Below are 115,343 nucleotides of genomic sequence, written 5' to 3'. Positions count from 1 at the left end.
GGGGCACGTCCAGGAGGTACGGAACGCCGAGACCTCCCTCGGGGAGCGGCTCCAGACGGCGTTCGAGGAGGAGCGAGCATGAGCGCGTGGTTGACAAGCCTTGGGCCAGCGGGTACCGCACTGGCGCTGCTCGTGCTGGGCCACGTCCTCGGTGACTTCGTGTTCCAGACCGACGCGCTGGCGATGGCCAAACACCGCCTCCGGCCGTTACTCACACACTGGGGCATCGTCTGTCTCGTCCACGTGGCCGTATTCGCACCGCTGTTGACCGTCCAGTCAGTGGTGGTCGTCGCGATGATCGGGTTGCTTCATCTCCCCATCGACGCCGTCTCGGCGCAGCTCCGCGAGCGCAGAGGTGGGTCAGCACTTCTGTTTCTCGGTGACCAACTGGCCCATCTTCTGGTCATCCTCGCTGGGTGGGCGTTGCTTGCCCCCGGTGTCTGGCGCCTCACACCGCTGCTGACCGGGATTCGTGGCGTGACGCATCTCCCCTGGGCGGCGGTGACCACGGGAGCGGTGTACCTCGCAGCGTTCGTGTTCGCCCACGAGGGAGGGAACGCCATCGTCCGTGGCGTGCTCCCGGCCGAGGATCCGATCCCCGACTCGGATGACGACCTGGAGGCGGGGTCGCTCATCGGGAGCCTCGAACGGTGGATCATCCTCTTCCTCGGCGTGGCTGGGCTGTGGGGCGCGGTCGGGCTCGTCGTGGCCGCGAAGTCGATCGCTCGCTTCGAGGAACTCAAGGAACAGGCGTTCGCGGAGTACTTCCTCGTCGGGACCCTCACCAGTGTGCTCGTCGCCATCGCGCTCGTCGGGCTGGTGTCGGTCATCGTTTGATCTGCAGTTCCGTGGGCGCGAGGACATCATCGTACGCCGTTTCGTCGACGAGCGAGTCGAGTTCGAGCCAGCAGTCACGAATTCGCTGGAGCCGGAAGATAGATTGGGCCGAACTCGCCAGCACGGTCGTCGCAGTTCATACGGCGAGCTGGTGGCTGGCCTCGTCGTAGGCGAGTGCGGCTTGTGCGACGGCGAGATTCTGCCGCGTCGTGCGCCACGCGGTGAGGTCGTCCCACCCCTCCGTTTCGTCGGCGTCGAGTTGCTGGGCAAGTTCCTCCGGTGACACCGCGTCGTAGCGGTCCTCGTAGCGCCGAATCTCGGCCTTCATCTCCTGAATGCTGTCAAGTAACTCCGACCGATCGACTTCCTCACGGAGTTCACGGATCCGGGACATCAACACCCGATCACTGTTGCGCTTGTACAGCGTTGTTTGGCCGTCCTGTTCCGTCTCGGCGAACCCGGTGTTCACGAGCGCCTTGCAGTGGCGACGGGCCGTCGGTTCGCTCACGAGGGCGCGGTCGGCGATCTCGGCTGCCGATTGTCCATCGCGGGTCTGTTCGACGATTTCGTACACCCGCTCGAACGGCGTGGTCTCCGCTTTCCAGTCCGCTTTGACCTGCTCGTTGACGTCGTCCCACGTCTCGGTCATACTGGGTGCTATGCGGCCGAAGAGCAAATAATTTCCTGAGAAAATTATCTGAGGTATTTTTGTAGGCGAGCGTTGTCAGGCGACCTGTTCTTCCAACGTATCCCGGTGTGCCCGGACGGTCGCCTTCGAAGCGTTCGCCACGTTCGCGGCCTCGGATTGCGTCAACCATCGCCCCTCCTCGCGACCGGCCTTGTAGAGGCAGGCCGCGGCGAACCCGGCCGGATGAACGCCCGTCGTGACGCCGCGCTCCTCGGCCTGTTCCACCAGGGTTCGGGCCCGCTGTCGGATCTCGTCCGGACATTCGAGGTCAGAGGCGAGGCGGGGCACGAACATGCTGGGGGAGATAGGCTCAGCGGGGAGGCCCAGCTCTTCGTTCAGCGTTTTGTACGCGTTCGTGACCCGTGACTCCGCCACGCGGGCCATCTCGCTGACGTCGTCCACTAACCGCGAGAGGCCGTTGCACCGGCAGGCCCCGTACACGCTGGCCGCGGCGATCGCCTCGATGGATCTGCCACGAAGCAGATCCTCGTTCTGGGCGCTCCGGAAGAGCTGACACGCTTGGTCGCGAACCGAATCGGAGAGTTCGAGCGCACTCGCCAACCGACGTATCTCGCCCAGTCCGTGTGCGAGGTTCCGTTCCGCTTTCGACCGCCAGCGACCGCGGGTCTGCTCACGGCGCATCCGCGCGAGTCGCCGTCGCTTCTGCCCAGAGATCTCGTTCCCCTTCGCGTCGGTGCCGCGACCGATCTCCGTCGACAGGCCGCGATCGTGGCGGGCCGCAGTAAGTGGGGCGCCCGTTCGTTCGCACTCCTCGTCGTCGAACGCTCGCCACTCTGGCCCGTGGTCGATCCGCTGCTCGTCGATGACGAGGCCACACTCCTCGCAGACCGTTTCGACCGCGTTCGTGGTGACCCGGCCGTCGCACTCGGGACACTGGTTCGCACTCGATTCCGTTCGGACGTCTTCGTCGAATCCGCTCTCGTAGATGTCTCTAGTTGCCATCGTTCTCACCGTGTTTCGGGAACTCGCCAGTACAGCGAGCCCCTCACCCATTGAGGGGGAAATAAACTCTACGCGGGGCTGAAGGGTCTATACCGGGCGCAGAAGAGATCTCTCAACACCAGACACCGTTTACAACAAGCAATCTGCTACTCAAGATTATGCTACTTTATTGTTTCAGGGTATTGAGATAGCTCTATGGAGCGGGTCGACTGGAGAGCATTCGAAGACCGGGTAAAACGCTACTTTGAGCAGTATTTCGAGCGCAACTTCATCCGGGAGAAGGAATGGCGAGTCGGTCAAGAACAAGTCCATAAGTTCGATTCGGTATCAGAAGACGGTGATATCGTCATTGAATGCAAGAGTTATACGTGGGTGAATGGAGAAGATATTCCTCCAGCCAAGGTCTCCACTCTGAACGAGACTCTCCTGTTTCTGAGTCGGGTTGAAGCAGAACAGAAAATGATAGTGATACAGGACGATTTCAGAGACAGCGACGGCAAAAGTCTCGCCGAATACTACGTCGATCACTACGGAGGCCTGATGGACGATGTCGAAGTGTGGAGCTACATTCTACAAGGCTCCATCGAGGACGACGAAGTTGATCGAATAAGAGAACCCGGAGAGGTATACTACGAAGAGCTCTAACTATAGACCAAGCCATACGAGGTTGTGGCTGCGCGCGCAGCGAAGCGAGCACGGAGCGGAGGGTGGGGCGTCGGGGTCAGGGTCGGTCCGGCGTACAGCAAAAAAAGAACGGCGTCGCGCTCGCCTATGCTTCCCACCACCGACCGCGCTCTGGGAAGTGGATTGTCGTCCACCCAGTCACGGCTAGGGAGACACGCCCCTCGTACCAGTTCCGGGCCGCCTTGTGAAGTCGAATCCGCTCCCCCTCCTCGATCCACGGCGCGTCCGATGCCTCCCAGATCGTCACGCGCGTCTTCCCACTGTCGTCCGCGATGAGCCCCACCTGGGCGATACTCGGATGCGAGGGATCCCACAACGTCTCGACTCGCCCTTCGACGCTCACCTCCTTGCGGTCGACATCTTCGAGTTTCTCGATTGGAACGACCCGCCCAGGCGCCGTCTGCAACGCCTCGAACGTCCCGACGACTGCCGCCATCAGGCTCTTTCCACTAGCTACTGCTTCGCCCAGTCGACGCCCGATAGTTGCTCGCGACCACCCGTCCAACTGCGCCGCCAACCGCTTTGCGTGTTTGTTCACCGCCGCCAACTGGTCCTGATCGAGGCCCGCTCGGGGATCCGCCCGCTCCGGGTCCGCCATCATCGGATTCGCACTCGCTGCCTGTTTCTGGAACTGTTCATGCTGATTCGCACTTCGCTTCGCGGCCATCGCTCGCGTCCGCTTCGCGCGTCCCTCCTGCATCCCCAGCTCGGCCTGGGCACTGATGCGCTCCAGTTCGGCTTCTCGCGCCCGAATGCGCTCCTCCTGTTCGAGGGTGACACCGTGAATCCGGTCCTTGCTCGTGTCCGCGATCCCATCCGGGTGGTTCGCATCCACCTTCGCCTGCGTCTCCTGCTCGACCGCTGCCTCGAACTCCGGTGTCTCGTCGACGACCGGGAAGCCGTCCTCATCGACCGCCTGACCGCCCGCTTTCTCGAATGCCTGTTCATCGACCGAAACGACCTTTCCGCTAGCGTTGTTACTAGACATTGGAATCTCACCAGATTCCGAAGGCGCTCACGCGCCGACTCCGCGATGCTCCAACATCGCGGTTTTCAGACGACAACGACCGACAGAACCATCTGCGCGCTCTCGCTCGCGCCTTCGCGAGCGCCCTATGGGCGCGAGCGAGAGCGCGCCTGCATGAGGTGGCCCCAACCAGCACCGCGCGCCGACCCGCCCGGAGCGAGCGACCAGCGGAGAAAGCGTGGGGGGTGAGCAGCTACGCCGCGCAGCCCCCCGCGCTTTCCCGCTGGCGTCGAGGGCACATTCACTTTAGCCCGGCAGTCCGCCCGCTACTGCAGGCAGACCGCCCGGAATGGTCGGTAGCGAGCGACGCGGAGGGCGGCAGCGGCGAGCGGCGCGAGCCGTTCGAGACACACCGGACAGGCGAGATCGTCGATGAGGAACCAGGCCAGGGCGAGGCCGCCTCGGTCGTCCCCCGACCCCGCAAGCACCGCAGGGACGAGGCGCCCAGGGGCGGTCGCGGGGCGTCGAGCGGCCGAGGGCTTTCGACGATGATGCTTTACAATTGCGGGCTGGCTATCGGCACCCGAATGTCTGGCCTGTATGATGCGATTATGTCGTGGGCTGCGGACAGTGAGTACATCGATCCCGAACACGTCTGGCCGCTCGGGATTGGTACCATCGTCGTCCTCGTTGCGCTCGTCGATGTCCGGCCCCTGGACCAACTTCTGGCGTCGCTTGACGGATTCACGCAGCTACGACAGTTGCTGGTGATGGCACTGAAGGGGGTTGCCGCCGGGATGATTACACACTTCGCCTACAGTACGAGCGACATCTCGTTCCGGAGTCGGCAGACACTCCAGAGCAAGGAACGGGCGCTCCTGATTATTTTCGGCGTCGGTGTCGGCGCTGGCCTCTTGATTGACGTCGTCATTCCCCAGCTGGTGGAGCCCTTCCCGTTCGTCGTTGTCCAGACGACCGGCCTCCTGCTCGTAGTCGGTATGTGGTACCTGCATCTGCTGATCGAGAATTGGAAACTGTCGAACGAGTGGCCCCACGTACTGAGTGGGCTGCTCATCGCCTTCGGGCCCTATGCCCCATACCTGCTGTAGAACGAAGACAGGGGATATCGCGGTAGATGGCCGTATTCGGGGCTATAGGAATTATTACAGGCTTCGCTAACAACCAACGCCACTATCAGAAGGATACCCCGGACGCTGCGGCAGGAATCAATCTCAATCGTCCTCTCTCACGTTCAGCTCTGCAAGGAATTGGCCGGCCGCCGTCCCGATTCGGACGCCGTCGACGTTGTCGACGTCGAGGTCCGCCGTCGCAGTTCGAAACGGATACTCCTCAACGAGAATCCGATGGAGAATAGTCCGGACAGCCTCCGAGCCATATCTGTCGACAACAGTCGCCATCACTTCGTCTAGGTGGGCGTCTTGGTGGTCCGCTCGTGGGTGCTCTGCTCGCTCGAGGATGAGGTCGACGACGTCATCAACCGATGGATGCTCGGGGTTCCCGGTGCGCTCACGAACGTCATAGAGGGGCTCAGCGTCGGCCATCACTACTCCTCCGTCACGTTCTCGTTCGTGTCTTCCGCCGCTGGCCCCAGTCGTCGCCGTCGACGAACCTCCGCGAGCGTGTCCTCCAGCGTCCCGAGAGCCTCGATGGCTTCGAGTTCCTCGGTGATCGCCTCTAGAAGACGGGCACGCTCGATTGCGTCTGCATCGCCGGCAGTCGTCTCGATTGCCTCAACGCGGAGCTGGCGCTCCTCTTGCCACCCACAGTCCCAGCACGTCCGGACGACGTCGAGACGCTCGTCTTCAGCAGCATCGAGAACCGCGTCGGACAGTGACGTCGACGGCGGTCGGTCCGGCCCGACCTCGAGCGTGACCGGGCCACCGCACGCAGGACAGTCCATATCCGACAGGATGCGCGCCGCGGTCATCAACATCGGGGCCCCACGAGACAGACTCACAAATGGTGTTGTCGAGGACCCGATCCCGATACCCGAGCAAGTCGTTGGGACGACAATTACCTCGGTGAATCAGTATACGAGACTGTTCTCTCAAACTGATACATCTTGGAAGTCAGGACTCCACAGATGGCCCCTCGGCCGGAGAGAGCCGGCGGCCTTCGCACATTGCATATCGCCCCTTTCTTTGGACGAAACCCGCGATATGCAAGGCGGAATAACGCACTCAAATCGCAGAAGAACCCCGTCGGGCCGATTTGAGCCGATAGAAAATACCTCGACGAGCTGCCGCCTCACCACTATTTCGCTAAAATTGCTCGACCACGGGGTAAACGGGGCAAATTCGGGGAGTACCGATGAGAAACACGACTGGCCCTGTGACATGAACGCCTCGCTGGATGGCCACGTGCCCCCTGGAGATGGCGAAAGAAACCCCCGATTCCGGCGAATTCGGGACTCTGAACCCACTCAAAATTGCCCGACGAGGTTTCGGTACAAGCTCGACAGTACGACAGCTATCCTCTCGATATCCTGAGAGGTCGGCCTGTTCACAGCCTGTACTCGACAGTGGACACGTTCGGAGTATTAACCAACAATCCGAATCAAAACCAGAGCCTGTTGGTTAATAATCCACCCCCTCCACTGTTTCCGGAGCTTTGTCCGGGCGTGATGTGCGGTGAAGTGGCCCTTCGATCTGCCTGATACACTCAGCCCACCAATAATCCTTAGGGGCGGCGCGTGCTATCGAAGCACATGTTCGATCTCTTCGGCGACGACGGCCACGACGACCGTGTGGAGGCCCAAGCAGATCTGTTCAACACACTCGGTTATTCAGATGTGCGGGCGGATCACACATCGGACTATCCTGACCCCGAGCAACGAAACGGACGAGTACCCGATGTAACAGCTGATAGCCCGTTTGGCCGTGATCCTGTCGTGGAGATAGATAGCGGTACGACGACCTCCAAACGCGATCAACGCCAACTAGATGATCTTGAGTCTGGGATTGGTCCAGATGAGCGCTTGGTCCAAATCGACGATGATGATCAACTGTTCGGCGGTTGGTAGGCCGTTCTAAATACGCATAAGAGCGTCAAACGGGCGGACTTTCTTAGAAGCTATCGACCGGGAGAGCAGCTCAGTTTCTCTGGGTGAATGCCGCAAGATGAGTTTCAAGACGACAGCACAATTAGATGAGTGTAACCGAGGGCACAACGAATGGATCACGCACCGCCAGAAGCTCGAAGGCGAGCTGACGACGTCCTCGAGGACTGGTCCCCGCCGGCGCTCGATATTCTCTGGGCGATCGCACAGTGGTACAACGGCGCCGTGCTGGAGCGAGACAACCAGCGCTATCACATCGGGTGGCACCGTCCGCCGGACCTTCAGACGCTCCTCGGCTGTTCCGACGCGGAGTGGGAGCAACGATACGAAGCTGTATTCACCGACCTCCAGGCCCCCGCGATGTCGCCGACGCTCGTCGACGACCGGCACAGCGGCCAGAGCGAGGAGTCACAGCCGTGGCTCACAGAGCAGTACATCCTCCGACGCAAGGTTCGGTGGACACCGACCCAGACTGCCCGAACCGCGATGGACACGCTCTTCACCGGCCTATTCGACGCCGACGACCTCCCACGGCACCAGCTCGAGGCCAACACTGGGCTCGTCGGTGATTGGGACGAATCGCTTCTCCACCGCACCGGCGTCGCCGTCGTCTCCGCAATCTGGCGCCAGCAGGGCCGCTCCGTCGAGCTGTATCCCGGTGAACAGGGGCAGGCTCAGCCGGACATCCGGAGTACAGCACTCGACGGGGCCACCTGGGAAGCCGAGGTGCTGACTGACCACCACGACCGGGCTATGCCTCGCTCGAAGTTCGCGACCTTCGCCGAACAGCCGGAGCGACAGCACCTCTGGATCTTCGAGAATCGACGGACAGCCTTCGAGACGCTAAATCGCCTCCACGAGGCTGCTGACGTCGACTGCCAGATCGCGAACGCACCGTTCGACACGCCGGAGAACTACAGCATCCAGGTCGGCAACCGCTACCTCGATCAGAGCCACACCGACGCCGACTACCACTGTCCCGGCATCGACCGGATCGACACGATCACCGGCTGGTACGGCCGCCACTACGACGACGCCGCTCGCACCCACCTCGCGACATCGACATCCACCACCCACTCCTGATACCTCTCACCTCCCGAACATACCTCACCTAGACATCTCTCTCGCAGAATAACCAACCCTCACTACCCCCTAATAATCGCGGAGATTTACAGAGGTGAGAGCCACCGGTTTGAGAGTGTTTCAGTACCCAGAACCTGCAGAATAGTCCTGAAACACCTGTGTAAATGCCCACTCTCAGATCGGGACTAATTTACGGAGGTTCAAATCCGGAGTGGTAAAAATACTAGAATATACCCTGACGGATCGCACAAATTGCTGCGTTGGATCTATGGCTCAAACGTATATTCAACCGTATCATAGGTATTCAAGTCAAGCCCATACTCACTGAAATCGACTGACGGGTAAGACTCTTCCAGAGAGACGAAATGTCTTCCTTGAACTCTTCTGGGCTGCGATCATACTTCGCTTGGACAGTCTCCTCAGAGGCTTCTATGTTACATCCATGGAGGAATCGCTCTTTGTCGGTTAGATCGATTTTTGCTTGGATCGGACAGTTAGTACCTGTAATCTTGCAATGCCAACTATCGATAGGAACTTCAACTCGTCCGAATTGGCAGGTCACCCAGTCACCACCGCTGGCGAACTCATCCACGTAATGTATCCCCGTGTCTGCTATGTACTGTTCAATCGTGTTCTCGATTTCTTCATCCAATAGTTCGGCATCGTCGATATCAAGAACTAATTGAGGCCCAGCTCGCTCGAGCCAATGTGTTTTGACCTCGCTATGTGTGTGCTCAACGAGGATCTCACCGCTGAATTTCATACTCAGTCACTCAAGGCCGCGACGTACAATCTTACCGGCTTTTTGAATCGGGATCCGGAGAGCTCTCAAAGCCTACCAGGTTCTGACTGGGGATCGTGGTAATCGTCGACAAGCTCGAGTGCCTGTTCGATAGTTCGCTCGTCGTACAGCGTATCCTCTGAAACAAGACGCACCCACCTGGCCCGATGCCGATCCGATTGTCGAACCAGCTGTTCCATCTGTTCGCCATCACCACCAGTCCAATACGCAAGCTGGCTGCAGAACGCGACGTCAGCCTCTGTTTGACTCGCATACCCTACACTACTGCCAGTCCATAACCGCCGGAAGACGTCACCAGCGGGTCCGTACTGTGCCCGTTCGATGACTGTAGTGTCACTCAAATCAACGTCGACACCGGGCTCTGATGGCAGTCCACCGAATTCCTGGATATCAACGGCAGACAGCGTGGCCGCGGCTTCGGATGGGTCAGCAGCTCCTTTCCACGCCTTGTAGACACCCCGGAGTTCCGTCGTTCGCTCGGTGATCGTTGCCGGCGTCGACGACAGCCACTCGCCCGTGATTGGGATATAGAACTCCGCATCACAGATATCGATCGCCCCGAAGGTCCAGCTCGGTGGCCGTCCCGCAACGAGAATCCGAATACTCTGGCCGTCGGACGTAACTTCAGTGTAGGAATCAAGCGTCTCGATCACCGTCTGGGCCCAGTCATCGAGGTCACCAGTCTCAGGGTCACGACAAGCGGTGAGTTCGACAGCAGTGAATGGATCATCGCGTGTGGGATAGAAGGCGAGTCCGTCGACATCCAAGTCGGACGCTGTCGCCGTGGCGTATGCATCCTCGAAACCGCTCCACGTAGTCTCATCATCGAAGGTTGCGCGCTCGCCGGTCGCCGGATCGATCGGTGTGAGTGAAATCCCGTCTACCGAGTCGTCAGTATCAGCTGCCCGCCAACAGACCCACTGCTCGCGCTTGCGAAGCGCTTCGGGAACGGTCTCCCAGCCGGGGATGCGTTCACCGGGCATCGGCGCGACCTCTATGACCAAGATGTCTCGTCTTGTCCGAACTGGGCCACAGTCCTGTAGAGCGTCGATACTTGGAGGGCGACATTAGTGAGTGACAGGACCGTATGGAACTTGTACTCTCTGGGGGGCGGAGAAGTCCCACACTCGATCATAATCGAGATAACACCGTCTAATAGCGGAGCGAATTCCGATTGTGAAATCCGGATTTAGTGTCTTATTTGTACAGTATCGCCGGAACCAGGGGGAAATCGGAACTAGGAAAACTGCTCAAGAACGGAGTGAATCGGTTATATAAGAGAGACTACCGTAATAAACAGTGTCCGGACTCACGCCGAAGAACTGTCACTCGTAGTAATCGAGAATCCACCACACTACACAGTAAGCTAACCCACGGCTAAAGCCGTGAGTTTTCAGCGTAGACTCCCGTTCTGGCCGAATCCTCGGCAGGAGGCTCGTATTCTCCGTTCACGTTCAGCGTCCCGCTGTTCAAGCGCACGCCTACGGGTGCGCCTCCGCCGTCTCCGGTTTGGTTCCGGCGGAGATACCGCAAGCCGATGTTTTTGGCGGCGTTGTAGTCGGCGTGGTTCTCGTAGCTACACTTCAGGCACTCGAAGTCCTCGCTGTCCCGGTTGTCGGGGTGAGTGAACCCACACTCAGAGCAACGCCGCGATGTGTTCTCTGGGTCTACCTGAGTTACGTCGATACCGTATTCTGCGGCATTATATTCGACGTATTCGTAGAGACGGTCGAATGCCCACTTGTGGCCCCACGACGCGCCGGTTCGTTCACGAATGTCGGTCAGCTCCTCGAACCCGATCACCGAACATCCGTGTTTGCGGGCCTCAGAAACTAGATCGTTGCTGATTCGATGGAGCGTCTGTTTGAACCGACCTTCTTCTTTGCGACCGACAGACTGGATGTTTTTGTGAGCCCACCGTGTCCCGTGTTCCTGCAAGTCACCACGCCGTTTCTCGTACTCTCTGCGCCAGTGGTCGAACTCGTCGCCCACCCAGAACATCCCCGTCGAAGTGACAGCAAGATTGTCCACGCCGAGGTCAACACCGAGAACCGTTCCGTTCTCAGCGGTCACCTGTACCGACGTGTCAGACTCCACGTCCGTCTTGCAGTGGATGTGAAGCATCCAGCTGCCGTCTCGGTAGTGCAGTTCCGCACCCGTCGTTTCGTACTCGTCTGAAAAGAGATATTCCGAGTGCGGTGTGTCACGATCCTCGTCGGGAAGCACGTAGTCGGCTTCGATGCGATCGTCCGTGGTAGCGAGGGTCACATACTCCTCGTGGAAAGTGGCAGTGCGGTGGTCGTAGACGAGGTGGGAGCTAGTGAAGTGTGGCATCGACGCCTTCTTGCCCTGCTTCCATTTCTCGACAACGCTTTTGCAGGCTTCAGCAGCCTTGTTGCGAGCGGCCTGGACGTGGTTGCTGTGGAGATTGGTTTCGCCGCGCACGTCCTCGTATGTCTCGTCGTGGAGCGTGGTCTTGCTGGTGGTGACGTATTCGCCTTCGAAAGCGTGGCGTGTCACGTAATTAGCAGCCCACAGGAACTCGTCTATGGTGTCTTGAAGAAGCGCAGCGTCAGCACTGTCCGCGTCGAGCTTCACTGGGACAGTGCGCCGCTTCTCCATACATCATACGTAGGCTCGGTAGGTCAAGATCATTGGGGAATCAGCTCTGTCGTAGTCGGTGATTTGGTTCACAGAGTGTACGCTTTCTTCAACCCCTGAAGGGGTGGGTTTCCGCGCTGTTACTATTACGAAGACAGCAAAAGCGCGCCGGGAGAACGAACCGTTATCGAACTGAATCACCCAGTTCTACGGGGTGGTCGTTAGGACCGAAGAGAAGAGCTCTCACTGTGTGGGAGAAACACTCCGCTGAGCTACTCGTCCGACCATTCACTCACTGGCAACGGAATCGATCAGCGTCCACTCAAGCTTGTGCAGCTGTTCAGCGACAGCGCTGTCCTTGTTGATCTGGTAAAGCGGGCTCCCACTGATTTTCCGCGTCTGTTCTACAACCTCCAGCGCCTGAAGATCCTCAATATGGTCGTACACGGTGCTGCGACTCATCCCAGCCTGCTCGGCGATCTGACTGACGTTGATGTCACGGCCTTCGCTCAGGAGGACAGCAAGGATCTTCACTTTCGGATGATTTCCGAGGAGCTCCGTTAGCGCGGTCTGTTCTGCGAACGATCCGCCCCCGGATTGTACGTCTGGGTTGGTCGCCATGGGTGTGGATATGGATGCGGATAGACACACCATCACCCCCGGACATCGAGTTGATACAGGTGGTGGGTTTAGCGGTGGCCGGTGGGATTACCGGTGTGAATCTATCCGAGCTTGGGTGTTGTTTGATCTGAGCTCACGAATACTGGTGTAACAGTATTCGTGAGTCGGGCTCTGTCTACACAGTACTGTAGTGTACTGGATGGTATAAGTGTTTCGGAAAATAGCCAGATGTTGGAGTATAGAAATACAAAACCGTCTGTTTGAAACATCAGAAGTGGATATCAGATACTCATCTCTGTTTGCCGAAGATAGAAGAGTGTTGTTTCAGCAAAACACATATGTGCGTGCGCGTTCTAGATAAAGTACTGAGTTGATACAGGTATGAGCGACTGGAAAACTGTTCATCTGACCGTGGTAGCGAAGATGGTACGGGTGCCTGTGGTGGGGTCTCACCACAAGCAGAAAGACACCATCAAGGGATGGTGCGGGGGTTTCGACGGCGACGTCGTCGACGGCGCGATCGACGATCTCGTCACCGATCCGACTGCGCCGCTTCAGGAGAAAGGGCGGGGGACGATTCAACTGACGAGCGTCGCTGACGCCAAGCAGTTCCTCGAACAGCACGACGATGACGATGAGTTCACGTGGTTCACCTGATACGGTGATAAGATCGAGCTTACGGAGATGCAACTGACTAGTCAGCGTGGCTACTATGCAGATGCAGATTCTACATCTACCCTGATGACTGAAGAGAGAACCCGAGTCGATTTCAACGCCCCGAAGCCCCTCATCGAACGTGCTGATAGCGTCGGTGAAATCCTCGGGATCTCTCGGACTCGCCTTCTGATTGACGCTCTGGAGGACAAACTCGCCGCCCTCGCCGACGACGAGGAGTTCCGCCAGCGCCTGAACAGGGCCTATTACGACGGTCGTGTCGACGGCGACACCGTCGAAGCAATTCTCGGTCGTGAAGAAGCGATGCGGCTGAAACTCCTTCGAGAGTCGATCGACCAGACTCTAATTATCCCCCAGATCGAGGGCGATCTCCCGAGTGACGATACTTTCTACGATGGAGGGGTTTCCGAATGGAAGGACTCGAGTTCGCCTAATGCATCGGATGGCGAGTCACACTCCTAACGACATCAAAGCCCACCGTTGACCCCAGTAGCATCGAGGAGAGCGTCACCAAAATCTTCACCATACAATAGTGACATCCGTACAAGCAGTTTAGCTACTATTGAAATACTATAGGAATTCCTAAATGTGAGCAAATAGGTATTCATATAGAATAAGCAAGGGCTGTTCTAGGGGAAGACCCTCAGCGAGCCATCAAGAACTCGGAGAATCCCGGTGAGCTACCCTAAATCGTGTGACCACTTTCACCTTGCTATGCGGACATTTAGTTTATCTCGGACCCTTGACCGATTTATGAGCGACAGTGGAGCCGAGACAGGTTCTGTAGAAACAAGCAGCCGGGGGGCAGTTATTTTGGATGAGTCAGATCCACGAACGGTGATAGAACGCTTACCAAATACCGTCTTCCCGGTCATGATTCGATTTGCTCTCCAGAAATCGACGAGTGGTGACCGGGCACACGAGTCGCTAAGGACACCAGATTACCCTGTAGACGTGCGAATTCCACAGGGAGCATACATCCCGCAATCTACAGTCTATTTCGATAATCCTGCAGAGCGGCCGCCACGAAATGCAGCGGCCTGGCGGCCACGCGAATTCGTTGATTCGCTCTCTGAGCTGTTAGATGAAATCGAGGACTCACCACATGTCGATCCAGATCGGTTACAATTCACCGACCTTTGTGTGGCCGAGATAGCACCCCGGTATACTACCAGCGACCCACAAACAGGTGACACCGTCGCCACACCAGAATTGTACGGCGACCAGGGGGACATCACCCTCGGGTATTTCCGTCGTGAGGGGAGTCTCTCTGCAACCGAAGTTCGGGATTCCCTCGATACTGCAATGCCTGGTGAAACGCGATCTCCCCCACAGCTCATCCAGATCACTGAAGCAACGGCTAAACCGGCTCGGTCAAGTCGAGAGACACAGCAACCAGCGGGACGACACAAATACTTCACAGAGGGTGAAGCTGAGCGGGTAGACAAACTTGATGCAACTCCTGCCGCCTGGATGCTGGACCAAGTTGCTGCGGCATCTGAGAGTCACCGGCCGCTTGATCCGGTACTCTCCGAAATTGAACGATTTTTCCCACAGCTCGCAGAGACTGATCTCCTCGAGTTCATTCAGCTACAGGGACGCACTGAGACGAGTGAGCGATTTTACGCAAACGAAGTACTGTCACGATGAGTGAAGCAGTTCAAGAATCTGATGACGAGGGGTCGCAAAATGAATACATCCCACGAGTCGGTGGGGGGATTGATCTCGATATTTCGGTTGACAGCGAATCCCCGTTCGTGGTTATCCCTCGTGGGGGAGCAAAGGAGATCGGCCGGAGTTGCTATCAGGTTGAGACGCGTAATGGAACGTATCTCGTCGACGTCGGACTGAATCAAGGTGACGGGGGATTATTCCCTGATCTAAGGGGACTCGATGAGGGACAGATAGACGCGGTTTTTCTCACCCATGCTCATATCGACCACGTCGGCTCGCTCCCCCTGTTGGAGAGTCACGACTTCCTCTCTGATCAGGCACCAGTGATTACAACGAGGCCAACAGCTGCGCTTGCAGACACATTACTCCGAGATTCACTGAAGCTTCACCGACGAGCGACGCAAAAACCAGGGAGAGAACAACAATACTCGGAAACCGATCTGAGGAAAGTCATCGACCGATTCCGTCCCTGCGGATACCAGGCGGCAGACCTCAGTGATCACGTCGCACATATTGAGGATACCGAAACGCTCCATTTCGAATTTGGAAATGCGGCCCACCTACTGGGTAGTGCCTGGTTAGCACTAACAGTAGACGGCTCACGGGTAGTCTTCTCGGGAGATGTTGGCGGCCGGTCGAATCATCTTCCCGAAATCGATGAGCCTCCGCAGGCAGACGCCCTCTTTCTTGAATCGACATACGGAGACACCCATTCGCACACCAGTGCCACTGACACCCGAACGGACATCTACAACGAGGCTGTCGACGCAGCTACCGATGGGAAGCCAGTCCTCATCCCCTGCTTCGGGGTCGGGCGATCCCAAGAGTTGCTCTATATGTTCAAAAACCGGATTCACACGCTTCCGGAAGAGGACCGAAAGCAGCTCAACGTAGTCTACGATGGGATGGCGCAAAGCGCTACAGACACGTATAACGAGCACTGTAGAGCCGAGTTCGCAGCCGAATCGATCCGGAATTACATAGTGAATTCGGGTGACCAACAACCGTTCCTCTTCGATCAGGCGTCGGCTGCTAGACGAATGCCGATGTCTCGCGAGGAATTGCTCGAAGCTGATGAGACACCGATCATTATTGCTCCATCTGGAATGCTCTCGGGTGGATTTTCACCGACCTACTTACTCGAATTCTGCCAGCGATACGATGATGCACGCGTAATTCTCTGTGGATATCAAGCCGAGGGGACACCTGGTCGTCAATTGGAGGATGCTATAGAGGAAGATCTCGAGAGAGTTGGTGTCACTCTTCCCTCGAACGGACTTAACGGAGGGATACCAGATGAGGGCGATGGAACCCGTGTGAAGGTACCTGTAAGCTGGATAAGTCGATATCATGGGCTCTCAGCCCACGCAGCCCGAAACACGTTGCTTCAATTCGCTCGCCAAGTTTCACCGTCCCAGGTGTACCTTATTCACGGTGAACAGGAGCAGCAGGAGAAGATGGCGCAGCACCTGGTAGATAATCTAGACTCAGTTTCCGAGATCCAGCTGACAGGAATGATGCATCCGGTATCCGTGACACCGGACCTTCCCGAAGAAGAGATCGTTGGTGACAGGCCTGCAAAACGGATACTAGACGAGCGTGGTGCTGACATCGAGGTTGGTGATAATGCCCAATTCGGGTCAGACGCAATCCACGGGACGTTATCTGAATTCAGCGATCAGATCGAAGCTCTTGAATTAGCACTGCGCACGTTGAGTGGTCAGCTCGCCGTTGAACGACATGATAGTGGATTTTCGGAGGAGGACATCCGCCAAATTGTCCGCGATGAGATGGACGAGATCGTCCGTGAAGCAGTTGAAGAGAACCAATCCAACTGACCGAGTCAGAGCGTCTCCATAGGCGGAGACACCAGTCCGGATCATAGGACACACTCTATGGTGTCTACCTCGCTGCTGGAAATTTCAGGTCTATACGATTACTGTGCCTCCGTCGAGGGTGTCCCGCTCGGAAGCTCGGGAATGGACAGGTCCACGCGCCGAAGCAGCTGTGCGTTGACCGCGACGATCACCGTACTCAGCGACATCAGGAGGGCGCCCACGGCGGGAGACAGCAGAATCCCGATCGGTGCTAAGACGCCTGCTGCGAGCGGAATCGCGAACACGTTGTAGCCGGCGGCCCAGACGATGTTCTCCTGCATCTTCCGATAGCTCGCCTTACTGAGCTTCACCAGCCGAACGACGTCCATTGGGTTGTTCTGGACGAGGATGACGTCGGCCGACTGGACCGCGACGTCGGTGCCGCTCCCGATCGCGATGCCGACGTCGGCTCGCGTCAGCGCCGGCGCATCGTTCACGCCGTCGCCGACCATCCCCACCAGCTTCCCCTGGTCTTGGAGCTCCTGGACTTTCTCGTCTTTGTCTTCGGGGAGAACCTCTGCGAACACAGTATCGATGCCGAGTTCGTCTGCGACGGCGTCGGCGACGTCCTGAGAGTCCCCAGTCAGCATCGCCACCTCGATCCCCAGATCGTGGAGGGCGTCGACGACGCGGAAACTCTCCTCGCGGATCACGTCGGCCATCGCGAACGCGGCGATCAACGCTCCGTCACGAACGAGATACACCACCGTCTGTGCGTTCTCTCCTGCATCGTCAGCGAACCGCTGGAGGTGACCCGGAACCTCGCTATCGAGCTGGGAGAGCAGGTTCGGCCCGCCGACGTACACCTCGCTTCCATCGACGTTCGCCCGGACTCCTCGCCCTTTGATTGCCTCGAAGCTGGACGCATCAGGGGCGCTGAGATCGCGCTCGGCAGCTGCCTCGCGGATGGCTCGCGCAATCATGTGTTCGGAGTCGCTCTCGACAGCTGCCGCCAGTGCGAGCGCGTCGTCCTCGTCGACGCCCTCGACGGTCGCCATATCCACGACGCCGTGCTCGCCTTCGGTGAGCGTCCCCGTCTTGTCGAAGATGATGGCGTCCAGCTTCCGTGCGTCCTCCATCGCGATGCGGTCGCGGACGAGCATCCCGTTCCGTGCCGCCAGGGAAGTGTTGATCGCGACGACGAGGGGGATGGCGAGCCCGAGGGCGTGTGGGCAGGCGATGACGAGCACCGTGACGACCCGCTCGATGACCGTCGCGTCGAACGAGACCGCGACCGTCCACGCGATTGCGGTCACGACTGCCGCCCCGAGCGCGACGTAGAACAGCCAGCCGGCCGCGCGGTCGGCCAGCACCTGGGTCTTCGATTTGCTCTGCTGGGCTTCCTCGACGAGCCGCATGATGCCCGCGAGCGTCGTCTCCTCGCCCGTTGCGCCAACACGGACGCGGAGACTGCCGTCGCCGTTGATTGTGCCGCCGATGACCTCGTCGCCAGGCTCCTTCGAGACGGGCTTGGACTCACCCGTGATCATCGACTCGTTGACGTCCGAATCGCCCTCCTCGACGACGCCGTCGGCGGGCACGCTCGCGCCCGGCCGGACGAGCACGAGGTCGCCCTCGGAGAGTTCACTGACAGGGACCTCTTCGGTCTCGCCGTCATCGGTGAGTCGTTCCGCCGTGTCCGGCATCAGTTTCGCCAACTCGTCGACGGCGCTCGAAGCCCGCCGCACCGACCGCATCTCGATCCAGTGGCCGAGCAGCATGATGTCGATCAACGTGACGAGCTCCCAGAAGAACGCCGACTGCGTCGGGAAGACCACGGTCGCGAGACTGTAGACGAACGCGACGCTGATCGCCATCGAGATCAGCGTCATCATCCCCGGCGCCCGGTCTTTCAGCTCCGGCACCGCCATCTGGAGGAACGGAATCCCACCGTATGCGAAGACGATTACCGCGAAGACGGGGTTAATCCACTCGCTGCCGGGAAACGTCGGGACGGTGAAGCCCAGCCATTCCTGGAGAGTCGGGCTGTAGAGCAGGACAGGAATCGAGAGGAGCGTGGAGACGAAGAACCGACGTCGAAACATCTGCTCGTGGCCTTCGTGCATCCCACCGTGGCCCCCCTGGTGATGGTCGTGTTCACCAGAATCGGTGCTGTGGTCGTGGTGCTCGTGCGTGGCAGACGAGTGGTTTGGAGGGGAATCAGAATCCATCGTGAGACCTCACATCAGGTTACTCCCTCTACCTACTCGGCGGAGTGTGAAATATCCCTGCGCCGACCGAGAGCACAGCAAGAAACCTGATTAACAGCAATCACCGTCGTTGGGTGACCACGCACACGCATTCCCCGTTGTCAGATCGTTCTCATCGATATACGTCGAGAGACAGGCATAATTACAGAAGTACTCGGGCGATCCACAGTCGTCGTCACAGTCGCGAACACAGATAGGGTCGTGATCGAAAATACGCGACCCACAGTACGTACACGTCTCGTCCACATCAGGTGTTGCGACGGTCGTAGACATACCTCTACTAGCGGAGAGCTACTGAAAGAGTTTCGTAGAGAACTCGGTTGACGTATCAGCGACGTCGACCGGCCGCTGTTGACCCTCTCCTTCAGTGGGAATCCGTAGAATAGATCCAATATCTCAAAAGTATCAGCACCCCTGAGCCTTGGTTTATAAAGAGAAACGAGCATCAAGTAGGAGACCCTATATTCAACCGAGACCACTCTCAGGGAATAATTATGCCAACTACTTCAACCGATAACCAACTCGTCACGATCGTCCTCGTCGTCCTTGGTGCCCTGCTCATTCTCCCCGTCCTCTTCATGGGATTTGGGATGATGGGATTCGGCCCGATGATGGGTGGAATGTGGGGTGGTCATATGTGGGGTGACGGAACAGTCCCCGGATGGATGGTCCTCGTCGGACTACTGATGCAGTTGCTGTTCATCGCTGCCATCGTCGGCGCAGGGTACCTCATCTATCGCGCAGTGACCACCTCTAATAGCGGGACTGATCAAGCCCTCGAGGAGCTCCGGCTCGCCTACGCCCGTGGTGATCTCACGGACGACGAGTACGAACAACGGAAAGAGGCACTCGAACGAGACTCATAACTCGAAAACCATGGCCACCACGGGAGACACAGCACCATCACTTCCGGTTCGAATAGGGCAGTACACGACTGCTGGCCTCTATGGATTGGTACTTGGGACAGTTCTCTGTCTCGTCGCTCTGTTCACCAATCCCGTCCCGGACCCATCGTTCCCCTGGGCCACGCTTCCTCCATCGCTGAGACTCCCGCTTCAGCAGCCGAGAATCGAACACTGGCCGGTGACCTACACTATCGGCATCTGGCTGTGGGTTTTCTGCTTCCCCGCACTCTTCCTCGCCGGATACCGGCGATACGGCGACGGGAGCCGTGGGGCCGCGGTATGGCTCGTCGGGTTGCCGACCCTGGCGATGCTGGGCTTGACCACGTACTGCCGGTTCTTCTGGCCGAAACTCCATCCTCCGACCTGGAACGCCCCGGCCTACACGTTCGTTTGCTGGCTGTACTGTTCGACCTACGACGCCATTTGGAGTAACGCAGCGTTCCTAATTGCTCTTCTCGGCGCTGTCGCCACGATTCTGATACTACAGCGAACACGCGGAACCAAGTATGCACTAATCGGGTTCGGCATACTGGCCCTTCCGCTCGGCCTCCCAGCCCTCTACGAGGGGTCTCGACGAGCAAAGACTGATGGCTGACTGCGGTCGTTCAGCCCCGTGAGCGTGGTTCGATTTCGTCGAGTGCTTCTGTCGCCACATCTCCAAGTTCTCCGGCCTCAATATGTGAATACCGCTCTCGAACCATCTCTTCGGAGTTATCGAGATACCTAGCCGCCACCGTGTACCCGAACGCCCGGACAAGCACCTCACCCATCCCACGTCGACCGCCGTGCGGAGCAAGATAGTCGTGTTTCGGATGGTCGATGTCGATCTCTGCGGCCTCCGAGAGTCGTTGGAGAATCGACCGTGCGCCGTCCGTCGTGATTGACGGCGGCCGAATGTCCTCATCGAGAGCCAGCAGGAGGTCGCGAGCGTATTCTTCTCGGAGCTCAGTAATTGCTTCTGGGGGTTCCCCTCGGTCGGCGAGCTCATCCTGGACGAGCTCTGCGAGCGTCCGTTGGTCGAACGTCGGAAACACCGGCCAGCGCTCCGTTGGTGGGTCCATCAGCTGGCGATAGCTCCGGAGCGGCGAGATCACCGGGTCGGGAAGACTGGCGGCGTCCCACTGCTGTTTCTTCCGGTAGACATCCATACTCCCGTCGTCGAGGGAGAGGTCCTCCCAGCGAACACCGCGTCGGCGCGGATCATTCGGGTCCCGGACGAGTTCGCCGACGCGGACGGCGGTATACGCGAGGACGAACACCAGTGCCCGGTCACGAGCCGCCTTCAGTGCTGCGTAGCGCGCTCGCTGCTTGTCGAGGGGGGCAGTATCCTCCGGAAGTGTCGTGTACGCCTCGACGGCGTCGCGGGCTCGTTCGTCGACGTGGCGGGTGAGAGCGTGGCGCTGTTCGGACGTCCAGGCCTGCTGATCTCCAGGCTTGCGGCCGTCGTCCTCCGGCAGCGGCGCCATCGCACTCGCCCGCTGCGCGTAATGCGCCTCGAGATATCCCTCGTTGACACACCAGCCACACCACGCAGAGATATAGCGATAATAGGTTTGGACCGTGTTCTGCTTGAGGCCACGGTCACCAGCGAGATGCCGGGCGTACTCGCGGAAGACGCGTTCGTCGAGGTCCTCGAAGGTGGGGTCGCGGTCGACGTCGTCGGGGACGACCCCGGTCCAGTCGTCGGCGCCGCAGTCGCCGGCGGCCCACTCGGCGAACCGCTCGAGTTCCCGTCCAGCGTTTCGTCGGTAGTTCCCGCCGTCGCCGCCACGGCCTTTCCCTTTGTCCTGCAGATAGCGCTCGAAGGAACTCGCGAGCGGTGTCGAACCATCGCGTGTCGATGAGGTGTTCTGATTCATAGGTTTCGTCACGGGAGCAAGTGGTCATCCAGAATATCATTGCAGTCAATCGGAATCCCCTCCCACGCAGCCTTCACGGCGTTGTATCCGGTCCAGCCCTCACGTTCTAACAGCTCGCCGCACGCTTCGCAGAACTCACGCCGCGAAATGAGCTCGTTGTCGTAGAGGATATAGAACAGAAACGGCGGTGTCACAACACGGATATCTTCGGCTTGGTCGTCGACAGCGCGGCGAATCGAACGCCGGCCCGCTGCGTCCATCAAAATGACGTAGTCGATAGCCTCGGGATTCTGTACCACTTCCTGTCGGAGCGATTCCTCGCCGGCGTCCGCTCCGTGGGGCCGGGGGACGCTCGTCACTTGGGTAAGCGGTTTCTCGTCATCTTCGAGCGCATCGAGCGCGGTACGGCTCCCGTAATGAAGCCGGTATGGACGACTTCCCTCTGGTGCGGTCTCGCGCGTGTTCTCAACGTGCCGCTGTAGTTCCTGTTTGCAGACGTTCGTCGTCGTGAGACCGACGTGTTTCGTTATTTGCGTCCACAAGGAGCTATTCGCAACGGCGATCAGCGTGTCCGTATCGACGAGGATCGGATACCGTGTGTCGGCGCTAGCCATTTAGACGAGATAGTCACTGGTGTCGTCGTCGGTAGCCTCACGGAAGGCATCGATGTCTTCCTGGAGCAGATCAAACTCATCACCGAGTAGCACGCGGGCAGCGTCTTCGGAGAGCTCACCAGCCGAATAGCGTTCATAAATCGCGATCTTATCGTCGTCCGTCATCGCTCGGCGAAGCATCTGGGTGAGTCCCTCGCGTGCGAGTTCACTAACGTTGATTCCCCCCAGATGGACCGAGTCCAGCTCAGTAGCCGCCTCTTTGAGCGGGCCAGCACGGAATTTGATCGTATCATCGAGCGATTCTTGGCTCATACGCGGGTCTACGTGGGCCGGGATGTTAGTTGTTCCCCAATGTGTGAACACGTTGGTACAGAAATCACCGAGTCAGAAATCTGTGTAACTTGCCTCCAAGTTAGAGACGCGTTCGTGACACGGCATAGTCACCGTAAGACGGACCACTGATTTATATTGATTATACGTAGTGCGGCTTCGACATAAGTACCCTATATGGATCGAACCTCACCGGTCTGTTGTGGGGGCGAGGAAGTCCCACTCACGAACGGCGAATCCGACGATCTCGATACGGCGCTGAAGGTGTTCCCATTCACGGGCGATTTCACGCCGTCGGTCTTCCTCATCGGCTTCAAGCGTTTCGTCGACAAGCGTCCCGCGAAGCTGATTCGGTGATTCGACATCGAATTCGTCTTCCCAGTCACTGATTTGTGCTTTCAGATCGGTGAGCCGTTCGGTGAGGCCTTCGGCGGTGTGGTCGCTATCCCGAAGGCGTATGGCCTCCGTAATCGCTTGACGACGATAATCGGGGAAGTATGTCGTGTGGGCCCCGGTATCGTTACGGTAGAGGATACCGCCGTCGACGAGCCGTTCGAGGACGCGCTTGGTCGGCCCGTGTGACCAGTCCGCCTCGGAGGCGATCCAGTTCGCTGTCCGCGGCTCTGATACCTGCCGGGCAACCATCCGTATCCGGTCTTCACCAGTGGGTTGGCGTTTTATCGGGTCCTCGGAGCTCGATTCACCTCCAGGCATAGAACACCGTTCGTACTTTGTCGCAATATAGGTCACAGGCATCTGGTCTATCACGAAAACAGCCCTCGCCATCTCCACGGACTCGGCTGAGGCGACCCAGAGAAATATCGAACCCCGTTATTGGCGGCTCTACCCCCGGGGAGTCTTTCTGAGCCGATTGTAGCATTCGTGCTTCACCGACGGCGGCGGGGTACTTCAAAGTGGTCGTGATTATTCGTGTAATCATAACCAAATTGAATTATGGCATAGATCCAAGATTCTGGGGGTAGAGGCCCTTGAGAAAAGGAATTCGAGCATTACGGGAGTTTATAAACTCTATGTCGCTATACAAATTGCGCACAATCGGGAAGTTGAGACTATACCGGGTTCAGCGGGGCTGTGATGCGTGAATTTGGCCGGGTCAGTCAACGCAGACCACCTCAAATCACTCCCCAAGCGGTCATTCCTGTCATACTTCCAATCGTATGGACGAATTTTCGCGACTTCCAACAGTGTAGCCACTCAGACGGCGCGCTAACCTAAACAGAGTGTCTCTCTACCCAATTCCAGTCTCCTTCTTCAGCAGCGTCAGCGTGTTGTCGGCTGTTACGATCGGCGAATGTTCGTACTCACCAGTCAACTCAACCTGCACGAGCAGATCGACAGCTCGCCAGATCGAGTATAACAGACAGGCGAATGCGAAGTAGAAGAACCGTAGCCCGAAATCTTTCGATGTCGTCGCCGCCATGAACCGCTTTATCGATCTGTAGCCGCTCTCAATCTCCCACCGGTAACCGTACTCCGTGAGATGCCCGCTCCCGCAATTCGTCATAAACACCGAGTACTGCCGATGGTCGTCCTGCTCGGAGTCTTCTTTCCGGCGGTAGATCAGCGTCGTTTCGTGCCATTCGTTCTTCCCGAGGTGGAGCTTTCGGTCAGTCTCGTATCGGTCTTGGTCGCGCTGAAGCAACCGCTTCGCCTGAGCCTTCTCGCTGGACTGCATCCGCTTGGGAACGACATACGACAGGCCACGCTGGCTGAGCATCTCCAGGACGTGCTGACTGTCGAACTCCCGATCCATCAACACGTTATCAACGTGTACCATCTCTTCAGCAGAATCCAAGAGGTCCTTGACGATTTCCAAGCGGGACTCTCCCTTTCGAACTGGCCGTGCGTCCAGTACAATCGGAACGGCATTCCCGACTAACTGGACGGTAGCCCACTGGTAGGCGTACTCGTCAGTTTTCTCCTTGGTGCCGATGATTTCGTCTTCGTGGCCCGTTCTATCGCCGGTGAACGGGTCAGCCTCGGTGATATCGATTGCGACGATCCCGGCTCGGAAGAACTCCTCTGTCTCCGCGACTTCGCTCAGGAGCCTGTTGACGGCCTGCCGGTACATCTCGCGAACCTGTTCAATCGAGAGGTCTCGAATCTGCTCGCGATGGGCGTGGCCCAGCGGTGTCCGTTCCCGAGTCGACTCGTAGGTGAAGCTACGAGCGCCCTCGTTCGCAGCCAGTCTCTCACGGAGTCCGAGATAGGTCTGCAAGCCCAAGTAGGCGTTCTCGTGGATCTCACAGCCGTCCCCACGGTCCAACGAAAACGCCGGGAACACGATGCGGCTGACGTGGTCGGTAATCTTCTCTGCCTGCTCCAACGTAGTTTGATCATCCGGGTCTGACTCACCGGACTCGTTCCCGTGGTATCGGGGCTTTTGTGTCGGTTCACGCGGAACCTCAACACCCGCATCCTGGGCTTTGATGAGGATCGTTCGAGCCGCCGTCTCGACAGTCTCCCTGAGGTCAATGGTAAACCGCTCGTGCCAGCTTCGCCACAGTGTCGACTGGTCTGGAATCGTCTCGAAACCGAGTTGCTCGCAGAGTTCAGGACGGGTCCCGAGGTAGTTGACGAGTGCTGTTTCGTGCTCCCACCCGTGGAGTTCTTTCAGTACAAACACCCGAAAGAGGGTGTCCATCCGGTAGCGTGGCGACCCCTCATATCGGTCGTGGGCGCTGAACCGGAAGTAGGCCAGGGGGAGTGCACAGACGAACCCCTCGACCGAGTCGTGGCTTTCGTGATCGAACCACGTCGCCGAGACTGTCCGGATATCTGATTCCAGCCCAGCGAGCGACGTTCGATCGTACAGCGGTGTCGTATCATAGACTGGCCACGCAACGTGCGGCTGGCGTGCGATCCGTCGAAAGACAACACATCGAGACTCCCGAGAAGTTGTCACTAGAAGCCTTTGACCATGACATGCTCAAAACACCATCGTGCCACTAACCTCACGGACTCATAGGTTGAATCTCCTGATGCCGGATTCGTTGACGCTGGCCCGATCGGGGAAGAAGAACGTAGACTCGAATAGGCCCTAGAAAGCACAGGGTGTAATTGGATGCCAAACGTCGAGATCCCCTGAGAACGTGTTCCAGATGCCCCCACAACGCACAATCGGGTATTCTTCTCCATGGATTTTCGCATACTAGCCAGGGAGATGATAATTATCACTGCAATCGGTCGAATAGTCTCTCAAAAAGTGTTTGCTGCGCGTTTCGTAAATGATAGGAGAAGGTCGATTGGGTCAGTGAGAGCGCGTCGGCGATCTCGGTTGCCGTACTTCGTCGCGGTGATTGGAAGTACCCACCGTACATCGCAGCTCGCAGGACCTGTTGTTGCCGGTCTGTGAGTTCGGTTTCGAAGATGTCTCCCAGGACCCGACCGACTGCGTGTGCATCCGACTTCGCAGCGGGAGTGTATTCACGTTTTGAGACCAACGTCGTTTCCGGGAACGACTCCTGAACACGTGTCACGAGCGAACAAATATCGGTACCGAGTGGCACTTCGCAGACGACCTCGGCCCGGCCGTCAGTTACCGTATCCGTCGTGACGACTGCACCCTCTGTGACGAGAGTCTGTGCCAGGGATTGTCGGTGCAGTCTGATTTCGACCTCTCCACCTGGCGGGTCCTCAGTGTGACGGATCTGTCGCACCTGGGCGGCCCAATCTCCGTTCTCCGCGATATCACCCAGAGCATCCAACGAAGCGTCCTGAACGGACGCATAGTGGACGAGCATGCCATCCGAAGCCGGAATCGTGTCCCTAATCTCGATCGTACAATCCAGCTGTTCGGAAGCGGAGATGAAAAACGACGCCGAGTCAGTGCTCTCGAACGTGAGTGTAGCCATTGTGTCGGCGTGGAGAATGCGCTCTGTCCTAAGTGAGTGAAGAACTTGCCCAATCCGCTCACCGAGCGTCGTCAGGAGTGTCTGCTCGCGGCTCCCGAACGCCTCTCCACGGTCTGTATACAGGACGAGTAGATCGTAGACGCGTCCCCTATGCTGAAGGGGAACGATAGCTCCGCCCTGGAACCCCTGGTCGAGTGTGTCTGCTCGCCACCGGTCAAACCGTGAGTCGGTTCGGTTCCTCGTAACGACCTGTATATCGCCTGTTTCAACAGCGACCTCTGCCGGAGCGACCTCTGTTTGCGATTGTATCGGGAGGGGAACAGACTCGTTGGCAGCGACAGCCCCCCTCCCCTCCAAGAGATCCGACTCGGTTGGTGCTGTGCCTGGGGTGTGTTCACTGACCCGTGCGTACTGGTATTCCCGCGTGTCCGTCAGCAACTCACAAATGGCCTGTTTGGTCTCCTCGTCTGCGGTTGCACTGTTGAGAATCTCGTTGACTGGCTGGAAAGTCTCGACGAGCTGTTCGAGGCGTTTGGTAACGGTGATGTCTTCCAGCGCAACGATGATCTGTTCAATGGATCCGTCTTCAGTTTTGATCGGGGCGACGTTGCTTGACAGCCACCGTTCGGAGCCGTCCGGGAGCGTGATTCCGTGGGTGAACCCCGTAATAGTCTCGCCGGTTTCGAAGACACGCGTGATCGGATGGTCCTCGCGTGGGATCGGATTGCCCACCTCGTCCCAGATATCCCAGTCGGGGTGGTCGTACGCCGTTTCACCTATCTTGCGTCTGGATAAGCCGAGTAACTCCTCGGCACGGGAGTTTGCGCGGGTAATATTTCTATCGGCGTTCAGGAGGACGATTCCAACGGGAGTCGTTTCCAGAACGTGTTCCAGTTCTCGTTCGGCTACCTTCTTGTTGGTGATCTCTGAGAAGACGATAATGACGCCGTCGTCGCTCGGGTAGACTGTGGCTTCAATCCACTGCTCTTTGTCGGCGTTATATCGCTCGAAGGACGTCGGCGACTGCGTGTCGAGAGTCGTCTGGATTTTCTCTTCGGCGATGGTGTCTGCCGCTTCAGGAAAAATGTCCCAGACGTATTCGCCACGCAGTTCCTCGCTGTCTTGACCGAGAAGCCGTGCAGCCTGCTGGTTCACGTATACGTAGTTGAGGTTGCTGTCGAGTACAGCAATACCATCGGACACGCGCTTCAGACTGTCTATTTCCCATCGATCGATTCCTTCTTTAACGAGTGAAACGAGCGTCTCAACGAGTTCTCGTTCTGTTGGGAGCCATTCCCGCTCTCCGGTGTCGGGTCGCTGATCCGCGCACACGACCGTCATCGAGACAGCCGTGCCAGTGCGTGTTCGGGCCTCCGCCGTCTGAGGATCACCAGTCCGCTGGAAGCCGTCGGTTTCGAACAGGTCATTGCCGACTCGCATTCTGACCTCAATCGTTTCAGGATGCTGGAACCACTGTGGAAGTTCGGTGACGAGCGTGCGGACACTCTCGTCAACAGGGGCGGACAGACCGACGAAGAGGTCACTCGCCCGTGTGAGTGCTTCCAGTGCTTTCGTCCGCGCTCGCAGTTCTCGCGTGGTTTTTGACTCTCCGAGCCCGTGGGAAGCGTCTGCTGTGCCGGCTCTCTCCTGTGTGGCCTCTTCGGATACGAAGGTATCGCGCCACGAAACAGAACCAGTCTCGACGGATTCGGCCTGGTTCGACTTCTTCCCTTCCTCACCTCCTCTTTGTCGGTTCTGTTCTACCATTATAGACCAAGTCTATCAACCAGAGATAAATAACATTCTACTGATTTCATGTTCTGAGAACGTTCCGCTAATACCACCAACGGAGTGTTTGTCGGTTTCTGTATCCAGGCGCCCGATTTCGGTATGAACTCTCGATTTACTGGCGTCAGGGGCCGGAGAGTACGCCGTCGGAGGGGGATCCGTAACTCCGATTCAAATATTCGAGGATGTGGTCGACGAATCCCGGGTCGTACGTCAAAACGCCGTGGAACGCGTCCTTGTCGCGTTCGTGGGCGAGTAAGGCAGTCTTCTGGGTATTATTGCCACCCCCGTCGAAGACGACGAACCACGTCTCGGCTACCTCGTCTGTCGAGACCGCATGAACGTGACCGGAACCGAGATCCGGCGGCGTGGCGTCGGGGACGCCGTAGGCGCGCACGGAGACGCCTCGGCGAGCGAGGTCAGCGTAAATCGACCGCTGTTCTACGATGACTGAACATCGCTGGAACCCCGTGTGAATCGAACCCTGGCCGACCCGACGAGCACGGTCCTCGATCTCCCGGGACGCGTAGAGCAACTGTTCCGTATCGCATGACGTGAACGTGGTTTCTTTGAGATGACGGAGAACACTCTCGTATTCTCTGTCGGCAATGCCAAGGTCGCCGGTCCCTGTTGAAACGTCTTCGAGTAACTCCCTGAGAGTCGACACATCGACGACAGCGAGGACTTCGGTCGCGTTGCTGAGAACTGCGAGCTCTTCCGGTTTTCCCGATGCCGTTCGATTGACGGTAATTCGCACGTTTTGTGTGTTGAAGAACGCGCCGAGTTCCTCGTGTATCGTGTCGGCGGGATCGACGTTGAACAGACGGAGTTCCTTCTCGTGGTCTCTTATATACTCGATACTATCCCGTAGACCCATCGACGCATCCGAATATGAAACCATCCAGTACTCCTCTCTTGTTTCTATCTCCGGCGTCTGGTGCCGCCTTTGTCACTGTCGATACGTTCCTGTTTCCGCCGGAAGCGCCCGTCACAGCAGGTCTGTCGGATCACGGTTCCCGATAGCCACCTCCCGCAGCTGCTCCTCCGAGAGCGTTTCGATCACGAAGTCCGGCATGTCGTCGGGAAGGTCTTGTGGAATCGACACCTGTTCGGAGTTAGTCGTGGTGACGATTTCCCGCCCGCCGTCAGTCGCGGAGCGGTCACCAGACAGACGCGTTACTGACGCCTCCACTTCGGAGACCATTGCCGCCTGTTCCTCGTTCGCCGCAGCCAAACTCTCGATTTCCTCTGCGACGCGGTCGGTCCGATCGACTACCTCGTCGACCATCGACGCAATCTCTTCGGCGGCAGCCGCCTGGTCGTCGGTCGCGTCTGCGACTTCGCTGATCCCGTTCGCCGTTTCGGTGACGGCCTCGACGATTTCAGTCAAGCTATCCATTGCATCCTGAACCCGCTCGATGCCTCGATCGACCTGTTCGGTAGTGTCGGCGAGATTCGCCGCCGTCTCCTCAGTATCGGTCTGGATGCCATCGACCATCGTCTCGATGTCGCTGGCGTGGGTCTGTGATTCCTCGGCGAGTGACTTGATCTCGTCGGCGACGACGCCGAACCCCTCACCGGCTTCGCCGGCACGCGCGGCCTCGATCGAGGCGTTCAGCGCGAGCATGTTCGTCTGCTCTGCGATCTCGTCGATCGCATCGACGAACTCATCTATCTGCTGGACACGGTCCTGTAAGGAGGTGACATCGTCCGCGACGTCGTTGACTGCCTCACCGATACCGTCCATCACCCCGGCAGCAGTATCGGCGGCTTCCTTGCCGTCTTCCGCGAGGGCTTCCGCCCGGTCGCTCGCACTCTCGACCTGGTCGGCCGTCGAGGCGACCTCTTCGATCGTCGCCGAGAGGTTCGCTACCTCGGACGAAATCTCGTCCACCCGTTCGGACTGTTGGGACGCTGCGTCGCTGATTGCGGTGGAACTCTCGGCGACGTCCTCGGCGCTCGTCTGGAGGTCACTCACCGGTTGTTTCACGTCTTCCTCGACCTCGGCCATCAGTTGTCTGTTGCGCTCGATCTCCTCTTCGAGTTGCTGGCTGTAGGAGTGAATGTAGGTGTCTGTGACGACTTGCATGTCGAGATTGATGATTCGGAGAAGCGCAAGAATATCCCCCACGGCGTCGTCGACCTCTTCTTCGACCGCTGTTTCGATCGCGCGACGCGAGAGGTCGGCGGGGTTCAGTGCATCCTCTTCCTCGGTAGAGGCGGCCTCCATCCCTCCGTCTGCGACAGTATCTGTCAGGCGGTCAGTGAGTGATGCGACGAGGCGGTCGCCCACCAGCGGAAGGATGAGGTCGTAGTAGACTCCGTACTGGCCGAGGTAGTGTTTCATCGGCATATCCAGTATATCATGGAGTTTGCCGATACGGGCCCGGTCACGGAAGTAGTCCCTGCCGTACTCCCCCTCCACGAGCGTCGTGAGATACGCCGATTGCGTTCGCTTGAGTTGTTCGACGTTCTTGGGCGACCGCCCGATGACCTCGACTGTCTCCTCGTGGTCGGTCAGATTGTCGTAGAAGTCCTCGGCCACCTGGTCGGCGTTGTCCGCGAAGTCATCTCGATACGTCCGAAGACGACGGACATCGTCGTCGGTGAAACCGATGAAATCCTTCCGCCACCGGATTTCGGATCTATCCAGGCCGATTTCCTCGACTAAGGAGTCCGCGTCCAGCTGGTCGTTGAGACCGCCCCGTCCAAAATCGTCCCGGCTATACTCTGGTGAACCGGACATGGGGTGAGTGTAGACTAAATGTGGTCATAAGTCCCTCATCTAGATAACCGGATACTCTCAGGAGCGCGGTCCGGAAGGCGTTCTCGGATGCGACCCCCGGGAACGGCTCGAACGGAGAGGTTGGCGAACGAGACCGTCGTCGGTTCTCAGGTGTGATACTCATCCCGTCATCTAGAGACATTAATTATAGCGATAGTCAAGAGACGATGACACATGCTAGAGAAGGTGACAATCGATCGGTTCGACCTGCGGCCGAAGCTCATCCTGGCGTTCGTGCTCGTGGCGGTACTCGTGGCCGTGACAGGGTTCGTCGGATATACGAGTGTCACGACTGTGGACAACCAGCTCGAATCCGTCGTCCACGACGACGTCGCCGAGGCAGACGCAGCGATGGAAATGAAGTACGACCTCGAATCGGAGCGGCTGGCACTGCACGAAGTGTTAACGGGCGAGATGGAGGCAGCCGAAGAATTCCGTGCCTCCCAGGCAGACTTCGAAGAGTGGTACACGACGCTGGCAGAACGTGACGACCTCACCGAGGAGCAACAGCAGTTGCTTTCGGAGATGAAAACCGAACACGAAGAGGCGAAAACCAAGGGCGAAGAAATCATCGCCGCGATGGAGGCGGGAGACGAGGAGCGCGCAAACCAGCAGATGGACGAGCTAGACAGCGTCTACACTGAACTCGACGAAGACACCACGGCCTTCGAGGAAGACGCCGACGCGAAAATGGAAGCGTCAGTCGCGTCGGCGGCGACGACGACGAACAATAGCCACATGACGATTATCGGACTGACTGTCGGAGCGTTCGTCGCGGCTACCCTCATCGGCCTCTTCGTCGCCAGCCGCATCACCACCCCGATCAAACAACTCTCCGAGGCCTCACAAGCCATGAGTGAAGGCGACCTCACCGCCGAAGTCGACGACCACCTCGAAGACGACGAACTCGGCCGTATGAGCGATGCATTCCAGCAAATGCAGGCCAATCTCCGCAGTGCCTTCGACGAAATCGACACCTTCAGCACCAACCTCGCAACCGGTGACGACGCCCTCGAGACCCGGGACCGCCGGACCGACTTCCCCGGCACCTACGGCGACATCATGACCAACCTCGACGACGGTGCTACCGAAATGGTCAGCAGTTTCGAAGAGATCCGCACCGCCAGCCAGAACCTGAAAACCGGTAATCTCGAGCAGGACATCGACACCGACCGCGCCGGCAACTACGGGGAGATCCTCACCGCCTTCGACGACGGCATGGGGGCGGTCTCGGGAAGTTTCGACGAGATCGCCACCGCGAGTCAGGGACTGCGAGACGGACGGCTCGCCCAGGACATCGACACGGACTACCCGGGAGCGTTTGGAACTGCGTTGAGCGACCTTGCGGACGGGATCGAACAACTGAATGCGAGCGTCGAACGCGTTCAGGCGATCGCAGACGACGTCGCGACGTCAAGCGAGGAAGTAGCGGGCAGTTCGGAGGAGATCGAACAGGCCAGCGAACAGGTCGCGGAGTCCGTTGAAGAGATCTCACGCGGTGCGGACACGCAAAGCGAGAACCTCCAAGAGGTGGCCGGCGAAATGAACGATATGTCGGCGACCGTTGAGGAAATCGCTTCCTCGGCCGAAGAGGTGACTTCGACTGCCAGTACGGCCGTCGAGCGTGGCGAGACGGGGCGGCAGTATGCCTCGGAGGCGACCGAGGAGATCCAGTCCATCGAAACCCGGGCCGACGAGGCAGCCACGCAGGTCGAAACGCTCGACGAGAAGATGGACCAGATCGGTGAGGTGGTCGAGATGATCACTGAGATAGCCGAACAGACGAACATGCTCGCGTTGAACGCGTCGATCGAGGCCGCCCGTGCCGGCGAAGCAGGTGAAGGATTCGGGGTCGTGGCAAACGAGATCAAATCCCTGGCAGAGGAGGCTGCCGAGGCGACTGCCGACATCGAACAGCGCATCGAAGAAGTCCAGGGGACGACGGAGGATACCGTCGAGGGGATGCAGCAGATGAGCGATCAGGTGCAACGCGGGTCTGACACGATCGAGGACGCCATCGAGATGTTCGACGAGATCGCCAACGCCGTGCAAGAGGCCGAAAGCGGAATTCGGGAAATCAGCGACGCCACCGACGACCAGGCGGCCTCGTCGGAGGAAGTGGTTTCCATGGTCGACGAGGTCTCCAGCGTCAGTCAGCAGACTGCAGCCGAGGCGAGCAACGTCTCTGCCGCGACAGAAGAACAGACCGCTTCCCTGTCCGAAGCCTCCGAGAATATCCAGCAACTGTCCGGTCTCGCCGAAGACCTGCACGACCAGGTGTCGGATTTCGAAACCGGATCGGGCACCGGTCGAGCAACTGAGGCGAGAGCGGGATCGCCGGCCGCGGCTGACGGCGGGCACCACGCGTCGGACACTGCGGGCCGGACGCCGGATCACGACGCGGAGATGTGAACCCATGGGATCACACCAGGTCCTTGAGTTCACGCTCGGGGAGGAACAGTACTGCATCGATATCGAGTACGTCACCGAGGTCGTGAGTCGCTCGAAAAAAGACGTGACTTCGATCCCGGATTCGCCCCCGCACGTCGAAGGGGCGATCGATCTCCGAGGTGAGACGACGAGAGTCATCGATCCGAGTGCCAGGCTCTTGTCAGATAGCCACGAAGAGAATGGGATCAGCCAGGACAGGATGATCGTCTTCGATACCGAAATGACGACGGGCGAGCGTTCCGGCTGGGCGGTAACGGACGTGCGCCGGATCCTGACGATCGATCCTGACTCTGTCGAAGCAGTCGATGAGGAGATGGTCAACGGCCTCATCGCCCGGGAGGATGGACACATCGTCTGGATCGATCCGGAAACTATCTCGGCTGAAACATGAGTGAGGCAAGGGCCCTGACTGAGACGGAGGAAATGATGGAGGTTCTTCACGTCGATGACGAACCCGATTTCGCCGACCTCACCGCGATGTTTCTCGAGCGAGAGGACCACCAGTTCACTGTCGAGACAGCGACGACCGCCGACAGTGGGTTAGAGAGGATAGATGATCGTCGGCCCGATTGTGTTGTCTCGGATTACAACATGCCCGGCATGAACGGGTTCGAGTTCTTGCAGGCTGTCCGAGAGCGGTATCCCGACCTGCCATTCATCCTGTTTACCGGCAAGGGAAGCGAGTCCATCGCCAGCGACGCCATCTCTGCCGGCGTTACCGACTATCTCCAGAAGGGCTCCGGCACCGAGCGGTACGAACTCTTGGCCAACCGGATCCGCAATGCCGTCCAGGCACGACGCGAGGCACAGCGGGTCGACAGACAGCGACAACTGACCCGGCTGACGGAGTTTGCCGGCGACACCGGTGGATGGGAACTGGACAGAGAGAGCGGGACTGTCCTGCTGACGGCTGGCACCCGGCGAATTATCGGTCACCCTGACCAGGCCGAAATCTCTCTGGAGGAGGCGATAGCACTGTTCCATCCGGACGACCGCGAAGACATTCAGCAAACACTCACCAGGGCCTTCGAGACGGGCGAGGAACTGCACAACACGTGGCGACTTCAGCCAGGGGACGGCGACGAGCGTCTGATCGAGATGACGATAACTCCGGTCGTAGAATCCGGTGGGAAGGTAACGAAACTCCGTGGAGCTGGTCACGATATCACCGACCGCAAGGAGCGTCGGCAGGAACTCGAAAAGCACGAGACGATCATCGAGGCGTTGACCGACGCCGTGTACGTGCTCGACGAGGAGGGGCGATTCACATATGTCAGCGACGAACTCGTCGAGTTGGTCGGCTACGACCGGAAAACCATTCTCGGAAGCACGCCGTCACTCATCAAGGACGAGGATGCCGTCGAACGGGCAGAACACCACTTGGGTCGGTTGCTGTCGAGTGACGGCCCGGAGACGGTACAATTCGAAGTGACGATCCAGCCATGTGACGGCGACCCGATCGTCTGTGAGGATCACATGGGTGTCCTTCCCTACGAAGGTGACGAGTTCGACGGGTCAGTCGGGACACTCCGAGATATCACAGAGCGCAAAGAGCGTGCACGGAAACTTGAACGGCAAAACGCCCGTCTCAAAGATTTCGTAGGCATCGTCAGCCACGATCTCCGAAATCCGCTCATGACTGCCCAGGGCCGCCTCGAACTGGCACAGGCCGATTGTGACTCCCCTCACCTCGATGAAGTGGGTGACGCGGTCGATCGCTGTCAGGCGCTCATCGATGATCTATTGGCACTTGCCCAGAGTGGGAACGCAGTCGGAACGACGGAACCGGTCACCCTGTCGGAACTGGCCGAGGAGTGTTGGCAGACGACGCCGAGTGCGGACGCAACGCTCGCTGTCGAAACAGACCAGACGATATCGGCTGACCGGAGCCGACTTCAGCAGTTGTTCGAGAATCTCTTTAGAAACGCCGTCAACCACGGAGGCGGTGAGATAACGGTGACCGTCGGGGAGATAGCTGACGGGTTCTACGTCGCGGACGATGGAGCGGGAATCCCCGACGAAGAACGCGACGATATTTTCGAGGCCGGCTATTCGACCGCTGACGATGGCACTGGATTCGGTCTCGCAATCGTCAAGGAGATCGTGGAGGCACACGGCTGGGAAATCCGCGTGACTGACAGCCAGACAGGCGGCGTCCGCTTCGAGATTATCAGCGTCGAAACCGCACATTGAGCGAACCCATTTTTTAGACACCTTCTCCGCCGAATCCCGTTATCTAGACTGTCGTCTTATCTCCCTCGGGGCCGGTTGGCAAAACATGATACACGATGTCGGATCACTCTCGCGATGCGGCGACCGAAGAAATCAAGCTGGTGGCGTCGGGTATCCCCGAGCTGGACGAACTGCTCAACGGAGGGTATATCCGGGGCCGTACGTACCTCGTCCAGGGCGCCTCAGGAACGGGGAAGTCCCTGCTCGGCCAGCACTTCCTACGAGCGGGACTCGATGCCGACGAGACAGTCGTCTACATCCACGGCGAAGAGTCCAGACACGACATTCTCGTCAACGCAGCACGGCTCGATGTCGACATTCGGGACGCCGAGTTTTTAGACATCGGGCCCGGAACGGACTTTTTCGCCGAGGACAAGTCATACAACCTAGTCGAGGCGACCGAAGTCGAATCCGAGCAATTCACGCAGGATATCAAACACGTAATCGAGGAGGTCGACCCGGCCCGGATTCTCATCGACCCGATCACACAACTCCAGTACGTCGAACGGGACGAATACCAGTACCGGAAGCGCTTGCAATCGCTCATCCGCTTTCTCCGGGACCGGCAGGTGACGACAGTCGCAACGCGAACACTCGACAGGGAACGGACTCGCGAGAGCACGCACGACGATTTCGAATCGCTCAGCGACGGCGTCATCAACCTGTACCTCGATGAGCATGAACGCCGGATCGCGGTCCCGAAACACCGTGGCCTCGGACAGGTCGACGGCACCCACGGACTCGAAATCCGCGAGCACGGGATCGAAGTCTACCCACAGACCATCCCGGAACACGACAACCGAACGTTCGATCCGGAACTCGTTTCTACCGGACACGCATCCCTCGACGGTCTCCTCGGTGGCGGAATCGAACGCGGGACCGTTTCGTTTATCAGCGGTCCGACCGGCATCGGCAAATCGACCACCGGCGCACAGATACTTTCGGGCATCGTCGAAGACGGTGGGACAGCGCTCGGATACCTCTTCGAGGAGTCGATCGACCAGTTCGTCCATCGCTCGGAAACCCTCGGACTCCCGATCTCGGAGATGCGGACGCAGGGATCACTGGGGCTGACAGAGACCGAACCGCTCGTGCGTTCCGCCGAGGAGTTCGATCAGCACGTCCTCGACCAGGTCGACGAGCACGCACCGGACGCGGTGTTCATCGACGGGCTCTCGGGCTACAAGATCTCACTCCAGGGCAGCGATCAGCGACTCGTTCGCCGGCTGCACGGTCTCACCCGGATACTCAAAAATCGCGGTATCGCGGTCATCGTCACGGACGAGGCGGACCGTCTCACCGGCATCCCGGAAGCCACGAGTACGAACACCAGCTACATCGCGGACAACATCGTGTTTCTCACTTATGTGGAGGTCGACGGCGAACTGGACCGAGCGATCGGCGTTGTAAAAAAACGGCTCGGGGATTTCGACAGCCGGTTCCAGCGGTTTGCTATCGAGTCCGGCGAGGGGCTGGTTATCGAAGGACCGTTCGATACCGTTCGGGGGATCATGCAGGGTAGTTCAACGCATCGCATTCCAGACGAGTACCACCAGACAACCGACCAATCATGACCGACCGGTCGAGTCGCGAAGTGAGTGAGCGACACACGGTACAACTCTTTATTCACGGGGACAACGACCGGGAAGCGCTCGAAGAATTCCTCGACGACCGATACGACGTCATCGTCGATGACACCCTCCAGCCCGTCGATTGTTATCTCGTTGGTGAACAGATGGTACCGACGTACCGCGAGGCGTTACGCGAGCACAAAAAAGAGGCCCATCCGACCTTCACGCCCGTACTGTTGATCCAACAGGAAGGGTCAAGGGGAACGGTCCCGCTGCCGTCAGAGCAGAACGGCGACGGCCCACCGCTCATTGACGAAGTGGTGGCTGCACCCGTCGACCGGACGACCCTGTTTCGTCGTGTGGGGAATTTGTTGGCGAGGCGTGAGCAGTCGGTGGAGTTGTCCACGCGCTACGAGGACGTGCAGATTCGATTTCAGCGGCTGTTCGATTCGACGAACGACGCGATCTTCGTTGTTGCTCCATCTGGCGACGAGATCACCGAGTGTAATCCGGCAGCGTGTGACCTCGTGGGATATTCGCGCGACGAATTGCTCTCTGTATCCCCGACTGAGACGATCCACGCCGACGATCGAGAGCGGTTTCGGTCCTTTCTCCAGCAGGTACAGGAGGCGGGGCAGGGATCGACCGACGACCTCACGTGTCAGACGAAGGAAGGAGAAACGCGACAGTTGGAGGTGTCGGCCGCGACGCTCGAGGATTCCGACCAGTCACCGGTAATCCTCTCTGCACGCGACGTGACAGACCGGAAAGCGTACGCACGAGAGCTCGAACTGAAGTCCCAGGCGATGGACAAAGCGCCCGTCGGGATCACCATTACTGATCCCGATCAAGAAGATAACCCGATGATCTACGTAAACGAGGGATTCGAAGCGCTGACGGGGTATTCTGAATCGGAATCGCTCGGGCGCAACTGTCGGTTTCTCCAGGGTGAGGCGACTCGAGAGGAACCCGTCGCCGAAATGCGCACGGCAGTTGAGAAGGACGAACCGGTGTCCGTGGAACTCCGGAACTACCGGAAGGACGGCAGTCAGTTCTGGAACCGCGTCAGTATCGCGCCGGTGAGAGACGACGCCGGAACCGTCGAGAACTACGTCGGGTTCCAGGAGGACGTCTCCGAGCGCAAAGAGCGCGAAATGGACTTACAGCTGTTCAAAAAAGCCGTCGAGAACGCAGGACATGCGGTCTTCATCACTGACAGGGAAGGAACTATCGAGTACGTGAATCCGAAATTCGAAGCCCGAACCGGCTATACTCGTGAGGAAGCCGTCGGTCGAACCCCCCGCATCATCAAATCAGGCAAACAGGACGAGGAGTTCTACGATCGGATGTGGCAGACGATCCTTTCGGGCGAGCAGTGGAATGCAAGTCTCATCAATCAGCGCAAAAACGGGGAGCTGTATCACGTCGACCAGACGATCTCGCCCATAGCGAACGACGACGGAGAGATCACGCACTTCGTCACGATCGAGTCCGACGTGACGAATCGTCGGTTGCGCAAACAGCAACTCGACGTGCTCAATCGCGTCTTGCGCCACAACCTCAAGAACGGGATGAACGTGATTCAGGGCCGGGCCGAACTACTCCGCGAATCGCTGGGCGATGACGAATCGCAGGCGCACGTGCGGGCGATCGAAAGACGATCGGATGCCATGGAGTCGCTGGGTGACAAAGCCGAAACTGTGCGCTCATTGTTCGAAAAAGAAGTATCAGCTGAGACTGCTACCAATGTGACGGAGTTAGTTAGCGATATCGCCACCACCGTTTCTGAAGAGTATTCGACCGCTTCATTCGATCTTGATGGTTCTGACCCACTCTACGTTCGAGCAGATAGCCGGTTGAAGCTGGCAGTGAAGGAACTGCTGGATAATGCTGTCGTCCACAACGACCAACCCGAACCCGAGGTGACGGTCACCACCAGACCGTCCAGGGAAAAGCAGTCTGAACGGTGGATCGACATCGAAATTGTGGATGACGGACCGGGCATTCCGGATCAAGAACTGGAGACGATCAAACAGGGCGAGGAAACGCCGCTCCAGCACGGCATCGGACTCGGGCTCTGGATCGTCTACTGGACTGTCTCGCTGTACGGTGGCGAAGTCACATTCGTGGATAACTCACCGCGTGGAACAGGCGTCGTATTGAGCCTTCCCCGGGTGTCTGCCGACTCATCCGTTCGGGGAACACCCGTCGAACACCACTGACCAATGGAAGACACTGAGACTTCGGACACACGGATCGAGAATCAGGCGGATCGGTATCGGATGCTCGTCGAAGAGTCGAGCGACGTCGCCACGATCATCGACACTGACGGAACGATGACATACGTGAGCCCCGCGGTCACCCGAGTGCTCGGCTACGATCCCGAGGAATTAGCCGGGAACTCTGGCTACGAATACGTCCATCCCGACGACCGGGAGAAAAACGCCGAGGCGGTCGAAGCTGTTCTTGAGACCCCGGACGAACCCCGGACCGTCGAAGTCCGATTCAAACACGCCGACGGGTCGTGGTGCTGGATCGAGGCTACGATGCGGAATCGACTCGAAGACGATGTCATCGACGGTATTCTACTCAACAGCCGGGAGATTACTGAGCGGAAAGAACAGGAACGCGAACTCCGCAAACTGGCTGAAGAGTACGAGGCCCTCCTCAACAATGCAGAGGATGCGATTTTCTTCGTTGATGTCAACGTTTCAGACGACGACATTACGTTCGAGTTCGACCGTCTCAGTCCGGCATACGAGCAACAAACCGGTCTCACGACCGAAGAGGTGCGGGGAGAAACACCTCCCGATGTATTTGGTGAGCAAGCGGGAGCCGAACTCGAAGCGAACTATCACCGGTGTGTCAAGGCTCGTGAGCCGATCTCGTATCAGGAAGAGTTAGAAATCGATGAGGAGGCACGCATCTGGCAGACGAATCTCGCGCCGGTACTCACTGACGGCGACGTAACCCGTCTCGTGGGAATCACCCGGAACGTCACCGACCGCGTCGAACGGGAACGACAGCTTCGCCGTCAAAAAGAGCGTCTCGACGAGTTTGCGAGTGTTATCTCCCACGACCTGCGCAATCCGCTCAACGTCGCACAGGGCCGCGCAACAATCCTCGACGAACAAACGGAGAGCGAACACCTCGATCCACTCCTGCGGGCGCTCGACCGGATGGAGGCGATCATCGCGGACACGTTGACGCTCGCTCGGCAGGGCGAGACGATAGACGAAACGGAGTCGGTCAGTCTGACCGATCTCGTCGGGAAGTGCTGGGGAACGGTAGACACAGACGCGGCGACCCTCGAAATAACTGATAAGATGACCTTCCAGGGCGATCGCGACCGATTACGGCACGTGTTCGAGAATCTGTTCCGAAACGCTATCGAACACGGTGGCACGGACGTGACCGTTCGTGTCGGACGTGTCGATGAGGACACTATCTACGTCGAAGACGATGGGTCTGGGATCCCCGCAGATCGGCGCGAGGAGATTTTCGAACCGGGCCATTCCTCGACGAGTGGCGGCACCGGATTCGGACTAACCATCGTGAAGCGGATCGTAGAAGCTCACGGGTGGACGGTGTCTATGACAGACGGGTCTGAGGGCGGGGCGCGGTTCGAACTCGTGATGTCACAATAGGAGGGATGGCCAGTACTCAGGCACGCCCTGTCGTCCATGCATTAAGACGGCATCCGCTATGGAGGGAGCGGTATGCGTATCTCACCGATATTCCGAAATCGACTGGTATGGCACGTAGTACCCCATTTCATCGATCCATGTCGACAGCCACTCATCGGCAGTTGGCTCATCAATCTTTCCAGCATCGATCGCAGCCAACAGCACCCCGACCGACCCGACAACGGTCACGCCTCGATCTTTCGCAAACGATCGGGCATCCCCGTCGTCGGTCAGTAGACGACCGTCCGCAGCATCTACCAAAGCAAATGCCTGTGCTTCACCAGGATCGAGATGGTCACTGACAACCGCCTCTCTGTTTGCGACGGTGTCCGAAATCGTCGCGACGGGAATCTCGTCGTCGAGTGTATCGAGTGCCGACTGAAGATATGGATGGTCATCAACGCCGTGTTCAAGCTCCTCACGGACGACCGGTACCGTACAGATTCCAGAGAGGTCAGCAACAACCCACAGCTGGTCGATATAGGCGAAATTCGAGAGGACAGTCGTGTTCAGGACGCTCCGGTTCGCTGGAATCGTCATCTGTCATTTAGCACGTGGCTCCTCATCAGACGAGTCCTCATCACCGAAGTCGAGTTCGCTCGCTGCCTCTACTTCGTAGGCTGCGTCGTCTTCGTCAACGAGTCCGAGGCGGAGCTCAACACCGTGCTCACGGAGGAGATCCCGCATCGTCCACCGATCGACATCAGCGAGTCTCGCAGCATCACCGAGTGTGATCCGCTCGCGTTCGTAGAGGGCGACCGCAGCTGCAACGCGCTCGCTTTCGTGGTCCTCGAAGTATTCACGCACGAACTCTCGCAACGCATCGCTTTTGCCACTAAACACACCAGCCTCGACAGCGCCCTCAATGAGGAGGTCGAGATCATCTGGGTAGGAGCCGGTGATTCGAGCCATCGTTCTATCCCAGACTACATCTTCATACTATTTATGAACTACGTCAGACTGCCATATTCACTGAGAAAGTCAGTCTCATCTTCTGTTTCTGGTGGGGTCGGGGAGCCTCAGGATCGACGTCTTCAGTCATCTATGCGGAGCCGTCACGGAACCGCTCTAATGGGACTTCGGAGACTTCGTCATAGTCGTCGTCACCGCCGACCAGGAGCGTCGCCTCGACCTCTTCAGCGGTCGCCAGTGCAAAGGAGTCACCGAGCGCCGGGTTGTACCGAAGGATGTACTCTGAGGCCTCCTGCCAGGAGTCACCGACCGCCATGGTCTCGATTCCGAGATCGGTGAGCCAGTCGAGATACTCGTCAGCGGTGGTCCGGTCGTACTTCCGGGCGATAGTATAGCGGATTTCGGCGAGGTTCACGCAGCTGGCGTAGCCGGCGGTGTCCTCGACGGCGACTGCGTCGAGATACTCCTCAACCACGTCGCTCCCGGGTTCATCATCAGCGTGTGCGATCAGCGGCTCAGCGTCAAAGACGACGCTGTCAGGGACCACCGTCACTCCTCCGAGGGGAACTGCGCGTCACGTTCCTCTCGATCCTGTTCGCGCTTCTCTTGGAGGATCTCGGTCGCGGGCCTGTCGGTGGACGCTTCGCTGCGGGCGGCAAAGCCGCGCATCTCACTCGGCGAGCGGACGTGTTCGACGATCACCTCGCCGCCCTCGGTCTCCCGGAACAGCACCTTTCCGGGAGCCTCGATCCCGAGCTTCTCGCGGAACCGCTTCGGAATGGTCGCCTGACCGTGCTTGGTGACAGCAACGACTTCCTTCTCAGAGTTATCCAAGCGTTCTGACTTACTCATTATTCATAGTATTGGTTTTATTCATAGGTAAGTCTTTCCCCGCCTCACTAATCCGTGGACGTACCGAAAGACGAGCCATATGCATTGAGAAAACCAGTCTCAACTTCTGTTCCGAGGAGTTTCTCAAGGGGATTCATTTTGTAACCTCAGATTCATTTTCAGTCGTCCTGGGGTCCGTGGTGTCAGCGCCAGTATCAGCATCGGGGCCCTCTATATCGACGCCGTCGGTGTCGACCTCGACAACACCGATGTCAGTGTCACGACACTCATCGAGGTCAACGCCAGCGTCTTCATCGTCAGTGTCATCGACGGGGATGGAAGGAATGCCTGCGCCCCCACCGTCGGTCGCCACATCAGACGCGTCGGGGTCAGAAGCGACTACTAGGTTCGAGAGGTCCACCTTTTGTCGCGAACGTACCGCGAGGACGACAGCGATGAGCAGCGCGAAGATGCCCATCGCGTACACCTCAAGCGTGAACGTGGTCACGGCGGGATTTGAGTCCCAGTCTTGGGGATACGCTCCAAGGAACAGAGTGAGTGCATAGCCTGCCGCTGCGAGGCCGGCCACTCCGAGTCCCTTCGTTCTTCGCTCCGAAGGGAACAATACGACAAGACTCAGCACGAATCCAGGCAGACTCGCCGCAGCCGTCGCGAACGACACGGTCCGAGCCAGCCAATAGATGTCCGTACCGCGTTCGGCGATATTCATCGACCAGATGAACGTGCCGAGCGCCCCCACACTGAGTATGAGGCTTAGGAGGCCCAGAAACACACCCGCGTAGACCGCTCGCGGGACGACTGGGAGTGATCCATGTCCAATAGGCCCGATATTACGAGCGTACCAGCTCAGGATACGCGATTCTGCGACGCGCTCAACGGAGTCTGGGTGTGCGTACCCACCATCACCAACCGCTGCCAGCGGGTCGGAATCAAATTCGGAATCTGGTTCGGGTTCGATTTCGGGATGTTCGTCGGAAGCGCGGTCGAACTCGTAGTCACCATCCTCATTCGCCTCGGCCTGTGCCGCTTCTTCGGGAGTATAGGCTGCGTTGGCGACCTCCTGTGCCTTATTGGCCGGGAGTGAGAAGCTACCTTGTTCGAACGAGATAGGTGGCTTCTCTCCGTGATAGACTTCGTAGAGGACCTCAAGGACAGCCGGGCGAGTGTCCAGAATCTCGGCTTCCACCTGCGTCTGGGGGAGCTTCGACGCCACACGCTGGGCGCGGGCTTTCACTTCCTCGATATACTTAGCTTCGTCATCAACCTCAACGTCGTTCCCGCTAGGCATCAACGACTGGATCTGGGCCTTGAGGCCATCGTCAGCCTCCTCATCTTTAGCGACTGCAACCGCGAAGTAGAAGTCGCGGTCACGAATTTCCGCGACATCGACGACGCCCCGGAGCCACTCAGTGTGGTACTTTCGGCCGTAGTCGAGCAGCGGCGACTCATCCAACGGGTCAACATCTTCCTCGTCGTCGCCCGAGTTGATGAGCATATTTTCGGCTCCCTCAAACTGCTTGAGGTAGGGTTCGGGATCGTATGCCGTCGTCATCGAGAGGATCTGTGTTGGGAACTGAACCCCGCGCAGGAACGTCAAGAACGATAGATAGAGGCTTTCTTTGCGTTCTTCAGAGAGGATTAGCCAGTCTCGAGGCTGTATCTGCATCACCATCGCATAGGTGGTAGGCGTTTCCACGACGCCGCCGTCACGGACATTCTTGAAATCCATGAGGTCCAGCGTCGAACCGGCGTCTTCGTATTCAGTCATTTGTTTGTCCTCCATACGTCGCGATCGGCCAATCCGTGTCAAGGCCGTCGTCCGAGTCCGTTGGTTCGTCCGTCTCCGTCTCCGCACCTATCTCGTCAGCATCATCACGAACTCCGTCAGCATCGGCGACAACTGGCTTTGGGCGTCGCGTGATCCACGCCTCAAAGGGTTCATGATACGCGAGATCGTCCTTGTTAGGCTCCGGAGGCTTCCAGACGTAATCCGTTCGCCCACGCAGGTGCCGTGCCATCGCTGCTGCATATTGCAGAGGGCGCTGTCCCGGCGGAGTGCGGCTATAGATGAACAGTCCCACGAGGAATCCGACGAACACCAACGGGAGCGTCACCAGCAGCGGGAGACCGATAGTGTAGAGTATAAGCGGGAGAATAAGGGGCGGCCCCATCGATTCGGCCAATTTGCGGGCCGAGACACCGAACATCTTCGAGGCGAGAAGATTAGATGCCACCGGTACGTCCTGGCTCATTTCGCCACCTCGTCAATCTCGGAGTCACTGTCACTCTCTGCTTCGGCTTCGGTATCGGCCTCAACGTCGCGTTCCGCTTCGATATCGGCGTCCGATTGATCAGGGGCCGAAACCACATGCTGGGTTCGGAGTGCCGGCGGCCACGTTCGTTCAGCAGCGAGAAGTCGCTGTTCGGCTTTCAGCATCATCCCACGCCAGGTCAGCCCGAGACCTTTCCGAACCGAGTCTAACCATTCATACTCCTCTTGAGATGGGATATTGATTCGCGTATTGTAGTCCGAGGGACTCGACGGCCGACTCATCGAAAATCACCGCCGTATTCGTCAGCGTAGCCCTCGTAATCATAGCGCGGGTCGACGATATCCCACTCGTCGCGGTCGCCGGGGTGTCGAAGCACATCTTCGACATCCTCGTGTGCGTCCGCGGGGTGAAGTGTTTCGCCGCCTTCGGCGGCCTGTGCCGCTTGGGCATCCCAACGTTTGTATTCTCTTTCCCGGGTACGTTCGGCCGCAACCGACCGCTGCACATGGTTGGAAGAGGGGGTACGATTCTCCTGCACCTGAGCGACGGCAGCACTCACGTCAAAGTGCCCGGCATCCTCATCGTCACGGTTGCCCTCACTATCGACGTCACTACTGCCGTTCGCGTTAGCGTCCATATCCGTATCTGTGAAACCAGACAGTGGAATTTCGGTCGTTGAGCGAGCACGTTGTCGTTCGCGAATCTGCTCGTGCAGTTGCTCGGTGACATTTGTTCTCTCGGCAGAAACGCCAGCGTGGTCACCCGGTCGAGAGTATGCGAGTTCTGGGTGTAACTCAACGAGGGCTTTGAGGAGGTCTATACTTTCTGCGTGTTTGGCTCCCTCAAGGAGGACGCCGCGCCATATCATCCCGTGCCGATCACGGAGATCGCGTAGGCGGTCAGCTTCTTCCCGAGAGTACCAGTCGACTTGAATTTCAGGCATGGGAGGGTGCTCGCATTTCCAGGCTAGAGGAAGGGCCCTGTTTGGAGCTCACCGGACAGACGCAGTCACCCTCGCACGTATCGTCACGTGCAGGCGACTCGCGCTCGTCCTGGAGGGGCGAGCCATCACTCAACGTACCGGTGAGCGACTGGATTTTTGCAGGACTTGCCATCAGCCGTCATAAGCAGCAGGCAGTTAAGGACTTTTCAAATCTACAACAACTGTGGTGAATGTAGCGCATGTGGAGGGTGTGAGTAAAGAGAATATTTAGTCGCAGATAGCCTCAGATTAGCCACTCCAAGCGTCGTCGGCACCGCTGGCGATGACAGAACACCATCTCATGAACCCCCTCCAACTAGAGGCGCTTGAACTGTTTATCAACTGGCTCATTCCCGTCGGTGGAGTACTGTCGGCAAGTACCGATGTTGCCTATCTTACGGGATCATACATTCGAGAAATCACCGGCCCACTCGTACCACTCGGAGGGTATCAGGCCATCTCCACGTTCACGCGTATACTAGCAGAACTCGTCGGGTACAGCCACGGTCCCCTCCTATATCCTGTCGTTGATACTGCGGCGAGCGTACTCCTGTATACCGACACCCACACACAGCAGGCATCGGTTATCCCACTCCAGAGTGGCCCCGACCTCAGCACACTTATTTCCGATCTAAAGGCCGCTGTTACACTCCCTGGTTGGGTCGGGAGCGCACTCAAGTGGACGGGTCTTATCACGCTTGTCATCGGCATAATTGCGTACTTCATCAGCCCGTCCATCAACAACCGCCGTCGAGGGTTCGCGATGGCAACAACCGGGTTCGTCCTCACAATCATTGGGTTCGCCTTCCCGATCTTCATCAGCCTGATTCACTATGTCCTCTCAGGCTGATTCACGTCGGGACGGAGAGACTGGATCGGTACACGAGGACAGTTGGGCCGATAGGCTTAGAGGACGTATATACGCCTTCTACGCCGCGTGTGCAGCGAAACTCACTACCACAACTAGTGTGGGGATGAAGGCCACCGCGAACGCTTTCCGGGGCTGGTCACACGGATTCCGCATCCTCGTGACGGTACTTTTAGCGACCAGCCTCGTGATCGCACCCGTCACCGTTGTCTACGCTGCAGGTATCGGCCCAATCTATGACATTCCGAGTCCCGAGCCTGGCGTCGATAATACCTACGACGAAACCTATCGTGTCCTCGCGAACAACGACGTGGATGTCGATCCCGCGGATGTCAGTTACACCGGCTACTTCGAGAACGACTACCCGGCCTACCCAGTCGACCTCGGGCGGGCTACACTGTCACCCTCGCAATCGCTTCGGTATTCCACAACAAGCGATGTCTACATCACGGACCTCTCCGATTACAACGCGATTCCCATCCAGGATGAGTGGAAACCCTACTCCAGCATGCCGTTCTATACAGAAACGCAATTCATCAACGTGCATGAGAAGAACACCTACGACGGGCCAAAAAGTAACGACGGTGAGTGGTTCGTGCGTGCTACTAACCAGTACGGTGAGTGGCGGCCCGTCTATAACGCCGACGTGAAATGGGATCCAGACGCGGAAGAACTCTACGTCTCAAACCCTGACGACGCCCTCGTTCACCAGGCCAAGCACGAGAGCATCATCTCACGGAACCTCCACGCGGCCGAACAATACACGAAGTACGCACAGGACTCAGATCGGATCGCCATCCCGAAAATGAACGGCAGGGAGCTTTACCCCACCTCGAGCGGCGCGAGTATGTCCCGAAAATGGGGGCAGAGTGACTTCAATACAGTCCGCGAGTCATGGGTCGGCATCAACGACCTCTTTGGCGGTGCCTGGTATCGTGACAGATACGTTTCCGGGTCGACCCCAACCCGAGGTGCGTACGTTCCCTATGATCACCGAGCCGTTGCCCCAGCGGATTTCAGTCGAAGTGCAACGTGTACGAGATCGCACACGCACGGAAACAGTACTCACTCACACACCTACCCGAAGACCGAGTGGGCCGAATACGATCTCCTCAATTCGACGGCGAACGTCACGTCCGTCCGACTCGATCGTCCCGGATTCACGGGCGAGTCCGAATGGAACCGATTCGGTAAGGTAACCTGGATCGCGATTGAATCTATATCGAGTAAGAATCTCGAATATCCTCGAGGGGAATACACCCTGACGGCGACCCTCGAAGTCACCAGCGAAGTCGAAACTCGGTGGGGTGTCACCAGCTCGAAGTGCAGTGAATGGTCGCGAACGAGTGTGAGCACGAACACTCACACGACGAAATACAGCGTCCCCGTCACCATCACGGACTGGGATTCCCCGAATCTCGAGATCGATGTCGCTCACATCGACGGCGCTGGTCACGACCGCCTCGCCGTGAGGTGGAAGGGCAATCAAGACTTCCCGAGCGACCCCTGGAGAAGGATCAGTGTCAATATCGACAACAAAACCATCCACCTCACCTCTCCGTGGCGGTTCTACGGTATCTCCCGCAACGACGAGGTAGAAGTCCTCACCGGAGGCGGGTCAACCTCTCATAACGCGACGCACACCCACAACGACCGCTGGCCTGCCATCTACCGCTACGAGACAGGCGTCGCCAACGTCACCGCCGCTTTCCCACAGAAGGGTGAAGACAACCAAGTATGGGGATACACGAAAACCGTCGATAGCCAAGTTTCGACGACGCTCCCGGGAGCACCACTTCCTGCCAACGTCAACGATCCCGATAACGATCAGCCGACCGACCTCTACACACATCACGTCATCGACGTCAGATCGAGTGACCTCGACACAGGTGAAGCTGTCACCGTCGACGCCTCGAATCCGTTCGGTGCTCCACTCGACGGGAAGACAGTCTCCGGCGAAGACCAGCTCGAAGTCTATAGCCAACCATACGAGTCAACCGTCCTCCAGATGACAGATGTTAATGTCTCATCTACCGGCGCGGATCACGATGGCGTCCTCGTTCTCACGGACACTGACGGCAACTCCATCAAAAATAAGGAAATCACTGTCACCCAAGATGACGGAACGACATCGACGGTTACGACTGACAATAATGGCCGTGCCAAGATCGCGTGGGACGGATCGGTTCTCCGCGCTCGCTACGACGGCGACGTGTTTTGGTCACCCGGCGACCCCTACTACAAGGGTGACCGACTCCTCTATATCCTGCCGCCCTCACCCCTCGATTTCGAGGCCGTTGGCGCAGTCGGGGAATACATCTCGGCATCAATCAGTAATGTTCTCATCTTCGTCGAGTGGCTCGCCCTCGGGATCTTCGCCGTGTGGTGGGTGCGGATGCGTCGTCGCACCAGCAAGGGGAAATCAGGATGAGCAAGGTTAGTGAATTTACTGAGCCCACAATCGAACTCCTCGAAATCGCGACCATTATCGGGCGCTACGGAACCCTCATTGCGCTCGTCATCGGTATCATCGGCTGGTGGGGTTACGCGAAAAGTCCTCGAGCGATGGCCCGCTTCCGGGGGATGGCCGTCGGTGGCGGAGCCGGCTACATAGCGATCGTCGCTATCGACGTCATCTACGAGGTTCTCGTGTTCATCCTCGGAAGCAAGTTCCTCCCGGATGGGTGGCCCTACGGCGCCGTGACCGGCGTTCACGAAAGCAACCTCTCCCAGCTCGCCACCGCTCTCAGCATCGTCCTCCACAGCCTTGGCCTCGTCTTATTCATCATCGGTGTGACGTGGTGGGCGTTCGGCAGCCGCGATTCGCGTGCCGAGTCTCGCGGCCGTCGTGGGATCGTAATGGGGCTTACTCTCATCGGTGGAAGCATCGGAGGCAACGTGTTCAGCGTTTTCGCGTGGATTTTGCTATGACCGGCAACGGCCAACGCCCGGACGCCGGAAGAGATTGTGATGGAAATCTCGACCGCAGGCAAGAACAGGGATTTGATCAGGAGCAAGAAGAGTACGGCCCCACGAACCAACCGTTGCTCCCTGAAGACACAATCGCTCGGCGAATTGTTGACCGTCTCAAGAACCCCTGGGTCATCGCTATCCTCATCGTCGTTTTCGTACCGATGGTCGTATGGGTCGGCTATACTGTTCACGCAGACCTGACTTCTCCCGATTACGGGACTGCGACCATCTACGATGAGAGCGGCGACTACCTCGCGTCCGTCGAGGGAAATGTCGCCGCCACATGGCGAGAACAATACACCGGCCTCTCGAATACTGACTCCCTCGAAGATGGTCACGGGATGATTTTTCTCCACGACACAGAACGAGAACGCACCTACGTGATGCGGGACATGGCCTTCCCCATCGATATCATCTTTATCGACAAGGAGGGGCGGATCACCGTGATCCACCACGCTGAACTCAAAAACAGGGATCCCCTCACAGAGTACCGGGGCCAGTCGAAATACGTCCTCGAAGTCCCCTACTACTGGACCACCGAGAACGGCATCGACGTCGGTGATACCGTCGAGTTCCGGTGGGGCCCCCCGCGCACCGAAACAGGTGGGATATCGATAGCCTCCAGTAGCGGCCCTCACAACGATGTCCCGATCAATTCGAAACGCCGCCCGACGGCCAGCTCTCCGTAATACCGTGCTACGTCAGTGGGGAAAGGAAACCAGCGTGAAAAAGAACATGTTGTAGGTGGGTCGTTCGTCTCAGTCTGAGTCGCTAGGATGTGCGTCGGACATTGACGGAAGGTACTTGTTCTCGATCATTTCAGCCTGTGGGAAGTCGATTTTTTCAAGGATTTCGTTGATCGCTTCGTCGTACGACTTCTCTATCAGGGGGTTGTCGTTCTTGTAGGCGGTCAACCGCGTATGCGTATCCCGGTGGAGGCAGATGTTGATCGTCGTCTCGGGGTCGCGGTCGGTGTTATCACTCGAGGTGGGCTTGGAGCTGTTTGTTGGCACTGCAATCACCTATGGACAAGGAGGCACTGGAGGGTGTTCCAAGTCCAACAATTAGGTGTGCTATTGGTAACCACATAACTGTTCCGGTGAAAACCCCCGTAATCCCGCCCGTTGACACCCTGAAACCGCCGTTCTACATCTGCCACATTAGATGTAGTCTACTCTTCTTTATAATAGATTCTCACCTCTTCCCGGTGGGTAACATGAGCACCCTCCGAACAAAGAAACTCCTGAGAAAGCACAGCACATCCCTCGTCTTGGGAATCCTCGTCCTAGTCGTTTTCGTGGATCCAGTCGCCGCGCAGAGTGGGCCCCCAGCCGATTTCGAGGGTATCATGACCAATCTATACGACACCGTCCTGCTCGTTCTGAAGTACGCTGGCCTCGTGGCTCTCGCCTTTGGCGCGATCGTGTGGTTCACTGCCCGGAAAAACTCCGACCGCGCTGAGAACGGGATGTGGCTCATGATTGGTGGAATGAGCATGACGATTTTCTACTTCGGCGTCACGATCTTCGTGGCTGTCTTGGAGTGGATCGCCACCCCGTAAACCGTCTAGACGGGCTAGACGGTACGGACGCCTTCCCCGCTCGCCGCTCGTGTCCGAATTTCCAATTGTGGGGAGAATTAGGTCACAATCCAGTAGCGGCTGAATCAAACGACACAACACAATCCAAAATGACAACAAACAGTCCAATAGTGTGCCTATCTAACCGAATCGCCCGATGGGTTGGGACGCACTCGACCGTTGTACAGTGTCGGCGGAGGGGTGTGTCTACTCGCAAGAAGATGGTGGGCCAATGACTCCCCCATCCACGGACCCCAATCGGGACGATCATGAACAGGACACCCTCCACGATCGCATCAACTCTTTGTCGTCAACGCGCGGAGAAGACTCGACCGAATCGGGACGGGACCACCCCACTCAGAATCAGGAAGAACCGACCAACTTTGACCGCGTCCCTCCGACCGAGAACGAGGTCGATCAGGAGAACGAAGAGCGTGAGGAGCAACTCACTCCCTACGAGGTCAAGGGCACGACTGGGCCGGGAAAGAAACTCAGTGATCCGATCGAAGCCCGGCCATATATCCACATCTCACCCGCCCGTGAGCAGGTCACACCCGGGAACGTCATCGCGGGGCTTTTTGGCTTGTACCGGGCGGGCGTGACGAGCACTTCGCGGTTCAATCTCAAAGCCAGCCTCGGCATCAAGGACTACAAGAAGACCTTTGAGTTTATCATCCACAAGCCGCGGAACACGAAGCGATTCGACTTCTATATCTCCGTGACGCCCTACGAGGCGACTGCGTTCAAGACGCTCGCCGCAAACGTCGCCGCGATGTATCCCGAGTCCTTCGAGTTCGAGATCGTCCCGTTCAACCCCGTCGCGGCGTTTGACTCAGAAGACGGGAACGCCCGCGTTGGCGGGCGACGTATCGCCTCGCTCGACGACATTATCGACCTCGAGAACCTCGCTGGCTTCGAGGACCCCGAGGTTTTTGTGGATCATAGTATTGGAAGCGGGCATGATCTTTCTTCCGAGCAGGCTGAAGAACAGCTCGTCAGGGAAGGCGTTCCGCTCCGTCCCGAGGAAGTCCGTGAAGAGAAGCGTCCCTCGCTCGTCCGGTGGAAAGGCATTGCCTCAAAAAAAGACGACTGGATGACGCTGCTTCGGCCGTTCAGCGATTTGGCTATCGACAGCGACGACCAGTATCGCTCGCCGCTCAGTGTGCTCCTTGAGCAGGCCGTCCACACCGACGATCCGTTCATCTTCCAGGCCACCTTCAGGCCACGCTCTAACTGGACTAGTGAGGCTGAAACCCACAAGCGGAACCTCAAAATGGGCAACCACGGGACGCTCTCCGCGTTTAAAAACGAGTTTGCCCGGCAGATGTTTGGAACATCCGACCAGGAACGCCGAAACATCCACCGTGGAGACATCTCCGAGCAGGTCGGAGGGTCCGTCAGCGCCGGCGATGATGACAAGATCACGGGGTCGCGGATGGAACAGATCGACCGCAAACAACCCACCACAACGTTCGACCTCACACTCCGAGCTGCTTGCGACGAACAGACTGTCCAGAGTATCTCAAACGCGTTCACGTCGCTCTCGGGGCCATATTATGGCATCGAGGGGGAACTCCTCGGGTTCAACAATAAAGAGTTCGCCCGCCTGTGCCACGCCCGTCAGGCCAGCATCAGCGGTTTTACCGGGCGCTTCAGTAAAGGTGACCCACTCATCTGTGCCTCTCCCGACGAACTCGCGAACTTCGTCGTCGTCCCGCACACGGACGCCCTCCCGCGAGCCTCGCGTGGGTCATCGGGCGGGTCACCCGACGCTCGATCGCCACTCACGGCAACAGATGAAGACCTGCTCTCGCAGTACGATTACGGAATGCACATTGGATACGCCGAGACCGCCGTCGACAACCGGCGAGACATTCCCATCCGTCTCAGTGCAGAGCAGCTGACGCACCACATTCTCCGCGCAGCGACGACGGGCGGCGGGAAGACAACCGCAATGGTCAACGATGCGCTGTCGGCCTATCAATCGTTCGACGGCCCCATCTTCGTCTTCGACCGGAAAGGTGGGACGATGGCCGACGAGTACAAGAAAGCACACTTCAAGCAATTCGGCAACCTCGATGACGTCCTCCACGTCCCCGTCCCGGGGCCGAACGACGAGGTGCTTGCTTTCCCGTACTTCGACATTCGACCGCAACTCGCTGCCGGCGTCTCACGCACGGTCGCCGTCCAAGAGAAAGTTGACCGCTACAACGAACTCCTCGTGTACGTGCTGGGCCGAGAAATGACCCAGCAGGCGTTCGTCGCCCAAGAGATCCTCAACAACCTCATCAAGGCGATGTTCGACCCCGTGTACGGCCGGGACGCATGGCCCATCCAAGACCTGTTCCAGGTTGCCTACGAGATGCAGCAGGGGCAACTCCCCGAAGTGAGCGACCGGACGCTTCGCCTCGCTCTCACGCGGCATCTCCACGCCGACGAGCAGCGGTTCCAAACGTCGATCGATGCTGTGATGAACCGCATCACGAAGCTCGCTGAGCGGAGCTTTGTCTGGCGTGTCCTCAATTTCGTTCCCGAGTGGAACGGCGAGAAGGGCTGCTACGCCAACCAATCGCCGATGTTCGACATCCAGGACGTCCTCGCCTCGAAGAAGGTCGTCCTCGTCGATACGGGTGACCTCCGGCCCGCCTCGAGCAATCTGTTTACCTTCATGCTGCTCGACTACATCTGGTCGGGCGCTCGTCTCCGTCATCGACTCAGGAACACCCCGCCGGTCGAGGATGGATACGTTATCAACCTCATCATCGACGAAGCTGCGGCGATGCTCCAGTCCGAACTGGTACGCGACGACATGATTCCTGACGGGCGTGAATTCGGTCTCTCCCTCGAAGTCATCGTCCACTTCGCAGAGCAGGTCAAGGCCGATGCCCTCGACGTCTCCTCGTACAAGGAAATTCTGCGGAACATTAATACGAAACTCATCGGGAAACTCGCCGTCGACGACGAGCTCGTGATGACGCTGTTCCACGAAGGCATCGAGGACGAGGAACTCGTCGACCGGATCACGTCGCTCCCGCGTGGAGAATGGGTCGCTCAACTCCCTGACACCGGGTTCATGACCGATATCCCCGAAATCGTGACGATGCTCCCCGTCGATATCCCCGACGGTCACAGCGATTCTGACAACCCCGTGATCAACAAGACCGTGTCGACGCAGGGTCATGTCTTCAGCGACATCAACGCAGAAATTACCCGTACAACGCGGCGTGACCACTGCCTGCTACCCGGAAGCAACACCGACGCTTCCGACGAGCAGCTCTCAGCCGAACACAGACGCGGCATCAACGGTAGTGAAAATAGCCAGAATCGTGACTTCGAGATTGGCGTGTCCGGCGAGAACCGAGACGCAAACGGCGAAGGCAAGAAGACTGGGTCCAACCCTCAGACGCAACTCGGCACGGGGAGTCCAAACACCCCCAGCACAGAGGGACAACCCCGATCGAACGAGCACGGCGAACAGGCCGAATCAGGAGCTAGTCGAGTTCCCGCAGACGACCTCACAGACGATCTCGGTTCACGCCGCCCGCCGCGAGAGACGAACGATGACAACGAGACCGATGGCGGGGTTCCACGATCAGCTGATGAAGGAGACAGTAATCTGGGAGATCGAGTTGACGGCTTTCTCTACGGTGGAGTTGACCCTAGCTCCGAGGATCCGTCCAAAACCGACGATGCAGACACCGACGAGGAGAGGGGAACAAGTGCCGACAATACAGACGATCAGAGTGCGTCTGATGCCCCCAACGAGAACGCCACTGAGAGTGCCGACAAAAAGGATAGAGAGACTCGAGAAGGTATAGATAAGAGTCTGACAGTTGAAGAACGCCATTTCCTGACCGCGATTGTCACCACAGTCAACGGCAACCACCCTGCCTACGACGTTGTGAACTCGATGGAGAGGATAAAGAATCAGTTTGATGAGGTAGACGAAGAGAAGCTCATCGAACTCGGCTACCTCGAGAAGCGGACCGAAAATCTGCGGGTCTACTACACTGTGACTCGCGACGGCCAGCGAGCGTGTGGAGCGAAGGTCGCTACCGGCGAAGATCAGGGCGATGTGAACGAGAAGACCTACCACAAGGTGATGGTAGAGGCGTTCGCTCGCACACTCGCCCGTGACCCGAACAATCACTATTTTGTTAAAAAATATACGCCACTTCACGGGACTGATGTGAAGCCAGACGTGGTCGGCTACGATGGCAAAGATCCCGTCATTATTGGAGAGGTCATCTCAAACGTCCATCCCTCGCTGATGGTCAAGCACTATGACGACTTCAACAGGTTCGACGTCGAGATGAAAATCTGGATTGTGCCCAATCTATCAGTCGCATGGGATATCACTCGAGCCCTCGCAAATGCTGGCCGGATCGACGAACTGCCCCCCAAGAGAAGTAAGCGGACCTACGAGAAGCTCACCGAAGCCATCTGGGGTGAAGATGGTAAGTGGACGTTCGTCGGCGCTCCAAATCTCCTCGATGATCTCGACTAGTCACATCCACGCATTCGCACAAAGTCCGCGCACGACGCGCACGAGCAGTACGGACGCTGTACCCCGCAAATCCGCCTTTTCTAACGCCCCTTCAGCGTCAGCACTTAGTGCGCGCGTTCAAGGCGTTTTAGAGGCTCTAAAACGGCATTTTGAGGTTCAAAGCGAAATCACCGGGTTTGCGGGGGTTTCGAGTGCTCGCAACTTCGCGCAAAATTCGCGTGTGACGCGCATCAGCAGTATGGGAGCTCTATCGTCAGAATCCGCCTTTTCTAACACTCCTTCAGCGTCAGCACTTAGCGCACGTGCGCAAAGCGTTTTAGACAGGCTATCAACCAACCAGATCGCTCCATTCGACACCTCCGGAGTGATTTTACATAGTATTGGATACGGGAGGGAGATCATTCGCTCACAATTCGTGTGCTGTCTGTTGGTTTTCGCCCTGAGTCGGGGAAAATCGACGAAATCGGTTTGTCTCGCCCGACGAAACGAGGCGACGAGGCGGACTGACAATAGGTAATATCCATGCCAAAAGTAGACGTAGCTAAAGACGGGATCCCGGACAAAATCCGCACTATCAGGAATTGGATTTGCTGGCGTGAAGGTATGCGTGACGGAAAATCTACCAAGATTCCGACTAAACCATATCGGACGAGTGGTGACATTAATGCCGACGTTACCAACCCCGAACATCGCCGAGACTTCGACACCGCCTGGGATTCACTCAACGACTCTCGCGTGAACGCCGATGGTCTGGGGTTCGTCTTCAGTGACGACGTCACCATCGTCGGTATCGACCTCGATAACTGTCGTGATTCTGATACTGGTGAAATCAAGGAATGGACGCAAACAATCATCGACAAGGTCGACTCATATACGGAGGTTTCCGCTTCCGGGACTGGTGTGCATATCCTCGCAAGTGGGAAACTTCCGCCCGGCGGAAACCGGAAGGGCCCTATTGAGATGTATGACTCCGGACGGTACTTCGCTACGACTGGTGCTCACGTCGAGGGAACCCCCACAGAAATCCGGAAGCGTCAGGATGAGATAGAGACCGTTCACCGCGAGTTCATCGAGGAGGGCGTGAGACCAGGTGGACAGACGACTCTCACCAGAGGGACAGAAGTTGAAGATTCAGAAAGCAGAGGTGACGCGGATGGTCGCCGCGGCATCGAGGCCCGGGCGCAGCAGAGTGCGAGTTCGCTCATTGAGCGTTATGGAGACGCCTTCAAGAGCATCCACGACCCCGCAATCAAGGAGGCCCTCGAGCGGGTCGCGACGAAGTACCTTCCCTCCAAGTGTCCGAGTACGTTCGCCGACCTCGCGGGACCCGGTGTGGACCTATCAGATCAAGAGATACTCACGCGGATGTTCGACTCTCAGGGAGGTGACCGCAGGCAGCGTCTCTACGAAGGCGACGCCTCGATGTGGGGGTCCCATGACGCCGATTATCCAAGCCAGTCCGAGGCAGATATGGCGCTCGCTCACAACCTCGCGTTCTGGACGGCGAAAGACCCCAAACGGATGAACGCACTGTTCGAGGAATCCGGCCTGCACCGCGATAAGTGGGAGCGACGTCACTACGCGAGTGGCGCAACCTACGGCGATGTCACGCTCGCCCGTGCACTCCTCCGGGTGGACGATTACTACGAAGTCCCGAGCAAAGATGGTGTGAAGTTCTCGAAGGCCGATTCCAACGGCTCGGATTCATCGTCATCCTCGGGGGCGGACGACCACGATCTCCCGCCGATGGATTTCAAGATTGGCTCCGATTCCGAGCCGTCCGAGACTGTCAACGCCGCTACGGACGAGACAAACCCACTGCACAGCGAAGGGGCGAACGGGGGATCCCCCGCCGTCAATACCGATGTCCATCCTAACCTCGAGGACGACGAAGAGTTCATTCCCGTCAACCCCGACGAAGATGGCGACCCGGCAGCAGTCGCTGACGCCTACGCAACTAGGCAGGAACCGGAACAGGGGAACAGCCACGCCCGGGCCCATAGTCATGACGCCGCTTCGTCGACGACCACACCCAAAGGTTCCACGACAGCTGGGACAAGTGCTGATGATAGTCCTGTCTCAGGGCAGAGAACGGCCGGGCCAGGGGCCGCGCCGCCGACGACGGATGGTCGCGAACCCGCTGACCCGCGTGGGGTGGACACCGATTCCGACCTCGACGAGAGCACCCAGCGAATGATGGAAGCGTCCGCTCGCGACGCCGGGCCGGGATGGGAACGCACCGACCCGACGCTCAATGATGACGAGAAGTACCCAGCGGATTGGACCATCGGTGAGATCCGGGGCTACTCCGCGACCGACCAGGCAATGCGTCTCGCTCGTGAAGACCAGCGAATTCTCGCTCGGAAACTCGACCGGCAATCAAGGGAACTCGCCGAACTCAGCGAGCAGGGCGAGGAGAACGAACGCCTCCGGTTTGTCCTCAGGGTCTACCTCGAAACGATGGATGAGCTGATGGAGGAACGCGCTCAGTATCGTACGCAACTCAAGCACCTCGGGGAGCTCTCGAGAGACGCTGCCGAGCTCCCAGACGACCCCGTGAAGCGAGTCAAGCAGATTATGCGTCCGAAGATTCGGCGCGAAGACGCAAAGACGGCAAAAGAGACACTCACAGGAATCGACGCCGTCCTCCAGGAGTACGAAGAGGCGAACGAACGTATCAAGGCCGAAGAACGCGAACGACGCAAGAAACAGGGCTTCCTCTCGCGTCTCTTCAGGTAACGGCGCTGTTCCGAACTGTTCGGCCGGCGGGCTGATCGCGCCGTTCGTTCCGTGTGTACCCCCGCTCCTCGCAGCGTGAGTATTGGACCCCAAATGGGGGTGAGGGAAGTGAGATGTACGACAACATCAACCCCGATGAGCGGCGTATCGACAGCGATTTCAGCAGATCAGCGACCGAAGCCAAAATTGAGCCGCGAGAACCCGTGAGCGTTCAGTTCAAGACCGGCGATGGCCCCGAGTTCAGGAAGCCCGACCATGACCCACATGGCGAGACGTTCGCCGCGGTCAGCCATTCCTGGGCGTCGTGTGACGGTGGGTGTGGGATGTCGGGCCTGGTCCCGACCACGCTCCTCGAAGATGCCGACGGACTGACCGGGTGGCCGCCATTCGACATCCTCTGCGAGGCGTGTGCCGAAGCTCGCGATCGCGACGACTACACCTTCTAGTCGTCGAGGATGTGAACGCGATTCTGTACGTACTGCTTTCCGACTAGACGGCTCGGACGGGCAAAGTGCCTCTGTTCTCTCGGTTTCCCCAGCTCCTCGCAGCGTGAGTTTTGGTCCCCAAAGAGGGGTGAGGGAAGTCAGAGAGGGGCGCAGCGGTGACTGCGTTCATTCTCGCCGAGATCCGGGGTTCAACCTCGGAGTGAATCAGTCCATACGGCGGCGGTCGGGATGTCCCAATCGTCGCTTTCCGGTTATCCTGCTTGCGTCTCCCGTGAGTATTAGCCCCCAAAGGGGGTGAGGGAGAGCGGGTGGGGTGGGGCGCGACGGTCGAGTGCCCAGTCCCGAAGCCGTTTCTCAGAAATCCCCTCAGAGAGTGACAAACATGTGTGCAAACATTACCACAGACGTAGCACAGCGCGCGGAAGACATCAGCGGCGAGTTCGGCGAGATGGGCGTGGAGATCCCCGTGTCGAGCATTGAAGAGCGAATTGCGGCCATGCAGGAGTTCTCCGTTCCGATCGAGACGGCGGTCGAGACGACAGTTCGTAACGTCATCAACGACTACGACCTCGAATCCAACGACCTCTCGGACGGGGTCAAGGCGGTTGCCGGCTTCGTCGGCACCGGTAACAGCAGTTCCCGGGGCTTCGACCGGATAGCTCTCGAGGATATCTCGAACCTCGGTGACGAGGAATGGGTGGACGTCCGGGCGCAGATCGTCGACCTCTGGGAGCCGCACTCCGATTCCATGCGGCAGGTCGGCCTCATCGCCGACGAAACGGCCCAAATGAAGTTCGTTGTCTGGGCGAAGAACACTGACTCGCTCCCGACACTCGAGGAAGGCGTCACCTACGACATCACCTCGGCGGTCACGAACGAGTACGAGGGCAAGTACTCCATCTCGCTCAACAAGGCGAGCAGCGTCACGGAGTCCGAGGAGGCCGTCGAACCCACGGACGGGTCGATTCGCGCCACTGGGACGCTCGTCGGCCTCGATGAGGGTTCGGGCCTCATCAAGCGCTGCCCCAGCGAGGACTGCACGCGCGTCCTCCAGAACGGTCGCTGCTCCGAACACGGTGACGTCGATGGCGTGTTCGATCTTCGCCTGAAGGCCATCCTCGACGATGGCAACCGTGCTGTCCGCACGCTGTTCAACGCTGAGATGACTGAGGCAGTCTCCGAAGTGAGTCTCGATGACGCCATGGAGATGGCTTCTGAGGCCCTCGATCCCAGCGTCGTCGAAACGGAGCTCCGTGAGTTGCTCATCGGCAGGACGTATGATATCCGGGGCCCGGTCATCGGCGAGTACTTCCTCGTCGACGAGGTCGAGGAGATCTCCTACTCGGGAGAGAATGCCGGCCTCAGTAACGCAGCCCTCGCAGACGCCGCCACGCAGCGCCAACCTGCCAAGCGCGTGTTCGCTGAAGAGCTGAACATGGCGACCCACTCGTTCACCCGTCCAGAGGACGAGGGCGACGATCGTGCGCCAAAGTTCACGCTACTCCCCTCGGGTGAGGCGGTCAACCGCGTGCTCGTGGTCGGTGCTCTCATCGAAACCTCGGATGTCGGCGATGACTCCGAGTTCTGGAAGGGGCGCGTCATGGCAGGTGGTGAAGTTGTGAACATCTACGCGGGGCAGTACCAGCAGGAGCCGATGGCTGTGCTCCGCTCGGCCGAGACCCCGTCGTTCGTCGCAGTGGTCGGCAAGGTCCACCAGTACGAGACGGACGCCGGCGTGAACGTCTCCATCCAGCCCGAGCACATCTCGACGGTGGGCGGGGAGATTCGCGACTCGTGGATGGCTGAAACCATTAACGCGACCCGGGCGCGACTAGGCGCGCTCGAGAGCGGAGAATCGGATGCAGCGGACGCCGTTCTCAGCGTCTACAACAGTGATATCTCGGCCATCGAAGCGGCAGTCCAGGCGGCAGCCGAGGACCTCGCTCCTGCCGGCAGCGACATCGAGTCGGAGCCAGCTCCCGCCCAGTAAGGGCGGCGCGGGATATTCCCGTCCGGCTAGGGTGAACGTCGCCCTCCGGCACGCCGTCACTGTGCATCGAAAATCTGCCGAGTGCCCCCGGTACGACGGCGGTTCGCTGGTCTCAAGCGGTATGCGGTTGCATCGGCTCTTGACCCTTGACTAGCTTCTACCCATTTCTGGTTCCCTCTGGCGCTTCTTTTCTCCAGTTTTTGCCCCCTGAAGGAGGTGAGGGGCGATTCGACCATCTATTAGTGCTCGCCCCATCGATGAGGTCGGCTTATCACTGCCTTCGTCGAAGATCGCGGGCCTCACGACGATCAATCGCTAGCCCTCACCGACCGTTCGACTCTGTTTCCATCGGTTCCGTTCCCGGAGTCTTGGCACGAGTCCTGCCCGTGTCCACTCATAGCAACACTAGAAAGCAATCTGGCAACGCCACCGAACTCATCGCAGAGTCCCCGTCGAGAGTCACAGCCGACCCGACCATACGCTTGAGAGCGTGGTCCTTGGAGGTCGGCCAGTATTGCCAATGCCACGTCTGACGACGCACCTGGCTCTCGCATCGTCACTTTCTGTACCATTCGACCATCCGCCAGCAGTTTTCAGACGGATGCCAGTTCCGGCGCTCCGTTCTTGTCCTACGCAACACCAAACGGCATCTACGTTCGGACTGTAACGTAGGATTTGAGCCTTTCGTACGACTTCATCCCATCTGGAGATACCGTCAACGTCACCAATTGCGGTCAGAGCAACCCGCTACACATCGTGAAATGTGGCGGCTACATTGAATGTGGTTCGCGAAGAGTTATGCTTGCATTTCACTGCTAGTTCTGACTATGAACACCCACCAAGCTCCTTCCTCGGCATCGTGTGAGTATTGGGCCCTGAAGAGGAGTGATGGAGATCGAAGAGGCGGTGTAACCGCTGTTCTCGGTCGATTTCGTTCATTCCAATCATGAACTCCAACAATACCTCCACGGACGCACAGCACTCGAACAGTACTCTCGGTCGCCGATCATTCCTCCAGGAGGGCGGTGCGCTCGCCGGTGCTGGAGCAATCACCGCGATCGCCGGCTGCTCCAGCTCTAGCGCTAGTGGCGGGACGAATGATGGTGGGGAGAGTTCGACCCCGACGCCTGACTCGGATGAGCCTGTCTTCCCGCTCACCGCCTCGGTTTCCGACCCGTACCATTTCTACCGGATCATTAACGAATACAAGGATCACACCGAATATCACGGCCCTGTCTGGCTTGTCGACCTTACCTTCGATCTGGCCGTCGATATCGATGACTGGAAGAGTTCCGACGAGTACGTGGTTCCGACGATGTATCCCATCAGAGTCTCGAAAAACGGTGGGAACCCAGAGTACGGCCGCATCTTCCACATCAATAAGGACGAGGGCTGGTACAGAGTCGAGATTGACATCCTCCTCCGGGTAAACGCGGAGGAATCCTGAGCGTTGGAGATTTCAGGTTTGCAGTTCCACCGAACCCCGACACGGTGAGAATCCGTGTGGGGTTCACGGACTGTGACGGGTGGGACTGCTGGGAGTGCCAAGCCCCCGGTACTCCTATCCTCTATCGTGTTCGGACTCCCGGAGTTGTTTTTGCCTCGGGGAGTCCGGCAGATTTCGACGGACTTGGAGTTACTTTCTGTGGTGCGTACAGCAGTCGGGCACTGCGTCGGTTCATTGTAGGAACCGACCGTTCACCCAACTGGTTCCGATTACTGTCTCATTGCTTGGGGCGGACAGGCCGCCATCGTAGGACTGGCAGGAATCGCTCCGTTCTCAGCCTGATTCCTACCTATGTATAGGATTTCCTGTCACTTTAAGTTACGGATTGTCAATCTCAGCGTGGCTATTGCAGCGCGGATTGACTCTGAGTTGTCGGATTCATCCTGCGGCTGAAGCCGCAGGTATTCTCCTTGGCCTTTATAAGTGGTTTGTCGAGCGGTCTCACTTCGTCGTCGACGAGATGGAGACCGAGCATCTCGTCCTCGGCTACGGCGAAGATGACGAACCCGACGCGGACACGGACTACAGCGTGTACCTTGAGGATCGGACGAATCAAGACTTCCACGAACTCGTCTCGTTCAGGTACGACGGCGACCCCGCCGAGCGCAACCTCCTCGATGAGGAATTCCGAGACTAACGTCGATGATATCCTCTACACGAAAATTTCTCTTCTCTTTAATCGCTATCCAGCACCCCTCGGTGTGAATGGGATCCTTGATCGACACCCCTCGGTGTGAATGGGATATCCAGTTTGACCCCGGAGTGTGAATGGGGTCCTCGATTTGCCCCCCCTCGGTGTGAATGGAATCCCCAGTTTGCCCCCCCTCGGTGTGAATGGGATCCTTTACTTTCCAGAATTTATATACATACGGAACCGTATTCTCAGTTCTTCTAAAACGTGAATAGGGATTAGCCTATCACATCGAGGGTCGGTTACCTTTATGTGAATGGGGTCGGATATCCTCAATATGACGGATAACAATACAACCCAGACAACTGTTGACGAGATTTTGAGTGTCGACGATCAGGGCGACGAATATACATCAAAAATCTTTGAGAAACCGTGGCTGCTCGAAATAGATAATGTCCCAGATGCGAATCGGATCGTCGGACGTGATGATAAAATCAAATCCTTGGCGAAGAATCTCCGTAAGATGAGGACGGACGATGTTCCGGACAACATCGTGATGTGGGGTGAGACAGGGACCGGGAAGACACTGGTCGCTAGGCACGTCTGTGAACGCCTCGAGGCAACGACAGAAGGGACTGACGGGTCTATTGTTACGGCGTATGTTAATCCAGACCCAATATCGACATACACCTCTACATTTCGTAAGATAGCAGAACAAGTGAATGCCAAAGCCAACGATCCAGTCGACGTCCCATCTCTAGGTCTATCAGCGGAACATTATCGTGACAAGAAACTATGGCCTATTGTTGAGAGAGAGTTTCCGGGTGGGCTTGTTGTTATAATCGACGAGATCGATAAACACGGCGAAATCAACGAGATTCTCTACACACTGTCGAGGGCCAAATCGAAAGATGATGTTAACTTCCCTGTGGTGACGATCGGCATTTCAAACGATATTGAGTTCAAAGGGGATATTGATTCAAGGGCTCAATCAACGCTTCAGCCCAAGCACTGGACATTCACACCCTACGAGGAGGATCAGCTTGTCTCTATTCTGGATAATCGCCGTGACGCATTTTACCAAGAAGTACTGGAAGATGATGTGATCTCGAAAGTGGCCGAGCTCGCGGCCGATGAACATGGTGACGCCCGCCGTGCAGTGCGGTTGTTACGAAACGCGGGTGAGGTTGCCGACGAAGAGGGTGGCGAGATCGTCACGGCGGACCACGTCTCTGAAGCTGACGAGCTCGTTGAAGTAGAACTATTTATGGAAATGGTCAAGGGAACACCATTATCAGGGAAGCTACTCCTGTTTGCACTTACTCGGCTTGATCGGAACAACCCGGAGAAAGAATGGTTCCGAACTTCAGAAATACATCGAGTGTACGAAACAGTCGCGAAAGATGTCCGTGTTGAGCCGAAAGGATACAATCGTGCTCTCGAGCTGTTAAATAAACACGTGACAACGGGTGTTCTCGAGTCGAAGAAGAAAGAGGGCGGAGATGACGGGAAGTTCAGATCATACTCGTTACAGGGTGAAGTAGAAAGCACCCGGAGAGGTCTGATCAATTCGACACCAGAACTCCAAGAACTGATGGGGTGATACCTCCCACACCCCTCGGTGTGAATGGTCCACCATAGGACACAGTGATACTAAATCAACACTCGTTTCTCAGTCTAACCGGATAGAGAATACACGGCAGTAATGTCGCGAACGCCCCCTAGAACGTCTGTACTTGAAGATATTCTTACCACCGGGCGGTATTTGTTGCTGTGTTGTCTGTCCAGTGTGTTCAGCTGCACCGACAACCGCACCGCTACCGCACTAGTAGTTAATTTTATTATACACTAGCACAAACAGTCCGCCGAGTAGGCTAGTTCTACAAGGCAAGGCGCTTACGCCGCAGCCGATGGCTGAGCGAAGCGAAGGGGGGACCACCAGTGTGACCGTACTGACGTTGATCAGGAGAGATTAAACCTGGTATGAGCAGTGGTACACCATTCACACTGAGGGGTGTGGGGGTGTGATTATATCAATTCGTCATCTATTCACCCATTCACACCGAGGGGTGTCGATCAAGGATCCCATTCACACTCCGGGGGGTGTTCTTGTAGCAATTATCCTTGCGTTTGCTTTGTTTCGCTTCTGGATTGGACGTCGCGACCAAGATCCGCGAAGTTCATTTCTGGCTTTTCATCCGCCTCGTCAACCGGTCGCGTCTCCAACACCGTGAGCGGGATGTCCTTCATGCGGACGCCCAACTCGCGCTTCGCGACACGCTCGCTCTCCTCGTGAGACTCTGCCAACATCTCGACGATAACAGTCAGTACGACCAGCGCAAAATCCGTCGTACAGAGCGCCGCCTCCATTTCATACCCACAGGAGGGACAGACGACATCTTGGACGAGGATCTCCGACGACCGGGCTTCTGTTGACTTTGTTCGCGTACCGACTTCCGCAACTGCGATGTTGATTGCGTCTTGGACGCTCTTCGCGCCGGCGACGACCCACGGGACCGACAACTGAATTTCGTACCACTGCTCATCGATACTCATCTCGTCGTCGCTGCGCCAGCTCGTCATCGCGATCGCCGACCAGTTACGCGGGCATCAACTGTGTATCGCCGTCTCCTATTCGCTGTCGATGGAGGTCTCGGTGTCATCGGTGGAGGGAGAATCCGCTCGATCCGCCCACGTCAATGACACAACGAGGGCCGAGCCGAGCCAATTCCGTGTTGTTGGAGGGTGTTTCGACCGGTCGCGTCAGCGGCCGGGATGACTAAACATCCCGGTTCGCAACCGTACCGCACCCAACGCTGTCACGTTATAAGATGATTTGCCGTTCACATTTACTGTAGCCTCACATCCGTCACATCCGTCACATCCCCCACATTCCACTTCTTTCGATATCGTCTCGATATCCTAAACATGGATGACTGCGAGATCGCGATCGATATCAAGACCGCTCGCTCTGTGGTCTGTGAAAAGGAAGGATTAGTTTTCTGAGTTCGTCGGGGGAACTCGGGTGGTTGTTAGGGTTCGTTACATTTCGGGGTGACAGTACGGAGACGGTATTCCGTCATCGAATCCATACCGAGGAGTACGCACTACGCGTGTACTCATGCAGTATCACCAGTCTGGGCAATGCGGGTGAGCTCATCGGCGATAAAGTCAGCAATCATCACTGGCTCGGGCCAGGAGACACAGACTTCACCGTCGAAATTCGCAGCCTCACTCCGGGGAACTGGTTCACCATCGTCAGACGGACTCGACGAACGACCAACATATTGCGGTCTGGCAGTCGTCGACGTCTGATCGGATGACTTGACAGGAGCGCGTTCGACAATCTCGATTTCAGATGCCCATCGTGAATCGAGCTTCGGTTGACCTTGGTACGTCTGCTTGGATCTCTGGCGTGGAAGCTTGAAATCCACCAGACGCACAGTGTCGCCCTCGTTCGGTTCGATGAGGGTCTTCTTCGAGATTAGGACTTCGCCATCGACATCATCGGGGTCAGCCGTTGACGCAGTCTCTTCGTATTCGCTGGACTCCCAGACGGAAACGCGGACCTCATCCTCGCGGCGGTTACCATCCTTTAGAATCATAGCAAACTTCAGGCTAGGAACTGGTGGATAGTAGATTTTCTTCACGACGCCCTGTGTCGTGACATAGCCTTTCGAGGACGCGAGATTCGCCTTCAAAATCGCGTTGATCCTGATGACGTTTCTCGGGTCGGTCTGCTCCTCTTCGACAAGCGAAAGGAACGCGGTCGTGATGTCCGTCCCAGCCTGCACACGGCGTGCAAGTTGGGAAGCGACAGTGACCGGTGGTTTCCGAATTTCGTGCAGTGCATTCCCGTCAAGCAGTCTGCGTGTCTCGGCAAGAATTTCTTCACGAAGATCGGGATCTTCCTTACCCAGCTCGCGCAACGGAGCAGCTCGGTCGTAGATCTGCTGTTTGAACCGTTGTTCGAAGCTCCGCCGGTTTCGATCCCGTCGCTCAGGAAGCGTGCGATCGTGTTCCGTGCGGAAACGAGCAAGGATGTCTGTGTGTTGATTCAAGAGAGCAGCCACACCTGTCATGTGACCGTTTTCGTCGATACCATGAGAGCTCCGCTTGAGCTCTTCATCCAACGCTAGGCGGAATTCGATTCCGGTTATCGACGACCGAGAGTAGTCCTCGGGGTTCGGCACGACGCTCCGAAGGGAGGCAACTTCGCCATAGGGAAGCAGCACTTCTAATTCGGACGTCGTGACACCTTCTGATTCGCGAGGCGTCTGTTCATCGTTGGGGATGATCTTCAGCTCACGAAGCCGTTGAGTGTCTAGGTCGAGGGTTTCGACAGATTCGAGCTTCTGTCCCAACTGTACGGGGGCAGTAGACGAACTCGTGGGGATGTACTCTTCAAGACCAGACGCTGTGCCCGTCAACTGATCGCCAGTTGGGTCGGTCAGGCGGTCGTGGCCCATGTAGATGTACTCGCCAGTCGAGAGAGCGTCGGGTTCAGTGATCGCGTCAGCCGGACGGCCTCTCGCGTTCATCTCAGCCCTCCGCTCGTCACTACGGGATGGGACCATCGGTTGGTCGTTGTACCAGCCGTAGTAATCATCGGAACTCTCGCTCTCGAACTCGTGTTCGGAGCCAGACGTGAATTCAGAGATTGCGCCTTGCGACTCCACGCCGTCCGCATCGAGGCGACGCTCGGACTCATCGAGGCCAGCGTGCCAGCGGATAGTCGGCGACTCCACGTTACCGTCCAAGCGACGGCGTTCCTCGCAATCGAGGGAGCGGAGATCGTCGAACCACCCATCGTAGCGACGGGCAATGTGGGTCGGATTCTCATATTCGATTTCGGTTCTACCGTTCTTCTCGTGACCAGCCTCAGAGAGGTGGACACTGTCGGTGTTTCCACTCATAACAATGTGGGAAAGCGACCGTGCTTTCCATTCGCATAGACGCTCGAACCGTCTATAACTGTATCGCGCCTATCACCGCGCAGTAATGCGGTTTTCTGATGAAAACCCCCGAAATACCGCTCCCTTCTAACAGAGCCTCCGACTAGATCGCTCGCGCCAGCAACACTCATCGTCGCCCATAGCCTCTCAATTCGTCCTCACAGACCGATATAGAACGTCGCAATCGCTCAAGAAGTGTGGAAGTGGAAAGACGAGAATCGCCTTTCCCACATTGTTATGATGAGCCGTTCAAGGCTCACTATTAGCTACTCAGGATGTAGATATAATCGTATCGGCTACCGACCACCCAGTCCATAGCACAGTAGCCTGTCCTCGGACGTTACCCCTCATAATCCCGCCCGAACACGCTCATCGACTACCCCCAGCGAATGCGGGCGGGAACTGACCGGGGGACACCTGAAGACGTGACACGTTCCTAAAGACGCGATTGGCTAGCTTGCGCTCAGTTTTGGACCCCAAATGGGGCTGAGGGAGTGAGAGAGGGTCGACAGCAGCGCCGCTGTCGGTTCAGATCGCCTCAGACCTCACCCAGATGGAGTGACTACCAGATGACGTACTACCACAACGGAGACGACCAGCTCACGAACGGCGACGTCGAACAGGACGACCGGTTCGACGAACTCACCATGCGCGGCCTCTACGAGTCACCGCACCTCGAAAGCGACTGCCTCGGCATCCGCCTCGAGAACGCTGGCGAGCTCATGATGGCTGCCCGTCGTGAGCCCGAATACGACGAGTTCGGCCTCGAAATCGAAGGAAATGGAAACTACGAACTCGACGCATACTGGATCGGTGCGAGCCTTCGCACTACCGAAGGTCGCGACGTCGATCCTATCGACCTCGCCGACGAGGACCTCACTGGACTCCCACTCGAAGCCCAGGAACGCCTACACGGACTCCGTGAGGAACGCAAACGCCAGCGCGAGAAGGCCTTGGCCGCCCACGTGGTCGGCATCGACCGCGAGACACGATGCCGTAAGGAGCTCGTCGAAGAGCGCGAGGAACGCCAGTCCAAGCGCAAAGAGCGCGTCCTCGGGGAGGGAATCATCCGCAACAACGCATTCGAAAATATCGACGATAACGAGGCTGAAGCTGTCCGCGAGGCCGCTGCTCGAATCGAAGACCACCTTATCACCAGCCCCGGTGACGAAGTACTCCGACACCTGCTCGCACGCAAAGTCCGGAGCGGTCAGGACGTCTTCACCGCTCAGTCCAACACGTTGGACCAGCTCTATCAGGAGGCGAGCGTCATCCAACCTATCTCGTCCGTGCCGATTATCCCCTCGAAGTACAACGTCGAGGCTGACATCCAGGGCGAAGTCACGACCCTCTGGCAACCCAAATCAGGGAGCCAACAGCAGGTCGGCCTCATCAAAGACGACGCCGGCGATACCATCAAATTCACCGTGTGGACACGCTCTCAACAGGGTGTCATCCTCCACGAAGGCGATCTCGTTCGGATTCGTGCCGGGAAAGTCGGGAAGTACCAGGGACAGGCCACTCTCGCCGCTGACTCCGAGACGCATATCGAAGTTCTCGAGCGTGGCGACGGACCCGCTCCCAGAGGCGACATCCCGAACGTAGACTGGGAGAAATACGCCAAGCGTCACCGCGAACAGGGCATCGAACAGCCCTTCCAAGTGCACAGCGCGTGTACGATTCCCCCCTTGGGCGCTCCCGGCGTCGAAGAAGTCTCCCGTCCCGTGCATGCTCCCGTCGACAGACTCGACCAAGAGAAGGGCGAGAAGCTGGACGCCCTCGAATGGCTCAAAGCCACCGAGATATTCGACGAGGACGATAGCAAGATACCACTCCCAACTTGGTGGCGCGAACAAGCGAACGTGGTCTCCCTAATCGTCGACGTCGACGCCGAAGGGGACGAGATCGGCGCGGCCATCCGGGAGGTCGTCTCGACGGGCCGTCCCGAATCCACGCCTGTTCCCGTTACTCCCGTTCCCCAGGGTAAGCGTCGTCTCTGGGCGCTTATCCGTGACCTCGACCTTTTCGGAACCGCCCTTGATGACGACAAGGAGGGAGAGGTAGAGACGGAGACAGCGGACGACACGAACGAGAGCGTACTCACTGGCGTTGCAACCCCCGACACCTCGGAGACTACCGTGGCGAGCGACGACAAGCCGGGTCTTGGACTTCCAACGACCACGTGCCGGTGTCCAGAGTGTGATCACGATCGAGCGCAATATCGCCTCGTTCAACTCCGGTCCATCGACGAACCACCGACGAGACTCCTCTCCTGTGTGAATTGCGGCCAGAGATGGCGCGAAGACAGCTAGTCGACAGAAGCAGCACTTCACTCCGTGCATCCAGTCTCACTATTCCAATAGAACGATGTCAACCAACAACTCCGACCACGGTCCGACGAACAGTCACAGTCAACCACTCACGAACGAGGAACTCACCGGCGACGACGATGTCGACTTCCATCTTGACATCGTCGACGGCGAAGATCCCAGCCGGCCCGTCACCGACGACAAGAACGAGTTCAACCCGTACCCGTCGGGACCCGGTCCCCTTCCAAGAACGATGCGGTTCGTCAGGCTCATCGACGGCACCTGGGCGTTCATCGAGCGCGGGAACGTCGGCGGCTGGATCAGTGCCGAGGAAACCATCAACCTCGATGAAGTCCGGTGAGTCGCGATCGGCCACCAATACCTGTGTTTTGGCTCCCCCAAGGGGGTGAGGGGAATCGGAGGAGGAGCAAACATCCTGGGTGCTGCTCCAGCAGCCGTCCTCTGGGCACTCCCACTCGAATCTCATCTTCTATCTAGTCTCGTTCACCCAGTCGAACCATTCCAGCCAGCGACAGCAATCGCGCCACTTCCAGAAAATGTCAAGCAACACAAAATCCGCAGAACTAGCCGTAACTGTCTCCGACACAGACCTCTCGGAGGCTGCAACCGGCATCCTCGAACAGTTCCCAGACGACCTTGATGGCGACCTCCCCAGCGTAGAGGAAGTCGCGAGCCGTCTCGAGAAGATGACCAACCAGTACAAGGTTCCTCTTGACGAGGCCCGCCGCGCCGCGGTCAGCCACTATCGCGACGTGTTCGGCCTCGAATACGATGACCTCGAGTTCCCTGGCCAGAGCGCCGGCGACGTCACCCTCGCCTCAATCAACCAGCACGAGCAGTGGGTGGACGTGACCGTAAAAATCGTCGAACTCTGGGACCCCACCCACGACAGCATCGACCAGGTCGGGCTCATCGGCGACGAGAGCGGTCGCCTCAAGTTCACCAAGTGGACGAAGGCCGAACTCCCAACCCTTGAGGAGGGTAGCGTCTACAAGCTTTCGAACGTCATCACCAGCGAGTACCAGGGGCGATACAGCATCAACCTCAACTCGCGCTCGAACATCGAACCTGTCGACGGCGACATCGACGTTAGAGCCGATATCGAAGATGTCCAACTCTCTGTCCCGATGGTTGCAATCCAGTCCGGGTCGGGACTCATCAAGCGGTGTCCCGACGGGGACTGCACGCGCGTCCTCCAGAATGGTCGGTGTGCAGAACACGGCGACGTTGAAGGGGAATTCGACCTTCGCATCAAAGCGGTCTTCGACGACGGTGAGACCGTCCAGTACGCAATCTTCGACCGCGAAGCGACTGAGGCCATCGCGGGTATCACGCTCAATGAGGCCATCGAGCAGGCGATGGACGCTCTCGATACCAGCGTTGTCGAGGACGTCCTCATCGACGCGCTCGTGGGCCGGTACTACCGTGTAGAAGGCTCTATTGTCGGTCGATATCTGCATGTGAACGAGGCTGAACAGCACGGGTAACCTCGAATCCGAACCAGAACGCGACCCGAGTAGCCTGACTTTCGACTCCACAACCGTCACTAAACACTTTATGAGCAAATCCAACCCAGAAGCGACATCCAACAGCACCGACACCGAGAACAGCAATGCCGGCCGGCAAGGTCGCCAGGTAGCGAAGCGTGCCTTCGCCGCCGAAATCAACGACGCTACCCACGTCTTCAAACAGTCTGATGAGGAACGAGCCCCGAACTTCGCGCTGCTTCCGTCGGGCGAGGTCGCCAACCGATACTTCCTCGTCGGCACAATAACCGAAGTCAACGACGTCGGGAACGAGGACGAATACTTGCAGGCTCGCGTGGTCGACCCTACGGGCACTATGTTCGTCTACGCCGGGCAGTACCAGCCCCAGGCCGCTGCGTTCCTCTCCAGCCTCGAACCCCCGGCGTACGTCGCTGTGACCGCGAAGCCATCCGCGTTCGAGAGCGATGGCGAGACGTACGTCTCGCTCCGGCCCGAGACCACCACCCGCGTCGATAATGAAACCCGTGATCAGTGGGTTTCCGAGACCATCGAATGTACCGAAGCCCGACTCGACGCCTTCCCCGATAGTGACAGCGAGTTCGCCGCGATGAGCCGCGAGCAGTATGGCGACAGTCTCGACCTCGATAACTATCGGGAGGCCGTCAACGACGCTCGCGAGGACCTCGGAATGGACATGGACCACCGGTCGGACAGATCCAATAGTGAGACCACGACCGAGAACCAGAACGACGACGTCAGCGTAGATGAAGACGGCGTCACCAAGGAAGCGACGGTTGAGGAGGCAGAAATCGCCGCTGCCGTCGCAAACGCCAGGTTCGAGGAGTAAGCCCAAGTAGGAACACCTCCGTTCACTCCCGGCCACACTTTCTAACGTGGTCGCACAACTCTCTCGGGAGGGCTTTCACCCCCCCCACCCCGTCGTTCGTTACTCCCCGTCGAAATCCACCTTCCCTGAGCTGTAAGTGCAGTTTGACTCTACGGAAAACCTATTCTTACAATAACTGCGAGTGTATGTTCGTCCTCTTCTCGCACCGAAAATCGAGGAATTACTCGTAGTAACTCAACCGTTCGACGACCTCGGCGAAAGCGACGTTTTGCCGTACATCGGTAATCTCAATTTTGACTCGCTCACTCTCTTTCGTATCCGGGACGATCACGACGAAACCACGTTCGACCCGAGTGATGCCATCACCCTGTTCGCCGATGTCCTCAATCTCGACTTCTCGAGTCTCACTTTCCTCAACTGGTGGTTCCTGTGGCTCACGCTGGGACTGTGATCCCGTTTCAGCCTGTTCGCTCTGTTCTGGCTCGCTCTGTGTCGGGGAAGACACGAGTGCGACGCGATATGTTTCTCCTTGCTGTAGATCACCCAGTTGTAGCTCGCGCTCTGGAACGTCGATCACGTACGACCCGTCCTGTTCCTCAATCGAAGCTGAAAACAGACATTGGAGTTCTTCGGCTCTGATGGGATGAAAGCCTGCTAAGTCCCCAGCGTGCGTGAAGAGGTACTGGGGTGGTCAAAGGCCGATGATTCAACAGCGTCAGAGAACGCGTGGCTCTGATTGGCCTACCTGCCAAGGACGCACTATCATGGGAGGCCGCCCGGATGCTAGCGGCATCCGGGCGGCGAGCCCGAATAGGTGTGGCTCCCTTCACGCACTTCCCACTCCAGAGGAACCATGTACTACCTCGGAATCGACCTTCATAAAGATGAGTCGCACGTCGCTGTTTTGGACGACGATGCCGAGGTCGTCGAAGAGATTCGCGTCAAAAACGCGAATCTCGACGACGTTGCCGAAGAATACGCTGGAGCCAAAGCGGCGCTCGAAGCAACCAGCAACTACTACACGGTCTACGACACCCTCGACGAACACCTCGACGTGGTTGTCGCAGATCCCACACAAACCAAGGCGATCGGCTATGCTGAGGTGAAAAACGACCGGCTCGACGCGAAGTTGCTCGCGCAACTTCGCCGAGCCGGCATGATCGCTGAGAGTTACGTTCCGTCCGAAGAGCTCCGGGAGCGCCGCGCACTTGTGCGCGGCCGGAAGCGATTGGTCGAAAAGCGCACGGACTTCAAAAACGAAGTCCACGCCCTGCTCGACAAACACGGGATCACCTACGACTGGGATCCGTTCAGCGTGAACGGGCGAGAAATCCTCGCCGGCGAGGATTTCTCGCTCGGTGTGGTCGGCGATCAGCTGATGGAGTCGTTCCTCTCGATCATCGACGAGTTAACCAGTCAAATCGAGGAACTCGAAACGTTGATCGAGGAAACCGCTGCGTCTCTCGAGGAGACGCAGCTGTTGATGACGATTCCGGGCGTGAGTTTCTACTCGTCGCTGCTGATCACCTCGGAGATCGGTGAGATCGACCGATTCGACGAGGCGAAGCAGGTGGTGAGTTACGCGGGATTGGATCCGGTCGTCCGCGAGTCAGGCGACTCGCGGACGGAAGGATCAATCTCGAAGCGCGGAAGTGGAGACTTACGCTGGATCCTCGTTCAGTGTGTTCAAACGGCGGTTCACCGGTGTAACGATCCGTATCTTGGACGGTTTTACGCTCGGTTGAAACAGCGGAAGAACCACCAGATAGCGATTGTCGCAACGGCGCGAAAACTGCTCGTGTCGATCTTCCATATGCTGGAGCGTGAGGAGGTGTACGATCCACCAGAGGTGAGTGCCTGAGGGCCGCCGAGCCGGCGGCCCTCATCGGGCGGTCGCAGCGGGTGTGAGCCACAGCTAACGCGTTCACGTTCTGACCGCCTGCCGGCTGGTTCCTGAGCCATCACCGTTCCTGCTTGTAATTTTCTCTCGTGACCAAGCTCGGCATCGATCCCGGCGAAAAATATAGTATCGCAGACGTGGTTTGTTGAGCTAGCAGGCTTTCATAGGTGTTGAAATCCTATGCAGTTGACTAGAGGAATATCTATTCACACCGAATGGTGTCGAAACGTAAGCTGCGAAGAAATGTTTAATAGGACTAATAATCCTGCAACAGAAGTCTTCCATAATGCCCTCCACAAACGACATCGAGCGATCACAGGAAGCTCTCAACGTTGCAAAACGATATCACAGACGTGAACGCCCTCTTAGTGCATTTGTCGTCGTACTCGTAGTATCGGTGTTTCACGGGACGTACCTTGCGACTTCACTTCTCCCAGCGATCGTTGTCGCAGCTATCTTGCTTATCGCCGCACGCGCTCCAGTACTTCAGTCGAGAGGTACAATTCAACTCCAAACGGACGACGATCTGGGGACAGTCGTTGATGATTTTACTGGCCCAACACCCCCTGTTTTGGCACTTCAGTGGGGTGTAGCCAATGAGGTTACCACAGAAGATAATATGGCGATATATCCCGTCTCGTATCTTTTCGGACTCCGCTCTGTAGAGGTAGCCGTTGACACTCATACGGATACTACATCAAGCGGAGGGTATCTGGTTGAGTCGGAAGTCACGGTAAACGATCAGCCTTGGGCAACGTACACTTCGACAATCAATTCCACGAACGAACATACGATCATAGAGGTAGAATATACCTCGAACCGGCGTTTTGGTCTACGACGCATACCACAGGAACTACTGGCAAAACGGTACCGCGACGATGTGCTCACCGCTCAGGGATACACAGTCGTTGAACGCGACGCACACTTCGGTCTCTGAGACGGTTGATATTTCACGTCCCGCTGCTTCTTCCGGTCAGAGTGAGCGATCAAGGTTGTGAGTGAGACAGACGATGGCAATTTCTCGGAACTGGTTCCACCAGTGCCGTGAGCGGACGAACGCGCCGTACTTGCGTTTGATCCGAGAGTTAACCGTCTCGTTCTGACTACGCTGGCCATAGAGTTCAGCATCTATTCGAGCATTCCACGCCTCGTGGAGCGACGAAAACTCTCTGTGTTTGATGAGCGGGCGAACGTTCTCCTCGTGAGCTACTGCACGCACCTTCTGGTCGTCGTATCCTTTGTCACCGAGAAGAACTGCGATATCACCAGTATTCCGCTCAATGAGTGAGGGCGCAATCTGGGAGTCGTGTCTTCGTGTCGTTGTTACGTGTACGTCGATGATAGCATTTGCTTTCGTGTCCACGAGAAGTGTGACTTTCAACTGGTGTATCGTCAACTTCGTTCGCTTCGTGTAGTGTTTCGAGGCGTGACTGCGGTCAAAGCCGGAAGCGTCGATCCCGACGATACCATTAGTCGGAAGAAGCGTGATTGAGAGGTTGAGCAAAACACGCCAGACGGCCATATCGAGCCGGTTGAACGCTTTGCACAACGTTGAGGGTGCCGGGAGTTCGTCCAGGTTGATGGCTTTCCGAATGCGGGGCATCTCGATGAGCTCGTCGAGAAGCGTCCTGTACGTCGTGTTCTTTCGAACTTTGAGACAGAGTAAAACGATGTGCTGGTGGAGTGTGTACCGTCGTTTTGAGAACTTTGAGGAGTAAGGGGCAACAGCTCGGTGTGCCAAGTGCATCGCTTGCTCAACGAACCGGAGCAACTGTGATTTTGGGAGGGTATCCATCTGGTCAGACTACCGGGCCAACCTGTAACTCTCTGAGGATTTCAACAGAGCCAGTTCTTCAGAAATCTTCATTAGTCGGCCTCCTGGCAGCGTAATAGTGCAGAACACTTGACTCTGCTGTCGTGTCGTTGCTCAGAATTCACTCGGGACTCACGACATCGTCGCAGATGGGACACTCTGCCCAGATACCAGTCGTTCCGTTGTTTTACTCATGTTCAACCAAGACGTGTGCAGAACTATTGACCCCCGCGTTTGTGCTCCCCTGAAATGGTGGAGGGTTCAACACGAAATGGCTACACTCCAGCTCAGCACCGCCTCGAACGCACCGACTATCGACCCCACTCAGGTCGATGAACTCCGCGAGTTTCTCGACGAATGGCTCATCGGCACGGGCTCATTCGACGACATCATGGTGAAGATTGCGGTTCCCGAACGCGATCCCGATACCGGCGAGGCAGACCCGCCGCACCTCACGCTCTACGGATATGCCTCGTTCTCCCCGACGCATCGGCCGACCGTTCGCGAGGCCGTCCTCGAGGGCCTCGACGACAATCTCGATGAAGACGAACGCGAGGTCGTCATCAACGACGAAACCGAGGAACTCCTTTGGGACTACGCCGGTGAGCACACCGAGGACTTCCTTCGCGAACTCTCGCCGTTCCTCACCGAGCCCTTTGTCATCCAGACCGTCGGCTACGAGAAATGTCGATTCCCCCACGTCGGCTACCAGTACCGCGTCGATCCCGATGGAGAAATTGACCATATCCAGTTGGGATGAGCAGCCGGCTCGAATCTTTCGCCACGACGCTCGCCGCAACTCGCCTCCATCTCCTATCCCCCATCCAGCATGAGCTTCTACGCGCGAATCTCCGGCTACCTCCAGTACCGCACGCACGACCACCTTGACGCCGCCATCGAACGCCTCAGGCGAGGCGCTTGGCTCAACGACGACGAGCAGTGGCTCGTCCGAGGTCACCCCCGGGAGATCCGCACTGACGCTACCATCGACCACGATCGCAACCTCCTCGCAATTCCCGCTGGTGTGTACCAGAATCTCGGTCGAATCACCACCGAACTCTTCGCTGGGGCGACCGACGGTGTCGTAGTCACGTCCTCGAACGACGCGTGTTTCGACGCTTGGATCGAGACCCCGCTTCCCGAAGCCGCCAACGTTCCGCCTGGTGAGGGTGGTGATGTCTCTTCTATCCGTTGTATCGACCTCGAACACTTCGCCCGTACGCAGGGCCTCGGCGTCAACCAATTCGGCGATCCTGGTCACTTCCAGTGGCAGTGGGATGTCCTCGATGCCTTCCACGACAAGCACGACCCAGACATCCTCGGGATTCTCGAATCCGCGAACGGGCCACCCGGATGACCAAGAGCCGAAACTATGCAATCTCCCGAACCCATGACCCAGAACACTGACCCAGACGCAAATACAGACTCAAGTGCGAACAAAACGAATACTGACATAGGCACTGCTCCCGATACGTTCGCTGATTTTCGCGATCAATTCGACGACGAGTGCGTTCTCCAGACGCTCTCGAAAGCCCACGATATCGACCGCGAGAACCCGCCGACTGTGTACTTCCTTGACGAGGACACCGGCCGTGTCTATCGTGTTCTCGAAGCCACGCGAGGCTCACCCGACTCGGGGTGGTTCGTCCTCGCCCTCGCCGGCACCCACGTTGACGATGGCTACGAACGCCAGTTGCGCGTCCACGACTCGGACACCCACCGTGTCCTGCTCGGCAACGATATCGAGCACTATGCTCACCATGAGCCGACCCCCGCCGACGACGTCATCACTACTAGTGAGGGGATGTTCATCCTTCGGATGGACGAGCCACTAATCCCGATCGGTGAGCACCGCCAGACACGCTCCTCCGGGGATGACGTCGATGAGTGAACACGAACACAGCGAACTCGAAGGACCGTGAATCGTGCTCTTCGGTTGCTTACGACCAGATTCCTCGCCTTCAGTTTGTCTTCCCCCGGAGGAACTGGGGGGTCTACGCCCCCGTTCCATATGTCTCAAGATGCCCTCGAGAACACTGACACTACGACCCATAGTACCGGCTCGTCTTCCGCCGGGTCGGGGTCTCCCACTCCCGTCTCGACGCGCCTCAGGCAGAACCAGCAGCAGACTCAGTCATTTTCCAGCGAGACTGCCTCCGAAGACGAGCAGTCGAAAGCCACGGACTCGGAATCGACCGATGAAATACAGTGTCCTGAGTGCGCAACCGACGAGTACCTCGTCATTGACGAGGAGGAAACCTACTGTGGGGAATGTGGCCTCGTACTCTTCCGTGATATCCTCGATCGGCGCCTTCGCTGGGTCGATACTGGGGACGGCCGTGAACCCGAACGTGGCGGCGCTCCCACCACACATCGCCTCCATCATAAGGGGCTCCCGACGGAGATCGGATATAACAGTGACGGGTACGACCGCCCGCTGTCGCGTCAGACCAAACGGCGTTTCCGTCGACTCCGTAAGTGGGATAGTCGATCGAAAACCGGCTCGAGTCGCGACCGCTCGCTCCGCCTCGGCCTCGGCGAAATCGCTCGCCTCGTCAGTGCGCTCGAACTCTCCGGCTCTATCCACGACCGCGCCGCTGACCTCTACCGCGAGGTTAGCGCAGAAGGGATGCTCGCCGGCAACTCCGTCGAAGGTATGGCGAGTGCCTGTGTGTACGCTGCTTGCCGTCTCGAACGCCTGCCACGCACGCTCAAAGAGATTGGTGAAGTCGCTCGTGTCGATATTAAAGAAATCAATCAGGACTACAAGTGCCTAAATCAAGATCTTGAGCTCGCAACGCCTCCACCACTCCCGCAGGACTACATCCCACGACTCGCGAGTGCCGTTGATGCCTCCCCTCGTCTCGAACGCCGTGCCTACCAGCTCTCCAGATCGAACGCTGTGGGTGTCCTCGCGAACGGCCGGCAACCGAACGGCGTCGCCGTTGCCTGTCTCTATCACGCCTTCAAAGAGAGTGGGCAAAGCAACCTCCGACTTACCCAACAAACTCTTGCCGAGGAAGGCTACACGACCCCGACAACGATTCGCAAGCTCTGGAGGGAGCTCCAAGGCCTTGCCGATGACGGAGAACTTCCCGATCCGGACGGCAACCTCGACCATTTCTCGTTACCCTGTGGAACGGTGGTAGGCGACGAGACGGATCGGATGACACCCCTATATCCTACGCAACAGTCCTAATCGAACCATCCGAATCGTTACGTAGGACCAACACTCGGGACGCGGAACCTGCGACCCCCGCTCGTTTGTCGCACCCCGAGACGGTGGGGGAACTCGAAATGGGCTCACTCGCACGCCACCGTGCAGCGAATCGCTTCCAGACCGCACTCCAGCAGCGCCTTGACGCTGCCTCGAATCAGAGTGAAGTACAGCAAGCCTACGACGATGCACTCGAGGCGCTCATCAAAATCACTCTCGACGATGTCGAACTCGACCGCGTCGCCAGGGAGCTTTCGACCAACCCCGACGTTATCGACTTCCCCGAGTGACCGAGATCGCGACCATCATGCTCGGTTTTGCCCACCCCACGGGGATGGGGGGAGGTAGAAGAGTTCATGACGGTTACCGTTCATAACGGTACTACCGTTATTATTACTATTATTGGTTCGATTTTCTCCCTTCGTGAGCAGCTCGATCACCGACAGTATCGCGACCACGACTCCACTCAAACATGAGTACCAACACCGAATCCGAAAGCGCGGACGCACAGCCAGCGACCACACCCGACGACGGATCCTCAGACGTAGAATCTGAGATGGACGTCGACGACGCGACCACCGCAGAAACCGCTGAAAATACCCAACCCAAAGGCGAGCCCGAACCAGATCTGGAATCGGAACCAGATTCTGAACCGGAGCAAGAATCCAACACCGACGGTGAAGCCGACGAGGACGTCGAGGAAGACGCAGAAGAAGAGGCCGATGTCGGCACCGGACCGCCGAGCCAGTTCCAGGCCGCCATCATGGGCGGTGACATCAAGGAGTTCGTCGGTACGCTTCGCGCCATCGTCGACGAGGTGAAGTTCAATGTTGAGCCTGATGGCATTCAGGTCCGTGCGGTCGATCCCGCAAACGTCGCGATGGACGACGGTGTGCTGTCCGCAGGGGCTTTCGAGTCCTACGACGCCTCCGAGGGTGTTCTGGGCCTCAATCTCGAACGTCTCGAGGGGGTCCTAAAACTCGCGAAGAAGGATGATCTCGTCGAACTCTCGTTCGACACGAATACGTTCAAACTCGTCATCTACATCGATGGCGTCGAGTTCACGATGGCGTGTATCGACCCCGACAGCATCAGGTCGGAACCCGAAATTCCGGACATGGATCTCCCCGCGTCGTTCACTGTCGATGAATCGCAGATCAGGCGGGGGGTGAAAGCAGCTGATATGGTCTCCGACCACATCCAAATCCGTTGTGACGAGACCGAGCAGGCCGTCTTCATCGAAGCCCAAGGCGACACCGACGACGTGTCCCTAGAACTTACGGAGGAGGAGTATACCGAGCTGACCGCCGTCGACGCGGAGGCGCTGTTTTCGCTTGACTACGTTAAGGACATCTCCCGGAAATTCCCGAAGAACGCTGCAATCAGCATCACCTTCGGGACGGACTTTCCAATGATGATCGAATACGAGTTTGCAGACGGCGAGTGCGAGATTCTCTCGATGATTGCCCCCCGAATCCGGTCCAACTAATGACTTCGCTAACCTCCCTCAGCGACGGCGATACCTATGCAGATATACGGCTTGGCGAGACATTCATCGTTTCTGTCGATCGTTCCGAGGATGCACTCACTATCCGGGTATTCCACCCGGACGAACCGGAGACCGCCATCGGCGAACACTGCCTCGATCTCAGTCCTGACGGAGCAAACGACGAGACCACCGTTGGGGCACATACCGGGACTGACCCGACCACGAACAGCGATTTGGCTCTTGGGTAGTTACTCGATCGATGGCTCCTGGACGCTACGCGGCTCCTCTCTCGATTATCGATACGAGAACTGAAACCCAGCGGAAGTGTCCGTACTGTCGCTGGGAGACGAACTCACTCTATAGACTCGACAGCTGGCCAGACGACTACGCGGGCTGCGCGTCCTGCGTTCTCGAGGCACTTGCCGATGACGACGAGTACCTCATCTACCATTCGTCTCCGACCAACCTAGAGCAATCACAACCGAGTCCCACACCATCGACCGAGGCACGACCCGCCTCGGACCCGTCGCAGTCCCACCAATCCGCTGATGGATAACCCACCTTCAGACTTAATCTCATGCCAGCAAAAACCGATTACTCGCGAAAAACGAAATGGAAGAACGAACCGTACCAAGGCGAACGAGGCGTTGGCGGAAACTTCGTCTACGCTGGCGATAACCTGCTCGACAAGCATCTGTTCGTCCACCGACTCGCTCCCGGCGGATTCGACTGGGGGCCTGACGCCTCTGACGAGAAGGCCAGTCAACTCGCTATCGCACTCCTCGCCCCGCTCAAAGGCGTGGACTACGCTGTCGAACACTACCACCTATTCGCGGAGAACTTCGTCCGGCGTGAACTAACCGACGATACCTGGGAAATCAAACGTCAAGACTACCGCTCAGATGAGTACGTCGAGGCCATCGACGGTCGCGACTACCCCGAAAACACCGCCCCCGGCCCCGAAGACGTTCCCGATCTCGAGGATGCCGACCTCGAGTCCATCACGTACGCCGCGGAGATCGCTCTCGCCGAGAAGTACGCGGAGGTTCTGTGGCAGTCGGGGAACCGTCGCGAGAACCTTCGACGGCTGAAAGCCATCTGGAGCGGTGAGGAAGATCCCGCCAGCGACGCCGTCGCTTCGGGGACACTTTATCGAATTCAAGGCCTCGACATTCCCTCGAACGCCCGCAGTACGCTCGTCAAGCAGTTCGACTCGATGGGCGAACTCGCAGCCTGGGTCTGCTATGGGCGCAATCACTCCCAGCTCGCGGGGATCAGCGACGCATCCGCGAAGAAAATCACTAACGCTCGCCCCGGCTTCGTCCAGTACTTCGGCGGTACAGAGCACATCCCCGAGCACGACACCCGTGAAATGTCGCTCTCGGAGATGTCCAACACTCGGGGCGACACCGCCCAGCAGACGTTCACAAGTACTCTTAGTGAGGCAGACGAGTAACCCACAGCAGCCTGACCGACTCGGCTTCCCTCTCACCTGTTTGTTCCCCCCTGTTCGGTGGGGGGATCGGATGTCCAAACAGAACACTCCAAGCGTTCCGCGCGTCGATTGACGACCACCGGGACGGATTCTGTTCGGGCTCTCCACCACCCCCCATCTTTCTCCTCTCGGCTCTAGCGGTTCTCCACGCTCCACTCCCCTTCGTAGCTGTAGTACTGTGCGGCAAACTCCCATGATACGGGATCGGCCGTCTCGTCTCTGCGTTTTCTCCGTTCACTCCCAGCCGTGTGCGTACTCCCGCGGCATTTTCGATACCGAGGACTCACCCATGTCAACAGAATCCAAATCCAGTTCCAGCCAGCCTCGCTCCCCCGGCTCCGACTCGAACGAGAACGAGACCGAGAACACCAGTGGGGACGAGAACGATACTAGCGCCAGTCGCACCGATACCGACCGCCCGCCCCTTCCGCTTGCCGATCTCCTAACCCGAGAGACAGACCGAAAATTCGTCGGCCTCACTGAGAACGACTCCCGGGAATATCCCGATGAAGTTCCACCGGAAACCCGGTGTTCGGCAGCGAACTCCCGCTCGTTTAAGGAAGCTATCCAAGCCCTCCCGAAGGCGAACTCCGGTGAACTCTGGGCGACCAACGATTTCGTCGAGACATCCGGGCGTGTCGACACTGCCGTCATCCGCCGTGTGCATGGCCTCGACGTCGACGCACTCGAATCCTATACCGGAAGTTCGATCGAAGACCTCGCCGCCGCGAGTGAGGCCGACGCAGTCGTGCGTGTCTATGATCATCAAGATATCGTCGACGACCGCCGAAAGGCGTTGAACGCGCTCGGCTACGATGTTAAGTTCCGGTGGCAGATCGCCTCGGATTCGTACTCCATTATCAACCCACAGGAGGCGTATCTCCCCATCATCAGTGCACTCCAGCAGCGCGGCGAAACCAATCCCTTCGGGTGGGTGTCCTACCGCGATTGGGGTGGGTTGTTCAAGATGGTCGTCATCTGCCCGAGCCTCCGTCACGTCGTCTCCGGCGATCAGGGGGACATCGAAGACGACGTCGAAGAAGACGGCATCACCACCGCTGTTAGTAACGATAGCGACTCCGATGAGGACTCCAACAAAGACGAGGAAGGATCGGAGACCATCATCTACGGCGGCTTCCAGACCGGGTACGACTTCCGAGGCACGCAGACGCTCTGGGCGCGACCTGTCCTCTTCTTCCCCGACAGCGGGACCGTCCTTCCCGATATGGGCGAACGGTACACACGGCGGCACTACGGGAAAGCCACGAATGCCGATCACGAACGCAGTCAGGGCCGTGTCCCGATTAGCGAGTGGTGGCGCTCTATCTACGACGACATCGACACTCGGATGATCGAGGTCGATACCGCTATTCGTCGGACACGGGCCATCGCGTACGACTTTGAGGACCTCCCTTTCTCCGTCGAAGACTGCTACACCTACTGGGGGATCGCATTCAAATACGCAGAGCGGGCCGCCGACCGAGCGATCTCGATCGCAAAGCCCTCCTCGCGACCAACTGTGTTCAACCTTCAGCTCTCCTTGCTCATCGCGGTACTACAGGAATACGAGGGATCGATGGCCTCGGATACCTATCAGGAGTACCTTGAGGTCGCTGGCGAGTTGTTCAGAAAGCCAGCGATGATGATCCAACTCGCCATGCAAGAGTACGACCGGCGGACGGACGACGACTCCCAGCATGTCCTTCCCGAGAATCAGCAGACGCTCAGTGACTCTCTCGAAGACATCGTCGATATCCCGGGCATCAGCGTCGATACAGAGGCCGACCTCTCGGATCAGCAAGCACACCGAGTGCAGGATCAGCTTCAGCGACGACTCGGTGACATCTCCTGATTCACCGTGAACGAAGTGGTCATTCAACTGTGGATTCGTGAGTTCATAATCACACGCTCAAATATTAGATGGCAGATAATTCTCTCACCGCGTGCAAGATGGAGGGCGCGAGTCTTGCATTTGTGAATACTGCTCTCTCAATCGGCGATGCCCAACAGTTCATCAACAGTAACTGCTGTTTGCCCGATGATAGTGTCCTCGCATGAGCAATGGCGAGTTGATGAGTATACCTACTTTGGTACTATTGGCTCACGTATTACAGTACGTTGTATACTCCGTATCGAATTCTCGTGGCGGCGGTTGCTGGAATTGTGAACCCATATCCTTCGATATATAGGGGTTTTCCAGCACGTTCAATAACCGTTCGAATGTGGAAAGAGTCCCAGTTTCGAGATACTCGTCCAATGCCTGTTCAACCAGGTAGTTGCGGGGAATGTACCGCGGATTGGCCTCCTGCATCAACTCCTCATCTAGGCCGACAGCAGCCAGTTTATCTCTGAGCTGTTCGAATTCTGTAGTTGCAAACGCTGGGTCATCAAACGTACCGGGCGTCTCTAATTCGAGGAACGTATTGGTATAGTCTGCGTTCGACTTGCGGAGCCACTCCAGGAATTCATCGACGAGTGCTTCCTCATCATCCGAGGTGATCCCCAGCTTCTTTCGCGTCATCGTGTAGTATTGTGCATCAAATCGATCGTCAAATTCGTCCAGTTTACTTTCGAGTTCATCATACGTGAGCGCCGTTCGTGTACACAGCGGTTGGAGCGCCTCTGCGAGACGTTCGAGATTCCACCGCAAAATGGGTCGCTGGTTGCCGAACGCATATCGCCCGTGCTTGTCGATCGAGCTGAAGACCGCATCCTCATCATAGTAATTTATGAACGCACAGGGCCCGTAATCAAATGTTTCTCCATCGATACTCATGTTGTCGGTATTCATCACGCCATGAACGAATCCGACACGCAGCCAGTCGACAACCATCTCAATCGACGACTGCATGACTGCATCAAAGAAATCGAGGTATGGACGATCCGCTGCAGTTAGCTGTGGGTAGTGTCTGTCGATAACGTAGTCAGTGAATCGCTGTAGTTCGTCGGCTGCTCGGCTTGCAACATACTGAAAGGTCCCGTATCGAATATGGCTGTTCATCACTCGGACAAGAATGGCTCCAGGTTCCTTCCGCCGTCGTCGGATCGCTTCGTCAGTTTCGAGGACAGCTAGGCTTCTCGATGTTTTGATGTGTAGATTCTGCATCGCATATGAATACAGATACTCTCTGAGCATCGAGCTGACAGTTGCGTTGCCGTCGCCTCTCCCGGAGTACGGCGTTCGACCGGAGCCTTTTAATTGGATATCGTATCTATCACCATCGCGCACATGTTCGCCGAGTATCATCGCTCTCCCATCGCCCAGGACGGTAAAGCTCCCATACTGGTGGCCTGCATATGCTTGGGCGATTGGTTCTTCCAAGAGGTCTTGGCCTGCTAGAATGGTAGTATTGAGTTCCGCTGGATCCAATCCAAGATCAGCACAGAGCCCGTCATTACGAACTACAATTTCTGGATTAGCGATACTTTTTGGCGTTACTCTCGAATAGAGGTTTGGGTCCAAATTTTTATACGTGGTATCAAATGAAAACGTCATTTTGTCTTAAGTAGTATTATTTTGCTTGTTGAATAAACTTACTTTTGAGGATATTAAGATACGGTCAGTAGAGAGATTCAAATCGGCGCGTGCTGCATAATCTTCTATCTCTTACACACGGTTCTATCAAATAATGAGTCTCTTCTCCGGTTTGAGGAATAACAAACCCCCCAATCAACGGTTGGAAGCACCACTTAGCCCACCGATACAACTTTATGTATTCCGCGGAAATTAAAATACATGGCCAAATCAGCTCTCTCGGGTTCGCACCCGTTGGATACGATGCTGGCAGTTTCTGACGTGATCCAGAACGAACGGTTGGCACGTCTGTACGCTCGGGTACTCGAACTCGACACCCCCACTGTAGAGGAGCTCGCAAGCCGTTCTGCGAGTTCTCAAACCACGGTCTACGAGGATGTCAAGCATCTCGTGGAAATCGGTGTCCTCAAGCGCGTGACGGACTCTCAGCCGCACCGATATAGCGCTCGTCGGGTCGATATGACCATACAGACCGGGGAAGAGACGTTTCAAATCACCCCGACGCTTCTCGTTGCCCTGGCTCAACGCGACTCAAACGACAATATCGAACTTTACGTCGAACGCCACGAAGTCAGCGGTCTGGCGACGGCAATCGAATACGCTCGGGCCTACACGAAATCGGAGATGACTGCCCGGATTATGGCTCGCGAGCAGGAGATTCCCGTCCTCGAAGCCGAAACAATCCTCCAGGAACTCCAGGAAATCCTCCTTGATGTAGAAAACGAGATTTCGACGGAAATCGATATCGAGGCGTTGGACGCAGATGTCGACGAGCGAACCGGCGAGTAGTACCCGTGCCGGAACACCTCTTTCCCGATGTCGAGAGCCACCTCATTGACACGAATCTCTTCATTCGCTTCGAGCGCCACGATACGATTGGCCTGCTCAAGCGGGCAGTGACCGAACACGATATCGTTCTCTTGGTCCCGCAGCGAGTATACGACGAACTCACGCCAGAGTCCTATCCCTACGACCAACCTCCAATTGACGATGCGATAGAATCCGGCTGGGTGCAGGTCTTGGATGAAGTTGATTACTCGAACCCCGTCGTTTCAGCCACGATGGATATGGTTCGACACTATATCTCCGCCGCAACTGAGCGTCCCGAGCATACGATAGAGCAAGCCGATGCAGAAGTAGGTGGGGCGGCTGCTACGCTCTTGGAAGACGGACTCACAAACTCGATAGCGATCTACACGAACGACAGAGCCGCATTCCGTGGGATTGAGCGAGCACTCTCTCAACACAGCTACGAGAATCACGTTCAGTTAGTCAAGGCGTTCGATTTCGCGGATACCGTCGAGAACAGATATCAATTCTCTAGATAACCACTCTTTCAACAATCAGACGAATGGAGTATTGACATCCTCCTCCGCGTGAACGCGGAGGAATCCCACGGCACCGCACCGCTGGATTGGGATATTAGGGTTTGCAGTCCACCACCTCTGTCCGAGGTTGGAATCCTCGGGAGAGGTCATGAAGGTAGACTCCGGGCTGTGCCAACCAGCCGGTACTCCTATCCTCGTCCAAACTGGCCGAAGACTCAGAGTTACTTTCGCTATTGTTGATGTCGTGGCGGATGTTTTCCGCCCCGTTCACGTCAGCGTTGAACGCCGCATCACACTCCTCGCACACGTACAAGCCGCGTTCGACACGCTGACTATCGTCTTCTCTACCGCACACGCAACACGTCTTACTCGTATCGCGCTCTGACACTTCCACGACTTCGATTCCCTCGACCTTCGCCTTGTACGTGAGAATCGACGTGAAGCGGTCGAACGCCCACCCGTGCAAGTCAAGGTTGCCGTGCCGACCCCAATTCTTCGAGTCGCCGTCTTCGTCCTCGCGGACGCCTTCCAAGTCTCCGACATTTATTCGCCCAACACCCTTCTCGACGCACTGTTCAACGATGTGTCTCGCTAAGGAATGGAAGAAGTGGGTGCGGCGTTCCGACCACTTGTGATGCAGTCGAGTGGCCCGTTTGCCACCCGAGTCGTCGCACTTGGCGATTTCTTTCGGGAAGTAGTACCCGTCTTGTTTGAGGCGGTTGCCGGGGTACAGGTCGGCGTCTTCGGTGCTGTAGGCGACGGCAGCGAAGTTGCTGATGCCGAGATCGATACCCGCCGTTTCGTTGCCGGGTGCGGTGGGCGTCTCGACTTCGTCTTTGCAGACGAGATGCAGCTCCCACCGTTCATTCGACTTATCGTAGACCGCGCGAACTTGTTGTAGGTTATCGACGGTGACGCCGGGGCGCGTCTCGTACTCGACAAGGATGTACTCCCACGCTTTCGGGTGTTCCTTATGATTCGCGCCTTTCGAAAGTCGGACACAGTTGTTCTTCGTGTCGTGGCGGATGCCGTTCTGTTTCCACGTCACCGTCGAACGGGGGTGTTCTTCGTGGACGCGGTTGCCGTCGTTGTCGTAGTAGTTTTTCTTGCAGTAGCCGGGCGGATTCGCGCGATCATCGGACTGCCTCTTGCCGTACCACGAGTTAAAGGCTTCAGCGAGTTCCTCCAGAACGCGCTGACTGGACTGACTATGCAGTCCCTTGTATTTTGGATGGGTCTTCAACTCGTCTTTGAGGTCGCCGTGGTCGGGAATCTCGCCCGTTTCCTCCCACACTTCTCGGGAGTGGTAGTTAGCGACGTTCCAGAGCTTGCTGGCCGACCACCCGTGCCGGTTGAGCGGTTCCTCTACCTGCTGGTGGTTGAGGATTTTCGCTTGGTGTGTTCGGTGGACTTCCAGCATCTTGAACGCCTGTATAATCACTTATACTTGTTTCTGTTGTAAAAGTGTGGGTTGAGACTGGTGGAATATCCGGCCCTGCCATAGATGGTGGGTTGTGGAATGGGTTGTCGAATTCATCCCGCGCCTAAAGGCCTGTCTCTTACCCATAAGTTCACGGAGTCCCAAACAGACGTTTCAGACGCTGTCGAACCCAATCTGCAATCGGAAGATCGAGGCGAGGAGTGATCCGGGCGATGATCTCGGCGGTAGGGGGTTACTGAATGTGGTACACGGGATTAGCAAAATCGTTCCATAGGAGTGTTAAATCTGTAGATATCGAGGTTTCGATCGGATTTATTGACCTCGGCAACGACTCGATTTGTGGGTAAGAGACAGGCCTAAAGGCGCGGGTATTCGCCTTGCTCTTTATAATCGAGAGCCGTACCTCGTTTCCCTGTTCGGAATTCGATTCTAGACACCGACCGTTGCACGCTCTCTGACGGTGGAACGCCATTTTTGTCGCCCCCCGACAGGTGAAGGGGCTGGAAAGGCCCAGACAGAACGCCTCGACCACCAGAACTCATGTCCTCAGCATCCACCGCGAGTGGCGACACCACTCCCGAAGGCCAGGTTGTCCTCTCACACCTCGTGAACCGACTCCTCCAACGTGAAGGAGGCAACGTCCCTGTCGAGCGAGTGGCGCTACGAGTGTCCGACTACGTCGACCTCTCCGACCAGGACGCCGCCGACCTCATCGACGAGGGGGACGACGCCGGTATTTACACGCTAGATCGCTCTTCGAGCGGGAACGCCACCATCACCGGCGTTTCACCACAGGGGACGGAACCCGAGGTCATCACCGATGCCTTCGGCGAACTCCAACAAGACACCGACGTTGACTTCCGCATGATCGAAGTCGTGACCGACACGATTAATGACGCCCTCCAAGACGCCGGGTACGACGCCTTCGAGTCGCTCGCGGACGCCAACGTTGACGACATCGCCGGCCTCACCAGCACGCTCACCGAGAGCCGCGCCGAGAACCTCCTCAAAGAGGCCGCCACGCACGTCCCCGTTGGACTCCGCCTCGCGAAGAACGCCGCCACCTACTACGACCAGCGGATGGACCCCGACACCGAACGGGCTGCCGCTCGCGTCACCGACCTCTCGCTCGTCACCGATTCCGTCGGTGAACCCCAGTACCACTCCGAGGGGTGGGAGCCCGACGACGAGCGCGGAATGTACGTCTCCGATATCGGCCGCAACGCCGGGAGCCCCGTCACCACTGGCCTGCACATCCTCGACGATCCCGACTACCCGAGCGTCCCGAAGGCCGCGACTCACCCCGACGCAGCCTATGACGCGCTCCCGGTCGACGACAACGGCGAGGTCGTCCCACCTGCCGTCCCCATCGACCCACGCTTCCAGCTCCCCCTTGACGAACTCATCGCGAAGAAACTCGCCCGTGGCCTCATCCCGATTCGGGTGGTCGGGCCGCGTGGGTCGGGGAAGAATTACCTTCTCAAGTATCTGTGCCACAAGACAAACCGGGGCTACCAGTCAATCGATGTCGACCGAGCGACCGAACCCGAGGACCTTTTCGGCCCGCTCGTTCCCGATGGCGACGTCATCGTTCCCCGCAACGGCGCCGTGAAACAGGGCCTTCTGAACGGCGATACGATCGTCATCAACGAGTTCCCCGTCATGCAGGCCGGCGCTGCCATCGCGTTACACCGACTCTTGAACGAGGGGACGCTCTTGGTGAAGAGTCACGGTGAACTCGTTGAGCCCCACCCGTCGGCCCGCCTCGTCATCACTATGAACCCGCCGACCCGCGAGTACCGGGATTCGGAGCCGATGAACTCGGCGACGAGAGGCCGCTTCCGCTCGTTCGAGCAGCCCTACATCCAGGATGTTGAGGAAGAAGTGGATACGCTCGACAGGCAGGTGAACAGCGGTAAACCCGTCGTGGATCGACCGACGCTTACAAAGATCGTCCAATTCGCCCACAAGACCCGGGAGAAAGAGTCCTGGCCGACGCTCTCGACGCGGAATCTCACTATCCTCTGTGAACACATCGAAGACGGAGTGTACCCAAAGGCTGCCGTCAAAGGAGTGCTCTGGGGAGTCGCCGAACCAAACCAGTATCCCGAGGACGCCTACGAAACGCTCAACGACTACCTCTAAAGAAGGTGTCATATAATGATTCGCATACTCTAATGTTCGAGACTCCTGGTTTGATCAGTACAGAGCATCTATTCAGCACGTGGTCACTCCGATGCCATTCCTGATTTGCTGAGCCAGCCGTGTCATTCGGCGTGTAACTCGACCTGCTCTCACCCTTCGTTTTGAACCAGTCTATCCCACTGCGAAACCCAAGCGACGTTCTCGAAAGCGACAGTCAGGAGATAGGCAAACACTGGAAGAGTAAGGCCCATCCCAACGAGATATGTTACATCAATATCCCCGGTGGGGCCAAAGATACCGACGTATTGGAGAACCGCGATGGTCACGAGAACAGTCGCTACAAATTCTGCGTAACCACTGTATGAGGGGGAGGGAAGCCTCATATTAGTAGCAATCAGTTGGCAGACGCAAAGAAATTTCGCAACGTCTCTGTGCAAGACTCGCAGGAGTACTGAACAGTTGATTCACCATTTATTGATTGAAACAATACTTTGTGAAGAGTTGTATGGCACCCTCCTAGAGGAACCATCGCGCTTGTTTGTGCGCCCCCGTGACGGCGAGGGGCAGCATGCTCTGTCCATTACTCGTCCGTCCCCGCCTCGGTCCTGTTCCAACCATGTCAGTTCAACGCCATCAGGTCGCAGACGACCTCAAACCAAACGTCGCTGTGAGATCGCGAATTTCTACACAGCGGGCCGACCGTCTCCGCGAGTTTATCCTCGGTCACTTACCCAGGGATGTGACCGTCGACGTCGTCATTTCCTCCAGCGTCCAGACTGCTGCCGTTCTCCCCGCCGACGTCGATGCCATCGTCTCCTCGGATGCGACCGAAATCGAACGCGCTCAGGCCGAACAGTTGCTCGCCGGCGTCGACGCCGACTACCTGGTACTGGTGACCGGGAACGAAGCCGATCTCACGCGAATCCCACTCAACGACCAGCTCACCGCCGACCATGCCCACCAGTTCGGATTGGCTTTTCACGAACTTCTCCATATACTCAAGACCGCCATCACAGCCATCTCGGAACTCCTCGTGGCCGAGATCGACCCCGAGTACCACACTCAGGTTCACGACCTTATCAACATCGTCGAGGATGGCGCAATCGAGTCCGAAGCTATCTTCGGCAAGAATTTCAGCGATAACGCCGGGATCCGACTCGAACTCACCCGGCGACTTCACTCGCAGACCCCCGAGGATATCCCTGATGGGGAGGAAATCCGCTACTCCTTCTGGGACGCCGTAACGGGTTGTCTGTACGACGAGGCCATCTATCCGACGGGGACGACCGACGTTCTCCTCGACGGAGATGACCCTCGCATACAGTTCAAGAGTGACGCGGATCGGGATGCATTCGAGGCGATTCATTCGGAACTGTGTACGCTGTCTGACGACGTACACGCGATTCGGAGCGCCGACCGATCAGACATCACTCACAACCACGACAAGACCGCCTCGATCCGTCGAGCGCGACAGGTTATCCAGACCTGGACCGACCATATTCAGCCCGTCCTCGAGGCCGACGAAGAGGACGAAGAAGAGGACGAAGAAGAGCAGGAACAGGACGCCCAAGACAATCAACAGGGGGCCGTCGACGAGAACGAAAGCGGGCAGCAAGACCAGTCCAGCGGGGATGGGGGTGGCGAGGCCGCAGATCCGCCCGAGACGCCATCCGACCCTGACGCGGGCGACGACATCTCCAGTAGAAACGAAGGCCCACAGGACGGCGAGGGGGACGCTGGTACAGATGAGGATTCACAGGGACCGTCACAGCCACAGCCACAGTCCCCGACACAACTCCCCGAAGACTTTGATCCGAATGACGTCTCACTGTCGCGGGAAGCAACGAGTGACCCCCGCCAAAACGTCTTCGAGCAACCGCCGGTTACCGACGATCCCGACCCCACCGACGTCGACGATATCGACAATCAAGGAGGAGGTGACGAACAGGCCCCCAGCAGCGGTCAGGGCGCACAGGAGCGCCACGGGGATGGTGAGGACACAGGTGGCGCAGAAGCCGACAAGGAGCGACCTGACGCCGCTCAAAACGGGGGAGACGACACCGATGTCAGAGACGAAGATGAGAGCGAAGGTGAGGGACAGACCGAGTCAGACTCCGAACCGTCGAGTCGGGCCCAAGCCATCGCGCAGGCCGCCGACCGCGCCCGACAACGTGAGCAGGAACAACAGGGAGAGAACCCGGGTCAAGAGACCAACTCTTCCGAGACAGAAGCACCGTCGAAGTCACCATCGCCCGAGAAGAACACGGGTGACGTCCCGAAATCCGCCGCGTCGAGTTCTATCGACACTCAGCAACAGAACCAAGACCAGCTCACTCTCGGGGAATTTGGCGGCAATACCCAAGACGATCGCGAGAGCGAAAGTCCCGATACAAGCGAAGACGAGATCGACGATAATCCGGGCGCAGGCGAGGGTGACGACGAGCATTCCTCGGACGAGTTGGATGATGCAGGGCAGTCGGACCAAGCGGAGACCCCGACGCCCGAGACAGCGAGCAGTGGCGCGGCGGCGGAGGACATGGACACCGACGCACGTTTGGAATCGGAGTCCGGTTCAGAGCCCGAAGCCGAATCAGACGCTGAATCGGAGCCAAATATCCCGGAGGGGCCTGCCCACGCCGAGAGTTCGACGAGGTCACCCGACGAAGACGAAGCCACCTACGAGAATGCCCTCGCCGGAGACGAACGCGCGGCCCACGGTGAGTCCGAGCGCGAAGGCATCGACGAACAGGCCCTTGAGCAAGAACTCTCCGCGCTCGCTGACCAGCTCGAACGATCCGCGCGCCAGCAAGCACAGAATGGAGAAGAACGGGACAGTGAAGGGGGTGAGCAACAGGGTGGGCCTGGATGCCTGGACGACCTCGATATCTTCCCTATCAGCGACGACCTCGCCCCTCCTCGTGAGTGGGGCGCTATCGAAGAAGGGGCGGATCAAGTCGCAGACACCCTCGAGATGTACCTCCGGCTCGACCGCCGCAAAAGCGTGCGGCGTGGCCTCTCTGCCGGGGCTTACGATTCGCGGGCCGGTCATCGCCTCGCCATCGGCGACCCCCGCGTGTGCAAATCTCGAACGCTTGGGAACGAAAAGCAGTACGCGCTCGTCCTCGTCCTCGACCGTTCTGGGTCGATGCGTCGGGGGTCACCACCGAAGATCGAGGTCGCGACGCAGGCCCTCGCCCGATTCGCGCTCGCCGCCGAGAACCTCGGGATTCGCGTCGCGATCACGGACTTCTACGACGGTGACGCCCGCCTCGTGAAACCATTCAGCATAGACACTCGCCACGTCCAGGCAAATCTCCTCGATAAGACGTGTGGTGGCGGGACGCCCCTCGCTGATGCAATTGGTCTTGCCCATGAGCTCGTCGAAGCACAGCGCGACGAGCCGTTGATAATCACCGTGACAGACGACAACCCCTCCTCGACGGACGCCGTCATCGACCAGATACGGCGATCGTATGCCCCCGTGTGTTCGCTCACTATCGCGACCGATTGCCAGCCCGGGTCGCTCTCTGACAGGGCCTCCGAACTCTCGCTGTACTATGAACGCCAAGAGGCCGTTTACACACCCGAGCGTCTCGACGACAGACTCGACCAGTTCGCGAGCCTGCTAGCCGGGCTGTGATCGGTCAACGTGATTTCATTCGGTTGAGGATCTGCTACGTTTGAAAGTACGAGGATCCCTGCGAATCATTCTAAGATAGTCCTACGCTACGACGACACTCGGTTCGTTACGTAGGACCTTTTCTGGGCCAATTTGTCACCCCCCGCGTCGGTAGCGGGGCGTCCAGCAGACGACCGACGTCAGCACTCCGCCCTTCGTCAATCATGTCCTGTCGAACCATCCACTCAGCCGACGGCAGTGTGCCCCACTTGGCGTTGCCACCAGGCGCACTCGCACATATGGACCGTGACTACGACTACGATGTCGACCGCGATCCACCAAACGTCGAACCCATCGAACACCAGATTCGGTTCGACTTTATGCGCGGCGGGCCTGTCCGTCGCGACCAGCTCCTCGGAGACTACAATCCGTGGGAATACAAAGCCGAGACCCCCGCAACCCATCCCTGGAGAGGGGTGAAACAGAAGCCGGTGGGCCTCAGTCACGCCGAGGCATCGTGCGAAGTACGGATTCGCGAAGAGGAGAAATTCTACGAACACACCGACGATGACACTGTTCTGGTCGACGCACCTGCCTATCTCGCTGCACGTATCCGCGAAGCCCGCGAGCAATCCGACGCCCGCGACGCCGTGCGTGAGGTGCGTAAGGACCGGGAAAAGTGGTATCAGGAACTTATCCCCGGCGCGAATCTCCGACAGATCCTCAAGGAGTCGTCCTACGGGTCGCTGATCGAGAAGTGCATCGGACCCACTCCCGACGCCAACCGCCTCCTCGAGCACAACGCTTTCGTCGGGATGGTCCTCGTCGACGACGACACCGACCCCGACGAGGTCGCCCGAGAACACGACCTCGACTCGGTATACGTCCTCCACGAATCTGCTCTCTCACACGCGAACACCGACGAGCCAGTGGCCCTCGCTGACTACGGCATCGAACTCCCCGCGCCCATCCTTGTCGGAGAGTACGACAGCGGGAGTCAGTACCCATTCATCCCGTGGGGGGACGCCCTCACCTGTTCGTGCCCGTACAAGCAATCCGCACCCTACCGGGTCATGTGCAAACACGAACTCCTCGCAAGCATCGTCTGCGGCGACCACGACTCGATTTTCATCCCCCTTAGCCGGGGGATTGACGTCCCTCACCGCGCTCGTCGATTCGTCAGTCCCGAGATCGCCGTTTCCCACCAGCCGCGAACATCGGGAGGTCTGCCGTAGCCATGGCGACACTCCTAGAACCCGAACACAGCGAACACGTCACCGACCCGCTTGAGGACATCAGTCAGCAAACGGGCGACTCTCCCTACCAGGTCTTCTCCGATTGGGTCAACATGGCGGTTGCCAGCTTCTCCGGCGACGAAGACGCCTACCAGAAACCTCTCGATCGGTATCGGAAGGATGGTCGCGACAAGGAGACGGTTCGAGAGCTCGCGACGCTGCACGCCAACGCCCTCGGGGGTCTCGTCCTCGCGATGGAGGAAACGCGAGAAGACATCCTCGGGGGCGTCTACGAACACTACGGTCTCACCAGCGAGCATTTCGCCCAGTACTTCACGCCCGGATCGGTGAGCCGAGCGATGGCCCAGATAAATCTCCCTGATGCCGACAGTCTTCGTGAGGCAACGCCCGAAGACCCGCTCGTGATCGGTGATATCTCCGGGTGTGGAAGCGGTCGACTCATCACCGACAGTGCCCGCCGACTCCGGGACCTCGCACCGGAGGCTCCGGCCGTTTACCTCGGATACGACAAAGATCCTCTCTGCGCGAAGATGGCCGTACTCAACTTCGTGCTCAACGACATGACCGGATATGTCCTCCTGGGTGACGCCCTGAAACTTGAGGCCCGCCGCGTGTGGTTCATCAGCACCGCCCAGCTCGTCCGGGGCGACCATCCCGTACGAGAACTCGACTCCGGCGAGCGTGACCGTGTCCTCACCCGATTCTTCGGTGCGCCCCACGTCGACGACCTGAACGACGACACCGAAGCCGGCGCCGTACAAGAGGAGTCGGACACTGAGCCCGAGCCGGACGTCGACCCGGAACTGATGCCCGAAGAACCAACACTCGCATCGAATCTCGACGTCACGCTCGACCCGAGTGAGACCTCCCAGACCGGTTTCGACGAGTTCGCATGACTATCTCGTGCAATCGTGACGGTTGTGATCGAACGTGGCCCCGCGACCCCGTCCTCGAGGTGGAGTGCCTGTCGTGTGGCGCTCCCATCGGCACGAAATGCAAGCGCCCGTCGGGGCACGGTGGAAATTTCGTCCATCCACACCGAACACGTGACCGCCTCGCTGTCGACGAAGGCCACTACGGAACGTGCCCGCTCGATATCTGTGCCGAAACGCTCGAAGATATGGACCGCTCGGATACACCCACCGAAGAAGGTGGCGACACCACCGAACAGGTCTCGATCGGAGCATTTTGAATTGTTCTTCCGGCGCTCAACGTCCTACGTTACAACACGGGCGCGAGCGTAGCGTAGGACAAGTTTGTCTCCCCCCGTATCGGTGAGGGACGTACAAACATGACTTATGAAGTCGCAGAAGACGCGCCCGAACGCACCCGTAGGGAAGTAGAACAGCTCCACGAACTCGCGGTCAACACGTTTGGCTACGCCACCGACCATGTCCTCTTCACCGCTCACGGCGACGGGACGATCTCCGGTCGAATCGCCCTCCCTGCCGGTCGTCCGTACGATGACACGGACGACGATCGGGAGCGCACAACACTCCACGACCGAATCGCCCGTCGCTTTCAGGACAACAACGACACCGACCCCGACCCACCCGCTGTCTGCGCACCCATCACCCCAGACGCACCGAGCGCGAATATCCCGGACGAAGCGCAAGCCAGTGTATGACCGGTGACTCTACGCCCAATAACGTGCCTCGGTGGGATGATATCGACCTCGATGCTATCGACTACGAGGCGCGCGATGGCCTCGCATCCGGTCACGAGCGCACGCTTCGAGCACTGCGGTCGAAAATCGGCTCTACGGAGGCGCTGCTCCGACGCTATCTTAGAGAACTCGGTGTCTCATCCGGGGGTGACCTCGCGAAAGTCAGTATCCCGACGCATCTGCAGTATCGCGACCCGTTTGCGTTCGACCGAGCTCGCCGAGCCCGGTGCTCCCAGATGACCCTCGAGAGCCAGCGTAATCGCTTTTCTCGGGTGTATGCCGACCACTGTGCCGAGAAAGCTCGCCTCCGTGAGAAAGCCGAGGCCAAAGGTGATGGTGGCACTAATCATGGGGAGGCAGTCTCCGAATGACTCAGACGTTTATTCCAACACCGTCCCCGAACCGCTACCGCTCGTCGAATCTCTCGTCGACAACGTCCTTGATGAACTCGATGAGATGGGAACCTCGCTCGAAACAGTGAGTTCCGACCAACTGCTCGAGGCCCGCTACTCGGCGCTCGACGATCTCCTCCATACTGACCGCGACACCTTTGGAAGCGATCTCGTCGCCATCGCCTATACGCTCCAGACCCTTGCTCGGGTGTACGATCTCCACGACGTCCAAGAGCCTGCTCAATTCCCTGATTGCGCAACAACCCTTACTGAGACGTTCCGGTCTGGTCTACTGTGGCATCATCTTGAGGCGGCCGTCACCATCGAACTCCTGGACGAACCAAATAGGTGAGATTTCGACTCCGATTCAATTCGCGACAACTGTGCATCTCGTTAACCCCCAATTGCTCGGTCGCCAAGCCACCCGACTGCCTCCGTTTGTCGCTCGCTGGAAGGTGCGCGAGATCAGAGACGATGTCCTCAGAAGCACCCGCCAGTCCCGGTCAGCGATCGCCTTCTCACGGTGAATCGCTATCGCCTGGAGTACAGGAGAGTGAGCGGTTCAAGTTCCACTACACGGTCGGGTCCGGATCATCGCGAAAAGCCATCGGGACGGCTGCACTTGCCGCCACAAATCCCGACGCACTCGATCTCGACGATCTGGAAGCGCTTCTCGCTGCTGGTGTCGACCTCAACGCCATCCCACACCCTGGATACGCGATGATATCCTACGCTCGCCGGGACAATCGCCCTTTCGAGGGGCCGAACTGGTTCATCGATTCCGGCGGGTACAGCGTTCAGAAGAAGTTCAACCATTACCCGACGAGCATCGACGACTATGTTGCCTACTTGAGCGAGTACGACGATCAAATCGAAAAGTACACGCTCCGGGATTGGGCGTGTGCCCACGATCTTCTTCGCGACGCCGACCGGGATGTCCGCACCCACCAGGAGTGGTCAATACGCGACCACGTCTACTGCCTGGAAACTGCGGAGGACGTCGGTCTCACCGCCGAACCCGTTGCCGTCTTGCAGGGGCACGACATCGAAGAGTATCTGTGGTCGTTCGACTACCTCAAAGAGCACGGCCTCGCCTCACCAACGCTTGGCATCGGGTCAATTCTTCGCCCGAACAAAACCAATGAAGTTCGTGCGATCATTCAGGAGTTGCGCGACGCTATCCCCTCGAAGTATGCGCTCCACGGCTTCGGGATCTCGAAGACCGTTCTCGATGACGCCGAGACCCTCTGGGCACTCGATTCGGCCGATACGACGTCGTGGCAGTCGAAGGCCGCTCACGCTCGTGTGACTGACCCTGAGTGGGCCGACCGCGTCCCCGCCTGGATTCGCACTCTCCAAGCGTACATGGACTACGGCGATGCCGTCGACGCACTCATCGCGGCTGCCTACGCCGATGAGCCGGCAGACGCAGCAACCGAACCCGGGCGCTTGCGAGTCGTCCCCCTCAGCGCGTTCGCTGCCGGGAAGCCGGGCCGTCCTGACGTTGCCGACCCGTTGGTTGAGTGTATCTGTGGGAACCTAATCGACCCGAATCGGCATCCATACGAGGAAAATACCGCCTGGTGTCGATTCTGCGAGCAACTCCAGTTCAACCTATGGAACAGGCAGTTCTGTCTGGACGACACCGACGGCGCTGAGATAGAAGAGCCATGTCCTTCGAAAGAACTGTAGCCGCCACATTTGATGTGATTCAGTCTCACTTATGAGCAGACCAGTCCTACTGTACCTGTGAATATTACCTCCAAATATCCGACCCTCAGCCTCGAATCAGAGTTCGAGGCGGACTCCTTCACCATGATTACCATCATGGATGGTCCAGGGGTGAACGGCCTCGAGCGATACTTTCTCGGGTACTATGATGAGGATCTTCGCGACGATGATGGCTCCTTCCTCGCCCGTCCCGTCGGGCATCACGAACTCCCTCACCCGATGACGCTTCCTGAGATCGAAGAGTGGGCGCTCGATTATCTCAGCGTCCCAGAAGAAGCCCTCACCGAATGTGAGGCTCGACAGCTCCGAGCGAAACGAGCACGAGAAGGAGAACAGTCCGACGACGAACGCGAACAGGTGTAGAAGCGGGACCGCTCTCTATGATGACCCCTCAAGATCCGCTCTCCCAACCGAAAGCAGTCACTCCCGGCAGCACTCGACGAGTAACCCGTCGGACTGTTCTCGGCGGTATTGGGACACTTTGCCTCGCCAGCCTCGCCGGATGTCTCGGCGTCTTCGGCGCAGAACCCGTCAACAGCGAGCAGAACGCGACTGACGAAGACGGACCCGGGAGCGGTGGTGGGCAGACTCCTGCTCGAACGTCCACGACGACGAACCAACCCGACACCAGCGACGGAACCCCCGAACCAACGTCCGAGCCTGACCCTGACGACGAGAGACCTGGTGGACTGCCGAACGGTCCCGGCGTGATGCCTGGCGACCTCCCCCCTTCGTACACCAGATATCCTGAACGCTTCGACCAAATTGACCGCGTCTATGTCGGGCCGATCACCTCGCCCGCCACGAACGACTGGAATCCGCATTACGACGATCCCGAGCCTGGGAAGAAACTCGCCGACGTTGCCGTCCACAATTCGACCATCGAGGACTGGGTCGTGAGCCCGCCCCACACGATGCACCGGGTGGACGGCCTCGAGCTCACCGTCGACGGCGACGGTGCGTTCACGGCAGAGGGCGGCTTCCACTACAGAAACAAGTGCGGATACTTTGGCGTCAATCATCTCTATGTTAGGGGGCCCACCGCGACGATCTACCTCGCGTACAGCCACGACCCTGCCTGCTCCGAGAGTGAGGTTCGCGACGAAGAGGGGTATTGGTACGGGCCTGTTACGGTGACGGGGAGCCTTGATGGAGACTTCGACACACTTCGTATCATCCTCCTCAACGGGAACGAGAACCTCGGCGAGTTTGATTCTACAGACACGATGGAATTTGGGATATAGTGGTCCGTCATGGCTAAACTCATCAATATAAATCCAAGACCGGCCTGCCCACGGCCAACTCGTTTGTCGCCTCCGGACGCGGTGCGGGGATCGCCTGCCTCATCAACCCCACTAATCCGCACGACGTGAGAATCATATCAGTCGAATCACCCGTTCTGCAGGAACTACAATCTATGAGTACTGATACCGACACCAGCGCCAGCGTACCGAACCGACACCGCTCGTTCACTGTGCATCACCAGTCTGTTTTCGTGACAACTGAACACGAAGACGAAGCTCAAGATGACCCCGAAAATACCGAGACGAAGATCATCGACGAGGCCGGTTTGTTTGCCCTCGATGACGAACCCTTCGAGACCACGCTCTTTCACCACGGAGTCAACGTTGATACCCGGGAGCGAGCCTCACGAATCGAGACCGGCGGCTCCGACGAGTTCGTCGACAACCGTTCTCTCTCCGCTATCCGTGCTCAGAACGGTGAGAAGACGGTTCCCGAGGACGCGTCCGGACGCCAGAGGACGCTGTTTGCAGATACCGCCGTCGATCAGCGCACCCTCGATGGGGACAAAGCCAGCGCTCGCTTCATGTTCGAGGCCGACCAGCGCCGCCAACAAGCGGACTCTCGCGAACAGGACGCATCTCGCGTACCCTATCAATGAACCCCCTTTTGCTTCAAGCTCGCCGCTAGTGCTTGCGCTCGTTTATATTAGAGAACAATCTATGAAGGAGGGAGGAATCCCTCCATGAACGCCGAAAGCCCTTGGGACGACGACCGGAGATTCTACGGCAAGGACGACTTCGGAGACACATCTTTTGAAGACGAGCATTACGGCCCCAATGACGCCGGCGAATTCACCGTCGACGAAGCCCCGCGGTGTACCCAGTGTGATCGCCCCGTCGATCCCGATCGGGCCCTCTGCAAGGAATGTGAGCGCGACACGGAACTCGAATCGGAGAATCCCTATGGACCTATTCACGACGACGTCTCCGTGACCTACGAGAAACGAATTGACGCACTCGCGTTCGCCGTCGTGCCGGCGAAATCTCGCTTCGAGGCGATCGTCAAGGCCACCCTTGCATTCGATGCTCGAGAGAACGCCCCCAAGAAGCCCGCCGGCTTCGACGGGATGACCTTTGAGCTCCTCCACGAAGCCGACGACCCGGATATCCGTCCTTTCAATATCGGCTGGGGCGCACTCCCTGAAGCCGTGCCCGTCGCGAGCGAACGCGGCCTCGAACTATTTAATAAAGCCCACAACCGCACCAACTGGGGTGATCACCTCTCTGAAGGCCCTGAAGTTGACTTCGAACCCGAACCTGACATCTACCTCTACGACGAGGACGGAACCGCAATCTGCCGCGCCGGGCAGTTCATAGACCTCATCGACAGCTACACCGTCCCTGATGATCCCAGCGACTACACTCAGCCCGAGTACGGCAGTACTGACGAGGAGCTATGGATCGTCCCGGCATTCACCCTGAGTGTCCATTCTACTACTGACGGTTGATTACGAGAGAGCCTGTCATAGAAAGCTCCGCGCTCTCTGTCTATCCAAGTCTTGTCAAGACTCGCGTGCAAGATACGCGCGCTGTATCTTGCACACTCAGTGCTACCTTATTTGATTTCTTCGAGTACCGTTTCACCGCTGCCTCTCTGTGATTCCCATTTCCACTCATCCTCAACTCGCAGGCGGCCATCTTCTAGAACTTCGATGACCCCGACAGAGTGGCCCGTTGCAGTCTCGTGGTTCCGGTTAATCTGTGTGTATCGGATGTCCCAATGGTTGCCCTCAACAGTTCCAACAAGGTGTCCATCCACCACATCACCACCCTCGTAGTGGGCGTAGATTCGTTCACCGTCCTGTTCAAAATGGAACTTCGTGTCCCCGCTCACCTCTCCGTCGTCAGTATTCGTGACTCCGACCATTGTCCGTCCGTCAAGCGAAATGTTGTTGTTCATGTAGCATCTCACTCTGTGTCCTGTATTCAAGATTGCGTGCGGAACCCGTCCTCTGTATCTTGCAGCGGCTTCTGTAATCATATATGATTCAACATTTTCTACCGCTTGCACCGCAGTAAATCGGCTGTGAACGATTCTATGACTCCTTTCACATACGAGATCGATTTTACCCTGTTTGTGGCCCCCGAGACGGTGGAGGAGTCCAAACAAGATGGCAACCACCAGCCGCAGTACAAACCGGCGAATATACGAGGTCGTTAGATGAACTCCGAATCGGAGTTGCTTGTCTGTCCAGATTGTGGAAACGGACGGTTCTCGTGGATCATCCATCAAGTACAGTTCGGAGCTGTGCATCGCTTTGCGAACGGACATATCGATGTCGAAGTGACAAAGAATGGCCCCATCACCGACTCCGATATCGGTGAGAACGGAGTCTTCTGTGTTGATTGCCAGGAATTCCGAACCTATGAGGAACTTGTTCCAGACGACGCCGAGGCGGTTCACCTCAGTGAAGACGAATTAGAGGGAGACCGCTGATGGGCGCTCACACGTTTTTCACCCGAGCGAACGGCGAGGACGCCAAGAGCGCGTTTAGCGACGCCGTCGAGGACGCCCAGTACCACTACGGCCAAGGTGGATACACCGGGACCATCGCGGAGAAAACCTCGTTCACCCGTATTCCCGACGACGAAGTAGGCGACACCGACCCCGCCGAGTACGCCAGCCAGCTTATCGACGAACAGGACTCTCGAATCGACAGCAAGTGGGGCCCTGCTGGATGTATTCACGTCGAAGAAGACACGTACCTGTTCTTTGGCTGGGCATCCGCCTAACGCCTCTCCTTTCCCGTGAGTACTCGTCACCACCCCTCGTCCAGAGTGATACGGCCGCTTCGCGCCGGCGACATCATCGCGTTCCCCTACCTCAACGCTATCGGGCGATGCATTGGGGACGACTCCATCGGATCCTTCAACTGGTACGTCCCGCCAGGGGGCCCACTTAGTATCGGTCGCCTCCCCAACCAAGACGAGACCGATGCGATGATCGACTCCGGGGAGATCGTCATACTCGAGACGGAATTCGACTCCCTTGCCGCCTACCACGCCTATCGGACATACCGCGACTGTGACCCCCGTCTCGTCTCGCCCGGTGGTGCGTCGTCAACGGGGCACCTATCGCTCCGCGCTGAGCGTGGGTCCAGAGTCCGTGAGCGTGTCAACGGCTTCCTGAAGCACCCCGACGTCGCGTATCAGCACGACCCAGTGACCACGCCCTTCCGAATCGCACTCACTGCCACCTACCAGGACCGAGAGGTTGCGATGGCGGTCCTCGGACGCCCGCGGGGGCGACACAACGCCGACGGTCGGACGGTCGAACTGTATCGCTTCGCTGCCCATCCCGACCGGCCCGCGAATACCGGATCGTGGCTCCTCTCACGCTGCTGTGCGTGGAGTCGCCTCGAAGGATACGATCGCCTGCTCACGTACGCCGGTGTCCAGAACGGCAACGAGGGAACCATGTATCAGGCCGCTGGGTTCGAGCTCCTCGGGACGACGATAGCTGACCGGAGTGAATGGCACTCTCGTGAGGGCCGCGCCGGGGGTGGAACGTACCGGAAGTGTCGCTACAGATACGTCCTCGCCAGTCATTCGATCGAGGCCCGACGGCCCGCCGGTCGCGTCAGTCCCGATCAGGCCCGCCTCACCGACCAGAACACACCAGTCAGACCCGCATGTGCCTCTCCCCGCACGGTCGCCCAGGGTGAACTTGTCCAGACCCGCGAGGAGCACCCGGCTCGTCGAGAAACCACCCTCACCACCGACGCCCAGGCGTTCCTCGATGAGTACGACTGTGGCGAATCTGACGACACCGCACCGCTCGTCGCGTGCTTCGCCTACCGGACGCCAGAAGACTCCCTGGTTGCCGTACTCTGCCTTCGAGACCACTCCGGGGAGCAGAACACCCGGGACAACACCGAAGCCGTCACGCTGTCCACTGCGAGCGTCCAGACCGACGCCCTCGCTTACCCGGTGAACGTGCTTCGGGGACTCATCGCCGACGCCTGTGAGTGGGCTCGGCTCCACGGCTACGCGACTGTCGAGAACTGCCTCACCGGGAACGTCGCGACCGCCGCAGTCGAGGGAATCGCTGGCCTCGAGATCGACTACGACCATCTTCGTGACCCATCCGTGGAGCCATCCGAACGAGCATCCTCGTCGTCGAGCTCCCCTTCTGTGTCTTCCGCGTAGGCGAGGTTTCGTCCGCCAGTTTTTGTCGGCGGCGGAGCCGTGCGCCGCCAGCTGACCATCCTGACGGCCACTTCCTATGGTGAGTTCCAATACCAGTTCAGTCGAGAGCATCGGCCACGGCCAACTCGACCTCTCCACGTACCTCTCGCCGGCGACTCTTGACACACTCGAGGACAGACACCAGGCATCGGGAGGCGAGCATTCCGACCACCGGTCCGAGATCGAGGCCGACAGCAACACCGAACGAGAACGCGAAGAGGACGCGCTCCCTATCGAAGTCGCTCGTCGTGCCGAGTACATCGGGTTCCTTCATCGAGCCCCGTTTGCGACTGAGGCATACGCCCTCGGATTCGTTACCGGCGCTCGCGAGGACTGTCGGATTCAGGATAGCCATCTCCGCAACGTTGACGTCCCGATCCTCATGCTCGACAACGATTTCAATCGGCCCGACCTCGATCGGTATCTCACCCGCTTCCGTGAGGTTGAGCCCGAAATCGGTGTCGTTGGCGATGCCCGCACTCCTGAGGAAGCACACACGTTTGTCGACGCCGCCCGCGAACTCAAATCCGACTACCCAGACGCGACCATCATCATCGTCCCGAAGTGTCGCGAGGCCATCGATATCGTCGCCAACGCTGATATCCCCGGGGAATCGCTCGTCCTCGGATACGCGATGGGGCGTTCAAACATCAAAGCGTGGCACTTCTCGGATATCGCCAACTGGCGCGGTCACCGTGTGCATCTCCTTGGAGCCAGCCCGACGAAGCAATGGCGCGTCATCCAGGAGCTCACCCAACCGAATCTCACAGCGGACCCGCCTGCGGACATCATCGGTCTCGATTGGAACGGCCCGCAGGGTATCGCCTACAAAGGCGAATCCTGGTCACGCGACGGGTGGCAAGACGCTGACTTCCTCACCATCCGTGGGACTGTCCGTCGAAGCCTCCGTGAGATGCGAGCATTCTGGGAGGAACGTGGAGTGTGGCCCGCCGAGGGGAAGACGCCAATCGAACGCCTCGAGCCCGCCGTCAAAGAACCGGATGACCCGATCTGGGTTGCCAACGGAGGGGATCTCAGCGATCCCGATCCGCTTGGGTCACCCGATGAGTGGGCAGAACTAGTGGACTACGAGGACGAAGATGGCCACTATCCCATCGAGCAGGCCATTATCGTCACCTACGAAGACGGGCGCACTTTCGCATATCGGACACAGACCGAGCGCAACTACGTCGAATACCACGAAGGGCTCTGGGACGAGGTCGTGGACGAGCGGCCGTAACGGTCGCCCGGTCCTACGTTACGGTGCGAACTGTCGGTGTCCGTATGTTGCGTAGGGCTCGATTTGTCCGGCCCCCGCACGGCGGAGGCCCACAGAATGCCCTCACCACCGCCGACCGACGCGAGTAGCAACAATTCGACGAACTCCACTGGAGAGGTCGTGGACAGGAGTGACGAGTTCGTCGACAACCGAAACGACGTGTGCGACCCGCCTGCTAACCCCGGCGAGCAGGCCAGCCTCGCTTCCGAGGTGATCGAGGGGCAGACGGATCTCACCGGCAGCCAGGCGACCGAGGACCCGGAATACCTCGATGGTGGAACTCGGGAGAGTGCGCTCGATGCGCTGGCCAACGGCTCATGGACCCCCTCCACGATCACTCGAGCCTTCGAAGTCACTGGAAACGTCGCCAACTCGATCAAAGAGATGGGTTCGGGTGCCAGTCACGTCCTGAAAGTCGAAGATAACACCGAGGACCTATCGGAGTGGCCGGGAATCGGGGACGCTTCGGCCAAATCGATCCGGACAACGATACCGAAATTAAAGGCCCGTGGAATCACCCGCCACGGTCTCCCCATCGACGTCAATGCCCAGGCAACCGAGGATGCCGGCGGCGACGTCGATGAGCTCGAGGGCGTCGAGAGTGTGACCGAACAGACGGTCATGGAGGGGATCGTTGACTCTCTGGACGTTCCCGAACACTGGACAATCGTCGATGAGCACGAGGACGCCGAGCAAGAGCCCTCGATCCTCGTTGAGCATCCGGACGGCTACTTGGCCGAAATGTGGCTTCGGGACGACGACGTCTCATCCGGCGCCGGTGAGTGGGACATCGAATACGTCGACCCGGTGGGGACCCGGCGGGACGGGAGCGGGCAGTTCCACGAGAGCGCCCAGGACGCGCTCGACGAACTCGTTCCGCACATCAAGGAGGTTCGGGCCGAGGAGCGCGACCGGGCCGAACAGCAGGCCGAGCAGGAAGATATCGACTGGCCTGAAACAATCGGGCGCTTTCGGCTCCGGGAGCAGACCGTGAGTGACACCCATGCCGAGTATCGGACTGACTATCTGGCGGGCTACGGTATACTGGGGACCAAGCGACGGGAGCGGTCGGAGGGCATCCGTTTCTACGACGACACCCGGAAGTACCACTTCATGGATGAGACCTACGCCCGGAAGAAGACCGCAATCGAGACAGCCGAGGAGAAGCTCACGGACCTGACGGAGACACTCGATGAGCGGGAGGACGCGGTGATCGAGCAGAACGATATCCCCGACCACGTTCTCCCCCACCGCTACCGGGGCGATCTCGACGACCAGGACAGCGGCAGTGACGATGTCCCGGATAGCAAAACCCGTCAGATGGGTGTCTCACCTGACGACACCGACCAACTCACCGTCGATATTCGCTTCGCCACCGAAGGCATTAGCGCCTCGGTCTACGCCATCTCCGAGACACCCAACCGAACCGATCTCCTCGAAGAAGCCTGGTACACCTGGACCGAGGTGGACGAACTCACCACGGATACGGAGAGTCACATCATATTCGAGATTCCCGTGCAGCACTCCCAAAACGAGAACGAGGACGCGGCGGACTAACTCGTGCTCGTTTGTCGGGCCCCCACGCGGTGGAGGCCCACTCAAAATGGAATCCACCACAGACGACAATATCGCCGGACAGCGCATCGCCGACGTTCGTGAAATGACCAGCGAAGAACTTGAACGCGAAGGCTGGCAAGCCCATGATTGGCAATCGACAGTCGTTCTCGAACTCGAGTCCGGGACGATCCTCTATCCATCTACTGATCCCGAAGGAAACGCTCCTGGCGCGATATTCGGCATCGACGCCGACGATACCGCATTCGCCCTCTACCCCTGACCAAATTCATTATGCACATGCTCATCAGAGTCGTCTCCGAAGCCTACGACGCCGAAGACGCGACCGGCATCGCCCACGGCCTCTTTGAGGGCGTTGACGCGCCGCTCTACCCGACGTTCGACTACGGCACACTCATGACCGATGGTGGTCGCTGGAGCGAGTCACTCCCTGACATCTTCCGTGAAGAGGGCTCCGCTCGTGCCGACTCCGAGATCGGGAACGATCTTCTCGAGGGCGCCTGGGTATCAACCACTCGCGAACTCGCTCGAAGAATGGCCGTCATCCGCAAGGGATTCGAAGAGTACACCGACAAGGAACTCCTCGAAAGCCCCCGTATTAAAGCCGACGTCGAACCGTGGAACCCTCTCGGCCCAACCCGAAGCGAAGAGGAGTTCATCGACTCCTACTCAATCGACGTCCGGTATGCGATGTACTCTGTCGGTGAATACGCCGGCCCGGTCTACTACCTCTACAACGAATACGGAACCGCGATTCGGAGCCAAGCCGAATACGAACAACTTCTCGACGAGATTGCGACCGATGATACAGGGAACGACGAGACCTCGTTCTACGTGACGCCAGTCGACGTCCACTATTAATCCGGCTCCCATATCAAGCGAATCCTAGGTACAATCAGAGTCACCCGATTACTAATGACGCTGAGTGTCCCGCGGAGGTAGATTCATCCCCAGCGGGTGTCAAAATCGCACCGACTGATGCACACAGGTTCGTGGCGGGGGTGACTCACGCCGCTCCGAGACGACAGATGCCAACGAGACAGACCACAATCGAGACGATTCAGACTGACGGTGGAGGCCGTGAGGATAGTGATCGAAGTGGTCTCCTCGTTCGCCGAACTGCCCTCGTCGGGTGTGGCGACGCGAAACACGACGGCTTGCTTCCTGCTCGCGAAAAATACCGTTCGACATACTTCGGCCTCAAGCGCGATTTCGCTGAGACACTCTGTGCTCGCTGGTGGATCCTTTCTGCGAAATTCGGACTGCTTGATCCCGACCGCGTCATCGACGATTACGATGTCGCCATCACCGACGACGATGTGGACACCGCTCAGTGGGTCGAGGACGTCCGCACGGTGCTCTCTAATGTGGAGTGGCCCGAGACGACCAAGGACGGTCGGGACATCGTCTGGGAGCTATATGCGCTTGCTGGAAGTGACTACCTCGAGGCCACCGACCAGGATGAACACTCGCTCCGTGTGCAACTCCCCGACATTACACCCGATCACGTAACGATCCGATTCCCCTTCGACGACCTCGCGGGGATCGGCTACCAAAATGGGTGGCTCGCCGCGTGTCGTGACTCCGGGCGTATCGTCGATACTGCAACCCACGGCTGAATACGAACGGGGCGTCTGTCTGAGTCACTCCAAGGCTGGTGGGGAATCATGGACTGCGACAACGTCATCAGCAAACTCCTCGACTGCAAGTGACGGTTCGGAGTGTTCAGTTGGTCCAACGGGCTCGAACTTGCAGAGAACCAAGTTGTAGGAGATGGACGCTTGGACAATCCTCCAGTAATATGGCCCGCTTTCGTCCCTGTCAGGATCAATTTCGACAATATCACCGAGGTCGAACTCGACGGGTTGTTCATAGGAGCTGCCTGCGAGTTCCGCCTGTCTCCCTTCTACGTCGGGAAGCGGGTCATGCAGAGTTTCAGCGAGAATATACCAGTCATCAACAAGCCGTCGCTGTCGAACACCTTCTCGCAACTCTCCATCAAGTTCTACGTCGTAGACTGGTCTTGGGGTGATTGGAGATTGGTCCCAGAGTGGTGTCAGCCACGCCTCGTATCGGTCACGAATACGGCAGTGTCCGTTCTGCGTGTCAAATTCGTCCCCAGCGACAAACAGAAACTCTTCATACGGACTCTGTGTATCTCGACCGAAACGCCCGTCAACTTTGTCACCTTCTTCAATCGCCCCCGGGAGATACGACCAGCCAGCAAATTCGGGGTGATGGTACTCAACAAACGGCGCTGAAAGATAGTCGTTTGGCGTCCCAAACACATCGCTCAGACGAGTGAGTGCTTCACGCTCCGAAAGAGAGTCACTTCGACTACCGGCTGCGGACTCAAATGAATCCAACTCCGTCGGAGATGCAGACAAGTCATCAGCTGGCGGATCGCTCCAGTCATCGACCGGAGAATGGAACGAGAACTCACCAATATACAGGCAGTAGTATTCTCTGTTGTCGATTTTGTGAAGGCGAACCTCATCGACGCAGTCTCGCTCAACTAACGATTCGAGAATTGACTGTTTGAACGCATACAGTGCCTTTTTCCGAATACTGTGATGCCGCGCTCGCGCTTTAGCTCCCCGGGAGTAATTATTGCTTGCCGACTCAGCGTACTTCTTCGCTTCAACGTTGATCTGGTATAATGCCTCTAGCTGGTCGAATGAACACTTCGGACAGTGTTCCGAATCAGTTGCATCAGGCATGGCAGATTTTGAACAAGGAACTGAAGACGATCATGTCGAGTTGCCGTTTTGTGGTAGTATATCAGACCGGATGAAAGTTAAAATAACCGAGTTGCGTAATAGCTACGCAACGCTTCTTCTTGTACCAGCCTTTCAGCACGTCGAAGGGACTACACCATCGAGGCGAGTCAAAGGACGACATCCGACGGGCTCAGCAAGATGTTCACAGCCTCAGAAGTGGCCTCGTCGACGCGATCGTGCTACTCGCCATCAGCCTTCCCCGCATACCTCGAGGTCACCTTTCCTCGAAGATCCCGATAGACAGTGTAGCGATACGGACCATGTGGGCAACCATCGCATCCTGGCCCACACGGGAGCTTCCGTTTTTGAAGGTGTCCATATCGAGTTAACTCCTCGTCTGACAGTTCCTTTAGCTGTTCCGTACTCATTTCCTCAAACTCTTCTTTCGCTGCACGCCGCTTTTCGCGGGATAGGTTCTGCGGTGGCTTCTCGACTGCGACCTCACCCGCTCCGACCTTCTCATCCGGAGACACCGGTCGCTCCTTGTGCTCGATGAGTTCATCGCAGTAGTCGATGACTCGCTCTAGATCGTACACGGTCTGTACCTGCAGGGGCTCCCACACGCGCTTTGCTAGCCCTTCCGGGGGTGTAGGCATTGCTTCGCCCCGCTCTTCAGGACTGGCGGGAGCGCCAGCGTCGGGGTCAGGTTCGGGCATGTATCATCCTACGCTACCTTCGTACTAATAATGTAACGTAGGGCCGGATCACCACTCCTCGTTTGTCGTCCCCCGCTTCGGTGGAGGGATTCATTCCGATGAACACTATCACGACCGCACAGCGCATCTCCACCAGCAGCGACATCGACGCCAGTATCGCCGCCACCCGCCGTGTGCACCATCTCACCGCCGTCGCCCGAGACGCTATCGACGATCCCAGATCCCTCGATGGAGACACACTTGCGAAGGCTGTCGTCAAAGTACTCTACGACGCACACCCTCACATCCGATTCGAGGATGCCCTCGAGCTCGCTGTAATCGTCGAGACACCACCTCTCGACTCGCCGACGGTAGAAGCCATTGAATACGTCGTCGCAGACATCTGTTCCCATCTCGACGAGTGGAACCGCTTCGAGCCACCGACACTCCCAGGACAAGCATGAGTGGCGATGAATCGCTCCTCGAACAGCTTCCGCCCGAGAAACTCCTCGATACACGGAACACGCGGGTCATCACGCCCGCGATCGAGATGATGGAAGAGGTCGCGACCGTTGAACTATACCTCGAACACGAGCGGGCGAACCGTGATCGGCCGGGTATCGTCCGCCACTTCACCGAGCAAATTGACGTCATCTACGAGGAAAACGGCGAGATCCCGCCCGGAGAAAAGGACCAGGAACAGGAGTCGGAAGGCGAACACGAAGGAGACAACATGTCCACCGCCGATGCCGAGACGGTCTCACCGATGTCGCCACCGGAAGAGCTGCTTGCGTACATCCACGGCCTCGGGAATGAGTCAGACGACGAGATTGCTTCGTCGCCCGCGCCACCCACGTGGGATGAGCTCTAACTCTCGTTTGTCACCCCCGACATCCCGTGGGGATACGCACATAGAACCGCCCTATCCGGCGATTTCTCCGTATGTTCTTAACCTCATTCTGCCCCTATCTTTGCCTAGGTGAACGGTGAGACATGTCGACCGTCGTCACAGCGAAACATCATCAGACGACCTACAACAAAACAGAACTCAACCCCATGAAACACAACCAGGTTGACACCACAGAACCAACCGAAACCGACTCCAAATCCCCTGAAAACTGGCCGTGAAGCAACCATGTCCAGACGTTCTCACTGGCGTCACGCAGCGCGTTCAGACCGGCTACGGCAAATTCTACGTCATTATCAACGAGGACGCCGACGGCCGGCCGTTCGAACTCTTCGCGAATATCGGGAACTCCGGCGGATTCACCGCTTCCTTTACCGAGGCACTCGCGAAGACTGTCTCAACCTGGCTCCGTTCCGGTTTTGATCCCGAGGAGATCGCCAGCGAACTCCGAGGCATTCGCTCACCGAAGGTTGGGTGGGATAAAGGTGACAAGACGCAATCCATCCCGGACGCCATCGGCCTCGCGATGGCGCGCTATCTTGAGGGTGATCCCCACCTCGACTACCCCCATCAGCAGAACCTCGCGGAAGCAGTCGAAGAAGACGCCACAGCCGCACACACTGCCGACGGTGGCACGGTCGCTGATCACGATGCGAACTTGAATACGGGCGCCAACGATAACGATAGTGACCGGGAAGACGATAAGCAGGAAGATGGCACTGCTGAACTCCTCGAAGCCGGCGAATCTCCCGAGTGTCCAGAGTGTGGGTCAATATCCCTGTATTACTCGGAGGGATGCAAAACCTGCCGAGCCTGCGGCTGGTCAGAATGTTCGTAACGTAGTCAAAACAGTTCGTCTCGCTAGTCCCATACCATCTCTGGCGGGTTGCTCGTTGACCGCTTCCTATCCGACGACGGCTTCGCCGCCTTTGCATCCCTCTCGGGTTCACCGAAGAGCCGTCGGATCGGGTGGCGCAGCGCCGCCAGACGTCTGAGGTCTCCCTTTCGGTAATTCACTGCCCACGTCCGCGTGTTTCCCTTCTTGTCGCGTCGAGCGACCACAATTTTCACTGGACCGTATGGCACTTTGGCGATAGAGATCCAGCTCTCACACAACTCCGTCCCTCGGAAACTCAGCGATGCGCCACCGACCCAGTGTGCAACCTGTTGGTCTGCACTCCCCGAGTCAAACCACTCCTTTGTTTCTTCCATGAACGCTTCAAATCTCTCGGGAAACTCGCTCCCGATGTGGACGATTATGTACTCCGAATTGCCCTGCTCGGTATCCTTCTTCCACCACTCGAGAAAGATGTGGTTCGCGGGTGAGCGGAGAACGTTGACCCACGCCCGTTCGCGCCCCTTTTCGTGGAGGGAAATTGCGTCAACCTTCTTCCATCCCTCAGGTGAGACGCCCTTATTGTAGTACCCCCGAAGCGGCGGGATCACTTCGAGGGCGTGGGCCCGCAGGTACTCCATTGGGAACGGAATCTCCATCTTCACCTCAGGCTGTTCCGGCGGGTTCATCAACCGCCGCACGCTCTCTGCGTAGCCGTCGAGACCTTCGACGATTGGGACGGCATCGGGCCACGGTTTCTTCACGCGATGTTCGGCGAACTTCATGTCGTGGCCCTCGAAGTCAGACTGATACGCCCAGAACACCGAATATCCCGCTTCCAGGTAGTCCCACGAGAGCGAGCCGATCTCCTTGTCGTCGTGCTTGTGCTGAATCTCGACGATGAAGCCTTTCCCGAACGGATAGAGTTCCGCAGAAAACGTCGCGACAACATCCGCAACTCGGTCAGTCCCCGGGATGGTATACTCGTGACTGACGGTTGCTGACTCGAAAATCTCGCGGAGTTTCATCGCCGCGATCGTCTTGAATCTAGCGTGGAGGTTTGACTCGCCCGGACACTCTGACCCAGAGTGGTGGACAAAGTGTTTCGAGACGAAGCGTCCATTGTTGTAATGCGATCGGCGGAGGAACAGCGATTCTTCACACAGCGGACAGAGAATGTCGTCGTCGCCGTCGACGTCTAAGGAGAGCACCCGATCACCGTTCGGCCGCATGGCGAGGTATGGCATGAAGGGATTCTTGGCGGGGGTGTTTTCTGGTATCGCTCACGTTCTAATTCGCGCCATGCGGTAAAATAGCACTCGGGGTATCAACCCGACAACCCCCCGAAAACCCGTCCGTTCGCCGCAGTAGGCGACTGTCCTACGTAACTATCCAAACGATATAGCCGAGATTGTAACGTAGGACAAATCACCCCTCCAGCCGAACCGGCTGGTTCTACCCGCCATTTTTGTTTTCCCCCCGGAGCGTAGAGGGGCGACACTAGAGGCACCTGCCAGTCGTGTGTAGCATCTCGACGTGTCGTCGTCCCATGGAGACCGATATCCCGATGGCAACAGCAGCATCCGATTCCAACCCAGTAGAAGAATCGACACCGTCTATTGAGAACGCCGCAATCCGACGTGAGGGCCGGGCACAGACTCAAGAGATGGACGTCTCGTTGCTCCGACAGGGTGGCATCTACGAGGTTCGATCGGCGTCCGGGGGCATCTACGAGGTCGACGTACTCCAACGAACCTGTACGTGCCTCGATGAGCCACCGGAAGGTGGCTGCAAACACTACCGACGCGTTCGTACTGACATTCAAGCCGGCCTCGTCCCCAGACCTGATGGGAAGCTCCCCAATACCACTCAATCAGCGTTAACCGACGAAGAGATTCACGCGATTCGGTCAGCAGAAGCCACTATCCTCAAACAGCATCTTCTCGATGCCCTCCTCGCTCGCGAACTCGAACGCGCCCAGCTCGACCAGGAGATCCATGACCTCGAGTTCCTCGTAGAGGTCCTCCTGGAGGTCAGCATTGCAGAAGGATACGACCTCGACGAGAGTAGGATACTCT

The 115,343-nt window shown here is 58.0% G+C and carries 111 protein-coding genes and 2 pseudogenes (2 of these 113 cut by a window edge); 70 read left to right on the top strand and 43 right to left on the bottom strand.

The window, feature by feature from the left end:
* Positions 1-82, top strand: partial view of a SatD family protein gene (locus tag NBT82_RS19825; protein ID WP_251331534.1) — the final stretch only. It extends 581 nt beyond the left edge of the window; only the last 82 of its 663 coding nucleotides appear in the window; its start codon lies beyond the left edge, outside the window; the stop codon is at positions 80-82.
* Positions 79-837, top strand: coding sequence for a DUF3307 domain-containing protein (locus NBT82_RS19820; RefSeq protein ID WP_251331533.1), 759 nt, complete (start codon positions 79-81; stop codon positions 835-837). Before NBT82_RS19825 ends, NBT82_RS19820 begins: the two co-directional genes overlap by 4 nt.
* Here the strand turns inward: NBT82_RS19820 and NBT82_RS20095 are convergent.
* From NBT82_RS20095 to NBT82_RS19810, 3 genes are all read right to left on the bottom strand, one after another.
* Complete coding sequence (locus NBT82_RS20095; RefSeq protein WP_256476709.1) at positions 827-961, bottom strand: hypothetical protein; 135 nt, start codon at positions 959-961, stop codon at positions 827-829. The genes NBT82_RS19820 and NBT82_RS20095 overlap by 11 nt on opposite strands.
* Before the next feature lie 12 nt (positions 962-973).
* Complete coding sequence (locus NBT82_RS19815) at positions 974-1,486, bottom strand: winged helix-turn-helix domain-containing protein (RefSeq protein ID WP_251331532.1); 513 nt, start codon at positions 1,484-1,486, stop codon at positions 974-976.
* Between the two features lie 75 nt (positions 1,487-1,561).
* On the bottom strand, positions 1,562-2,488 hold the full coding sequence (locus tag NBT82_RS19810) for a transcription initiation factor IIB (protein WP_251331531.1): 927 nt from the start codon (positions 2,486-2,488) through the stop codon (positions 1,562-1,564).
* A gap of 195 nt (positions 2,489-2,683) precedes the next feature.
* Between NBT82_RS19810 and NBT82_RS19805 the strand changes: the two genes are divergently transcribed.
* Positions 2,684-3,133, top strand: coding sequence for a hypothetical protein (locus NBT82_RS19805; protein ID WP_251331530.1), 450 nt, complete (start codon positions 2,684-2,686; stop codon positions 3,131-3,133).
* 124 nt (positions 3,134-3,257) lie between these two features.
* On the opposite strand, the gene NBT82_RS19800 is transcribed toward NBT82_RS19805, so the two are convergent.
* Together NBT82_RS19800 and NBT82_RS19795 are read right to left on the bottom strand one after the other, a co-directional pair.
* Positions 3,258-4,160, bottom strand: a complete 903-nt coding sequence (locus NBT82_RS19800) for a DNA-binding protein (RefSeq protein WP_251331529.1) — start codon at positions 4,158-4,160, stop codon at positions 3,258-3,260.
* Positions 4,161-4,465: 305 nt separating this feature from the next.
* Positions 4,466-4,627, bottom strand: coding sequence for a hypothetical protein (locus tag NBT82_RS19795; RefSeq protein WP_251331528.1), 162 nt, complete (start codon positions 4,625-4,627; stop codon positions 4,466-4,468).
* Between the two features lie 60 nt (positions 4,628-4,687).
* On the opposite strand from NBT82_RS19795, the gene NBT82_RS19790 reads away from it, so the two are divergent.
* Positions 4,688-5,248: a hypothetical protein gene (locus NBT82_RS19790; protein WP_251331527.1), complete on the top strand. Its 561-nt coding sequence runs from the start codon at positions 4,688-4,690 to the stop codon at positions 5,246-5,248.
* A gap of 123 nt (positions 5,249-5,371) precedes the next feature.
* Here the strand turns inward: NBT82_RS19790 and NBT82_RS19785 are convergent, their stop codons facing one another.
* Positions 5,372-5,701, bottom strand: coding sequence for a DUF8158 family protein (locus NBT82_RS19785; RefSeq protein ID WP_251331526.1), 330 nt, complete (start codon positions 5,699-5,701; stop codon positions 5,372-5,374).
* A gap of 2 nt (positions 5,702-5,703) precedes the next feature.
* Positions 5,704-6,093 carry a DUF8105 family protein gene (locus NBT82_RS19780; RefSeq protein ID WP_251331525.1) on the bottom strand — a complete coding sequence of 130 codons (390 nt, stop codon included), beginning with the start codon at positions 6,091-6,093 and terminating at the stop codon, positions 5,704-5,706.
* A 774-nt stretch (positions 6,094-6,867) separates the two neighbouring features.
* On the opposite strand from NBT82_RS19780, the gene NBT82_RS19775 reads away from it, so the two are divergent.
* Positions 6,868-7,182, top strand: a complete 315-nt coding sequence (locus NBT82_RS19775; RefSeq protein WP_135806802.1) for a hypothetical protein — start codon at positions 6,868-6,870, stop codon at positions 7,180-7,182.
* Between the two features lie 150 nt (positions 7,183-7,332).
* Positions 7,333-8,301, top strand: coding sequence for a hypothetical protein (locus NBT82_RS19770; RefSeq protein WP_251331524.1), 969 nt, complete (start codon positions 7,333-7,335; stop codon positions 8,299-8,301).
* Between the two features lie 304 nt (positions 8,302-8,605).
* Here NBT82_RS19770 and NBT82_RS19765 read toward each other — a convergent pair whose 3' ends face one another.
* From NBT82_RS19765 to NBT82_RS19750, 4 genes are all read right to left on the bottom strand, one after another.
* Entirely contained in the window at positions 8,606-9,064 is a 459-nt protein-coding gene (locus NBT82_RS19765) for a hypothetical protein (RefSeq protein WP_251331523.1), read from the bottom strand.
* Between the two features lie 65 nt (positions 9,065-9,129).
* The gene (locus NBT82_RS19760) at positions 9,130-10,107 is read right to left on the bottom strand and encodes a phage NrS-1 polymerase family protein (RefSeq protein ID WP_251331522.1); all 978 of its coding nucleotides are present in this window, start codon (positions 10,105-10,107) and stop codon (positions 9,130-9,132) included.
* A 373-nt stretch (positions 10,108-10,480) separates the two neighbouring features.
* Positions 10,481-11,725: an RNA-guided endonuclease InsQ/TnpB family protein gene (locus NBT82_RS19755; protein WP_251331521.1), complete on the bottom strand. Its 1,245-nt coding sequence runs from the start codon at positions 11,723-11,725 to the stop codon at positions 10,481-10,483.
* Between the two features lie 267 nt (positions 11,726-11,992).
* Positions 11,993-12,325 carry a winged helix-turn-helix domain-containing protein gene (locus NBT82_RS19750; protein ID WP_251331520.1) on the bottom strand — a complete coding sequence of 111 codons (333 nt, stop codon included), beginning with the start codon at positions 12,323-12,325 and terminating at the stop codon, positions 11,993-11,995.
* 381 nt (positions 12,326-12,706) lie between these two features.
* On the opposite strand from NBT82_RS19750, the gene NBT82_RS19745 reads away from it, so the two are divergent.
* From NBT82_RS19745 to NBT82_RS19730, 4 genes are all read left to right on the top strand, one after another.
* Positions 12,707-12,982: a hypothetical protein gene (locus NBT82_RS19745; protein ID WP_251331519.1), complete on the top strand. Its 276-nt coding sequence runs from the start codon at positions 12,707-12,709 to the stop codon at positions 12,980-12,982.
* Positions 12,983-13,066: 84 nt separating this feature from the next.
* Positions 13,067-13,462 (top strand): hypothetical protein, encoded by a 396-nt coding sequence (locus NBT82_RS19740; RefSeq protein WP_251331518.1) that lies wholly within the window; start codon positions 13,067-13,069, stop codon positions 13,460-13,462.
* Positions 13,463-13,753: 291 nt separating this feature from the next.
* Positions 13,754-14,650 (top strand): hypothetical protein, encoded by an 897-nt coding sequence (locus tag NBT82_RS19735; RefSeq protein WP_251331517.1) that lies wholly within the window; start codon positions 13,754-13,756, stop codon positions 14,648-14,650.
* Positions 14,647-16,512: an MBL fold metallo-hydrolase gene (locus NBT82_RS19730; RefSeq protein ID WP_251331516.1), complete on the top strand. Its 1,866-nt coding sequence runs from the start codon at positions 14,647-14,649 to the stop codon at positions 16,510-16,512. The genes NBT82_RS19735 and NBT82_RS19730 overlap by 4 nt, the downstream gene beginning before the upstream one ends.
* 98 nt (positions 16,513-16,610) lie before the next feature.
* Here NBT82_RS19730 and NBT82_RS19725 read toward each other — a convergent pair whose 3' ends face one another.
* Together NBT82_RS19725 and NBT82_RS19720 are read right to left on the bottom strand one after the other, a co-directional pair.
* Positions 16,611-18,617 (bottom strand): heavy metal translocating P-type ATPase, encoded by a 2,007-nt coding sequence (locus tag NBT82_RS19725; protein WP_251331625.1) that lies wholly within the window; start codon positions 18,615-18,617, stop codon positions 16,611-16,613.
* A gap of 195 nt (positions 18,618-18,812) precedes the next feature.
* Positions 18,813-19,034, bottom strand: a complete 222-nt coding sequence (locus tag NBT82_RS19720; RefSeq protein WP_251331515.1) for a hypothetical protein — start codon at positions 19,032-19,034, stop codon at positions 18,813-18,815.
* A gap of 221 nt (positions 19,035-19,255) precedes the next feature.
* On the opposite strand from NBT82_RS19720, the gene NBT82_RS19715 reads away from it, so the two are divergent.
* Both NBT82_RS19715 and NBT82_RS19710 read left to right on the top strand, forming a co-directional pair.
* Entirely contained in the window at positions 19,256-19,627 is a 372-nt protein-coding gene (locus NBT82_RS19715; protein WP_251331514.1) for an SHOCT domain-containing protein, read from the top strand.
* Between the two features lie 10 nt (positions 19,628-19,637).
* Positions 19,638-20,261 carry a hypothetical protein gene (locus NBT82_RS19710; RefSeq protein ID WP_251331513.1) on the top strand — a complete coding sequence of 208 codons (624 nt, stop codon included), beginning with the start codon at positions 19,638-19,640 and terminating at the stop codon, positions 20,259-20,261.
* A gap of 10 nt (positions 20,262-20,271) precedes the next feature.
* Here the strand turns inward: NBT82_RS19710 and NBT82_RS19705 are convergent, their stop codons facing one another.
* The 8 genes from NBT82_RS19705 to NBT82_RS19670 all read right to left on the bottom strand — a co-directional run bounded on the left by NBT82_RS19705 (position 20,272) and on the right by NBT82_RS19670 (position 30,878).
* Positions 20,272-21,525, bottom strand: a complete 1,254-nt coding sequence (locus tag NBT82_RS19705) for a tyrosine-type recombinase/integrase (protein WP_251331512.1) — start codon at positions 21,523-21,525, stop codon at positions 20,272-20,274.
* Positions 21,526-21,533: 8 nt separating this feature from the next.
* Positions 21,534-22,139, bottom strand: a complete 606-nt coding sequence (locus NBT82_RS19700) for a hypothetical protein (RefSeq protein ID WP_251331511.1) — start codon at positions 22,137-22,139, stop codon at positions 21,534-21,536.
* Complete coding sequence (locus tag NBT82_RS19695; RefSeq protein WP_251331510.1) at positions 22,140-22,451, bottom strand: DUF8065 family protein; 312 nt, start codon at positions 22,449-22,451, stop codon at positions 22,140-22,142.
* Between the two features lie 207 nt (positions 22,452-22,658).
* Positions 22,659-23,225, bottom strand: a complete 567-nt coding sequence (locus NBT82_RS19690; RefSeq protein ID WP_251331624.1) for a DUF7342 family protein — start codon at positions 23,223-23,225, stop codon at positions 22,659-22,661.
* 493 nt (positions 23,226-23,718) lie between these two features.
* Positions 23,719-25,395 (bottom strand): transposase, encoded by a 1,677-nt coding sequence (locus NBT82_RS19685; protein ID WP_251331509.1) that lies wholly within the window; start codon positions 25,393-25,395, stop codon positions 23,719-23,721.
* 268 nt (positions 25,396-25,663) lie between these two features.
* Entirely contained in the window at positions 25,664-28,111 is a 2,448-nt protein-coding gene (locus tag NBT82_RS19680) for a PAS domain-containing protein (protein WP_251331508.1), read from the bottom strand.
* 145 nt (positions 28,112-28,256) lie between these two features.
* Positions 28,257-29,033, bottom strand: a complete 777-nt coding sequence (locus NBT82_RS19675) for a DICT sensory domain-containing protein (protein WP_251331507.1) — start codon at positions 29,031-29,033, stop codon at positions 28,257-28,259.
* 87 nt (positions 29,034-29,120) lie between these two features.
* A complete protein-coding gene (locus tag NBT82_RS19670) occupies positions 29,121-30,878 on the bottom strand; it encodes a globin-coupled sensor protein (protein WP_251331506.1) in 1,758 nt (585 codons plus the stop codon).
* Positions 30,879-31,091: 213 nt separating this feature from the next.
* On the opposite strand from NBT82_RS19670, the gene NBT82_RS19665 reads away from it, so the two are divergent.
* The 6 genes from NBT82_RS19665 to NBT82_RS19640 all read left to right on the top strand — a co-directional run bounded on the left by NBT82_RS19665 (position 31,092) and on the right by NBT82_RS19640 (position 40,818).
* Positions 31,092-33,329 carry a HAMP domain-containing methyl-accepting chemotaxis protein gene (locus NBT82_RS19665; RefSeq protein WP_251331505.1) on the top strand — a complete coding sequence of 746 codons (2,238 nt, stop codon included), beginning with the start codon at positions 31,092-31,094 and terminating at the stop codon, positions 33,327-33,329.
* Positions 33,330-33,333: 4 nt separating this feature from the next.
* Positions 33,334-33,759, top strand: a complete 426-nt coding sequence (locus NBT82_RS19660) for a chemotaxis protein CheW (protein ID WP_251331504.1) — start codon at positions 33,334-33,336, stop codon at positions 33,757-33,759.
* Positions 33,756-35,561 (top strand): PAS domain S-box protein, encoded by a 1,806-nt coding sequence (locus tag NBT82_RS19655; protein ID WP_251331503.1) that lies wholly within the window; start codon positions 33,756-33,758, stop codon positions 35,559-35,561. Before NBT82_RS19660 ends, NBT82_RS19655 begins: the two co-directional genes overlap by 4 nt.
* A gap of 95 nt (positions 35,562-35,656) precedes the next feature.
* Positions 35,657-37,174: an ATPase domain-containing protein gene (locus NBT82_RS19650; protein ID WP_251331502.1), complete on the top strand. Its 1,518-nt coding sequence runs from the start codon at positions 35,657-35,659 to the stop codon at positions 37,172-37,174.
* A gap of 20 nt (positions 37,175-37,194) precedes the next feature.
* A complete protein-coding gene (locus NBT82_RS19645) occupies positions 37,195-39,393 on the top strand; it encodes a PAS domain S-box protein (RefSeq protein ID WP_251331501.1) in 2,199 nt (732 codons plus the stop codon).
* 3 nt (positions 39,394-39,396) lie between these two features.
* Complete coding sequence (locus NBT82_RS19640; protein WP_251331500.1) at positions 39,397-40,818, top strand: PAS domain S-box protein; 1,422 nt, start codon at positions 39,397-39,399, stop codon at positions 40,816-40,818.
* Between the two features lie 81 nt (positions 40,819-40,899).
* Here the strand turns inward: NBT82_RS19640 and NBT82_RS19635 are convergent, their stop codons facing one another.
* The 8 genes from NBT82_RS19635 to NBT82_RS19600 all read right to left on the bottom strand — a co-directional run bounded on the left by NBT82_RS19635 (position 40,900) and on the right by NBT82_RS19600 (position 45,837).
* Positions 40,900-41,397, bottom strand: a complete 498-nt coding sequence (locus NBT82_RS19635; protein WP_251331499.1) for a PIN domain-containing protein — start codon at positions 41,395-41,397, stop codon at positions 40,900-40,902.
* Between the two features lie 3 nt (positions 41,398-41,400).
* Positions 41,401-41,769, bottom strand: coding sequence for a DUF7317 family protein (locus tag NBT82_RS19630; RefSeq protein ID WP_049934546.1), 369 nt, complete (start codon positions 41,767-41,769; stop codon positions 41,401-41,403).
* A gap of 130 nt (positions 41,770-41,899) precedes the next feature.
* On the bottom strand, positions 41,900-42,322 hold the full coding sequence (locus tag NBT82_RS19625; RefSeq protein WP_049934543.1) for a PIN domain-containing protein: 423 nt from the start codon (positions 42,320-42,322) through the stop codon (positions 41,900-41,902).
* Positions 42,319-42,621 carry an AbrB/MazE/SpoVT family DNA-binding domain-containing protein gene (locus NBT82_RS19620; protein WP_251331498.1) on the bottom strand — a complete coding sequence of 101 codons (303 nt, stop codon included), beginning with the start codon at positions 42,619-42,621 and terminating at the stop codon, positions 42,319-42,321. The genes NBT82_RS19625 and NBT82_RS19620 overlap by 4 nt, the downstream gene beginning before the upstream one ends.
* 133 nt (positions 42,622-42,754) lie before the next feature.
* Entirely contained in the window at positions 42,755-44,404 is a 1,650-nt protein-coding gene (locus tag NBT82_RS19615; RefSeq protein WP_251331497.1) for a cell division protein CdpA domain-containing protein, read from the bottom strand.
* The gene (locus tag NBT82_RS19610) at positions 44,382-44,873 is read right to left on the bottom strand and encodes a hypothetical protein (RefSeq protein WP_251331496.1); all 492 of its coding nucleotides are present in this window, start codon (positions 44,871-44,873) and stop codon (positions 44,382-44,384) included. Before NBT82_RS19610 ends, NBT82_RS19615 begins: the two co-directional genes overlap by 23 nt.
* Complete coding sequence (locus NBT82_RS19605; protein WP_251331495.1) at positions 44,870-45,175, bottom strand: hypothetical protein; 306 nt, start codon at positions 45,173-45,175, stop codon at positions 44,870-44,872. The genes NBT82_RS19610 and NBT82_RS19605 overlap by 4 nt, the downstream gene beginning before the upstream one ends.
* Positions 45,172-45,837: a hypothetical protein gene (locus NBT82_RS19600; RefSeq protein ID WP_251331494.1), complete on the bottom strand. Its 666-nt coding sequence runs from the start codon at positions 45,835-45,837 to the stop codon at positions 45,172-45,174. Before NBT82_RS19600 ends, NBT82_RS19605 begins: the two co-directional genes overlap by 4 nt.
* A 322-nt stretch (positions 45,838-46,159) precedes the next feature.
* On the opposite strand from NBT82_RS19600, the gene NBT82_RS19595 reads away from it, so the two are divergent.
* The 4 genes from NBT82_RS19595 to NBT82_RS19580 all read left to right on the top strand — a co-directional run bounded on the left by NBT82_RS19595 (position 46,160) and on the right by NBT82_RS19580 (position 50,406).
* Positions 46,160-46,726, top strand: coding sequence for a hypothetical protein (locus NBT82_RS19595; RefSeq protein ID WP_251331493.1), 567 nt, complete (start codon positions 46,160-46,162; stop codon positions 46,724-46,726).
* A gap of 124 nt (positions 46,727-46,850) precedes the next feature.
* Complete coding sequence (locus NBT82_RS19590; RefSeq protein WP_251331492.1) at positions 46,851-49,175, top strand: Ig-like domain-containing protein; 2,325 nt, start codon at positions 46,851-46,853, stop codon at positions 49,173-49,175.
* Entirely contained in the window at positions 49,172-49,675 is a 504-nt protein-coding gene (locus NBT82_RS19585; RefSeq protein ID WP_251331491.1) for a hypothetical protein, read from the top strand. The genes NBT82_RS19590 and NBT82_RS19585 overlap by 4 nt, the downstream gene beginning before the upstream one ends.
* Complete coding sequence (locus tag NBT82_RS19580; RefSeq protein WP_112077718.1) at positions 49,672-50,406, top strand: DUF192 domain-containing protein; 735 nt, start codon at positions 49,672-49,674, stop codon at positions 50,404-50,406. The genes NBT82_RS19585 and NBT82_RS19580 overlap by 4 nt, the downstream gene beginning before the upstream one ends.
* Positions 50,407-50,475: 69 nt before the next feature.
* Here the strand turns inward: NBT82_RS19580 and NBT82_RS19575 are convergent, their stop codons facing one another.
* A complete protein-coding gene (locus tag NBT82_RS19575) occupies positions 50,476-50,739 on the bottom strand; it encodes a hypothetical protein (RefSeq protein WP_251331490.1) in 264 nt (87 codons plus the stop codon).
* Positions 50,740-50,741: 2 nt separating this feature from the next.
* Here NBT82_RS19575 and NBT82_RS19570 point away from each other — a divergent pair, with 2 nt between their 5' ends.
* The 8 genes from NBT82_RS19570 to NBT82_RS19535 all read left to right on the top strand — a co-directional run bounded on the left by NBT82_RS19570 (position 50,742) and on the right by NBT82_RS19535 (position 64,719).
* Positions 50,742-51,278: a hypothetical protein gene (locus NBT82_RS19570; protein WP_120083793.1), complete on the top strand. Its 537-nt coding sequence runs from the start codon at positions 50,742-50,744 to the stop codon at positions 51,276-51,278.
* A 250-nt stretch (positions 51,279-51,528) separates the two neighbouring features.
* On the top strand, positions 51,529-55,803 hold the full coding sequence (locus tag NBT82_RS19565; RefSeq protein WP_251331489.1) for a hypothetical protein: 4,275 nt from the start codon (positions 51,529-51,531) through the stop codon (positions 55,801-55,803).
* Positions 55,804-56,325: 522 nt separating this feature from the next.
* Complete coding sequence (locus NBT82_RS19560) at positions 56,326-58,542, top strand: phage NrS-1 polymerase family protein (protein WP_251331488.1); 2,217 nt, start codon at positions 56,326-56,328, stop codon at positions 58,540-58,542.
* Between the two features lie 113 nt (positions 58,543-58,655).
* A complete protein-coding gene (locus NBT82_RS19555) occupies positions 58,656-58,988 on the top strand; it encodes a hypothetical protein (protein ID WP_112077713.1) in 333 nt (110 codons plus the stop codon).
* A 331-nt stretch (positions 58,989-59,319) separates the two neighbouring features.
* Positions 59,320-60,978, top strand: coding sequence for a hypothetical protein (locus NBT82_RS19550; protein ID WP_251331487.1), 1,659 nt, complete (start codon positions 59,320-59,322; stop codon positions 60,976-60,978).
* Positions 60,979-61,924: 946 nt separating this feature from the next.
* Positions 61,925-62,425 carry a hypothetical protein gene (locus NBT82_RS19545; RefSeq protein ID WP_251331486.1) on the top strand — a complete coding sequence of 167 codons (501 nt, stop codon included), beginning with the start codon at positions 61,925-61,927 and terminating at the stop codon, positions 62,423-62,425.
* 520 nt (positions 62,426-62,945) lie between these two features.
* The gene (locus NBT82_RS19540) at positions 62,946-63,122 is read left to right on the top strand and encodes a hypothetical protein (RefSeq protein WP_251331485.1); all 177 of its coding nucleotides are present in this window, start codon (positions 62,946-62,948) and stop codon (positions 63,120-63,122) included.
* A 331-nt stretch (positions 63,123-63,453) separates the two neighbouring features.
* On the top strand, positions 63,454-64,719 hold the full coding sequence (locus tag NBT82_RS19535; protein WP_251331484.1) for an orc1/cdc6 family replication initiation protein: 1,266 nt from the start codon (positions 63,454-63,456) through the stop codon (positions 64,717-64,719).
* Positions 64,720-65,234: 515 nt separating this feature from the next.
* Here the strand turns inward: NBT82_RS19535 and NBT82_RS19530 are convergent.
* A complete protein-coding gene (locus NBT82_RS19530) occupies positions 65,235-65,699 on the bottom strand; it encodes a DUF555 domain-containing protein (RefSeq protein ID WP_251331483.1) in 465 nt (154 codons plus the stop codon).
* Between the two features lie 536 nt (positions 65,700-66,235).
* Entirely contained in the window at positions 66,236-68,032 is a 1,797-nt protein-coding gene (locus NBT82_RS19525; protein WP_251331482.1) for a hypothetical protein, read from the bottom strand.
* Between the two features lie 608 nt (positions 68,033-68,640).
* On the opposite strand from NBT82_RS19525, the gene NBT82_RS19520 reads away from it, so the two are divergent.
* The 4 genes from NBT82_RS19520 (at position 68,641) to NBT82_RS19505 (ending at position 72,735) form a co-directional block, all read left to right on the top strand.
* Entirely contained in the window at positions 68,641-70,383 is a 1,743-nt protein-coding gene (locus NBT82_RS19520) for a hypothetical protein (protein WP_251331481.1), read from the top strand.
* Positions 70,384-70,438: 55 nt separating this feature from the next.
* A complete protein-coding gene (locus NBT82_RS19515) occupies positions 70,439-70,741 on the top strand; it encodes a hypothetical protein (protein WP_114450771.1) in 303 nt (100 codons plus the stop codon).
* A gap of 196 nt (positions 70,742-70,937) precedes the next feature.
* Complete coding sequence (locus NBT82_RS19510; protein ID WP_251331623.1) at positions 70,938-71,888, top strand: replication factor A; 951 nt, start codon at positions 70,938-70,940, stop codon at positions 71,886-71,888.
* 70 nt (positions 71,889-71,958) lie between these two features.
* Entirely contained in the window at positions 71,959-72,735 is a 777-nt protein-coding gene (locus NBT82_RS19505; protein WP_251331480.1) for a DNA-binding protein, read from the top strand.
* A 220-nt stretch (positions 72,736-72,955) separates the two neighbouring features.
* Here the strand turns inward: NBT82_RS19505 and NBT82_RS19500 are convergent, their stop codons facing one another.
* Positions 72,956-73,312 (bottom strand): TRAM domain-containing protein, encoded by a 357-nt coding sequence (locus NBT82_RS19500; RefSeq protein WP_251331621.1) that lies wholly within the window; start codon positions 73,310-73,312, stop codon positions 72,956-72,958.
* 276 nt (positions 73,313-73,588) lie between these two features.
* Between NBT82_RS19500 and NBT82_RS19495 the strand changes: the two genes are divergently transcribed.
* Complete coding sequence (locus NBT82_RS19495; protein WP_251331090.1) at positions 73,589-74,596, top strand: IS110 family RNA-guided transposase; 1,008 nt, start codon at positions 73,589-73,591, stop codon at positions 74,594-74,596.
* A 325-nt stretch (positions 74,597-74,921) separates the two neighbouring features.
* Positions 74,922-75,572, top strand: coding sequence for a hypothetical protein (locus NBT82_RS19490; protein ID WP_251331620.1), 651 nt, complete (start codon positions 74,922-74,924; stop codon positions 75,570-75,572).
* 36 nt (positions 75,573-75,608) lie between these two features.
* Here the strand turns inward: NBT82_RS19490 and NBT82_RS19485 are convergent, their stop codons facing one another.
* Together NBT82_RS19485 and NBT82_RS20470 are read right to left on the bottom strand one after the other, a co-directional pair.
* Positions 75,609-76,430, bottom strand: coding sequence for an IS5 family transposase (locus NBT82_RS19485; RefSeq protein WP_251331619.1), 822 nt, complete (start codon positions 76,428-76,430; stop codon positions 75,609-75,611).
* 139 nt (positions 76,431-76,569) lie between these two features.
* Positions 76,570-76,629: pseudogene (locus tag NBT82_RS20470) on the bottom strand (DUF7837 family putative zinc-binding protein); the annotation flags it as partial.
* 90 nt (positions 76,630-76,719) lie between these two features.
* On the opposite strand from NBT82_RS20470, the gene NBT82_RS19480 reads away from it, so the two are divergent.
* From NBT82_RS19480 to NBT82_RS19450, 6 genes are all read left to right on the top strand, one after another.
* Positions 76,720-77,208, top strand: a complete 489-nt coding sequence (locus tag NBT82_RS19480; protein ID WP_251331618.1) for a hypothetical protein — start codon at positions 76,720-76,722, stop codon at positions 77,206-77,208.
* Positions 77,209-77,277: 69 nt separating this feature from the next.
* Positions 77,278-77,805, top strand: a complete 528-nt coding sequence (locus tag NBT82_RS19475; protein ID WP_114450769.1) for a hypothetical protein — start codon at positions 77,278-77,280, stop codon at positions 77,803-77,805.
* A gap of 207 nt (positions 77,806-78,012) precedes the next feature.
* Positions 78,013-78,339, top strand: a complete 327-nt coding sequence (locus tag NBT82_RS19470; protein WP_251331617.1) for a hypothetical protein — start codon at positions 78,013-78,015, stop codon at positions 78,337-78,339.
* Positions 78,340-78,459: 120 nt separating this feature from the next.
* Positions 78,460-79,647, top strand: coding sequence for a transcription initiation factor IIB (locus tag NBT82_RS20385; RefSeq protein ID WP_425601783.1), 1,188 nt, complete (start codon positions 78,460-78,462; stop codon positions 79,645-79,647).
* 98 nt (positions 79,648-79,745) lie between these two features.
* Entirely contained in the window at positions 79,746-79,955 is a 210-nt protein-coding gene (locus NBT82_RS19455; RefSeq protein WP_112077698.1) for a hypothetical protein, read from the top strand.
* A 182-nt stretch (positions 79,956-80,137) separates the two neighbouring features.
* Complete coding sequence (locus tag NBT82_RS19450; RefSeq protein ID WP_251331616.1) at positions 80,138-81,154, top strand: DNA polymerase sliding clamp; 1,017 nt, start codon at positions 80,138-80,140, stop codon at positions 81,152-81,154.
* Between the two features lie 8 nt (positions 81,155-81,162).
* On the opposite strand, the gene NBT82_RS19445 is transcribed toward NBT82_RS19450, so the two are convergent.
* Complete coding sequence (locus NBT82_RS19445) at positions 81,163-81,357, bottom strand: hypothetical protein (RefSeq protein ID WP_251331615.1); 195 nt, start codon at positions 81,355-81,357, stop codon at positions 81,163-81,165.
* 374 nt (positions 81,358-81,731) lie between these two features.
* On the opposite strand from NBT82_RS19445, the gene NBT82_RS19440 reads away from it, so the two are divergent.
* The gene (locus NBT82_RS19440; protein ID WP_251331614.1) at positions 81,732-82,610 is read left to right on the top strand and encodes a DUF6166 domain-containing protein; all 879 of its coding nucleotides are present in this window, start codon (positions 81,732-81,734) and stop codon (positions 82,608-82,610) included.
* 328 nt (positions 82,611-82,938) lie between these two features.
* A complete protein-coding gene (locus NBT82_RS19435) occupies positions 82,939-84,501 on the top strand; it encodes a hypothetical protein (RefSeq protein ID WP_251331613.1) in 1,563 nt (520 codons plus the stop codon).
* A gap of 249 nt (positions 84,502-84,750) precedes the next feature.
* Here NBT82_RS19435 and NBT82_RS19430 read toward each other — a convergent pair whose 3' ends face one another.
* Entirely contained in the window at positions 84,751-86,145 is a 1,395-nt protein-coding gene (locus tag NBT82_RS19430; protein WP_256309226.1) for a protein adenylyltransferase SelO, read from the bottom strand.
* Positions 86,146-86,385: 240 nt separating this feature from the next.
* On the opposite strand from NBT82_RS19430, the gene NBT82_RS19425 reads away from it, so the two are divergent.
* Complete coding sequence (locus tag NBT82_RS19425; RefSeq protein WP_251331611.1) at positions 86,386-86,973, top strand: helix-turn-helix domain-containing protein; 588 nt, start codon at positions 86,386-86,388, stop codon at positions 86,971-86,973.
* 5 nt (positions 86,974-86,978) lie between these two features.
* Positions 86,979-87,512: a PIN domain-containing protein gene (locus tag NBT82_RS19420; RefSeq protein WP_251331610.1), complete on the top strand. Its 534-nt coding sequence runs from the start codon at positions 86,979-86,981 to the stop codon at positions 87,510-87,512.
* 94 nt (positions 87,513-87,606) lie between these two features.
* On the opposite strand, the gene NBT82_RS19415 is transcribed toward NBT82_RS19420, so the two are convergent.
* On the bottom strand, positions 87,607-88,932 hold the full coding sequence (locus NBT82_RS19415) for an RNA-guided endonuclease InsQ/TnpB family protein (RefSeq protein WP_112077778.1): 1,326 nt from the start codon (positions 88,930-88,932) through the stop codon (positions 87,607-87,609).
* Positions 88,933-89,493: 561 nt separating this feature from the next.
* On the opposite strand from NBT82_RS19415, the gene NBT82_RS19410 reads away from it, so the two are divergent.
* Complete coding sequence (locus NBT82_RS19410) at positions 89,494-91,098, top strand: AAA family ATPase (RefSeq protein ID WP_251331609.1); 1,605 nt, start codon at positions 89,494-89,496, stop codon at positions 91,096-91,098.
* 149 nt (positions 91,099-91,247) lie between these two features.
* Here the strand turns inward: NBT82_RS19410 and NBT82_RS19405 are convergent, their stop codons facing one another.
* Complete coding sequence (locus NBT82_RS19405; protein WP_251331608.1) at positions 91,248-91,481, bottom strand: hypothetical protein; 234 nt, start codon at positions 91,479-91,481, stop codon at positions 91,248-91,250.
* Between the two features lie 356 nt (positions 91,482-91,837).
* On the opposite strand from NBT82_RS19405, the gene NBT82_RS19400 reads away from it, so the two are divergent.
* From NBT82_RS19400 to NBT82_RS19355, 11 genes are all read left to right on the top strand, one after another.
* Positions 91,838-94,738: a VWA domain-containing protein gene (locus NBT82_RS19400; RefSeq protein ID WP_251331607.1), complete on the top strand. Its 2,901-nt coding sequence runs from the start codon at positions 91,838-91,840 to the stop codon at positions 94,736-94,738.
* Between the two features lie 278 nt (positions 94,739-95,016).
* Positions 95,017-95,952 (top strand): hypothetical protein, encoded by a 936-nt coding sequence (locus NBT82_RS19395; RefSeq protein ID WP_251331606.1) that lies wholly within the window; start codon positions 95,017-95,019, stop codon positions 95,950-95,952.
* A gap of 2 nt (positions 95,953-95,954) precedes the next feature.
* Positions 95,955-96,869: an N-6 DNA methylase gene (locus tag NBT82_RS19390; RefSeq protein WP_251331605.1), complete on the top strand. Its 915-nt coding sequence runs from the start codon at positions 95,955-95,957 to the stop codon at positions 96,867-96,869.
* The gene (locus tag NBT82_RS20380) at positions 96,866-97,165 is read left to right on the top strand and encodes a zinc finger domain-containing protein (protein ID WP_425601782.1); all 300 of its coding nucleotides are present in this window, start codon (positions 96,866-96,868) and stop codon (positions 97,163-97,165) included. The genes NBT82_RS19390 and NBT82_RS20380 overlap by 4 nt, the downstream gene beginning before the upstream one ends.
* A 99-nt stretch (positions 97,166-97,264) precedes the next feature.
* Positions 97,265-97,600: a hypothetical protein gene (locus NBT82_RS19385; protein WP_251331604.1), complete on the top strand. Its 336-nt coding sequence runs from the start codon at positions 97,265-97,267 to the stop codon at positions 97,598-97,600.
* Positions 97,601-97,915: 315 nt separating this feature from the next.
* The gene (locus tag NBT82_RS19380) at positions 97,916-98,383 is read left to right on the top strand and encodes a hypothetical protein (RefSeq protein WP_251331603.1); all 468 of its coding nucleotides are present in this window, start codon (positions 97,916-97,918) and stop codon (positions 98,381-98,383) included.
* A gap of 86 nt (positions 98,384-98,469) precedes the next feature.
* On the top strand, positions 98,470-99,723 hold the full coding sequence (locus NBT82_RS19375; RefSeq protein WP_251331602.1) for a deazapurine DNA modification protein DpdA family protein: 1,254 nt from the start codon (positions 98,470-98,472) through the stop codon (positions 99,721-99,723).
* Between the two features lie 57 nt (positions 99,724-99,780).
* Complete coding sequence (locus NBT82_RS19370) at positions 99,781-100,125, top strand: hypothetical protein (protein ID WP_251331601.1); 345 nt, start codon at positions 99,781-99,783, stop codon at positions 100,123-100,125.
* A gap of 347 nt (positions 100,126-100,472) precedes the next feature.
* Positions 100,473-101,006 (top strand): hypothetical protein, encoded by a 534-nt coding sequence (locus NBT82_RS19365; RefSeq protein WP_251331600.1) that lies wholly within the window; start codon positions 100,473-100,475, stop codon positions 101,004-101,006.
* A 251-nt stretch (positions 101,007-101,257) separates the two neighbouring features.
* Positions 101,258-101,665: a hypothetical protein gene (locus NBT82_RS19360; RefSeq protein WP_251331599.1), complete on the top strand. Its 408-nt coding sequence runs from the start codon at positions 101,258-101,260 to the stop codon at positions 101,663-101,665.
* Positions 101,666-101,749: 84 nt separating this feature from the next.
* A complete protein-coding gene (locus NBT82_RS19355; RefSeq protein WP_251331598.1) occupies positions 101,750-102,514 on the top strand; it encodes a hypothetical protein in 765 nt (254 codons plus the stop codon).
* Positions 102,515-102,621: 107 nt separating this feature from the next.
* On the opposite strand, the gene NBT82_RS19350 is transcribed toward NBT82_RS19355, so the two are convergent.
* Positions 102,622-102,966, bottom strand: coding sequence for an avidin-fold protein (locus tag NBT82_RS19350; RefSeq protein ID WP_251331597.1), 345 nt, complete (start codon positions 102,964-102,966; stop codon positions 102,622-102,624).
* A gap of 261 nt (positions 102,967-103,227) precedes the next feature.
* Between NBT82_RS19350 and NBT82_RS19345 the strand changes: the two genes are divergently transcribed.
* The 8 genes from NBT82_RS19345 (at position 103,228) to NBT82_RS19310 (ending at position 109,727) form a co-directional block, all read left to right on the top strand.
* Positions 103,228-103,503, top strand: a complete 276-nt coding sequence (locus NBT82_RS19345; RefSeq protein WP_157969627.1) for a hypothetical protein — start codon at positions 103,228-103,230, stop codon at positions 103,501-103,503.
* Positions 103,503-103,799: a hypothetical protein gene (locus NBT82_RS19340; protein WP_114450749.1), complete on the top strand. Its 297-nt coding sequence runs from the start codon at positions 103,503-103,505 to the stop codon at positions 103,797-103,799. The genes NBT82_RS19345 and NBT82_RS19340 overlap by 1 nt, the downstream gene beginning before the upstream one ends.
* A gap of 45 nt (positions 103,800-103,844) precedes the next feature.
* Entirely contained in the window at positions 103,845-105,215 is a 1,371-nt protein-coding gene (locus tag NBT82_RS19335) for an XF1762 family protein (RefSeq protein ID WP_251331596.1), read from the top strand.
* A 76-nt stretch (positions 105,216-105,291) separates the two neighbouring features.
* On the top strand, positions 105,292-106,494 hold the full coding sequence (locus NBT82_RS19330; RefSeq protein ID WP_251331595.1) for a DUF6610 family protein: 1,203 nt from the start codon (positions 105,292-105,294) through the stop codon (positions 106,492-106,494).
* A 159-nt stretch (positions 106,495-106,653) separates the two neighbouring features.
* A complete protein-coding gene (locus NBT82_RS19325; RefSeq protein WP_251331594.1) occupies positions 106,654-108,090 on the top strand; it encodes a hypothetical protein in 1,437 nt (478 codons plus the stop codon).
* A 46-nt stretch (positions 108,091-108,136) separates the two neighbouring features.
* Positions 108,137-108,370 carry a hypothetical protein gene (locus tag NBT82_RS19320; RefSeq protein ID WP_251331593.1) on the top strand — a complete coding sequence of 78 codons (234 nt, stop codon included), beginning with the start codon at positions 108,137-108,139 and terminating at the stop codon, positions 108,368-108,370.
* A gap of 17 nt (positions 108,371-108,387) precedes the next feature.
* The gene (locus tag NBT82_RS19315; protein ID WP_251331592.1) at positions 108,388-108,969 is read left to right on the top strand and encodes a DUF7995 family protein; all 582 of its coding nucleotides are present in this window, start codon (positions 108,388-108,390) and stop codon (positions 108,967-108,969) included.
* A gap of 167 nt (positions 108,970-109,136) precedes the next feature.
* The gene (locus tag NBT82_RS19310; protein ID WP_251331591.1) at positions 109,137-109,727 is read left to right on the top strand and encodes a DUF6884 domain-containing protein; all 591 of its coding nucleotides are present in this window, start codon (positions 109,137-109,139) and stop codon (positions 109,725-109,727) included.
* Between the two features lie 24 nt (positions 109,728-109,751).
* On the opposite strand, the gene NBT82_RS19305 is transcribed toward NBT82_RS19310, so the two are convergent.
* Positions 109,752-110,828, bottom strand: coding sequence for a hypothetical protein (locus NBT82_RS19305; protein WP_251331590.1), 1,077 nt, complete (start codon positions 110,826-110,828; stop codon positions 109,752-109,754).
* Between the two features lie 239 nt (positions 110,829-111,067).
* Complete coding sequence (locus NBT82_RS19300) at positions 111,068-111,544, bottom strand: DUF6788 family protein (RefSeq protein ID WP_127341294.1); 477 nt, start codon at positions 111,542-111,544, stop codon at positions 111,068-111,070.
* 98 nt (positions 111,545-111,642) lie between these two features.
* Between NBT82_RS19300 and NBT82_RS19295 the strand changes: the two genes are divergently transcribed.
* The 3 genes and pseudogenes from NBT82_RS19295 to NBT82_RS19285 all read left to right on the top strand — a co-directional run.
* Positions 111,643-111,987 (top strand): hypothetical protein, encoded by a 345-nt coding sequence (locus tag NBT82_RS19295; RefSeq protein ID WP_251331589.1) that lies wholly within the window; start codon positions 111,643-111,645, stop codon positions 111,985-111,987.
* Complete coding sequence (locus tag NBT82_RS19290; RefSeq protein WP_112077665.1) at positions 111,984-112,394, top strand: DUF8129 domain-containing protein; 411 nt, start codon at positions 111,984-111,986, stop codon at positions 112,392-112,394. The genes NBT82_RS19295 and NBT82_RS19290 overlap by 4 nt, the downstream gene beginning before the upstream one ends.
* 256 nt (positions 112,395-112,650) lie before the next feature.
* Positions 112,651-113,268, top strand: a pseudogene (locus tag NBT82_RS19285) (TSCPD domain-containing protein); the annotation flags it as partial.
* A gap of 23 nt (positions 113,269-113,291) precedes the next feature.
* Here the strand turns inward: NBT82_RS19285 and NBT82_RS19280 are convergent.
* Positions 113,292-114,512 carry a hypothetical protein gene (locus NBT82_RS19280; protein WP_251331588.1) on the bottom strand — a complete coding sequence of 407 codons (1,221 nt, stop codon included), beginning with the start codon at positions 114,510-114,512 and terminating at the stop codon, positions 113,292-113,294.
* Between the two features lie 302 nt (positions 114,513-114,814).
* Between NBT82_RS19280 and NBT82_RS19275 the strand changes: the two genes are divergently transcribed.
* Positions 114,815-115,343, top strand: partial view of a hypothetical protein gene (locus NBT82_RS19275; RefSeq protein ID WP_127341293.1) — the 5' portion only. It continues 17 nt past the right edge of the window; the window shows 529 of its 546 coding nt (coding positions 1-529); it begins with the start codon at positions 114,815-114,817; its stop codon lies off the right edge, out of view.

It is taken from the genome of Haloplanus sp. HW8-1 (assembly GCF_023703795.1).
GTDB lineage: Archaea > Halobacteriota > Halobacteria > Halobacteriales > Haloferacaceae > Haloplanus > Haloplanus pelagicus.
This window is presented reverse-complemented; position numbering and strand designations above follow the sequence as displayed.

Coding starts and splice junctions, on each gene's coding strand:
- NBT82_RS19820 (WP_251331533.1), top strand. CDS start 79: ATGAGCGCGTGGTTGACAAGCCTTGGGCCAGCGGGTACCGCACTGGCG.
- NBT82_RS19815 (WP_251331532.1), bottom strand. CDS start 1,486: ATGACCGAGACGTGGGACGACGTCAACGAGCAGGTCAAAGCGGACTGG.
- NBT82_RS19810 (WP_251331531.1), bottom strand. CDS start 2,488: ATGGCAACTAGAGACATCTACGAGAGCGGATTCGACGAAGACGTCCGA.
- NBT82_RS19805 (WP_251331530.1), top strand. CDS start 2,684: ATGGAGCGGGTCGACTGGAGAGCATTCGAAGACCGGGTAAAACGCTAC.
- NBT82_RS19800 (WP_251331529.1), bottom strand. CDS start 4,160: ATGTCTAGTAACAACGCTAGCGGAAAGGTCGTTTCGGTCGATGAACAG.
- NBT82_RS19790 (WP_251331527.1), top strand. CDS start 4,688: ATGATGCTTTACAATTGCGGGCTGGCTATCGGCACCCGAATGTCTGGC.
- NBT82_RS19785 (WP_251331526.1), bottom strand. CDS start 5,701: ATGGCCGACGCTGAGCCCCTCTATGACGTTCGTGAGCGCACCGGGAAC.
- NBT82_RS19780 (WP_251331525.1), bottom strand. CDS start 6,093: ATGTTGATGACCGCGGCGCGCATCCTGTCGGATATGGACTGTCCTGCG.
- NBT82_RS19775 (WP_135806802.1), top strand. CDS start 6,868: ATGTTCGATCTCTTCGGCGACGACGGCCACGACGACCGTGTGGAGGCC.
- NBT82_RS19770 (WP_251331524.1), top strand. CDS start 7,333: ATGGATCACGCACCGCCAGAAGCTCGAAGGCGAGCTGACGACGTCCTC.
- NBT82_RS19765 (WP_251331523.1), bottom strand. CDS start 9,064: ATGAAATTCAGCGGTGAGATCCTCGTTGAGCACACACATAGCGAGGTC.
- NBT82_RS19755 (WP_251331521.1), bottom strand. CDS start 11,725: ATGGAGAAGCGGCGCACTGTCCCAGTGAAGCTCGACGCGGACAGTGCT.
- NBT82_RS19750 (WP_251331520.1), bottom strand. CDS start 12,325: ATGGCGACCAACCCAGACGTACAATCCGGGGGCGGATCGTTCGCAGAA.
- NBT82_RS19745 (WP_251331519.1), top strand. CDS start 12,707: ATGAGCGACTGGAAAACTGTTCATCTGACCGTGGTAGCGAAGATGGTA.
- NBT82_RS19740 (WP_251331518.1), top strand. CDS start 13,067: ATGACTGAAGAGAGAACCCGAGTCGATTTCAACGCCCCGAAGCCCCTC.
- NBT82_RS19735 (WP_251331517.1), top strand. CDS start 13,754: ATGAGCGACAGTGGAGCCGAGACAGGTTCTGTAGAAACAAGCAGCCGG.
- NBT82_RS19730 (WP_251331516.1), top strand. CDS start 14,647: ATGAGTGAAGCAGTTCAAGAATCTGATGACGAGGGGTCGCAAAATGAA.
- NBT82_RS19725 (WP_251331625.1), bottom strand. CDS start 18,617: ATGCACGAAGGCCACGAGCAGATGTTTCGACGTCGGTTCTTCGTCTCC.
- NBT82_RS19720 (WP_251331515.1), bottom strand. CDS start 19,034: ATGTCTACGACCGTCGCAACACCTGATGTGGACGAGACGTGTACGTAC.
- NBT82_RS19715 (WP_251331514.1), top strand. CDS start 19,256: ATGCCAACTACTTCAACCGATAACCAACTCGTCACGATCGTCCTCGTC.
- NBT82_RS19710 (WP_251331513.1), top strand. CDS start 19,638: ATGGCCACCACGGGAGACACAGCACCATCACTTCCGGTTCGAATAGGG.
- NBT82_RS19705 (WP_251331512.1), bottom strand. CDS start 21,525: ATGAATCAGAACACCTCATCGACACGCGATGGTTCGACACCGCTCGCG.
- NBT82_RS19700 (WP_251331511.1), bottom strand. CDS start 22,139: ATGGCTAGCGCCGACACACGGTATCCGATCCTCGTCGATACGGACACG.
- NBT82_RS19695 (WP_251331510.1), bottom strand. CDS start 22,451: ATGAGCCAAGAATCGCTCGATGATACGATCAAATTCCGTGCTGGCCCG.
- NBT82_RS19690 (WP_251331624.1), bottom strand. CDS start 23,225: ATGCCTGTGACCTATATTGCGACAAAGTACGAACGGTGTTCTATGCCT.
- NBT82_RS19680 (WP_251331508.1), bottom strand. CDS start 28,111: ATGGTAGAACAGAACCGACAAAGAGGAGGTGAGGAAGGGAAGAAGTCG.
- NBT82_RS19675 (WP_251331507.1), bottom strand. CDS start 29,033: ATGGTTTCATATTCGGATGCGTCGATGGGTCTACGGGATAGTATCGAG.
- NBT82_RS19670 (WP_251331506.1), bottom strand. CDS start 30,878: ATGTCCGGTTCACCAGAGTATAGCCGGGACGATTTTGGACGGGGCGGT.
- NBT82_RS19665 (WP_251331505.1), top strand. CDS start 31,092: ATGCTAGAGAAGGTGACAATCGATCGGTTCGACCTGCGGCCGAAGCTC.
- NBT82_RS19660 (WP_251331504.1), top strand. CDS start 33,334: ATGGGATCACACCAGGTCCTTGAGTTCACGCTCGGGGAGGAACAGTAC.
- NBT82_RS19655 (WP_251331503.1), top strand. CDS start 33,756: ATGAGTGAGGCAAGGGCCCTGACTGAGACGGAGGAAATGATGGAGGTT.
- NBT82_RS19650 (WP_251331502.1), top strand. CDS start 35,657: ATGTCGGATCACTCTCGCGATGCGGCGACCGAAGAAATCAAGCTGGTG.
- NBT82_RS19640 (WP_251331500.1), top strand. CDS start 39,397: ATGGAAGACACTGAGACTTCGGACACACGGATCGAGAATCAGGCGGAT.
- NBT82_RS19635 (WP_251331499.1), bottom strand. CDS start 41,397: ATGACGATTCCAGCGAACCGGAGCGTCCTGAACACGACTGTCCTCTCG.
- NBT82_RS19630 (WP_049934546.1), bottom strand. CDS start 41,769: ATGGCTCGAATCACCGGCTCCTACCCAGATGATCTCGACCTCCTCATT.
- NBT82_RS19620 (WP_251331498.1), bottom strand. CDS start 42,621: ATGAGTAAGTCAGAACGCTTGGATAACTCTGAGAAGGAAGTCGTTGCT.
- NBT82_RS19615 (WP_251331497.1), bottom strand. CDS start 44,404: ATGGAGGACAAACAAATGACTGAATACGAAGACGCCGGTTCGACGCTG.
- NBT82_RS19610 (WP_251331496.1), bottom strand. CDS start 44,873: ATGAGCCAGGACGTACCGGTGGCATCTAATCTTCTCGCCTCGAAGATG.
- NBT82_RS19605 (WP_251331495.1), bottom strand. CDS start 45,175: ATGAGTCGGCCGTCGAGTCCCTCGGACTACAATACGCGAATCAATATC.
- NBT82_RS19600 (WP_251331494.1), bottom strand. CDS start 45,837: ATGCCTGAAATTCAAGTCGACTGGTACTCTCGGGAAGAAGCTGACCGC.
- NBT82_RS19595 (WP_251331493.1), top strand. CDS start 46,160: ATGACAGAACACCATCTCATGAACCCCCTCCAACTAGAGGCGCTTGAA.
- NBT82_RS19590 (WP_251331492.1), top strand. CDS start 46,851: ATGAAGGCCACCGCGAACGCTTTCCGGGGCTGGTCACACGGATTCCGC.
- NBT82_RS19585 (WP_251331491.1), top strand. CDS start 49,172: ATGAGCAAGGTTAGTGAATTTACTGAGCCCACAATCGAACTCCTCGAA.
- NBT82_RS19580 (WP_112077718.1), top strand. CDS start 49,672: ATGACCGGCAACGGCCAACGCCCGGACGCCGGAAGAGATTGTGATGGA.
- NBT82_RS19570 (WP_120083793.1), top strand. CDS start 50,742: ATGGACAAGGAGGCACTGGAGGGTGTTCCAAGTCCAACAATTAGGTGT.
- NBT82_RS19565 (WP_251331489.1), top strand. CDS start 51,529: ATGACTCCCCCATCCACGGACCCCAATCGGGACGATCATGAACAGGAC.
- NBT82_RS19560 (WP_251331488.1), top strand. CDS start 56,326: ATGCCAAAAGTAGACGTAGCTAAAGACGGGATCCCGGACAAAATCCGC.
- NBT82_RS19555 (WP_112077713.1), top strand. CDS start 58,656: ATGTACGACAACATCAACCCCGATGAGCGGCGTATCGACAGCGATTTC.
- NBT82_RS19545 (WP_251331486.1), top strand. CDS start 61,925: ATGAACTCCAACAATACCTCCACGGACGCACAGCACTCGAACAGTACT.
- NBT82_RS19540 (WP_251331485.1), top strand. CDS start 62,946: ATGGAGACCGAGCATCTCGTCCTCGGCTACGGCGAAGATGACGAACCC.
- NBT82_RS19535 (WP_251331484.1), top strand. CDS start 63,454: ATGACGGATAACAATACAACCCAGACAACTGTTGACGAGATTTTGAGT.
- NBT82_RS19530 (WP_251331483.1), bottom strand. CDS start 65,699: ATGACGAGCTGGCGCAGCGACGACGAGATGAGTATCGATGAGCAGTGG.
- NBT82_RS19525 (WP_251331482.1), bottom strand. CDS start 68,032: ATGAGTGGAAACACCGACAGTGTCCACCTCTCTGAGGCTGGTCACGAG.
- NBT82_RS19520 (WP_251331481.1), top strand. CDS start 68,641: ATGACGTACTACCACAACGGAGACGACCAGCTCACGAACGGCGACGTC.
- NBT82_RS19515 (WP_114450771.1), top strand. CDS start 70,439: ATGTCAACCAACAACTCCGACCACGGTCCGACGAACAGTCACAGTCAA.
- NBT82_RS19510 (WP_251331623.1), top strand. CDS start 70,938: ATGTCAAGCAACACAAAATCCGCAGAACTAGCCGTAACTGTCTCCGAC.
- NBT82_RS19505 (WP_251331480.1), top strand. CDS start 71,959: ATGAGCAAATCCAACCCAGAAGCGACATCCAACAGCACCGACACCGAG.
- NBT82_RS19495 (WP_251331090.1), top strand. CDS start 73,589: ATGTACTACCTCGGAATCGACCTTCATAAAGATGAGTCGCACGTCGCT.
- NBT82_RS19490 (WP_251331620.1), top strand. CDS start 74,922: ATGCCCTCCACAAACGACATCGAGCGATCACAGGAAGCTCTCAACGTT.
- NBT82_RS19485 (WP_251331619.1), bottom strand. CDS start 76,430: ATGGATACCCTCCCAAAATCACAGTTGCTCCGGTTCGTTGAGCAAGCG.
- NBT82_RS19480 (WP_251331618.1), top strand. CDS start 76,720: ATGGCTACACTCCAGCTCAGCACCGCCTCGAACGCACCGACTATCGAC.
- NBT82_RS19475 (WP_114450769.1), top strand. CDS start 77,278: ATGAGCTTCTACGCGCGAATCTCCGGCTACCTCCAGTACCGCACGCAC.
- NBT82_RS20385 (WP_425601783.1), top strand. CDS start 78,460: ATGTCTCAAGATGCCCTCGAGAACACTGACACTACGACCCATAGTACC.
- NBT82_RS19455 (WP_112077698.1), top strand. CDS start 79,746: ATGGGCTCACTCGCACGCCACCGTGCAGCGAATCGCTTCCAGACCGCA.
- NBT82_RS19450 (WP_251331616.1), top strand. CDS start 80,138: ATGAGTACCAACACCGAATCCGAAAGCGCGGACGCACAGCCAGCGACC.
- NBT82_RS19445 (WP_251331615.1), bottom strand. CDS start 81,357: ATGTGCCCCAACGGTGGTCTCGTCGTTTGCTCCGTCAGGACTGAGATC.
- NBT82_RS19440 (WP_251331614.1), top strand. CDS start 81,732: ATGCCAGCAAAAACCGATTACTCGCGAAAAACGAAATGGAAGAACGAA.
- NBT82_RS19435 (WP_251331613.1), top strand. CDS start 82,939: ATGTCAACAGAATCCAAATCCAGTTCCAGCCAGCCTCGCTCCCCCGGC.
- NBT82_RS19430 (WP_256309226.1), bottom strand. CDS start 86,145: ATGACGTTTTCATTTGATACCACGTATAAAAATTTGGACCCAAACCTC.
- NBT82_RS19425 (WP_251331611.1), top strand. CDS start 86,386: ATGGCCAAATCAGCTCTCTCGGGTTCGCACCCGTTGGATACGATGCTG.
- NBT82_RS19415 (WP_112077778.1), bottom strand. CDS start 88,932: ATGCTGGAAGTCCACCGAACACACCAAGCGAAAATCCTCAACCACCAG.
- NBT82_RS19410 (WP_251331609.1), top strand. CDS start 89,494: ATGTCCTCAGCATCCACCGCGAGTGGCGACACCACTCCCGAAGGCCAG.
- NBT82_RS19405 (WP_251331608.1), bottom strand. CDS start 91,481: ATGAGGCTTCCCTCCCCCTCATACAGTGGTTACGCAGAATTTGTAGCG.
- NBT82_RS19395 (WP_251331606.1), top strand. CDS start 95,017: ATGGACCGTGACTACGACTACGATGTCGACCGCGATCCACCAAACGTC.
- NBT82_RS19390 (WP_251331605.1), top strand. CDS start 95,955: ATGGCGACACTCCTAGAACCCGAACACAGCGAACACGTCACCGACCCG.
- NBT82_RS20380 (WP_425601782.1), top strand. CDS start 96,866: ATGACTATCTCGTGCAATCGTGACGGTTGTGATCGAACGTGGCCCCGC.
- NBT82_RS19385 (WP_251331604.1), top strand. CDS start 97,265: ATGACTTATGAAGTCGCAGAAGACGCGCCCGAACGCACCCGTAGGGAA.
- NBT82_RS19380 (WP_251331603.1), top strand. CDS start 97,916: ATGCCGACCACTGTGCCGAGAAAGCTCGCCTCCGTGAGAAAGCCGAGG.
- NBT82_RS19365 (WP_251331600.1), top strand. CDS start 100,473: ATGCCTGGCGACCTCCCCCCTTCGTACACCAGATATCCTGAACGCTTC.
- NBT82_RS19355 (WP_251331598.1), top strand. CDS start 101,750: ATGAACGCCGAAAGCCCTTGGGACGACGACCGGAGATTCTACGGCAAG.
- NBT82_RS19350 (WP_251331597.1), bottom strand. CDS start 102,966: ATGAACAACAACATTTCGCTTGACGGACGGACAATGGTCGGAGTCACG.
- NBT82_RS19345 (WP_157969627.1), top strand. CDS start 103,228: ATGAACTCCGAATCGGAGTTGCTTGTCTGTCCAGATTGTGGAAACGGA.
- NBT82_RS19340 (WP_114450749.1), top strand. CDS start 103,503: ATGGGCGCTCACACGTTTTTCACCCGAGCGAACGGCGAGGACGCCAAG.
- NBT82_RS19330 (WP_251331595.1), top strand. CDS start 105,292: ATGGTGAGTTCCAATACCAGTTCAGTCGAGAGCATCGGCCACGGCCAA.
- NBT82_RS19320 (WP_251331593.1), top strand. CDS start 108,137: ATGGAATCCACCACAGACGACAATATCGCCGGACAGCGCATCGCCGAC.
- NBT82_RS19315 (WP_251331592.1), top strand. CDS start 108,388: ATGCTCATCAGAGTCGTCTCCGAAGCCTACGACGCCGAAGACGCGACC.
- NBT82_RS19310 (WP_251331591.1), top strand. CDS start 109,137: ATGCCAACGAGACAGACCACAATCGAGACGATTCAGACTGACGGTGGA.
- NBT82_RS19305 (WP_251331590.1), bottom strand. CDS start 110,828: ATGCCTGATGCAACTGATTCGGAACACTGTCCGAAGTGTTCATTCGAC.
- NBT82_RS19300 (WP_127341294.1), bottom strand. CDS start 111,544: ATGCCCGAACCTGACCCCGACGCTGGCGCTCCCGCCAGTCCTGAAGAG.
- NBT82_RS19295 (WP_251331589.1), top strand. CDS start 111,643: ATGAACACTATCACGACCGCACAGCGCATCTCCACCAGCAGCGACATC.
- NBT82_RS19290 (WP_112077665.1), top strand. CDS start 111,984: ATGAGTGGCGATGAATCGCTCCTCGAACAGCTTCCGCCCGAGAAACTC.
- NBT82_RS19280 (WP_251331588.1), bottom strand. CDS start 114,512: ATGCCATACCTCGCCATGCGGCCGAACGGTGATCGGGTGCTCTCCTTA.